General features: G+C 47.8%; 75 protein-coding genes. 45 read left to right on the top strand and 30 right to left on the bottom strand.

What is annotated here, in order from left to right:
• Positions 1 to 496: 496 nt before the first annotated feature.
• Positions 497 to 1,048: a CarD family transcriptional regulator gene (locus VNM22_11610; protein ID HWP47800.1), complete on the top strand. Its 552-nt coding sequence runs from the start codon at positions 497 to 499 to the stop codon at positions 1,046 to 1,048.
• On the opposite strand, the gene VNM22_11605 is transcribed toward VNM22_11610, so the two are convergent.
• Entirely contained in the window at positions 1,045 to 1,692 is a 648-nt protein-coding gene (locus tag VNM22_11605) for a hypothetical protein (GenBank protein ID HWP47799.1), read from the bottom strand. The two genes, VNM22_11610 and VNM22_11605, sit on opposite strands and share 4 nt — an antisense overlap.
• A gap of 54 nt (positions 1,693 to 1,746) precedes the next feature.
• A complete protein-coding gene (gene solA, locus VNM22_11600) occupies positions 1,747 to 2,874 on the bottom strand; it encodes an N-methyl-L-tryptophan oxidase (GenBank protein HWP47798.1) in 1,128 nt (375 codons plus the stop codon).
• Positions 2,875 to 3,159: 285 nt separating this feature from the next.
• On the opposite strand from solA, the gene VNM22_11595 reads away from it, so the two are divergent.
• From VNM22_11595 to VNM22_11575, 5 genes are all read left to right on the top strand, one after another.
• A complete protein-coding gene (locus tag VNM22_11595; protein HWP47797.1) occupies positions 3,160 to 3,408 on the top strand; it encodes a BolA/IbaG family iron-sulfur metabolism protein in 249 nt (82 codons plus the stop codon).
• Between the two features lie 73 nt (positions 3,409 to 3,481).
• A complete protein-coding gene (gene grxD / locus VNM22_11590) occupies positions 3,482 to 3,814 on the top strand; it encodes a Grx4 family monothiol glutaredoxin (GenBank protein ID HWP47796.1) in 333 nt (110 codons plus the stop codon).
• Between the two features lie 267 nt (positions 3,815 to 4,081).
• The gene (locus VNM22_11585) at positions 4,082 to 5,773 is read left to right on the top strand and encodes a thiamine pyrophosphate-binding protein (protein HWP47795.1); all 1,692 of its coding nucleotides are present in this window, start codon (positions 4,082 to 4,084) and stop codon (positions 5,771 to 5,773) included.
• A gap of 168 nt (positions 5,774 to 5,941) precedes the next feature.
• The gene (locus tag VNM22_11580; GenBank protein HWP47794.1) at positions 5,942 to 9,673 is read left to right on the top strand and encodes an AAA domain-containing protein; all 3,732 of its coding nucleotides are present in this window, start codon (positions 5,942 to 5,944) and stop codon (positions 9,671 to 9,673) included.
• A 385-nt stretch (positions 9,674 to 10,058) separates the two neighbouring features.
• Positions 10,059 to 11,540 carry a formylglycine-generating enzyme family protein gene (locus tag VNM22_11575; protein HWP47793.1) on the top strand — a complete coding sequence of 494 codons (1,482 nt, stop codon included), beginning with the start codon at positions 10,059 to 10,061 and terminating at the stop codon, positions 11,538 to 11,540.
• A gap of 131 nt (positions 11,541 to 11,671) precedes the next feature.
• On the opposite strand, the gene ggt is transcribed toward VNM22_11575, so the two are convergent.
• The gene (gene ggt / locus VNM22_11570) at positions 11,672 to 13,366 is read right to left on the bottom strand and encodes a gamma-glutamyltransferase (protein ID HWP47792.1); all 1,695 of its coding nucleotides are present in this window, start codon (positions 13,364 to 13,366) and stop codon (positions 11,672 to 11,674) included.
• Positions 13,367 to 13,544: 178 nt separating this feature from the next.
• Here ggt and VNM22_11565 point away from each other — a divergent pair, with 178 nt between their 5' ends.
• From VNM22_11565 to panC, 4 genes are all read left to right on the top strand, one after another.
• A complete protein-coding gene (locus VNM22_11565; GenBank protein ID HWP47791.1) occupies positions 13,545 to 14,603 on the top strand; it encodes a hypothetical protein in 1,059 nt (352 codons plus the stop codon).
• 4 nt (positions 14,604 to 14,607) lie between these two features.
• Positions 14,608 to 15,747: an acetoin utilization protein AcuC gene (locus tag VNM22_11560; GenBank protein ID HWP47790.1), complete on the top strand. Its 1,140-nt coding sequence runs from the start codon at positions 14,608 to 14,610 to the stop codon at positions 15,745 to 15,747.
• 87 nt (positions 15,748 to 15,834) lie between these two features.
• On the top strand, positions 15,835 to 17,001 hold the full coding sequence (locus VNM22_11555) for an LL-diaminopimelate aminotransferase (GenBank protein ID HWP47789.1): 1,167 nt from the start codon (positions 15,835 to 15,837) through the stop codon (positions 16,999 to 17,001).
• A 192-nt stretch (positions 17,002 to 17,193) separates the two neighbouring features.
• The gene (panC, locus tag VNM22_11550) at positions 17,194 to 18,048 is read left to right on the top strand and encodes a pantoate--beta-alanine ligase (protein HWP47788.1); all 855 of its coding nucleotides are present in this window, start codon (positions 17,194 to 17,196) and stop codon (positions 18,046 to 18,048) included.
• Positions 18,049 to 18,135: 87 nt separating this feature from the next.
• Here the strand turns inward: panC and VNM22_11545 are convergent, their stop codons facing one another.
• Positions 18,136 to 19,587 (bottom strand): ethylbenzene dehydrogenase-related protein, encoded by a 1,452-nt coding sequence (locus VNM22_11545; GenBank protein HWP47787.1) that lies wholly within the window; start codon positions 19,585 to 19,587, stop codon positions 18,136 to 18,138.
• A 268-nt stretch (positions 19,588 to 19,855) separates the two neighbouring features.
• Here VNM22_11545 and VNM22_11540 point away from each other — a divergent pair, with 268 nt between their 5' ends.
• The gene (locus VNM22_11540) at positions 19,856 to 21,775 is read left to right on the top strand and encodes a peptidylprolyl isomerase (GenBank protein ID HWP47786.1); all 1,920 of its coding nucleotides are present in this window, start codon (positions 19,856 to 19,858) and stop codon (positions 21,773 to 21,775) included.
• Between the two features lie 102 nt (positions 21,776 to 21,877).
• On the opposite strand, the gene VNM22_11535 is transcribed toward VNM22_11540, so the two are convergent.
• From VNM22_11535 to VNM22_11515, 5 genes are all read right to left on the bottom strand, one after another.
• A complete protein-coding gene (locus VNM22_11535) occupies positions 21,878 to 22,909 on the bottom strand; it encodes a 2-hydroxyacid dehydrogenase (GenBank protein HWP47785.1) in 1,032 nt (343 codons plus the stop codon).
• 57 nt (positions 22,910 to 22,966) lie between these two features.
• Complete coding sequence (locus VNM22_11530) at positions 22,967 to 24,583, bottom strand: hypothetical protein (protein ID HWP47784.1); 1,617 nt, start codon at positions 24,581 to 24,583, stop codon at positions 22,967 to 22,969.
• 82 nt (positions 24,584 to 24,665) lie between these two features.
• Positions 24,666 to 25,814: a galactonate dehydratase gene (dgoD, locus tag VNM22_11525; GenBank protein HWP47783.1), complete on the bottom strand. Its 1,149-nt coding sequence runs from the start codon at positions 25,812 to 25,814 to the stop codon at positions 24,666 to 24,668.
• 119 nt (positions 25,815 to 25,933) lie between these two features.
• A complete protein-coding gene (locus tag VNM22_11520; GenBank protein ID HWP47782.1) occupies positions 25,934 to 27,637 on the bottom strand; it encodes a CHAT domain-containing protein in 1,704 nt (567 codons plus the stop codon).
• Between the two features lie 477 nt (positions 27,638 to 28,114).
• Positions 28,115 to 28,375 carry a phage integrase N-terminal SAM-like domain-containing protein gene (locus VNM22_11515; GenBank protein HWP47781.1) on the bottom strand — a complete coding sequence of 87 codons (261 nt, stop codon included), beginning with the start codon at positions 28,373 to 28,375 and terminating at the stop codon, positions 28,115 to 28,117.
• A gap of 723 nt (positions 28,376 to 29,098) precedes the next feature.
• On the opposite strand from VNM22_11515, the gene VNM22_11510 reads away from it, so the two are divergent.
• The 12 genes from VNM22_11510 (at position 29,099) to VNM22_11455 (ending at position 40,415) form a co-directional block, all read left to right on the top strand.
• Complete coding sequence (locus tag VNM22_11510) at positions 29,099 to 29,335, top strand: DUF433 domain-containing protein (GenBank protein HWP47780.1); 237 nt, start codon at positions 29,099 to 29,101, stop codon at positions 29,333 to 29,335.
• Positions 29,332 to 29,688: a DUF5615 family PIN-like protein gene (locus tag VNM22_11505; protein ID HWP47779.1), complete on the top strand. Its 357-nt coding sequence runs from the start codon at positions 29,332 to 29,334 to the stop codon at positions 29,686 to 29,688. Before VNM22_11510 ends, VNM22_11505 begins: the two co-directional genes overlap by 4 nt.
• Before the next feature lie 108 nt (positions 29,689 to 29,796).
• Complete coding sequence (locus VNM22_11500) at positions 29,797 to 30,669, top strand: NmrA family NAD(P)-binding protein (GenBank protein ID HWP47778.1); 873 nt, start codon at positions 29,797 to 29,799, stop codon at positions 30,667 to 30,669.
• Positions 30,670 to 31,229: 560 nt separating this feature from the next.
• On the top strand, positions 31,230 to 31,646 hold the full coding sequence (locus VNM22_11495; GenBank protein ID HWP47777.1) for a PqqD family protein: 417 nt from the start codon (positions 31,230 to 31,232) through the stop codon (positions 31,644 to 31,646).
• Complete coding sequence (locus VNM22_11490) at positions 31,639 to 32,682, top strand: hypothetical protein (protein HWP47776.1); 1,044 nt, start codon at positions 31,639 to 31,641, stop codon at positions 32,680 to 32,682. Before VNM22_11495 ends, VNM22_11490 begins: the two co-directional genes overlap by 8 nt.
• Positions 32,679 to 33,371 (top strand): glycosyltransferase family A protein, encoded by a 693-nt coding sequence (locus VNM22_11485; GenBank protein HWP47775.1) that lies wholly within the window; start codon positions 32,679 to 32,681, stop codon positions 33,369 to 33,371. The genes VNM22_11490 and VNM22_11485 overlap by 4 nt, the downstream gene beginning before the upstream one ends.
• 88 nt (positions 33,372 to 33,459) lie before the next feature.
• On the top strand, positions 33,460 to 34,119 hold the full coding sequence (locus VNM22_11480) for a class I SAM-dependent methyltransferase (protein ID HWP47774.1): 660 nt from the start codon (positions 33,460 to 33,462) through the stop codon (positions 34,117 to 34,119).
• Complete coding sequence (locus VNM22_11475) at positions 34,079 to 34,756, top strand: glycosyltransferase family A protein (protein HWP47773.1); 678 nt, start codon at positions 34,079 to 34,081, stop codon at positions 34,754 to 34,756. Before VNM22_11480 ends, VNM22_11475 begins: the two co-directional genes overlap by 41 nt.
• 38 nt (positions 34,757 to 34,794) lie before the next feature.
• Positions 34,795 to 36,177: an AGE family epimerase/isomerase gene (locus VNM22_11470; protein ID HWP47772.1), complete on the top strand. Its 1,383-nt coding sequence runs from the start codon at positions 34,795 to 34,797 to the stop codon at positions 36,175 to 36,177.
• A gap of 28 nt (positions 36,178 to 36,205) precedes the next feature.
• A complete protein-coding gene (locus tag VNM22_11465; GenBank protein HWP47771.1) occupies positions 36,206 to 36,490 on the top strand; it encodes a hypothetical protein in 285 nt (94 codons plus the stop codon).
• A 279-nt stretch (positions 36,491 to 36,769) separates the two neighbouring features.
• Positions 36,770 to 37,786 (top strand): ABC transporter ATP-binding protein, encoded by a 1,017-nt coding sequence (locus VNM22_11460; GenBank protein ID HWP47770.1) that lies wholly within the window; start codon positions 36,770 to 36,772, stop codon positions 37,784 to 37,786.
• A gap of 1,090 nt (positions 37,787 to 38,876) precedes the next feature.
• On the top strand, positions 38,877 to 40,415 hold the full coding sequence (locus VNM22_11455) for a hypothetical protein (protein ID HWP47769.1): 1,539 nt from the start codon (positions 38,877 to 38,879) through the stop codon (positions 40,413 to 40,415).
• 831 nt (positions 40,416 to 41,246) lie between these two features.
• Here VNM22_11455 and VNM22_11450 read toward each other — a convergent pair.
• Entirely contained in the window at positions 41,247 to 41,495 is a 249-nt protein-coding gene (locus tag VNM22_11450) for a hypothetical protein (GenBank protein HWP47768.1), read from the bottom strand.
• Positions 41,496 to 41,542: 47 nt separating this feature from the next.
• On the opposite strand from VNM22_11450, the gene VNM22_11445 reads away from it, so the two are divergent.
• On the top strand, positions 41,543 to 41,716 hold the full coding sequence (locus VNM22_11445) for a hypothetical protein (GenBank protein HWP47767.1): 174 nt from the start codon (positions 41,543 to 41,545) through the stop codon (positions 41,714 to 41,716).
• Position 41,717: 1 nt separating this feature from the next.
• On the opposite strand, the gene VNM22_11440 is transcribed toward VNM22_11445, so the two are convergent.
• Positions 41,718 to 41,894 carry a hypothetical protein gene (locus VNM22_11440; protein ID HWP47766.1) on the bottom strand — a complete coding sequence of 59 codons (177 nt, stop codon included), beginning with the start codon at positions 41,892 to 41,894 and terminating at the stop codon, positions 41,718 to 41,720.
• A 743-nt stretch (positions 41,895 to 42,637) separates the two neighbouring features.
• Here VNM22_11440 and VNM22_11435 point away from each other — a divergent pair.
• The 5 genes from VNM22_11435 (at position 42,638) to VNM22_11415 (ending at position 47,150) form a co-directional block, all read left to right on the top strand.
• Entirely contained in the window at positions 42,638 to 43,333 is a 696-nt protein-coding gene (locus VNM22_11435; GenBank protein HWP47765.1) for an alpha/beta family hydrolase, read from the top strand.
• Positions 43,334 to 43,768: 435 nt separating this feature from the next.
• Positions 43,769 to 44,515 (top strand): hypothetical protein, encoded by a 747-nt coding sequence (locus VNM22_11430; GenBank protein ID HWP47764.1) that lies wholly within the window; start codon positions 43,769 to 43,771, stop codon positions 44,513 to 44,515.
• 261 nt (positions 44,516 to 44,776) lie between these two features.
• On the top strand, positions 44,777 to 45,067 hold the full coding sequence (locus VNM22_11425; GenBank protein HWP47763.1) for a hypothetical protein: 291 nt from the start codon (positions 44,777 to 44,779) through the stop codon (positions 45,065 to 45,067).
• A gap of 117 nt (positions 45,068 to 45,184) precedes the next feature.
• Entirely contained in the window at positions 45,185 to 45,985 is an 801-nt protein-coding gene (locus VNM22_11420) for an inositol monophosphatase family protein (GenBank protein HWP47762.1), read from the top strand.
• Between the two features lie 25 nt (positions 45,986 to 46,010).
• Positions 46,011 to 47,150, top strand: a complete 1,140-nt coding sequence (locus tag VNM22_11415) for a CoA transferase (protein HWP47761.1) — start codon at positions 46,011 to 46,013, stop codon at positions 47,148 to 47,150.
• 37 nt (positions 47,151 to 47,187) lie between these two features.
• On the opposite strand, the gene VNM22_11410 is transcribed toward VNM22_11415, so the two are convergent.
• Together VNM22_11410 and VNM22_11405 are read right to left on the bottom strand one after the other, a co-directional pair.
• A complete protein-coding gene (locus VNM22_11410) occupies positions 47,188 to 47,793 on the bottom strand; it encodes an alpha-ketoglutarate-dependent dioxygenase AlkB (GenBank protein HWP47760.1) in 606 nt (201 codons plus the stop codon).
• Positions 47,794 to 47,915: 122 nt separating this feature from the next.
• Complete coding sequence (locus tag VNM22_11405) at positions 47,916 to 48,398, bottom strand: single-stranded DNA-binding protein (protein HWP47759.1); 483 nt, start codon at positions 48,396 to 48,398, stop codon at positions 47,916 to 47,918.
• 324 nt (positions 48,399 to 48,722) lie between these two features.
• Here VNM22_11405 and priA point away from each other — a divergent pair, with 324 nt between their 5' ends.
• Entirely contained in the window at positions 48,723 to 51,257 is a 2,535-nt protein-coding gene (gene priA / locus VNM22_11400; GenBank protein ID HWP47758.1) for a primosomal protein N', read from the top strand.
• Positions 51,258 to 51,320: 63 nt separating this feature from the next.
• Here priA and VNM22_11395 read toward each other — a convergent pair whose 3' ends face one another.
• On the bottom strand, positions 51,321 to 52,454 hold the full coding sequence (locus VNM22_11395) for a HupE/UreJ family protein (GenBank protein ID HWP47757.1): 1,134 nt from the start codon (positions 52,452 to 52,454) through the stop codon (positions 51,321 to 51,323).
• Between the two features lie 120 nt (positions 52,455 to 52,574).
• Positions 52,575 to 53,831 (bottom strand): isochorismatase family cysteine hydrolase, encoded by a 1,257-nt coding sequence (locus VNM22_11390; protein ID HWP47756.1) that lies wholly within the window; start codon positions 53,829 to 53,831, stop codon positions 52,575 to 52,577.
• 261 nt (positions 53,832 to 54,092) lie between these two features.
• On the opposite strand from VNM22_11390, the gene tkt reads away from it, so the two are divergent.
• The 6 genes from tkt (at position 54,093) to VNM22_11360 (ending at position 60,716) form a co-directional block, all read left to right on the top strand.
• Positions 54,093 to 56,159, top strand: a complete 2,067-nt coding sequence (gene tkt, locus VNM22_11385; protein HWP47755.1) for a transketolase — start codon at positions 54,093 to 54,095, stop codon at positions 56,157 to 56,159.
• A 507-nt stretch (positions 56,160 to 56,666) separates the two neighbouring features.
• The gene (locus tag VNM22_11380; GenBank protein HWP47754.1) at positions 56,667 to 57,350 is read left to right on the top strand and encodes a response regulator transcription factor; all 684 of its coding nucleotides are present in this window, start codon (positions 56,667 to 56,669) and stop codon (positions 57,348 to 57,350) included.
• The gene (locus tag VNM22_11375) at positions 57,347 to 58,783 is read left to right on the top strand and encodes a heavy metal sensor histidine kinase (protein ID HWP47753.1); all 1,437 of its coding nucleotides are present in this window, start codon (positions 57,347 to 57,349) and stop codon (positions 58,781 to 58,783) included. Before VNM22_11380 ends, VNM22_11375 begins: the two co-directional genes overlap by 4 nt.
• A 77-nt stretch (positions 58,784 to 58,860) precedes the next feature.
• Entirely contained in the window at positions 58,861 to 59,460 is a 600-nt protein-coding gene (locus tag VNM22_11370; GenBank protein HWP47752.1) for a hypothetical protein, read from the top strand.
• A gap of 87 nt (positions 59,461 to 59,547) precedes the next feature.
• Complete coding sequence (locus VNM22_11365) at positions 59,548 to 60,486, top strand: DUF1259 domain-containing protein (protein HWP47751.1); 939 nt, start codon at positions 59,548 to 59,550, stop codon at positions 60,484 to 60,486.
• A 14-nt stretch (positions 60,487 to 60,500) separates the two neighbouring features.
• Entirely contained in the window at positions 60,501 to 60,716 is a 216-nt protein-coding gene (locus VNM22_11360) for a hypothetical protein (GenBank protein ID HWP47750.1), read from the top strand.
• A 102-nt stretch (positions 60,717 to 60,818) separates the two neighbouring features.
• Here VNM22_11360 and VNM22_11355 read toward each other — a convergent pair whose 3' ends face one another.
• The 7 genes from VNM22_11355 to VNM22_11325 form a co-directional block, all read right to left on the bottom strand.
• Positions 60,819 to 61,553, bottom strand: coding sequence for a gamma-glutamyl-gamma-aminobutyrate hydrolase family protein (locus tag VNM22_11355; GenBank protein HWP47749.1), 735 nt, complete (start codon positions 61,551 to 61,553; stop codon positions 60,819 to 60,821).
• Positions 61,554 to 61,628: 75 nt separating this feature from the next.
• Positions 61,629 to 62,552, bottom strand: coding sequence for an acetylglutamate kinase (argB, locus tag VNM22_11350; GenBank protein HWP47748.1), 924 nt, complete (start codon positions 62,550 to 62,552; stop codon positions 61,629 to 61,631).
• Between the two features lie 66 nt (positions 62,553 to 62,618).
• The gene (locus VNM22_11345; GenBank protein ID HWP47747.1) at positions 62,619 to 63,635 is read right to left on the bottom strand and encodes an N-acetylornithine carbamoyltransferase; all 1,017 of its coding nucleotides are present in this window, start codon (positions 63,633 to 63,635) and stop codon (positions 62,619 to 62,621) included.
• Positions 63,636 to 63,698: 63 nt separating this feature from the next.
• Complete coding sequence (locus VNM22_11340; GenBank protein ID HWP47746.1) at positions 63,699 to 64,856, bottom strand: acetylornithine/succinylornithine family transaminase; 1,158 nt, start codon at positions 64,854 to 64,856, stop codon at positions 63,699 to 63,701.
• 130 nt (positions 64,857 to 64,986) lie between these two features.
• On the bottom strand, positions 64,987 to 66,033 hold the full coding sequence (gene argC / locus VNM22_11335; protein HWP47745.1) for an N-acetyl-gamma-glutamyl-phosphate reductase: 1,047 nt from the start codon (positions 66,031 to 66,033) through the stop codon (positions 64,987 to 64,989).
• Positions 66,034 to 66,071: 38 nt separating this feature from the next.
• Complete coding sequence (locus VNM22_11330) at positions 66,072 to 67,094, bottom strand: hypothetical protein (protein HWP47744.1); 1,023 nt, start codon at positions 67,092 to 67,094, stop codon at positions 66,072 to 66,074.
• Positions 67,095 to 67,178: 84 nt separating this feature from the next.
• Positions 67,179 to 67,961 (bottom strand): aldolase/citrate lyase family protein, encoded by a 783-nt coding sequence (locus VNM22_11325; protein ID HWP47743.1) that lies wholly within the window; start codon positions 67,959 to 67,961, stop codon positions 67,179 to 67,181.
• 353 nt (positions 67,962 to 68,314) lie between these two features.
• On the opposite strand from VNM22_11325, the gene VNM22_11320 reads away from it, so the two are divergent.
• A complete protein-coding gene (locus VNM22_11320; GenBank protein ID HWP47742.1) occupies positions 68,315 to 69,601 on the top strand; it encodes a hypothetical protein in 1,287 nt (428 codons plus the stop codon).
• A 103-nt stretch (positions 69,602 to 69,704) separates the two neighbouring features.
• Here the strand turns inward: VNM22_11320 and VNM22_11315 are convergent, their stop codons facing one another.
• From VNM22_11315 to VNM22_11295, 5 genes are read right to left on the bottom strand one after another with little or no spacing between them, the layout of a single operon-like run.
• Positions 69,705 to 71,459 carry a hypothetical protein gene (locus VNM22_11315; protein ID HWP47741.1) on the bottom strand — a complete coding sequence of 585 codons (1,755 nt, stop codon included), beginning with the start codon at positions 71,457 to 71,459 and terminating at the stop codon, positions 69,705 to 69,707.
• A gap of 27 nt (positions 71,460 to 71,486) precedes the next feature.
• Positions 71,487 to 72,680: a CaiB/BaiF CoA-transferase family protein gene (locus tag VNM22_11310; GenBank protein HWP47740.1), complete on the bottom strand. Its 1,194-nt coding sequence runs from the start codon at positions 72,678 to 72,680 to the stop codon at positions 71,487 to 71,489.
• The gene (gene mazG, locus VNM22_11305) at positions 72,677 to 73,453 is read right to left on the bottom strand and encodes a nucleoside triphosphate pyrophosphohydrolase (protein ID HWP47739.1); all 777 of its coding nucleotides are present in this window, start codon (positions 73,451 to 73,453) and stop codon (positions 72,677 to 72,679) included. Before mazG ends, VNM22_11310 begins: the two co-directional genes overlap by 4 nt.
• A 55-nt stretch (positions 73,454 to 73,508) precedes the next feature.
• A complete protein-coding gene (locus VNM22_11300; protein HWP47738.1) occupies positions 73,509 to 74,195 on the bottom strand; it encodes a hypothetical protein in 687 nt (228 codons plus the stop codon).
• A complete protein-coding gene (locus VNM22_11295; GenBank protein ID HWP47737.1) occupies positions 74,192 to 74,935 on the bottom strand; it encodes a (5-formylfuran-3-yl)methyl phosphate synthase in 744 nt (247 codons plus the stop codon). The genes VNM22_11300 and VNM22_11295 overlap by 4 nt, the downstream gene beginning before the upstream one ends.
• Positions 74,936 to 75,715: 780 nt before the next feature.
• Between VNM22_11295 and VNM22_11290 the strand changes: the two genes are divergently transcribed.
• From VNM22_11290 to folK, 8 genes are all read left to right on the top strand, one after another.
• A complete protein-coding gene (locus tag VNM22_11290; protein ID HWP47736.1) occupies positions 75,716 to 76,468 on the top strand; it encodes an SDR family oxidoreductase in 753 nt (250 codons plus the stop codon).
• Positions 76,469 to 76,527: 59 nt separating this feature from the next.
• On the top strand, positions 76,528 to 77,856 hold the full coding sequence (locus tag VNM22_11285) for a DUF6513 domain-containing protein (protein ID HWP47735.1): 1,329 nt from the start codon (positions 76,528 to 76,530) through the stop codon (positions 77,854 to 77,856).
• A gap of 8 nt (positions 77,857 to 77,864) precedes the next feature.
• Positions 77,865 to 78,218, top strand: a complete 354-nt coding sequence (gene folB / locus VNM22_11280; GenBank protein HWP47734.1) for a dihydroneopterin aldolase — start codon at positions 77,865 to 77,867, stop codon at positions 78,216 to 78,218.
• A gap of 74 nt (positions 78,219 to 78,292) precedes the next feature.
• The gene (locus VNM22_11275; GenBank protein HWP47733.1) at positions 78,293 to 79,270 is read left to right on the top strand and encodes a DUF1464 family protein; all 978 of its coding nucleotides are present in this window, start codon (positions 78,293 to 78,295) and stop codon (positions 79,268 to 79,270) included.
• A 73-nt stretch (positions 79,271 to 79,343) separates the two neighbouring features.
• Positions 79,344 to 80,465 carry a hypothetical protein gene (locus VNM22_11270; protein ID HWP47732.1) on the top strand — a complete coding sequence of 374 codons (1,122 nt, stop codon included), beginning with the start codon at positions 79,344 to 79,346 and terminating at the stop codon, positions 80,463 to 80,465.
• Positions 80,455 to 81,024, top strand: a complete 570-nt coding sequence (locus VNM22_11265; protein ID HWP47731.1) for a DUF447 domain-containing protein — start codon at positions 80,455 to 80,457, stop codon at positions 81,022 to 81,024. Before VNM22_11270 ends, VNM22_11265 begins: the two co-directional genes overlap by 11 nt.
• 105 nt (positions 81,025 to 81,129) lie before the next feature.
• Entirely contained in the window at positions 81,130 to 82,104 is a 975-nt protein-coding gene (locus VNM22_11260; GenBank protein ID HWP47730.1) for a beta-ribofuranosylaminobenzene 5'-phosphate synthase family protein, read from the top strand.
• Positions 82,105 to 82,144: 40 nt separating this feature from the next.
• Positions 82,145 to 82,651: a 2-amino-4-hydroxy-6-hydroxymethyldihydropteridine diphosphokinase gene (folK, locus tag VNM22_11255; protein ID HWP47729.1), complete on the top strand. Its 507-nt coding sequence runs from the start codon at positions 82,145 to 82,147 to the stop codon at positions 82,649 to 82,651.
• Here folK and folP read toward each other — a convergent pair.
• From folP to VNM22_11240, 3 genes are all read right to left on the bottom strand, one after another.
• Positions 82,627 to 83,517, bottom strand: a complete 891-nt coding sequence (gene folP, locus VNM22_11250; GenBank protein ID HWP47728.1) for a dihydropteroate synthase — start codon at positions 83,515 to 83,517, stop codon at positions 82,627 to 82,629. The two genes, folK and folP, sit on opposite strands and share 25 nt — an antisense overlap.
• A 65-nt stretch (positions 83,518 to 83,582) precedes the next feature.
• Complete coding sequence (locus VNM22_11245; protein HWP47727.1) at positions 83,583 to 84,107, bottom strand: hypothetical protein; 525 nt, start codon at positions 84,105 to 84,107, stop codon at positions 83,583 to 83,585.
• Positions 84,082 to 85,011 (bottom strand): triphosphoribosyl-dephospho-CoA synthase, encoded by a 930-nt coding sequence (locus VNM22_11240; protein ID HWP47726.1) that lies wholly within the window; start codon positions 85,009 to 85,011, stop codon positions 84,082 to 84,084. Before VNM22_11240 ends, VNM22_11245 begins: the two co-directional genes overlap by 26 nt.
• Positions 85,012 to 85,214 lie beyond the last annotated feature (203 nt).

Raw genomic sequence — 85,214 nt, 5'->3', positions numbered from 1 at the left:
CAACCGTCCCGGTTGACCCACCTTGCAAAAAGAGGGAGCTTGCCCTCACGAAGGAGATTCAATGCATTTCGCTACTCAACCAGCAAGATAGCTAAACCAGTTATTAATCCCCTGAAATGAAAAAATGTGGGTAATGGTTAGACTGGAGGACAGGGGGTGAGGGGGGAAGAGAATAACCCAAAATTAACTTTACCAGGTAGTGACGCCAGGTAATTTTAGTTTTAAAAAATAAAAGTTGACAAACTTTGTTAAATAAGATAGTCTTCCTAAATAGGAGGTAAGTTGTAAGTTGTTGAACTTAAAGAGTTATTTTGATCTGCGGGGTTAAAATTCTGGTATTTTCTGTTGGGGAAAATTCAACTCCGGGTGGTCCAAATTGTTTAAAATTGGTTTCTGATACCTCTTATAAAGAAATTAAAGTCAGGCAACGGCATTGAGGGTACCCGGGAAGGGCCTTCAGGGGAGATTCTAGGCCGAGGAAAGGCGGCCTTAGCACATGGCGATTTCGCCAGGTTGCTTAAACCATAGATCTTCCATGCGATTTAAGAAAGGAGATCGAGTTGTTTACCCTCGTATCGGCCAGGGAGAGATCGTAGATGTTACCTATAAGGATTTTGACGGTCAAAGGAAATTGTTTTACAAGGTAAAACTGAAAAGACGGGAAGCACAGATGATAGTGTATATTCCGGTAAGCTCCAGTGCAAAGTTAGGACTTCGAAAGGTTATGGAGAAAAAGGATATTCCGGAGATTATGAAAATACTTCGGGAAGGTCCCTCCGACATAAATCTGAATAAAACGGCTTCTGAGAGGTACGAGGAACAGATACAGGCTTTAAGGGTAGGCAGTGTTCGAGGGCTGGCTCTGGTGGTATCGACTCTTTATAAGTTTTTTCAGAGTGGGCTGTTGAAACCCGGGTCCGAGAGGCAACTTTATGAGGCGTCTTCTGAAGAGCTGGCCAAAGAACTGGCCCTTGCTTCAAGTATTGAGCTGGAAGAGGCCAGGGAAATGATTCAAAAGGCCCTGGCTGCCAAAGAAGTTATTTCCTAAAGGTAATCCGGGAAGAGGTCCTGCAGAAACCTTCGGATTTCTGCTACTTCTTCCGGGATTACCTCATGTCCCATACGATACTCCAGGAGGCGTACGGAAAATTCTTCCTCTTTGAGAATCTGAGCCGCTTGCCGCGATCCCAAAATGGGGACCACAGGATCTTCGGTCCCATGGGCGAGAAGAACGGGGAGTCCTTGAGAAACCGGAGATTTCTCTTGATGTAAGCTTTCAGGGAAAGGAAGATACCCGCTTAAAGCAATGATTCCGGCCAGTCTGTGGGGATAACGGACCCCCACATCTAAACTCATTACGGCCCCTTGAGAGAAACCCATCAGGGCAATCTGACCGGAAGAGAGACCCTCTCCTTCCAGTTCTTCAAGTAGGTTAAAAAGAAGCTGACGACTTTCCAGAATTCCCTCCCGATCATAGGGAGGAAGCTCATACCAGGCTCTCCCTTCCCAAATAAAGGGGACCGGAAAGGGGGCATGGGGAAAGAGGTATCGAAGTCTTGGAAGCCTAAAAGCTTGAACGATGGGAACAAGGTCATAGCCGTTGGTTCCTCGACCGTGTAAGACTACCACACATCCTGCTGCCGGTTGGCGTTCGGGTTTAAGATCTATTCTCTGTAAGGTCTTCTTCATCATCTTTATTCAATTCCCTGAGAGGGCCGGAAAGAATAACTTTATAGGGTCAGGAAGTTAAAAAAACCTTGAAATTCGGAACCTGTCGATAGAATAACGCGTCCTTCCTTCTATGGCCAGATCGGCCAAAATTTCTCCTACAACTGGAGCAAATTTAAAGCCATGGCCGGAAAAACCGGCTGCGATGACAATATGGGATTTACCCGGATAAAAGTCAATAATAAAATGCTCATCGGGGGTTAAGGTATACAGGCAGATCTTCCCTTCAAGGATCTCCCCGGTCAGGCCGGGTAGATATTTTCGGATAAAATTCTTTACTTCCGTCACGTCCGTTTCCTGAAAGGTTCTATCTACCTGATCTGGATGTGTAGGGGTTCCACCGTAATGGTTCGCCATTTTGACCCCCGGATGATCGTGCAGAGGGAGTCCATAGATAGCCCCTTCTTCACTCTCTGTGATAAAAATAGGGAACTTTTCCGGTACAAAATCTGCCGGGTTTCTGGGACGAAACCAGGCCAGGGTTTTACGCCGGACCACCAGGGGCAATCCAAGGCTTTTAAGGAGCCAGGAGGTCCAGGAACCCGCACATACAATGAGGCGACCAACGGTATAAATATCCCGGTCGGTTCTAACCTGTACCTGAGTGCCCTGATCTTCAAAAGAAAGAACCCTCTCTCCTTCACAGACCCTGGCTCCTTTTGCCCTGGCCTCCTGAATATGGGCCTGAATACATCGATCCACCATGAGAAATCCTGCCTGGGCATTGTAGCAGGCCTCCCAGTTATCCGGGATTTGAAAGGCAGGCCATCGTTTCATGATCTCTCCGGCCTTTAAAGGTTCATAGGGGAGGTGATGGACCTTACAGGCTTCGAGGGCACCTTGAACAAATGAACAACCCGCCGGTCCCATATCAAGCCCACCGGTACGAATCAATAAAGTCTGTCCATGGATTTTCTCCAGTTCAAGCCAGAGCTCATCTGCCCGTAAAACTAAAGGCACGTAATCCGGAGACTCATGATAGGCATGGCGAATAATCCGGGTCCTCCCACTATGGCTTCCAAAGTCATGGACCACCTGAAATTGTTCAAAGGCAATAACCTGATGACCCCGTTTAGCCAGGTGAAAAGCTGCAGCACTTCCCATGGTTCCTGCACCGATAATTCCTACCTCATAGGTTGTCATCATAAAATCGCAGAATGATTAAGCTTGATGCCTGTGTGGGATACACTATCCCAGACTTTAATTCCTCCCCCCAGGGCCTTATCCTAACCCGGAAATGGTATCAAAAATCAGTCAAAATAAAATATCCTTGTATCCCCGAATACAGATAATTTAAATCGTTCCCCACGGAATCTGTCAAGCTCATAATTGTTAAATCTCACTCCTTGCTTATCTCGTCTCCAAGACCTATCTTTATATAAGGAATTTAACGATCTTATTCAATGAGCAAACATGGGAGGAGCGTACGGTATGCTGGATCCTGATAAAATTAAAGCTGCCATTGAGCAAGCATTACCTGGGTCCCTGGTGCATGTAGAGGACATGACCGGTGGTGGAGATCATTTTCAGGCCATTGTGGTCTCTTCAGAATTTGAAGGAAAAGGGCTTGTCGACCAACATCGACTTGTTTATGACGCCCTTCGAGAGGTCATGGCCGGTGATATCCATGCCCTTGCTCTAAAAACGTATACCCCTGAACAGTGGCGACGAGGTTCGTAGTCAAAGTCATTTTTTCTGTTTAAGGTTAAAATGAAGGAGCGAAATGCATCTCTCTCAAAAGGAGGTAAAAATTATGTCAGAAAATGTTATGGAGAAAATTAAATCCCAGGTTGCCAATAACAAAATCCTTATCTATATGAAAGGGACCAGAGATTTCCCTCGATGCGGTTTCTCAGCAGCAACTGTGGAGGTTTTTGAGGAATTGGGTTATCCCTTTGAAACGGTGGACGTACTGGAAGATGAAGAGATTCGAGAGGGGATCAAGCGGTTTACAAACTGGCCTACCATCCCCCAGGTTTTTATTAACGGGAAATTTATCGGCGGATGTGATATTACCCGGGAGCTCTATGCCCGGGGCGAACTCCAACAAATGGTCAAGGAAGCCTTTGAAACGGATTCTAAGTAAAGTAACCGGATACAAACCACTTCCATCCTAAGGATTCCTTTCATTTTAAGAAACCCGTTTTCTCTCCATAAAACGGGTTTCTTCCCTCATATTTTCGATCTTCTCGAATTTTGTTTGAATTCTTCCTATCGTTTTTTCCATTTAAAAAATCCCAAAGGTTTTATTTGACAGGGAAAAACCGGGAAATTATGCTAAAAAATTGTGGGGAATAATCCTGAGGCAAGAATGTGAAAAAGACCTTTATGATACAGGGAAAAAAGGAGAAATATGGGAACTTTAACAGGAGGACACCTTATTGTTAAAAGCCTTAAACGGGAAGGGGTTAAGAGAATTTTTGGACTCTGTGGAGATCATATTAATCCGATTTTTAATGCCTGTCTGGATTACGGGGTTGAGGTTATCGATACCCGGCACGAATCGGCGGCTGTCCATATGGCCGATGCCTGGGCCCGGGTGACCGGAGAACCCGGTGTAGCGGTGGTTACTGGAGGCCCCGGTCATACCAATGCCATGACCGGGTTGGCTACGGCTTATCTGGCCGGAAGTCCCGTCATTTTGATCAGTGGTCAATTCAATCAATACCTCAAGGAAAAGAACGCTCTCCAGGAGATGGATCAGATGGGTATGTCGAAACCGGTGACAAAATGGGTTCGGGAAGTTACTGAGGTCAAGAGGATCCCCGAATATATAGCCGCCGCTTACCGTGAGGCCGTATCGGGACGTCCAGGTCCTGTCAATTTGAATATCCCGGTGGATGTGGCCACGGCAGAAGTGGAGGAATCTTCCATTTCCTTCCCTGCAAGGGAGAGGTATCGGATCCTGCAAGGATCATCGGCAGACCCGGATCTGATTGAAAAAGCCGTTGCCCTTCTCAAAACTGCCGAAAGACCGGTCTGTATAGCAGGTTCTGGAGTCTGGTGGGCGCAGGCATCCCTTGAGTTACAGAAGTTTATTGAATTGACCCAGATTCCTCTGTTTACCATAGGGATGGCACGGGGAATTGTTTCAGATTTTCATCCCCTCTGTTTTGGCTATGCCGATACGGCTTTTAATCCGGTTGCCAAAGAAATTAAACAGGCCGATGTGGTGTTGGTTTTGGGAAAACGAATAGATTTCCGCCTAAAATATGGAGGTCCTGGATTTTTTGATCCAAAGGCTAAACTGATTCAGGTGGATACTTACCCCGGAGAGTTGGGGAAGAATCGAGAGCTGGAAATAGGAATTTTAGCCGATGCTAAAAGCACCTTGAAGCAACTTATCACCACGGCAGAGGAGAAAAAAGGTTGGGGAAGAAAAGCCTGGATTGAGTACCTTCGGAAGGTAGCCCAGGACGGTAAAGAACAATTCGCACCCTATGAGAACTCCGATGAAATCCCTATTCACCCTCTGCGTCTCTGTCGGGAAGTCAAGAAGATGTTGGATGAGGATACCACCCTGGTGTTTGATGGGGGAGATTTTGTCCACTGGTGTCGTCTGGCTTTATCGGCCCATAAACCGGGTCACTGGCTCCGTTTGGGGCCTCTGGCTGCTATAGGGGCTTCTATTCCCTTCGCCATTGCAACCAAACTGGCAAGGCCGGACAAACAGGTTGTGGTTTTAACTGGAGATGGAGCCTTCGCCTTCTTCGGATGGGAATTCCACACGGCCATTCGGCATAAGTTGCCTATTGTCGTCGTCATCGGTAATGACCGGGGTTGGGGATTAGAACGGGAGTTACAGAAAGCCATTTACGGAAAGGACCGTGTCATCGGATGTGATCTGGGCATGGTTCGATACGACAAGGTGGTAGAAGCCCTGGGGGGTCATGGGGAGTTTGTAGAAAAGCCCGAACAATTACAACCCGCCCTGGAACGGGCTTTTAAATCCGGCCTTCCGGCCTGTGTAAACGTCATGATCGCAGAATCTGTAAGTCCCTTTACCAAAGGTCAGATCGAAGCGCACTTGAAGCACAGCAAATAGAAGGAGTAGAGGGTTTTGTAGAATTAAATCTCCTGGGTTGGAACCTCAGGACCCTTTTCCCCCCTCTACAGGGGAAGAGATTTTAACTTCCAGGCTCCTTTCCCTGGAGTAGAGAGGTCAGGAAGGAAACCCTAACCCCGGGGAAGATGCTGGCTGACTGTTAAAATTGTGGAAAAATTTAAGGCTTTAACTCCTACTATTCTCGGACAGTATATTTACCATAACTGTGAACGCCAGGTCTATTATCACCTGCTTCCCGACGAGGATCCAAGAAAACCGGTTAAAGTAGAAATGGACTCCCGGTTGAGGGTCCGGGGTTTAGAACATGAGAAGAGGGTTCTTCAATGGTACTATCGCCAGGGACTTCAGATCGTAGAGGTGAAAGGGCCTGATGCAGCAGAGCAGACCCGGGAACTGATTCGAGAAGGAAAAGCAGATCTCATTTATCAGGCCTACCTCTATCCGGCAGGTTTATTTCGACAGGTTTATGCCCATCTTCCGGTCATGGTGCACGGTTATCCCGACCTACTCAAAAAACGGACCGATAAAACCACCCCTGATGGGCATGCAATCTATGAAGTCGGGGATATCAAAGCCAGTCTGCAACCCAAACTTTATCAGAAATATCAGGTGACCCTGTACTCCCACCTTCTCTATTTCACCTATCGAAGTCTCTATCCTGGAGAAACCCTTTACTATCCAGAGCGCGGCTTTATCGTTCCACTTCCAAATTCTAATCCACAGGAAGTGGGGAACTCAGGATCAGAGGTCTGGGACCCGGGGCTTTATTCGGAGGAAAGCTTTGATCTGGAGCCTTTTCGTTATGCCCTGGAAGATGTTTTTAAGGAAATTGCCCGAATTCTTTCCAAAGATCTCCAAGAAGCGGCCTGGCATCTGGACTTTAAATGCGGGTCATGCGGATATTTTAAGCATTGTCAGGAAGAAGCCCGGAGAAAGGCCGATCTTTCTCTTATCCCGTTTCTACGCCGATCACAGAAGCGAAGGCTTCTCCGGGATGGAATCACAACGGTTGATCAGGCGGCAACCTCTCTGGATCCAAGCGCTTATCGAGAAGATTGGATTCTTTCCCGTTCTGCCAGGCAGATTCAGCTCCATGCCCAGGCTTTAAAGGAAAATCGGATTATCGTTAAAGAATCAGTTTCCCATCTGATCCCCCATAATATCCAGGTAGAGATATATATCCAGGTAGACACAGATCCCGTGCAACAGATCCTTTATCTGTACGGCCTTTTAGTTCGGGAATCTGGAAAAGAAGATCGGCTCGAGATATTTTTAGCTTCCCGTCCTGAAGAAGAAAGGCAAACCTTTGAACGCTTCTTAATCTGCCTACATCAAATCTGGAAGGATTGTCAGGATCAGGGAAAGATGGCCCATATTTTTCTTTATGACAGCTACGAAAAGCGACAGTTACAAAGGATTTGGGAGAAGTACTTTTTAGGAGAGTGGGAGAAGGGGGGGACAGAGGAATGGGGAAGCGGAAGGATGGGAGAGTTGAGAACTTTACTTCAACAGCTTATTTTTAATGCCCAGGGTCACTATGCAAATCTTCATCAGGTCTTGCAACAAACCCTTGCCTTACCCGTGGAATCTGCCTATACCCTTCCCCAGGTTGCCCGGGTTCTTGGTTATTCGGAACCCGGTCTTCAGTTTGATGAAAACCCTGAATCTCTCTCCCTTCCGCAATTGTACTGGCAAACAACAGATCCCATTCAACGAAGCCAGTATCAGGATCAGATGCTGGCCCGTGTGGCTTTCAACCTCCTGGCAACAGCCCATATTTATGGGTATCTTAGATCTACCCTGACATGGCCTCGAGCCAAGACCTCCATGGCTTTGGAACCGCTTCCCGGGGAGTGGACTTCCTTGAAAGGAAAGCTTTTGACCTTTCTTAAAACCGAGAGAGACCTCAAAATTCAGGAAATCCGGCAGTTTCAACGACTTTCGGTAAGTGAACGGGTAGCCCAGTATCGCTGCATTGCCATGCTTAAATTTCTTAACACTCAAATACTTCCTTCCGGAAGACAGGGCTATGTCTTCTCCTATGGTGCCTCGGGGGCCCAGTCGAAGTTTCGGGATAATGAATTTTTGAGGCTCAATCCCATGGGGCCGGTTCAGGGTTTAAACTCCGAACTTCGGATTTCGAACTCCCTTCAGGGAGGTCAGAGTGTGATCCTCGTCCGGAACGATCCTCGAAAACTCCAATTGGTCCTGATACCCAGAGGAAAAGGGCCTCTGGTCATAGATCCCCAGGCCCGGTATACCTTGGATGAAGATCTGGATGACTTTACCTTTTCTAAAGTCTGGCATGCGGTGAACCGGGCATTTTCTGAAAACTCGCCCTTTAATTTCTTTGATCTTCTTAATGGCAAATATGGTGGGAAAGAAAATACTTCTTTCCGGAGCCAGGCCATGGCCTGGATGGAACCCTTGAGAAAGGTTCTTGATTTCGATTCCTCTCAGGAACAGGCCTTTCTTCTCCCCTTTACATACGATCTTTCCCTTATTCAGGGGCCTCCCGGGACCGGAAAAACCCACGTTCTTGCCTGGATTCTTATCGCCCAGATACTCCTCGCCCAGCGCGAGCAACGTCCTTTGCGGATCTTGGTAAGCGCAGGTTCTCATAAGGCCATTAACAACGTTTTAAGTAAAGTGGCTTCCCATTTGAATACCTTTATGGGAGGTCAGGCCCTCTGTCCCCTTTACAAGCTTAACTCTGCCGGAGGGGAAGCCGAGGAATTAAACCCAGAAATCGAACTATCCAATTCCAGACAGGGTGTTAGAGTCCAGGAAATCGGACGATGGGGAAGGCTTTTTCCTCAGGATCCCTACTATATTTTAGGCGCCACCCCTCAGGGGATTTACTCGGCTGTTAAGGACAAGAACTACTGGACTTCGGGAGACGCATTTGAATCCCTCTTTGACCTGGTAGTTTTCGATGAAGCCTCTCAAGTCACGGTTCCTCTGGCCATCTTAGCCATGTTATACGGCAAAGGCAGATTTCTATTTGTGGGGGATGAAAATCAAATGCCGCCCATTGTACAGGGAACCTATCCCGAGGAAGAGTATTACCATCGCTCTATTTTTGAGTATCTTAAAAGTCGAACCGGTTATCGATCCTGTACGGTAATGCTGACCCAGACCCGTCGAATGAATAAAGAATTGACTGAATTCCCCAGTCTAACTTTCTATTACAACCGCCTCAAACCTCATCCCCAGAACGCCCAACTCAAGCTTCCAACTCTAAAGTCTGAGGTTCAAAGCCCCAAATTGGAGACCCCGAAGGATCCTAAGCCCTGGGCTTCCCGGATAGACGAAATCTTGGATCCCCTCAAACCGGTGGTACTTGTCGAAATGTTTGACGATCTCTCTCAGCAACGAAATCTCCTGGAAGCTGAACTCATCGTTGATCTGACCCGGCGGTTGGTTCTGGATTATCAAATCCCCCCTCAGAATTTGGCTATTATCACGCCCCATCGGGCCCAAAACAATGAAATCATAACCCGACTGACCGGGCTCTTCCAAACCCAACAGATCGAAATGGAGGAACGCCTGACTCTATCCTTACCCCTGGTGGATACAGTAGAGCGTATCCAGGGACAGGAACGAGAGGTCATTCTTATTTCCCTTACCGCTTCAGATCCTGACTACATCCTGGCCGAATCGGAATTCCTCCTCAGCCCCAATCGATTGAATGTGGCCTTAACCCGTGCCGCCCGGAAGCTTATTGTGATCGGTAGTCAAACGGTATTCCAGGTTCGTCCGGAAGAAGAATCTCTTTTAAGACGGGCGATGTTTTTAAAAAAATTCAGACGCTTCTGTGAACGGAAAAAAGCCATCGTTTCTCTGCTAGAACCTCACCGGCAGACCCTCCCCCCCTAAGGCACAAAAGTTGCTACCTAGAGGGTAGTGGGAAATTATCCATCGCGTTGAAAAATGTCTTTTATCCTGTCTTGTTCAATTGATACCAGATTGGTAGGGAAAGGTGAGATAAAGGATGGAGACCGTCCCCTATGCATCAAGCTAAAAAGGGGGAAAGTCTTTTTTTCGACTTCAACACCCCCTATTCCCCCCTCCAGGGGGGAATTTAACGAGTAGCCTTTAAATCCCCTTAGAGGGGGCAAAGGGCATAGGCGCCAGGGGTGAGGGGAAGAAGCACCTGTTACCGGCATAAGAATAAGAGCTATCAACAGGTTACCCCACCCTATCCCTCTCCGCAGGTGGGGGAGAGAAAGGGAAGGGTTGCCTGCTGGCAGAGGAAGTTGATATGATAAGGTGGTTGGTTTTGATAGTCCTTGTTCTTATCTTGACCCCTGTTCAAGGAGTCCTAGCACAACCTGGAGAAGTTTTATTTTTCGAGGACTTCGAGGGAGGTTCTCGTCAATGGGAAATCCCAGGAAGTAGGGTCCTTACCCAAGAATATGCCTTCGAGGGTTCTCATAGCCAAACCTTTGCCCGGGTAACCCATGGTGGAGATGCCCATACCTATCCCTTCCCTGTGGTACCAGGACAGACTTACTATTTGCCTGTAGCCTATATGACCCTGGGAGGTGGGGGGTATACGGGAGTTGATCTTTTCGATAGATCTCTGCAGAAAATGGGAGAACAGTGGCTCATGGGGGATGGGAGCTATGCCGCTACCCTAAAGAAATTCGATTATAACGTTTTTAATAAAAATCGAGAAGATCCGGGAGTCTGGAAAATGTATACCCAATCCTATACTATTCCCGATCAGGTTTATTTTATTCGTATTAAGACTCAGAACTGGGACATGGGTTTGTCAAATTCGGAGTTGTCTGTAAAAGTTAGGACCGGCTCTCGTAGGGAGTTAAAAATAGCCTCCCGGGCAAATCTTAAACCAGCTTCCATTGTTCCAAAGGACTCAGAGATGGTGTTGATCCCGGAAGGGGAATTTCTAATGGGTTCTTCTGAAAAGGATATCGATGAGGCGATGAAGCTCTGTGAAGAATCCAGAGGGGTAGCTCCCAATATTCAGTGTGATCGGGCCGATTACAAAGATGAAATGCCTCAACACAAGGTCCGTTTAGATGCCTTTTATATCGATAAATACCCTGTTACGAATCGTCAATTTATGAAATTTGTAGAGGCCACCGGGTATAAGACCGACGCGGAAAAAGACAGGATTGGCTTGATTGTCCGGTGGGCAGGAAATTATGAAGGAGAGATTATCACCAGGGAGGACGGTTCTGTAAACTGGCGTTCCCCCTTTGGGCGGAGGAATGAGATTAACAATCTGTTGGATCATCCAGTTGTACAGGTAAGCTGGAACGATGCCGTAGCTTATTGTCAATGGGCCGGTAAGAGGTTGCCTACAGAAGCGGAGTGGGAAAAAGCCGCCAGAGGAACCGATGGAAGGCTCTTTCCGTGGGGTCATGAGCTTCCCGATGCAGGTGGTAAATATAGAGCCAATTACGGTAAAGATCGGGGTAAGGCGGACGGATTTGAATATACCTCTCCGGTGGGAAGTTTTCCCCTGGGCGCTTCTCCCTATGGAGTTATGGACATGGCAGGGAATGTATGGGAGTGGGTGGCGGACTGGTATGATGAAACGTATTATGCGACCAGTCCTGCTGAAAACCCCCAGGGTCCTGCCAGTGGAAAAGGTCGGGTCCTTCGGGGTGGATCTTGGGGAAACCGACCCGAAAGTATTCGTACAGCCGTTCGTCTGAGATCCGAGCCCAACAGCGGAATCAGTTACATTGGATTTCGATGTGCCCGATCTTATTAATCTTCTAGGGGCCTTCACCCGGGGGAAGAGGAGTCGGAGGGATCAGGTCCAAAAAACCGGCCTCAGAAAGCTCTGTCCTGGGTAAATTCCAGGGGATCTATTACTTTCCAGGGGTTCGTCCTATTCCTTTTTTAGTTTCTGACTTGCCTTTCCGGCAGTGGTTCCGGTATGGCGGCACCGTCTTTTCGCGGATCTGAGGCTCCGTAGTTGATTCCCGTAGCAAAATCCCGTAAAACCGCCTGTCCACCTCCCATTTGCGATGAAAAATCCCCACGTAGCAGAATTTGATGCCCTTTGGCTTCCAGCCCGGCGCGGACCTGAGCGGGTATCCGGGCCTCCATCTGTACGTCATAACCCTCAAAGGTCATCTTGGTAAATCGGGCCGCTTCGAGGGCTGCCTGAATGTTCATGTGATGGTCTACAATGTTGGATACGAACTGGGCATGAGCCTGGGCCTGGTTCCAACCACCCATAATCCCGAAGGCAATACGCAAGTTCTCTCGGGTCATAAAGGCAGGAATGATGGTATGTAGAGGACGCTTCCGCCCCATCAGTGCATTGGGATGGCCCGGATCGAAGCTAAACAAACCCCCCCGGTTCTGTAGGGCAAACCCGGTTCCATCGGCTACCAGTCCCGAACCAAAACTCATGTAGTTACTCTGAATGAGGGAAACCATGTTTCCTTCCCGGTCCACAACACACAAATAAATGGTATCATCCCCGATCTGAAACGGTTTACCGGATTCGACCTGAGGGTTGGCCTTGTCCATGTCGATTTGTCTGGCCCGTTGCCGGGCGTAATCTTTGGAAAGAATTTCGGCTACCGGAACTTTACTGAATTTGGGGTCGGCCACATAACGAATCAGATCTGCATAGGCCAGTTTCTTGGATTCAATCAGGACATGCAGGGCCTGGGTTGAATTATGACCGAACTCGGGTATTGGAAAGTTTTCCATCAAATTCAACATCTCCAGGGCGGCGATCCCTTGACCGTTGGGTGGCAGTTCATAGATCATCCAACCCCGATAGGAAGTTGAGATGGGTTCGACCCATTCGCTTGAAAACCCGGCCAGATCTTGAGCGGTTAGAGTTCCTCCCTGACGCTCTGAAAATGTCACGATGCGTTGGGCAATTTCTCCTTTATAAAAAGCATCCCGTCCTTGCCCGGCAATCTGACTGTAGGATCTCGCCAGATCTGGATTTCGGAAGATCTCTCCTACACGAGGCGCGCGACCTTCGGGTAAGTAAAGACGTGACGCATTGGCATCTTCCTGCAAAACAGGCTCACTGGCAAGCCAGGCTCCACTCACCCACTCGGTAACCGGAAAACCTTCTTCGGCGTAGCGAATGGCCGGGGCCAGTACCTCTTTGAACTTCATCCGCCCAAAACGATCCAGGAGTTTATCCCAACCGTCCACCGCACCGGGTACCGTAACCGAATGAATTCCCCGCTGGGGCATAGTAGAAATGCCTTTACTTTTCAATCGGTCGATGCTGAGTCCGGCCGGAGCCCAGCCACTTGCATTCAGGCCATAGAGGCTTCCACTCTTTGCCTCGTAGACCATGGCAAATAGATCCCCACCGATTCCATTACTCATAGGTGCCACCAGACCCATCACAGCGTTGGCCGCAACGGCTGCGTCTACGGCGTGTCCTCCTTGTACCAAAATCATGGCTCCGACTTGGGAGGCAAGGGGATGCTCGGTAGCCACAATACCGTATTTCGAAATAACCATGGATCGAGCCTGCGATCGATCCTGTGCATAAACTTCTCGAGAAAGTATCGTAAGCCCGGCCAGAATGAGACCACCCCAAAATGCTATCATGTTCACTCCTCCTTATGGATAAAGACTGAAGTTATTCTTGATAAACAAACCCGGATTGAGCCGTTCCTATCGATTCCTGACTTAAAATTAACTATAACCACCTTAGAGATTTCAGGCAAGAGAATATTCACCTTCTTCTTTCCTTGACCCCACATTGAGAATTAGCTATAATAATTTCATGAACTCTAAGGAAAATAATATAAGATTAATTTTCTGGGTTTTAATGGGAGTCCTCGTTTTACTCTACCGACTGGATCTGTCCCTTGCCAAAACAGATCGTACTTCGGATTATATTCCGGAGGGTTCGGTTATTACCTTTCTCTTTAAAGCCAATAAAAATGATCCCGGAGTTGGAGCATTGACCGGAAGAGCCCTGGAAAAGCTTAGCGATGGAAGGATATCCAGGCAGACCGGTCAGAACATCCTCTCCCTTATTTCAGGGGAATCTTTGATCGTGGCCTTTCCTTCTGATGCCGGTCAAGGAGCCGATAAACTGGAGTATGGAATCGTAACGGGATATGTTCGGGAGAACTTTGATTTTACCTTTTCCCTCAAAGGGAATCCGGTGAGGATGAAAGCCAAGACGATTCCCGACTTAGAAAACAAGGTCCTGGGTCCTTTAATAGAACAAATGATCCTGAAGGATCAGGGCAATCCGAAAGAATCCTCTAAAGTAGATAAGAGTTTTAATCGCGAGGTGTTTCAAGGGTATCCCATTGTTTCCCTGGCCAAAAAAGAGGGAGTTGAAAGGGGAATTACTGCTTACTCCTTTGGGGATGGTAAGCTTCTGCTGGGTTCGACGGCAGATACTGTTAAGAAACTCCTGCGCTCAAAGGAAATATCCCATTCTTATCCCTTTTATGAACCTTTTATAAAGGGGAAAAACGATGGACTTCTTCTGGCGGATAATAATCAAGGACGATTAACTAAACTCATCCAGAATGATAAAAATCTGGCCGAATTTGGAACGATACTCTCCTGGGGTCAGGTTCATAAAGCTGCCTTATCCTTTGATCTGGTTGATGAAAATTCCCTGACGGGGGTTTTGGATGTCTTTCCAGAAGATCCCGGCCGTTTAGGTTTTTTAGAGAAAGAGATTCAGCTCCTGGGGGCATTTTTAAAGGGGCGTTTATTTCTCGAAGGATTAAGTTGGTCCAATGAGGTACAGAAGCAGGAAGGAAGTGTTCGGATGGAGTTTAAAATTGGAAATCTAAAAAAATATTTCGAAGAGGACTAGGTATATGAAAACCGCTTTTATTTACTCAGATGAATTTGCAAGTTATAGCTATGGTCCTGAGCATCCCCTAAAACCGATCCGGTTAAAGTTAACCTACGATCTCATCCGTAGCTATGGATTGCTAGACCTTCCGAACAGTTCTTTAATCCCGGCCCAAAAGGCCGATCGGGACGAAGTTGCTTTGTTCCATCATCCCCACTATATCCAGGTAGTGGAAGAGGCAAACTCTGGATTTTTGACCTATGAATGGGGACTTGATTTTGGATTGGGTCCGGGGGACAATCCCGTATTTTCCGGGGTTTACGACTGGTCCCTTCTGGTTACCGGGGCCACCCTACAGGCAGCTCGGTTAGTCCGGCAAGGGGAAGTCGATATTGCCTTTAATATCTCCGGGGGGCTTCACCATGCAGCCAAGTCCCGAGCTTCGGGGTTTTGCTATTTTAATGATGTGGTGATTGCCATCTGTTACCTCTTGCAACAGGGTAAACGGGTTGCTTATATTGATGTGGATGTTCATCATGGGGATGGAGTCCAGAATGCTTTTTACGATACCGATCAGGTTTTAACCATTTCTCTCCATGAAAGTGGGTATTTTTTATTTCCCGGAACGGGGTTTGAGTATGAAATTGGTAAAGACCGGGGGAGGGGTTATTCTGTAAATCTTCCTTATTTTCCAGGAGCCGACGATGAGGTGGTAGTATATGGCTTTTTAGAAATAGTGCCTCCCTTAATTAAGGTGTTTCAACCGGATATTCTCATCACCCAGTTAGGGGTCGACTCCTTCCGCACGGATCCTCTGGCCCATGCCAATGTAACGACCCATGGATTTTGTCAGATGGTTACCGAGATGAGGAAATTCGGTCTTCCCTGGATAGCTTTAGGAGGAGGGGGTTATGATCTCCATAACGTAGCCCGGGCCTGGACCCTGGCCTGGGCGATCATGAATCATCGAGAGGCGGATCTTCCCGATGAGCTTCCGGCCGATTACTTATCGGAAGCCGGTCGGTTGGGGTTGCAAGGGACCCAGCTTAGAGATCCTGTGTATAAACTAAAAACCCAAGACCGGGATAAGATCTTGAAGGAGTTGGAGAAGTCTGTGAAATATATCAAGAAGGAAGTTTTTCCTATTATTGGAGCAGGATAGAAGAAGCAAGAAGCAGGGAGCAAAAAGCGCGAGCGGGAGGATCTTGCTTCTTGTTTTTTGTTCCTTGCCTCTTGGCAGAGACCTTCCATGCTAAAAATTCAGCGTGCGGAACGGCTTACAAAGTTACCGCCCTATTTGTTTGCAGAAATTGATAAAATGAAGGCAGAGGCCAGAGCCCGAGGGGTCGATATCATCAACCTGGGAATTGGAGATCCGGACCAACCCACGCCCCCCCATATTATACGGGCTTTGAACCGGGCAGCAGAAAATCCGGCTAACCATCAGTACCCCTCCTACGAAGGACTTCTGGAGTTTCGTCAGGCTGTAGCCCAGTGGTATCAAAACCGTTTTAGAGTCCATCTGGATCCAGAAAAAGAGGTTCTTTCCCTGATCGGCTCCAAAGAAGGAATCGGGCATATTCCGCTGGCTTTTGTTAATCCGGGGGATATCGTGCTGGTTCCAGACCCGGGTTATCCGGTTTATCAGGCAGGAACCGTCCTGGCAGGTGGCATTCCTTATACGATGCCTCTTTTAGAGGAAAATGGATTTCTCCCCGATCTGGAACGTATTCCCGAGGATATTCGGCAAAGGGCCAGATTGATGTATCTCAATTCCCCCAATAATCCAACATCTGCCGTTGCACCGTTGGAATATTTTAAAAAAGTCGTGGATTTTGCCCAACGATATAACATCCTGGTTTGTCACGATGCCCCTTATTCCGAAATGTATTATGACGGGAATCCTCCCCCGAGTTTTATGGAAGCCCCAGGAGCAAAAGAGGTTGGTGTGGAATTTCATTCGCTATCCAAGACCTTTAATATGACCGGGTGGCGTATTGGCTTTGTTGTGGGCCATCCTGAGATCCTGGCTGGTTTGGGTGCGGTTAAAACTAACCTGGATTCGGGGATCTTCCAGGCCATCCAATATGCCGGAATCGAAGCCTTGACAGGAAGCCAGGAATGTGTGGCTCAAATGAGAAAAATGTATCAGGAACGACGGGATGTACTGGTCGATGGGCTACAGCAATTGGGTTTAAAAGTTAATAAGCCCCAGGCGACTTTTTATGTCTGGGTTTCAGTTCCTACAGGATTTACCTCAACCGGTTTCACCGCCCATCTTCTTAAAAATGCGGGAATCGTAACCACACCGGGTAATGGCTTCGGTCAGTACGGAGAAGGGTATATTCGTATGACCATCACCGTAGGCGTGGATCGATTAAAAGAGGCGGTGGAGCGGATGAAGTCAGTTCTGTAGTCGAAGTAGGGAAGTATGGGAGTGTGAGGGTGTGGGGGTGTGGGAGTAGGGGAGTAGGGGAGTAGGGGAGTGGGGGAACGGCTATACCCCCATACTCCCTTACTTCCGTACCTCCATACTTCCCCACTTCCATACTCCCACACTCCCACACCCCCATACCCCCATACTCCCATACTCCCACACTTTTTCACAATGCAAAATCTCCGGGTTATTTCTAGCATTCCAGAAATGCAGGCCCTTGCCGATCAGGTAAGGCGAGAAGGTAAAAGAATTGGCCTGGTCCCCACCATGGGATACCTTCACGAAGGCCACCTGAGTTTGTTACGGGCGGCCAGAAAGGTAAGTGATCTACTGGTTATGAGCCTGTTTGTCAATCCGACCCAGTTTGGGCCTCATGAAGATTATCAGACCTACCCTCGAGATTTTGAGCGGGATCGTATTCTGGCAGCTTCTGAGGGAACCGACATTATTTTCGCACCGACTGCCAGGGATATGTACCCCAAAGGTTATACCACCTGGGTGGAGGTGGCGGGTTTATCGGATAAACTTTGCGGTCAATTTCGTCCCGGACACTTCCGGGGGGTTGCCACCGTGGTCACCAAACTTTTTAATATCGTAAAACCCCATGTTGCCTTCTTCGGTCAAAAAGACGCTCAACAGAGCATAATTATCCAACGGATGGTTCAGGATCTGAACATGGATATTCAGATCGAAGTTCTCCCTACGGTTCGGGAGCCAGATGGATTGGCCCTTAGTTCCCGCAATGTCTACCTGAGTCAGCAAGAGCACCAGGCCGCACTGGTTTTGAGTCGATCCCTGGACCTTGCCCAAAAACTTATTCGAAACGGTGAGCGATCTACCGCCGTTATCCTCTCGAAGATGAGAGAACTTATTGCCCAAGAACCCCTGGTGGTTTTAGAATATGTGGCTATTACAGATCTGACCACACTGGAAGATTTGAAAGAAATCAGTTCCAGGGCACTCATTGCACTGGCTGCCAGGGTGGGAAAAACCCGACTGATAGACAACTGTATAGTTTCCCTATAGTACTTCCTCCTCCCGGCTAAGCCATATCCTGATGGATCTGGGAGGGGTTGCCTCTACTTTTTCTGCAACCTTTTTACGGTGAGGGGTTTAGAATCTCAGCTTATAGACCTCTTTAGCTGTGGCAAACTCTTTGCCGTCAAATACCTTTAAGCTAAAAAAGTATTCTTTACCCTCTTCAAACTTGATATCGTCCGGGTGTCCGGTATTGAAAGCTCTGGAGAATTCTACGGTCCAGATACCGTCTTTATAGACACCTTTAGCTTGAATATCACCACGACTCCCGGTGAAAGGGGCAACGAGATAACCTGGGATGAAGTCTCCCTTGTTATACTTCTTTTTTGGATTAAAGGCCACGGCCTCACCGGCCAGGAGGACCGGAAGGCCCGTCTGTTCCTTATCGGGATTTAACATGAAGAGGGGTCTATTTTCCTGTTCTTGAATATTAGGCGTATAACCATGGCGATAAGCTTCCACCCCATCAATTTTAATCTTGGTGGCATCCATGGCATCCGGTTTTCGTCCATCTGAATTGGGATCCTGACCGGGTCCCAACATCCAATCGTCTGCCTGTCCTACAGGGTTACTACGGGCGGCTCGCCAAATCCAGAGATCTGCCAGTTCTGCGGGAGTATTGGTATGCATGGCTTTGGCCTTATGGCACATGGCCGTACACCCTCTGTCCGAAGTTGAGAAGGGAGGAATGGATGTCATTGGGAAGATAATAGCCAGTCGATCTTCTTCTTCTTTACCAGGCTCCCAGGTCGTTCCGTTATAAATCCAGGGCCTGTGTTGAATCGATTCGGTCTGGCTGGCATCTTTCCAAATGGCCAGGAGGTAGAGTCTGCTATCCTTTTGAAGAGCCTTTAAAGTAACTGTAGGCCCTTCTCGGGCCTTTATCTCGGTTGCAACCTCTAAAGGCCTGGCCTGTGCCCAGGCCGGATCTTCTGCCACTCCGTCCACAGTGGGAGGATTATCTGTTTTTACCGCCTGAAGGAGGGTGGAAGTGATCATCTCCAGGGTCTCCTGGGCTAAGTCTCGAATATCCTGATCTGGATCTTGAAGGACGGTTTTTAAAAGCTCGATACTCCTGGCATCTCCCAGCTCGGAGAGAATGGCTACGGCAGAAAATCTGATCTCTTGACTGGGATCTTTTAAAGCTTTGGCGAGGAGATCTAAAGCCTTTGGATCCCCGAATTTGTATAAAGCTCCGGAGGCAATAAGTCGGACACTGATATCCGGATCTTTGAGGGCTTTCAGGAAGGCATCTCGAGATTTTTCATTGCCCATTCTGAAAAGGACGATAGCTGCCGCACTCCGCACCTCTGCAGTCTTGTGTTTTAGCATGATTTCTGCCAGGGGCTCGATAAGAGTCGGGTCTTGATATTGCCCCAGGGCTTCTATAGCTTCTTCCCTTTCATCAGGGTCGTCACTCCGGAGCCGTTGGAGAAGATACTCCGCTTCTTCAACGGCATAAGGAATCGTAAAGGGAAGTAATAGACTTAATGTCAACACCCCTATAACCAGATACCATCGTTTCATAAGTTTAATATAGTAATGCGGACGACTTAAAAAAACCATTTTTTGTTGCGATTTTTTAGAAGAAGACTATAATATAGTAACTGTTCACTACAAGTGGAAGAGCAACCCCATAGCGTTGCCCAATCTTCAGGTAACCTCTTCACGAGGAACAGGTATAAGACTGGAGTATCCTGAAGATTTAAGGATTATTCTTCATCTTCGTGAGTTTAAGCGTTGGGATATCCTTATAAAGAGATGAAGATAAGAAAGTAAGGAGGAACTTGGAACCATGCTCGCGGCCATGCGAAATAATATCAAAAAATTAAGTATTACCCTCTGGCTGGTAATAGCTTCCTTTATTCTGACTATTTTTCTGGTTTGGGGTAAAGGATCTTTGGGTACCGGAGGGGCGTCCAATATAGTTGCCACGGTGGAAGGCAAAGAGATTCATCAGCGAGAGCTGCAAATGACCCGTAATCGGCTCTATAATTTCTACCGGAACCTTTATAAAGATAAATTTACAGAAGATCTTGTTAAAAACCTAAATTTAGAGAGAATGGCTTTGGAGAGCCTGATTGAAAAGGAATTATTATTGGCCGAAGCTGAAAAGCGGGGGATGAAAATCTCTGAAGAGGAGTTATTGGATACCATTACCAAGTACCAGGTCTTTCAGAAGGATGGGAAGTTCGATCCTGATCAATATAAGTTTGTTTTGTTAAGGTCGGGAATAACCCCCCAGGAGTTTGAAGAGAGTATTCAAGAGGATTTACTTATTCAGAAGCTCGAGGCTGCCATCCAGGATGGGATTAAAGTTTCTGACAAGGAAGTAGAACTGGAGTATCGGCTCCAAAATGAGAAAGTCAAGATAGAATACGTTGCCATCAAACCGAGTACTTTTCAGAAGGATGTAACCGTAACCGATGAGGAAATCGCCAGGTACTATGAAGACCATAAAGAGGATTTTAAAACCCCGGACCGGGTCCGGGTCAATTATCTGTATATAGACCCGCAAACCTTTACCGATCAGGTGACCGTAGAGGAGTCCGAGATCCAGGATTATTTTGATCAGCACAGGGATCAATTTCCGAAAGAAAAACGGATAAAAGCCCGTCATATTCTCTTCAAGATCCCCCCGGGGGCAGACCCGGAGAAAGAGCAGGAAGTTAAGAAAAAAGCCGAAGAGGTTTTACAAAAGATTAAAGAAGGTGCGGATTTTGCTGCCATGGCCAGGCAGTATTCTGAAGAACCCGGAGCCGCCGAGAATGGAGGAGATCTCGGATATTTTACCAAAGGAAAAATGGTCGAGCCCTTTGAGAAAGCCGCTTTTTCTTTGAAGAAGGGTGAAGTGAGTGACCTGGTGAGGACGGAGTTTGGCTATCATATTATCAAAGTAGAAGATGTCCTTGGCGAGAATCCGTATGAAGAAGCCAAGCCCGGGATTCAGACCATTCTGAAAAGGGAAAAAGCCCAGGAGGTGGCCCGTCAGCGGGCGGATGAAGTCTACCAGAAGGCCCTGGAAACCAAAGATCTCAAACAGGCCGCTGAAGCCACAGGTTTACCTCTCAAGACCAGTAACCTGTTTGCCCGTATGGAACCGGTCGGTCCTGAAATGGGGATCCTGATTCCTTTTCAAGAAGCTGCTTTTACCCTTTCTCCTGGAGAAATCAGCCAGGTGGTAGAAGTGCCGGGTGCCGGATTTTATATCCTGCAGCTTGTGGAGAAAAAAGACTCCTACATCCCCTCCCTGGAAGAAGCCAGAGAACAGGTTAAAGAGAAGATTATAGACAATAAGGCCACAGAGTTGGCCGAGAAAAAAGCCAACGAGTTCCTGGCAGAACTTAAAGCCGGGGCTTCCTGGGAATCTTTATTGGAAAAGTATCAATTAACCCCGGTTAAACCGGAACCCTTCAACCGACGATGGTTTCTGAATGATATGGCCGAAAAATCAGAAGAGATCATTCATACGGCCTTTTCTTTAGAGGTAAATCAGGTCAGTGATCCCATTAAAACACCCGGAGGTTTCGTCCTTTTAAAGGTCGTAGAAAAGCCCGGAATCGATGAAAAGAAATTCCAGGAGGAGAAGGAAAACCTTCGAAGGAGCCTTCTTCAACAGAAGCAGAGTACGGCCTATCGGGAGTTTATAGAAGAACTCAAGAAAAAGGCCAACATTAAACCTCCCTTGAACCAACTGCTTCAGTCCAGAGCTTAGATTGACCCCGGGAGTTTAAAAAGAAAGAACGGTAGATAGGACGCCCTGCAGAGCGTCTTTACGAGATATGGTAAATCCTGTATCTCCGTTCTTTCTTTTGTTTTATTTTCCCACATACACCACGTTCTTCAACGGCTGTCCGTGGTATACCCGACTTATATTATCTGCTATATCCCGTAAACGACCTTGAAGGGTACTTTCTGCTCTTCCAGAAATATGCGGGGTCATAATCACGTTATCCAGATCCTGAAAGGGGAATCGAGAGGGAAAGCACTGCTCGTCGGAAGTGGAAGGATACCCCCGAGGATACCGGTACCACACATCGAGAGCTGCCCCTGCAATCTTCTTTTCCCATAAAGCCTGATAAAGAGCCTCTTCATTCACAATTTCGGCCCGGGCAATGTTGATTAAATAGGCGGTAGGTTTCATCCTGTTAAATTCCCTGGTTCCGATGAGACCCCGGGTTTCTTCGGTAAGAGGGCAGCAGAGAACGATAAAATCGGCCTGGCTCAGGAGTTGAGGTAAATCTTCTTTCCCTCCAAGGAAATCTATCTGGGGAGCTTTGGAATCCTGAATTCCTTCCTTACCGTGTTTTCGGATGGCCCAAATCTTCATGGAAAAAGCCCGCGCCCTCACGGCAATCTCCCGACCAATGTGGCCGAAGCCGATAAGACCTAAAATCTTGTTTTGCAACTCTCCTACCAAAGGCTCGGCAAAAAACGGCTTATGACCCCAGAAACCCCGTCTTAGATCCGCATCGTATTTTTTGAGTTGTTTACTCAAAACCAACATAGCCATCAGGACAAATTCCGCAATACTGACTTCATGGTTATAGACATTGGCCAGAACAACACCTGGAGGAAGCGCCTCTAAGTCAAAGGCCTCTAAACCGGCGAAAGGAGCCTGAACCAGTCGGAGTTTCTTTGCAACTGCCCCCATTTTCTTTGTAAAACCGGGCGCCACCAGCACGTCGGCTTCTTCTATCAAAGAGAGAGCTTTCGGATCCTCCAGTTTTCCCGGAACAGGAATAAATTCACAAGGTACTTGAACCCTTGCCTGGAGACCCTCCAGGGCAGTAACCGCCATGTTCCCAAGTAAAAGAACTTTTAAAGATTCTCTTTGAGTGTGACTCATAAGCGTCGACCTCTCATTCTGTTTCTGTTAGCTTATCTTTTCGATTATTTAAGGGACCTATGGGCATTGATTTTCCAGATCGTACAACTTTACCTTTGCGTCCTGATAAAGCAAACGACCTTCCGGGACGTTGGTAAGGGTGTCCGTAATCAAGTATTTAATATAATAGTCACAATAAAGTAAAGGGTATCGCTGATCGTTAAGAATTTGTAATAGCTTTTGATCTTTGTTGTTGACACTGGTAGGAATTCGAGAAGCATAGCCAAAGGCCATAGGTTTTTCGTGAATGGTTTGATAGTAAAGTGCCAGAGTAGGTCGGGCGGTGGTATCGATGATCCCCCCGGTATCCGGTAAGTCCTTCAAAACCTTCACGTAGTCCGGTGCATTGAGTTTAGAGGCCGGAATGGGTTTCGGTAGATATTCCAGGAAAAGCAGGATCAAGAAGAATCCTGTCCACCCTCGCTTTCCGATAAATCCATGGAAAAGGGATTTAAATCCTGCAGCGCAGATAACTGCCGCGCTGAGTATGGGGATAACCATCATCCGTACGGGAGCACCGGAAAGTTTTATCGGAGGGAATACCACTTCCAGCAGGGCATAGGGCAATTTTATGAAGGGGATCCCCTTTCCCCCTACCTGCAAGACGGGTCCCAGACTCAGGACGGTAAAGAAAACGAGGATAAGGTACCAGAGTCCTAAATCCCGGAGTGGAACTTTATGCCTCCGGATCCATACCAACATCAGAAGGCAGAAAACGGAAACACCGATATGAACGCTACTTTCATCGATATTACCGGGTAATTTGGACCAATAAAACCGGGTTAAATGGGCAAAGCGCCAATGACCTCCGGGGATGAAAGGGGCCAGCAGGTCCAGGGAATATTCCTGGGGTTGGTGGGCACCTATAAAGGGATCTTTCCTGTTTACGAGCAGCAAGGAAATAACCAGAGGTCCTGTAGTCAGGAGGGTAGCCGTAAGGAAGATTATCAGAGAAGTTAAATACGCCCTTCTGAGAAAGAAAAAGAGATCCTTTTGGAAGGCATACCAGATCAAAATCAAAAAGCCGATCAAAACCGAATAAAAAAAGTAATAATAATCGCACAGAATAACCGCAAAGAGTACAAAGGCAGAGGTCAGGGCCATCGCCACGCCGGGTTTGGTAACCCATCGGTACCAGCAGAGTACAAAGAGAGGGATCCATTCCAGAGATTCCAGGTTCAGGTGTCCCTGGGCATGGGCAAAGTGATAATTGGAGAAGGTAAATATATAGCCTGCCAGGAGGCTACCGCCGTAAGACCGGGTGAAATAATAGGCTAGTAAAAAAGCGGTCAGTCCGCCCATAACGAAGGAAAAAATAACGATACAATTGTAAGCTTCCGTCAGCGTCAAAAATTTTAGCAATCCTGACGCCATGAAACCGTTGAAGGGATTCAAGGTATGTCCCAGGAGGGTCATATCGGACGGATAGCGGAGATAAATTGTATGCCAGGGGGATTGATGAAGCTGGGTGACGGCCTTATGGACCCACCACAGATTCCAGAGATTCTGTAATCCGTCCCCTTGATCTGCAAACAAATGGGTAGAGAATAATCCGATAAGGGGGTCGTTAAGGATCCAGAAAAAGATCAAATAGAAAAGGATGGGGAGCAATCCCATCTTGGTTACAAGGGACACTCCCCCCTTGAGGTTACCTTTCACCATGGATTCAGGCCGGTAGCGCGAGGGTTCGCGCTATCGGGAAAGATAAACAATGAGATTAAGCAAAATCCTTTTCCCATCCCTCACCCCACATATTGAAGAAGGCATCTTCCAGGTAGGGATGTTCCTGGATAACTTCTTCATTGAGTTCGACACCGATGCCGGGCCTGTCGGGAATGGTGATATAACCATCCTTGATTTCCAGAGCTCCTTTAACCAGTTGACTTTTCCAGGGGACATCAAAATCATCCAGGCACTCCTGAATATAAAAATTGGTCAGGCAGGCATCTATCTGAACGGCCACTGCCGTAGAGATGGGCCCGTTGGGATTGTGGGGAGCGACGGTCATATAATAAGTATCGGCCATGGCGGCGATCTTTTTGGTTTCCAGAATTCCTCCGGTGTGAAGGATATCGGGTTGGATGATGCTGGCGGCCTGGAGTTCAAAGAGTCTTCGGAATCCATATCGGGTATAGAGGCGTTCACCGGTTGCGACGGGGATATTGATTTTATGGGCCACCAGAGCCATGGCGTCATGGTTGTCGGGTGGAACCGGTTCCTCGTACCAGCCGGGTCGATAAGGTTCCAGTTCCTTAGCGATTTCGATGGCGGTCATGGGGCTGAATCTTCCGTGGACCTCTATGAAAATTTCTATATCCGGACCTACGGCATCCCGAACCGCTGCAACAATATCGATGGACTTAACTTTTTCCTGTCGACTCATTTCCCGGCCTGCGGAGCCAAACGGATCAAATTTAAGGGCCTTATACCCTTTTTCAATCACCCGTTTAGCCCGTCGGGCAAAGTTTTCTGGAGTTCGTTCCCCGCCGTACCAGCCGTTGGCGTAGGTGAGGATTTTGTCCCGGCAGCGGCCTCCGAGGAGATTGTAAACAGGTTGTCCTAAGGCCTTTCCCACAATATCCCAGCAGGCTATTTCGATCCCGCTCATGGCCGTAAGGAGAACCGGTCCCCCGTGCCAGAACTCGTTACGATACATACGCATCCATATCTCTTCAATGTTGAAAGGATTTGCCCCCACAACGTTCCGCCGCTTCAACTGGTGAATGGCTGCTTCTACTGCTTTCTCTTTCCCTTCCAGAGTGGCCTCCCCCACACCGGTGATTCCCTCATCGGTAGAGATTTTCACAAAAAGAAAATTCCGCCACCGGGTACCTGTCAGGAATGTTTGGACATCGGTGATTTTCATGGTTCTTTCTCTTTATCCTGCGGGCTTTGCGCCTGCTTAGCGTCCCGGGCGGCTTAATTTTAACCCCGGAATCCCTGAAAGGCGTAAAGTTCGCAAAGATGTAGCAGGGCTATGGTTTTCTACTTAAATCGAAACATTGGATTTCCGTATAACATATAACTTCCCCAGTTTAACTCTTTGTAGCCGAATTTTCGAATCATATCTTTTCTGGCTTCAACCAAAGATTCTCCGATAGTTCTTTCCTGGAGGAGTTTTTCATAGAATTTTCCGGCAAAAAAAGCTCCCGGTGAGTCGTTGATTTGCCAGAAGGTTCCGATATAGTTAATAAGACCCGCCCGCAGGAGAGCTTCTGCGACCCCGTATTTATCCGTATGGTAAATCGGCTCAACAACTCCGGCTTCACAGGCATTTGAAAAAAGCAATGCCGGAAGGCTGGATAGATTTACCAAATCCCGGGCGCGCACCCTTCCCCCGTCCTTAAATATCCAGGCACTTTCAGAGGGATCTCGCCGATCAAAATAGGCATGTCCGGCATAATGGACGATATCGTAGGTTCCTGAACCTAATTGAGCTAAAACCTCTTCAGCAGTGTTGTCTTTGGGTCCTATTTGGGTGGTTACCTGAACTCCCTGTAAAGAGTTCAAAAACCTTGAAAGGATCCTTGCCTCCTCGGCAGCTCCCGGGAGATCTGCAGTGGGATCCCCTATTAAAAGGAAGTCTAGCTTACCTTTTATCTTTCTGCGGGCCAGCCACTTGGTAACCGGGGCATCAATCATAAGCTGTCGGCCAATGGGGAAGTTGAGTCCCAGAAAACCCGGACAGTCTGGGCGATCGGTGTACATAAGCTCCCAGGGAATAGAAGCTGCATAGGAATCTAAGGATAACGCGATGGGACGACCCTTGCAGGCCAGGATAACCTTCTGGATATCTTCCGGGACCACCTGGTCAAAGAGGAGTTTTCCATGGGCTTTTTGAATTTCTTCGGCCTGAGGTTTTCCATACGAATCCTCCAATTTCTTCCGGATGCCTTCGATGATTTTTGGAGAGATGACTTGCTCCTTACGCAGGGTAGCCGACTCTCCCAGGGCAGAAAAAATAAGTTTGGTTCCCTCGGTTCGAATTACAATATTTAAAGGAGATATTTTTTCCTTGGTCGGTTCGGCCTGGATTCCGGTCAAGGCACATTCAGAAAAGGAGATATCCAGTTTTTGAGTTAAGAGATCACTTTTCAGGAAATTCAAAAGGACCTCTCGGATTTTTCGATATTTCTCCTCATTGATCTCGGCCAGGGTCATTTCCTGGATCCTGCCGTCTGGATCATAATTCTGTAGTCCTTCATAGATTCCGTATATAAGGGTTCGAGTCGCATCTTCTACCGATAAATTTCCTGCATTGGAGCCCATTAAAACAATACCGAAATCATAAATTTTGGTACTTACCAGCCCTTTGATAAGATTCATTCCCACCAGTCTCAAACTATCCTTGGTAAAGCTGGAGAAGTTACCCAATCCGGCCAGTATCACCGTAGAAGCGTATAACCTGGTTCGGTGTGTTGGAATAAAGAAAATCTCCCCCAGATTTCCACTGATCATCCGCCGATTCTCGAAATCATTAATAATCGATCCAATGGCCTGATCAACGGCAAGTTCTGCACTACGGGGGGCAACGCCTTTAAAGTGTCCTACAACCAGTGCGGAAGCGTCCACTTCTGTAATAGACCCTAAGGCCAGCCTTAAAGAAAGCCTTCGAGGTTTTGAAAGGGAGGAATTATTCCGGCCTGGAGTGCCGGAGGGCAGGTTTCGCTGTGTGGGTAGTGTGGGCATACGCTATATTCTCCTTTATAAAAAGTAAAAACTACCAACCCCTCAAAACAAATGTAAAGTCTACGAAATCTGTATGACTAACAAGTGTTAGCATGAATGGAAAGAAATGTCAACGGGATTTTAGGCGAGCTATCAGTGCTAATCAGTTGGGGATAGGTAATTCTTGTTGTACAGCCCCAGCGCACCATGACCTTAAGTTAAGGCCCCCTTCCTGACCTTCCCCCGCTACCGCAGGGGAAGGAACGCTGTGGTCCAAGTCCACTCTCCTGCGAAGCGGGGGAGGAAGAGGGTGGGGGTGTTTTTGTCTTTAACAAGGACTTCCACCCTTAACTTAATACTACGGCCCCAGCGGGGCAATCTAATTATAGCAGGGAAAGTCAAAAGATTTTGCTATGAATAGATCACTCCTAACGGAACTAAGATACCGACTAAATTGACCCGGATCCTTAGGCAGGATAGCGTTTGCCGACGGGAGTTTTAGCCCAGAAGAATTTTTAAGCCAGAACCATCAAAATTTTTACATCCTCTCTGCCGGACTGATGACTCCCTACACGTAAAGACCCCCGGCAGCTTTTCAGGCTTTTTTGCCTGTTCTACGTGTAATTGGTTGAATTTAATTCCCAAAACCTCTTTGTAGAGAAACACAATAGCATTTAATGCCTGATTCTGCGTACTGACCACCACGGTTTGCTCACGGGCCAGATGGGTTATAAACTCCTCCACCTCCTTTGCCCCCATTACTCTGTCAAGGGAGACACTTAACCTACTGTTTCCCAACAAGAAACATCCCCCTGAGTAGGTTAAACGTCCCCCTTGACAGTAAATAAAGCGTTTATTCCCATCCACATAAGCCAAATCTTAGCGTTTGCTGTAGGGCTTGTGGGACGGAGGGTATTGTGTAATGGATCGAGCAGTTTGGGTTTTTCTGGCATGGTATTCCTCCTTTTCACAGTAAAAAATAAACTCATGTCAACCGAGACGGTTAACTACCGAAATTAAGGCGCATTTTTTGGAAAAAAATATAGTCGAGTTTTGGAAAAAAGAAATTTTTTCTTTACAAGATTTGTTTTGTAATTTTAAAATGAACTAGCTTAAGTGACGATGATTTTTGTTTATCGAGTTGTAGAGTAGCTCCTCGTGCAACATCGTATAAAAGTGTAATATCTTGCGGTGTAGTTTTCGGTATGAATATTTCAAAGAATAGAGGGGTAAAATTCTACCGAAGCATGGAGAAGTTAAGGGGAAACCACGACTTAGGATATAAGTAAATCAGGGAAATACACTCGAGAAGAGGTCTATTAAAAACAAGGAAAAGGACGCTTTTGGTGTGTAATGTCTGAATTTCCTGGAGAAATACTCCTAAAATGGGGTAATAGGGATAGTCCAGAGGGCTGGATATTCGGACACTTTTGGTGTTTATTTCATGTTGGGCGGGCATAGTAGTTGTGAAAGGTGATTCATATGGAAAAGCAATTGATCGTATCAAATCCCAAAATTATGATGGGCAAACCTGTGGTCGCAGGCACGCGCATCACGGTGGAACTCATTCTGGAGAAATTGGCGGCAGGGGAAACCATCGAACAGATTCTTGAGGCCCACCCTCGGCTGACACGCGAAGCAGTGCTGGCAGCTATCGCCTTTGCCAAAGAAGCCTTGCGCGCTGACGTGATTTACCCTGTGGCTGAGACGGAAACATGAATTTCGTGGCTGATGAAAGTGTTGACCGTCATATTGTTGAGCGTCTTCGGCGAGATGGTCATGTGGTGTGGTATGTTGCCGAAATGGAGCCAGGAATATCCGATGATGTTGTTTTGGCACGAGCGAATCAGGAAACCGCTTTGCTACTGACTGCGGATAAGGATTTTGGGGAGATGATCTTTCGTCAGCGTCTTTATGCACACGGGATTATATTGATACGCCTGGCAGGACTATCACCTACCCGGAAGGCAGAGATAGTGGCTTTGGCGATCAATCAACATGCTGCCCAATTGCCACGTGCCTTTGCCGTTATTGCGCCAGAAATCTTTCGCATTCGCCGCTTTGATGAGTAATGCCCGCCCAACAAGCGCTTTGAGCGGACGGCTTCGCTGCGCTTAGCCGCCGCTCAAGCGCAGGCCGTTAGGTGGTCCAAAACGCATAGCGCAAGAGGATCCTTCAAGATGAAGATTCTGGTAACAGGCAGCACCGGTAGGGTTGGCTCTCAGGTGATCAAGGAGCTCCGGAAACGCAATACGAACGTCCGCTCACTGGTTCGCAGCGAGGCCAAGAGCAAGACGCTCCCGTCGGACGTTGAAGTTGCCATTGGCGATTTGCTCGATCCAGTTACAATTGAACAAGCGCTCGATGGCGTAGAGAAAGTGTATTTGCTGAATGCGGTCGTTCCTGACGAGTTGACGCAGGGTCTCATCGTCTGCAATCTGGCAAAGAAGCTGAAGATTCAGCATGTGGTGTACCAATCGGTTTTTCAAGCGGATCGTTTCAAGGACGTACCGCACTTCGCGTCGAAGTTGATGATCGAAGCAGCGCTGAAGGATTTCGATGTCCCCTACACCATTCTCCGCCCGAGCTACTTCTTTCAAAATGATGCGATGCTGAAGGAACCGCTGACAGTGGCTGGGATTTACCCAATGCCCTTGGGCTCACAGGGTATTTCAGCGGTAGACGTGCGTGACATCGCCGAAGCCGCGGCCATTGTCCTGACGAGCGACGGCCATCAAGGTAAAATCTACAACCTGGTCGGCCCGAGCCTCTTGAGCGGTCCGGGTGCAGCCTCGATATGGAGTGAGATCCTGCAAAAGGAAATTAGCTATGCGGGACATGACTTCGACGCGTGGGAAGAACAAATGCGGCAGAACGTTCCGAATTGGTTGGCCTTCGATTTGCGTATGATGTTCCAAGGGTTTGTGGAGCGCGGCTTTATCGCGAACGACAATGACATCGAGGCATTGACGGAACTATTGGGTCACGCTCCTCGCAACTACCGTGACTTCGCCCGAGAGACTGCTGACGCTTGGCAAAGGAGTGGTCGCTGATCGCGGTTCGACGCGGTGTCAGACCTCATACTGCCCAACAAGACGCTCCACTTAACCGCTATTCCACTGGCGCTCTATAGTGGCAGGTGAGCTTCAGTGTTAGCTGGCGTCTTTTTATGGCGAAGGACGGCTAGAATATACCTAAATCTGATCACTTGAGGAGGAGGCAATGAAGTGTCTGAAATGTTAAACAGAGATATTTGAAGCTACATTAGGCCCTTTCAGTCCCTTGCTCAAAGTAGTCAAAAAGGGAGATACTCTCGCTGAGAAAACAGGGCTCGGGACTGTGCTGAGGCGAGCAGTTGTTTTCGCCCGACACAGTGATACGCCTCCAAAAGATGGCTTGGCAACAAAGTAAACCCAAGCGTTTGATTCAAGTCCCCGTGTACGAGTATGCCTAGATCGAACCTATACGAACGTAGAACTGGCGTTTGCTGACATTCTCATCGTCCTAACCGTTTCGTGCGTGTTAAGCACAGGGGGTCAAATGCCGTAGGAGATGAATAATGAATAGGGAGAGAATGCTACAATCAGCCACTTTCAGGATTAATACTCCGAGAGTGATTCACCAGACCATAGACGGAGAGACGATTATCATTGATTTCGACAGCGGCGCATATTTCAGCACTGATGGCGTCGGCTCAGTGATCTGGGAACAGATTGCGCAGAACGCGTCGGTGAACGACATCATCCACATGCTGACCCAGCGCTATACTGGCAACTGCGCTGACATCGAGCAAGGAGTGGAGCAGTTCTTGATCGAGTTGCAACGCGAGTCGCTCATTGCGCCGTTGGATGACGCACCATCCGTGCCCCACGCTGCTCCCGCAATACCGGATCCAAATCTGGCGGCGCGTTCCGCGTTTCAGGTGCCGTCGCTCCACAAGTATACCGATCTGCAAGACTTGTTGCTGCTCGATCCGATCCATGAAGTGGATGAACAGGGCTGGCCGATCAGGAAAGAGGACCATGACTGAGACGAGTCCGCTTGCCTTTTTCGAGGGCGTATACGACGCCTATCAACGCGCCGAGCAAACCGTCGGCGGTGCTATTGATCGCTACTACACCATTGGGGGTTATATCGTTCGCCTGCGGTTTGCGGGATCTGCACTGGTGCCGTTTATCACGCCGGCGCTGGAGCATCTGGCGGTGTCTTCCGACATCGGTGAGGCGGATTTGACCATTTGTCTGTGGGACAGCGCCTCGACGGGCACGTCAATGCCGCCGCGTCCTTGGGGATTAGATGGCTGCATCGCGCGCGGTGATGTGCGCGGCTTCAGTGATACGCGCATCCATGTTGCACTATCTGCGGATGTGGGCGCGGTGAGCACGCTGGACATTACAGAAAACCTGGGAGTGTATTGGATTCGAGATGCTTGCCATGTTCCGACTTACGAGCGGGGCGCTCCCCTGCGTGCCATCCTCCACTGGTGGATGCGCCAACACGGGCGTTTGTTAGTCCATGCCGGGGCGGTTGGGCATTTGAAAGATGGGGTTCTGTTGGCAGGGTCGGGAGGTAGTGGCAAATCAACCACCGCCTTAGCTGCTCTCGTAGGAGGATGGCGCTATGTCGGCGACGACTATTGCTTGTTGGTCCCTAATGGCGTGCCGTATGTCTATAGCCTCTACAACTCTGCCAAACTGAATGCTGTCCACCTTGAGAATTTCCCGACCTTGCTATCTGCCATTAGCAACCCTGAAGAACTCGCCAGTGAAAAAGCGCTTCTTTACCTCTATCAGTATCAGCCGAGCAGTTTGATCGCGGGTTTGCCTGTGCGGGTGATTTTACTGACACGGGTCACCGGGCGTCCTGAAACTACTTTGACCCTGGCTACACCGATCGCCGCACTGCGAGCCTTCGCTCCGAGTTCGCTCTTTCTATTCCCAGGCACAGGACAGTTCGAATTCCTTGCCCTTGCCGATTTGGTCAGACAAATTCCCTGTTATCATCTTGAACTGGGGACAGAACTGGAGCGGATATCGGAAACCATGATGAAAATGCTACTCCAATGACTGCGCCACTCGTCAGCGTGGTTGTGCCAATCTACAATAGCGCGCGCTATCTGGGGGAAGCAATTGAAAGTGTATTGGCACAGACCTATCGTCCCATCGAGATTATCGTCGTGGACGATGGCTCAACGGATGAGAGCGCGCGTGTGGCCCAATGGTATCCGGTGCGCTATTACCGTCAGCCGCACAGTGGTCCAGGCGCGGCGCGCAATCGTGGCATCATGGAGGCGCATGGCGAATTCCTCGCGTTTCTTGACGCGGACGATGTGTGGATGCCGGAGAAACTGGAGGTGCAGGTTGGCTATTTGATCGAACATCCCGACGTGCAATACACCACCACGCGAATCGAATTCTTTCTAGAACCCGGCTGCCCCTTTCCCGCTACGCTCCTCCGGCAAGAGATCCTGGAGGGCGACTGGTCGGTCCGTCTTATACAGACCCTCGTTGCGCGACGGCAAGTGTTTAACCACGTTGGGATATTCGACCCGCAGATGAGCACAGCGGAAGATGTCGATTGGTTCGCCCGCGCGAATGATCTTGGCACGCCAATGGCAGTGATTGATCGGGTGCTATTACTGAAGCGCATTCACGACAGGAACACCTCGGTTAACATGGCGGAGAATATGCAAAATGTGTTTATTGCATTGAGACGTTCAGTGGCGCGCAAGCGTGAATTGAAGAAGGAAGGTTAGGCGCATGAAGGCGGTTATTCCTGAGAGAGTAGTCGCCGCAATCATTCTGCTAGAACGATTGCTGCAAAGGCTCAAGAGGCACATCCTAGTGCATCCTTTTACGGCTGACTATACCGCACAGGCAATACCGGTCTGGAGGAAATGTCTGGGTGATCTCAAAGGAAAAGCCTACGTGCGTCTCCTTGAAATTGGTAGTTACGAAGGGCGTTCGGCACTTTGGTTCCTGGAGAACACTCTTACCCATCCTACCTGCTTGATCATCTGTGTAGATATCTTTCGGTCTCGAAGAGCCGAAAGTCGGTTCGATCACAATATCCAGGTCTCGGGGCGGACGTCTCAAGTCATCAAGATAATAGGTAGGTCACAAGGCGTCCTACCACTGCTGCGTGAGAACAGTTACGATATCATCTATATAGATGGGAGTCATTGTGTCGCCGATGTAGGGACTGACGCCCGGTTAGTCTGGGCTTTGCTTCAACCAGACAGCATCTTAATCTTTGATCATTATATGTGGGAACCTGAAAAGCCTCTTTTTGGAGCGTCCGACAATCGCAATCGACCAGTTCTTGAACGAGTTCCATTCTCACATCGAGATATTACAAAGGCTACATGGTGGCTGTTCGAAAAATTACTGATAAGGCAAGCCGGTCTTCTGCTTAAGGATTATAAAGATGAGCACTCTTCCAGTTACCAACACTCATTAGGAGATGACTGCATCACTGGTCAGCGTCATTATCCCGGTCTATAACGGTGAGCGTTACCTGTCTGAAGCGATAAAGAGCGTGCTGGCGCAGACCTATCGTCCCATCGAGATTATCGTCGTGGACGATGGCTCGACGGATGAGAGCGCGCGTGTGGCACAGCAATTCCCAGTGCGCTATTGCTTTCAGCTGCACCAGGGACCGGGTGCGGCGCGCAATCACGGCGTCGAGCAGGCGCGCGGCGAGTTTCTTGCGTTTCTCGATGCGGACGATGTGTGGATGCCAGAGAAACTCACGCGACAAATGACAACCCTCGCGGCTCGGCCAGAACTGGACGCGGTGTTTGGACAGTTCGAGCAATTCAGCAGTACCGATGCCGGTGTTGCTGCCCAGTCTGCCCGATTTGTAGGAATGACATTGAACGGCTTGCACATCAGCGCGATGCTGATTCGCCGGGCGGCATTTATGCGTGTTGGGCTGTTTGCGACGCATTGGCATGTTGGTCAGTTTGTTGATTGGTATGCTCGGGCCCAAGAAGCAGCCCTCGAAATCGTTATACTGCCCAACGTGGTGATGCGTAGAAGAGTTCACACCAATAACTTGACAATTCGCTGCCGCGAGATGGTCATGGGCGAGTTCACCCAAATTCTCAAAGCCGCACTGGACCGGCGCCGGGCCAGATGAACTTGACATTAAGCCAATAACATTTTTGGAGGTTTCCCATGAAGACGATTCGTCATCTGATCTTAGCACCGTTGAAGAAGCCTGTGAAGAGGCTCGTGTCTCCCCGGGGTAATGGAGGCGTGCATGATATGTTCGCCTTTGCCTTCTGGGAGGTCTATGCCAGGCTGCAGGGGGCGCGAACGAGGCTCAAGGCACGCATGCCGCTTGCTCCAAGCCATCAGAAGCCGTTGTGTCTGCTGAAAAGTGCTGCTGAGTATACCGGCGACTTTTTCCTAGAGCATATTCGGTCGGCTCTATTGCCGTTCTGGGAACGACATTCTCCTGACCGGCGCTACGGCGGTTTTATCACGCACCTCGATCGCCAGGGGCAGGTCTACAAGGATGATCTGAAAGCGACCGCCATGCAGGGGCGTATGGTCTGCGCTTTCTCTATAGGCTACGAATTGTTCCGTTCTCCCACCTATCTCGAACTGGCGAGGGAAGGAGTCAGGTTTCTCATCGAAAACATGTGGGACAAACAACGCGGGGGGTGGTACAAAAGCGTCTATCGGAATGGACGTGTTAGAGAGCCTGATAAGAACTCATTCCAACAGGCGTACGTGCTATTGGGTTTGGTAGAGTACCACCGTGTCACACAAGACCAGACGGCACTTGACTATGCGGTACGAACCTATCGTCTGTTAGAGCAGCGGGTTTGGGACAAAAATCATCTGGGTTATTACGAAAGCTGCCAGTCGGATTGGAAGGTGAAATCGGATGCCAAGATGAGCTACATTCAGTTGGTTATGCTGACCGCCATCATGGCTTTGCACGAGGCAACCAAGGAAGCTGCCTACCTGGAGCGAGCCCGGCAGATTGCCGATGTAATTGTCTTGCAAATGGTGGATCGTAAATATGGCTGTGTCCTTGAACGATTCCATACGAACTGGGTCTACGACCCAATGTCCGTCCGTGGCCAAGCCTTAATCGGGCACAATTCGAAGGCGGCTTGGCTGTTGCTCAGAATGCATCAGGTTACTGGGGTTCCAGAATATTACACCACGGCAGAGCGTATCCTGGATTTTACTTTGCGCCACGGCTGGGACGCACAGCATGGGGGCTTTTATCAATATGTGTATCGGAACGGGATTCTTGCCAGCACTGAGAAACCCTGGTGGACGCAAGGCGAAGGGATGCAAGCGCTGGTGCTCATGTATGCACTGAGTGGGCAGCGCCGCTACATTGACTACTTCAAGCAACTGGCCGATTTCACCTTCGGGCACTTTTTTGACCCTGAGTGGGGTGAGTGGTTCACCGCCTGCCAGGCGGATGGGAGGGTGATAGATGATCACAAAGGGGGAACTTGGAAAGCCGCTTATGACACGGTGCGGGCTTGCTACGAAGCCTATCGCTGCCTCCTCAGTGAAAATAGACACGTGTGACCGAGTCAAAGGCCAAGAGGTTGTTGGTATGCCCATGCCCAATTTCCTGATCATTGGCGCAACCAAGAGTGGCACTACAGCCCTGGATCGTGCGCTTAAACAGCACCCGCAAATTTACATGAGTCCGGTCAAGGAACCACGTTTCTTCGCCTTCAACGGAGAGAGGCTAAATTTCTGCGGACCTGGCGACGAACGATTCTTCAATAGTAGTACAATCTTCAAGCTCGAAGATCATGCCGAATTGTTCCGCGGAGCCCGTGATCATCACATCGCCATCGGTGAAAGCCTCTCCGGTATATCTTACGGTGGGTGAGGCATATGTGGAGCGTATCCGACTGTACGTTCCTCACGCCCGGTTGATTGCCGTGCTGAGACACCCTGTTGATCGAGCGTATTCGTCGTATCTGATGATGGTCCAGTTAGGGCGCGAGCATCTTTTTTTCGCCCAGGCGCTCGATGCCGAAGAAGAATGCCAGCAAATGAATTGGTCTTGTGGCTGGCGATATAGAGCGAATGGCTTTTATTACTGTCTCCTTCAACCCTACTTGGAACGCTTCCCACGCGAGCAGATTCGCATCTATCTCTACGACGATTGGGACATGAAGCCATTGAAGGTTCTCCTGGACATCTTCCGCTTTCTGCAGGTGGGCGATACTTTTGTTCCAAAATCGGTATTGGCATCGGCGCGGCGTTGGTCTGGCTGAATCCAACGCTGATGTTGGTCCTCTCGCTCGCTGTGCCGCTACTAATAGTAATCAACCGCTATTCACTGCAGGCGCTTTGGCGGCAAATTGACCGACGCGTGAAAGCCCTCAAGGCTTACAGCCGTGGCACACTCGCCGTCTTGCAATTGATCACGCTGACACGCGTACAAACCGCCGAAGAGCAAGAGACCCCACATCAAACTATCCAGATCGAAGCGCTCAAGCGTGGGACCGAAGCATTGTCTCGCCAGCAAGCATGGTATCAAGCCGTCCAGAATGCCATGCTGCTGGGTGTGGTCGGCGTTCTCCTCATTATCGGCGGCAGTCAGGTTGCCGCCGGACACATTTCGCTGGGCAACCTACTTGCCTTCAACGTGATTCTGCTCGCGTTGCGGCGTTACTCACAAGATGCTCTCGGTGCCGTGCCCGCGTTCGTAGACGGCTATCAGGCGCTCGGGTCATTGCAACAACTAATCACTCACACTCCGCCCGAGCCATACTCCGGCACACGTCGCCATTGTATGCGTGGCGCCATTACCCTGCACGATGTGACATTTGGCCACGCCGATCATGCTCCTGTCTTGCGTGGTGTCAACCTGACTCTTGCACCCCATACATTCACCGCGCTCGTGGGGCCAAATGGCTCTGGTAAGACAACCTTCGTCAATCTGCTGCTTGGGTTGTATCGGCCGCAGCAGAGCTCCCTTTTCGCCGATAAGCACCCGCACGACGAACTGGATATACGGTATCTGCGGCACCAGATCGGCGTACTACCGCAAGACCCTTTTCTGTTCGATGGAACAGAGGGAAACTTTGTAAAGCACCTGGAAGTACCTAAGGGAAAAAGGATGTCTAATCAAAGCGCAGAAGGTCCAGGTAGATGTCCAGGCACGCTTTGGCGTTAAATACGCAGGGGATTGAAAGTTTTTTGCATGCTGATTGAGACTGGCCCTATGCGGCCTGACTGTAGGGGTGGATGATCATCCACCCGTACCAGGCGGTGGGCCCATCCCTTCCAGCCTGGGCTGGAAGGTGTTTAAAAATTTATATATGTCGAAAGCCTTTTTGTTCTTTAACATAAAGTAGACGGTTCTACAACAATTTAATAGGTGTCACTTTTTCTGTCTGAACACTCTCCCATCCTCCCTCCAGGGGGGATTCAGCAGCAGCAACCCTATGTCAGTCCCCCTGGAGGGAGGATGGGGGTGTTTCTTTTTCCACCTACTAAAGGGATACAGATACAAAAAAGAGGTTTTTTCTTGACAATATTTGTTTCATAAAATAGAGTCATTTCTGTCATGATATCCTACTATGACCTTTGATGGTTTAGCGAAACTTATAAAATAGTTCATCGTACTTCATTATATAGAGGTAATATCTGTTGGGGTATTTTCCGGTTCCAATATCCCCACAGATAGGAGCGGAATTGTCCAGTTGGTTAGAGAAGTTAAAGAAAAACCACGACTTAGAGGGTATGAGCAAACCGGAAAGGTAGACCCAAGATAAAGGATAGTGAAAACAAAAAAGGACCCTTGGGCTGTGTAGGGTTTGGATTAACTGGAGAAATACTCCTAAAGTAGGGTAAAGTTGAGGAAGGATCTGGATATTACGCCGGGTTTGGGGTCTATTTGATATTAGCTCGTAAGGGACACCGTAATGAGCCAAGCCGCATTTGTTCTGCATATCGCACTGGGGGCGGAGATAAGGTCCCTGAGGTACTTCGTGTGGATGAGATTATTTGCTATGGTTGCCACAACGGGTGCATTTATACTACCCCGCTGGTTGTTAGAAAGAGAGCCTCACAAGTCGGGGTTTGACCCCTTTTGGGCTGAATTGGGCGGTAAGGGACGAAGGAAAGAAAGAGCGAACTTTAATCGAGGAGAATGGAGATGAAAACGATTTCCCGACGGGCTATGACGATGGTGTTGGCGCTGTCTTTGATGAGGGGATGGGATGCGGGAAAATTGGCTCATAATCGGCTCATAAGATGAAAAGATGAAATGGGAGCGCTGCTTTGCAATCGCTTTGATGCTGGGCATGCTGCTGGTGTTCAGCTTCGCCTCAGCTGCGCAGATTTATTCTGATCCACAGAACCGGTTTCGTGTCGAAGTGCCACCGGGATGGACCGTTACACCGCTGAATGCCGACTCTGTATCATTCGTTCACGGTAGTTCGTATCTCACCATACTCATCTCCCACGGATCCTCTGATCCAGCCAGCCTGATCGTCTCTTTAGCTGGACAAATAGGACGGCAATGGCGCGAGTTGACCGAAACAGGCCGCTCAGGCGCAGTTCTGGCCGGCTTAAACGGCGTATCGGTCGCCTATTCGGGAATCAATCCGAAGGGCATGGAAGCCTATCTTACGTTGTCCGGTGTAGCCAGCGGCGATCACACATTTGTCTTGATTCAGTCCGCGCCCAAAGCGGAACTTGCTTTGGTCAGAAGCGCGTTCGATCAAATGCAGCGCAGCTTTACGATTGGCAGGATAGAAGCTGCAGAGGTACCGGTTAAGTCCACGCCGTCTGAAAAAGCCACACCGGCAGTTCCCTTGACGCCGACGCGATCTGCCAATGGTGAATTCACGGTCTATCTGCCGGTTGACTGGTCGATTAACTCTTCCTCCCAAGGCGACGTCTTCATAATGGCGCCCTCTGGAAAGACTCAGCCGTCGATTATTGTGTTGATCGTCAGTGTTTCTGACCTCCGTTATCAGGCCAGAATTGCCAGTTGCTCGCAAGGGTTTAATCCGTTCGGCAATATCCTCATGCAATGCGTGATTCCGTCCGTCCAGATGCAGCTTCAGGATTCTTCCCGATCATGGTCGCCCGGGGAAAGCTTACAGCTTGTGATCGAACGGCTCCAGCAATCCCACTGGCAGGGCCTTTCCTTTGGCCACCCGGACTTGATCCCAATCTCTGCGTCCCAGGCTTTTTATCAAGTCCTCAGCTCAAGTCCAATGGGCCCGCTGGATTACTGGGGCACTATTACCATGTACCATCTGCCGAATCCGATACTAGGGCCAGGGAAGGTGACGAGTCTCGCGTTAATCGCCGGCTGTTCGGTGCCAGCCAGTCAAGCTGAGAGCTGGCGCGATCTCTGCGCTGGCGTAATTCACTCTGTGCGGCCCACTCCGGGTTGGGGCAGCCGTTTCGCCACAGCTCTTGTCGGCATTTACGCACAGGAAGCCGACATTTTGATCAAGATGGGCCAGACAATCGTGAAGGGCGCCAAGGTACAGCAACAGCTCATTGACAGTGCCGGGCGGGCTGTACAGCAAATGCAGTTAGAGGCCTTCGAGCGGCGGCAGGAGGCGATGGTCCACGATGCACGCCACTGGGTAGCTGCATTGGCTGGCGAGGAACTGGTGCGCGATCCCGAAACCGGCAAAGTTTACCCGGTTCCGTACGGATATCAGACCTATTGCATCGATGACAATTCACTAGACCCCACCATTTTGCTTGGAAACGATATTTACCCCGGCATGTGGGTCGGAAATCATGTCTGCAAGCGAAGATTGCCCGTTGAGAATTAAATCCGACCGTGAACATGATGGAATCCTGGGAGTTGAATTACACACTAACAACAGAGGATTACGTCCGTTTCTCGATTTACACCTGGGCGCACTCCCCATACTTCCGTCAGCGGCGCTGGTCCTTGCGGCTCGGATTAGCAAGCTGGGTACTGATTGTTGGCACTCTTGTAAATCCGAAGCTATGGCTGAACTTTACCTTGGCGCTGCCCATACTTTTGCTTTCGCTCGTCATGGCCATATTAGCCGTACCACTTGGATGCTGGTCGCTGAGGCGATCCATACTGCGGCGCGTCCGGGATGGTACGTTCAGGAACATCTTGGGTCCGACGCACGCCCTGATCGATTCCGCCGGACTTCAGTTCAGCAATGCGGCCGGACAATCATCCATCACGCCCTGGCAAGCGGTCGTAGACGTCGCGAACGATCTGCATGCTGCATACGTCTATATAACATCATTACAGGCTTTCATTTTGCCCCGCCGCGCTTTCCCAGATCCACAAAGCTTTGACCGTTTCCTGAAACAGGTCGCCGTTTTCCGGGCTACGCAATCATAGCGCAAAGATGTACCATATCATGCGCTGCTCCGGTGGGGCTGCGAAAGGAGGTATGACTATGAAATCCACTGACACATCTAAGCGAACAGGTCTATTCCCTGCACTAAAAATCTTTTTAGTCACATCTTTCATATTTAGTTTCATATCTCATACGCAGGCTGCCGAGCAGATATCATGTTCGAATACTGATCCCGACACTATAATATGCCGCATTGATCAGCTGAATGTTAGGCAATGAATGACGGAGTATCGGAACATTTAATTCCAGCAAGGGGATTTAGCAACAGTTGATGCCGGTGGTTGCGTGCAGACCGGGGACACCGGAAGGACTCCAATTTATGGAGAGATGTGCGTTCAATGGGAGCGCCACTGAGAGTTGTTCAAGATCTGTAAGCTTACCATTGTGCAACCCACGTGAAGAGCAGGCTGTGTTATGTGCTGTCGCCGGTTGTTTGGTATGCACGTAAGCGGTCCATCGTAACTCTAAAGCGGTCAACCTCTGATGCCGGGTCGTTAGATGTCTCATGTATACCGCTTGAGTTCGCCATCACAACAAACTGAAAGGGATAAACAATGATCATGTGGAGTGGTTTCGGTTTTCTCGTTGTCGTCTTTGTTTTTGGAGCGGCATTACTTTGCAATTACGTGTTCGATGCTTTATGGGGTAAAGGATATTATTTGGCTCATAAGTGGACCATTGGAGTTTGCCCTATTGATCGCGGCAGCTTTGTCTTGGGTTGTGGGTAATCTATTGCGCAAGCGCACAGCCCAGACAGTTATTGATAAGGTGACAGGAAAGGAGAGGGTTCTCGACCGGGCAACACACCGGCTGTTTTTCATTCCGATGCACTTCTGGGGGGTAATTCTCGGAGTCATAGGCGTCATGTTGTGCATTATGGAGTTCATCCAGTGAGAGTGGGTTCACAACCTACTTCCGAGCTTTGCGATCACCCTAGCGTGAGCGAATGGTCATGGCCAACACCAACCATTATGTTATGGAAAGCCTCCCCTTGCTCTAAGGGTAATTAGTGCAAGGCGGCTTGAGGGCTATCAAAGGCAGGCTACCTGACTGACCCTGGGACCGATCAGGGTGGCGCAGGCGACTTTGTGCGTGAAGAAGTATACCAGCCGCTCAGAGGCATAGCGTTAGACACGCGGGAGGTGCTACGAAATGGCGCGAAGAGGGAAGAACAATGATAAGCAGTATATCGAGAGTGGCACCACCCGTCGTGGGGAAATATAAGACCGAAGCGTCAATGCCAGAGAATGTCTAACCATCGGCCGGCGGAGAAATATACCTCTTTTTAGCCTGTCCGTTATATGGGAAAAGGAGGTCATATCCCGAAGCCTCGGGAGAGGGGCCTGGGGTGAGGGCAGAATAGCTTATTCAAATTTAACTTTACAAAATTTTAACTTTACAAAATAGCAGATCCTTTTGAAGAAAGTCTTTACAGGCACCTCATCCATACCCCCTCTATGGAATCAGTCACTTCCTTCCTCGTTATTCCTTCTGAGCTGATACCCATTTACTATGAAGAGGTGGTATAATTAAAGAGTGATCTTTGTGATAGCCCTTAAGCAGAGCAACCAGAAAGGTTACTCCTGGGGTTTAGGCAGTATTTTAATTATTCAGGGATGAGCAAATAAGAAATAAAGGAGGAAATACCCATGAACGGAATATCGAGAAGACAGGATGAAGAGAACCTGGTCCAGATTCCGGTAGGCCCGGTTACCCTTTCAGGGAATCTAGAGGGGCTCGGAGGTACGCGAGGGATTGTGGTATTCGCGCATGGGAGTGGGAGTAGTCGGCATAGTCCTCGAAACCGATACGTTGCACGGGTGCTTCGCGAGGCCGGGCTTGCGACTTTACTCATGGACCTTCTCACCTCAGAAGAGGAAGTAGTGGATATGCAGCTTCGACATCTCCGGTTTAATATCAAGCTGCTGGCTGAGCGGCTTGTGGGTGCCACAGACTGGCTCAGGCAGAACCCAGAGACCCAAAACCTCAGAATTGGCTACTTTGGTGCCAGTACCGGTGCGGCGGCTGCACTGGTTGCTGCGGCAGAACGTCCGAAGGTTGTAGGAGCAGTTGTCTCACGGGGTGGACGCCCGGATCTGGCAGAGTCCTTTCTGCCTCGGGTCCAGGCCCCCACGCTTCTCATCGTGGGTGGAGAAGATACCCTGGTGATCGATCTGAACCGGGCGGCACTGGCACAGCTCCGCACGGAAAAGAAACTGGAGGTCATCCCCGGAGCGACGCACCTTTTCGAAGAACCCGGTGCGCTGGAAGAAGTCGCGCGGCTTGCAACCGACTGGTTCGTACACTACCTCCTATCAGACCCTGGACAGGACCTGCAGGGATAAAAAGAATAACCCGGCCGGCTTTTCGGATTTACCTCGGAGTCTGTATAAAAAATTGTATATACTTAACCGAAAATCAGTACCCGCAGGGAATTTGCAAACTCGATTATACAATTTTTGGATACCTCAGAAAGAAGCTACCCACCTTTTGTTCTTGACAACTCTTATAAAGGGTTGTTAGATAAAGGCATCCGCAAAGGGTCGTTACTAAAACAACCGTAAAACTTTGTCAGGTTGAAAGTAGTTAACCTCGTCGATTTCAGATTACTGCAAGGTGTCAGGCCCTCTCGCTTTTATGGGACCCATAATTCCGACAGTTCGACTCTATTCGCCGGGGTAACCATTTTATACAATGCTTTCACAACGAATCTGATAGGAGAAGGTAAGGAATTGTAAGGCTCCTAACTTATAGACCTATCTGTGTTACAGGAAAAGGATATGGCCGATACGACCAGACAGGAGGAGAAACCATCCTCTCAGTTAGAAGGATCAACCGACAGGCGTAGTTGGCAGAAGGCCCGAAAGTGGTTTATCTCCGTACTCATTATCTTTGTTTTCTCTGCCTTCACAGAAAAGATAGTGGATCTTCTATCGCCTGAATTCCGGGAGAAGCTGCGAAATCTTAATGACTCTTTTGTCAGGGGTGTCGAACAGGTGGATCCCTTTAAATTGTCAAGATTATTTTATAGATGCATCTGGAATGGGCCGCCCAGTGGAGACGTTCAGGAGATATATGATCGGCTTCTACCGTCGAAACTTAAACCCCCCATATTGCCTGGATTTAAGCCACTATCCCGACCGTGGGCAAAAGAGGGGTATATAACAAGGGTCATGGATGCGGGGATCTATACCGGTGAGATTGTCATTGCCGGGGGTATGGTCAGTATAGCAATGGCGATCATTGCTCTTACCTTAGGGGTACTTATGTTGGTAGGCGCCGACATAAAATCACCCCTTGTATATGTACTATTGGCGCCTATTATTGGAGGGTGTTTTCTGTGGGTGCTTCTCCTGATTATGCGCCTTGCAGGGCTTTTGTTCGGTTGGTTGTTGGAAACTGCCCAATTGGCTTCGGCAATCAGTACCACCATACCTTTCTTTAAATTGGTCGTCTTGGCGGTGGTTAAGGAAAGAGAGCATCATATCACCAGTAAGGTGATGGAGCGGATAAAAGGAGAACCTTAAGTTAAGGAAAATGTGTGAAACAGTAAGGACCCGACAACAGAAGATTTAAAAGGGTATCGGTTTTGGAAGGTTTTTAAGGAAAATGTGTGAAACAGTAAGGACCCGACAACTCCCCGGAGGGGGGTGCAGGGAGTAGTACTTTTCTTATTAACTTGCTTGATGCCCTTGGGCGCTCCAATTTAAGTTCGTGCTTGCTTAACTCGGGCATCAGGAAGCCGAATTCATTTTGCTTACCAAAGCTCATGTGAGGAGGTCTTGCCCATGTCATTTTGGTCAACCTATTTGGCCGTTGTTGCAGGTATCGTGATCAGTGTCATCTATCCCATATTGCGGCAGGCCCTACCTAGACCTAGAGCCGGGGTGGCCGGAGTACCGGGATTCTTATCCCGTGCCTGGGATGCCAGCAAGCCCTATATCGTAACCCTTATCTTTGCCTTCGTTACGGCCCCTCTCATTATGGCCTTTCTAAATGATAAACTGGATAGCTGGCCGGCAGCTTTGTTAGCCGGCTTCGCCTGGGAGGCAACCATTGAGAAGGTAAAAGAAGGGTAGGTAGCTTAGGGAGAAGATGGAAGGAGATGCTCCGCTTGAAAAAATTCTGATTAGGAACCTGAGAAATTACTGAATAACCTGTTTATCGAAATCAAAAAGGAGTTTAAAATATAAAGTATGAAAAAGATGGATCCCATCTCCTGGTTATCCTTTCTTGAGGAGATTGCAGATCGTGCGGACGAGATTGCCCTTCGTCTCTTTCGAGCGCAGAATCTCCGTGTTGAGGAAAAAGTTGATCTGAGTCCCGTAACCGAAGCAGATCGTACGATTGAGGAAATAGCCCAGAACCTCTTGCGAAAACATCATCCGGATCTGGGCATCTGGGGCGAAGAATACGGAGAACAGGCCGGATCGGGAAACCTACGCCTGATCATTGACCCCATTGATGGTACCCGGAATTTCGTTCGGGGTATTCCCATATTTGCGACCCTACTTGCTATCGAAGAAGACGGTGAAGTTATTGCCGGTTTGGTGACTGCACCGGCTTTACAGGCACGATGGAGGGCCGCACGAGGTTACGGGGCTTATTGTGGAAAACGCCGACTTTACGTTTCCCAAATCCAGGATCTTCAGAAAGCTCACCTCTTTCACGGAACCCTGGGCGGCTCGGGAGAATCTTTACCTCCAAGGAGTATTTTCACTTTGATGCGCCAGGTGCAGAGGACCCGGGGATTTGGAGACTTTTATCAGCATATGCTTGTGGCAGAAGGTGCCGGTGAAGTGGCCATCGATCCGGCTGTAAAGCCCTGGGATATTGCTCCCCTGCAGGTGATCGTAGAAGAGGCAGGGGGTCAGGCAACAACCTTAGCGGGTCAGCGGTCTATCTACGGTGGAAGTCTGGTCAGCTCCAATGGTCTACTCCATGGAAAGGTTCTCTCAATCCTGGCAGACCCTCATCAACCTCATTTAGAAGAATAGGAAAGGAAGAGGAAAGGTAAAAGAGATGAATCCATCCTTACCACCCCTGTCGGGGATCCGGGTTCTCGATTTTAGTACCTTGCTACCAGGACCTTTAGCTTCTTTAATTCTCGCCGAAGCAGGGGCGGAAGTGATCAAAGTGGAACGTCCCCCCCAGGGGGATGAATTGCGTTCTTATCTACCCAGGTTCGGGAAGGATAGCGTCCATTTTGCCCTCCTGAACCGGGGGAAGCGAAGTATCTCCCTGGATTTAAAGGATCCGGGAGCCCTGGACTCCCTCAAACCTCTCATCCAAACCGCCGATATCCTTTTGGAACAATTTCGACCCGGCGTGATGGATCGGCTTGGATTGGGATATGAAGCGGTAAAAAAGATCAATCCCAAGATTATTTATTGCTCTCTGACCGGATACGGACAGAAAGGTCCTCGGGCCTCTACAGCGGGACATGATCTCAATTACCTGGCAGAAACAGGTCTTTTAAGTCTGGGAGCTACCCCTAACGGAGTTCCTGTGATGCCCCCCACCTTGATCGCAGATATTGGCGGCGGTTCTTATCCCGTGGTGATTAACATCCTGTTGGCCCTCCTCCGACGGAATCGCACCGGAGAAGGATGTTACCTGGATATGGCCATGTCCGATAACCTCTTTACCTTCATGTTCTGGGCTATAGGGAGTGGCTTTGCTGCCCATCAGTGGCCTCAACCCGGGAAGGGGTTGTTCACCGGGGGTTCCCCGAGATATCAGATCTATCCAACCAAAGATGGTCAATTCCTGGCTGCAGCCCCCCTGGAAAATAAGTTCTGGAATAACTTTTGTGAACTGATAGGACTCGCCGAGGAATTTCGAGATGATTCGAAATCCCCAGAAAGAACCCTCACCGAGGTCGCCCAAATCATCCAATCCCGTACCGCCCAGGAGTGGGAACAGATATTCTCCGGTCAGGATGTATGCTGTAATATCGTAACAACCCTTCCAAAAGCTCTGGAATCTGAACATTTCCGTGCACGGGGTCTGTTGGATCGTCAACTATTGAACCATGCCGGAGAGGCTATCCCGGCCCTACCTGTACCCGTTGCTTCTAACTTTCTAAAAAAAGAACCTGCAGCTACCTATCCGGGTCTGGGAGCCGATAACAGCTTAATTCAAGAATCATCACCCCAGTAGGGCAGAACGGCAGTTTTCCGGTATGTTGGAAATTCTTTTACCCTCCCTCCACCTCGTGTAAAACTCTGAAAGTCAAATTAATCCGAGGTCTGGTGATCCCTGCTTTTTTAGGAATCCGATGCTGCCAATAATGTTGGGTTGGACCCTGCATGAGTAAGAAACTTCCGTGTTTTAATTCCAATTCAAACTTTATCCCTCGGGTTTTATGCCGGAGCTGAAAAACTCTGGTTGCTCCAAAACTTACAGAGCCGATGATGGGGTTCTTCCCCAAGATGGATTCGTCGTCGCTGTGCCAGCCTACTCCGTCTCTTCCGTCCCTATAAAGGTTCACCAGGACATTGGTAAAATGAACTCCGGCAAGTTCATCGATACGGCTTTTGATGAAAAGAAGGTCAGGAGTCCAATCCAGGGGAATCAACGTCATACCCGAATACTTGTAGATTTTACTCTCGCCGGTTTCTCCGTACCAGGCCTGTAATCGTGGAATCAGAGCCTTCTTCCCGAAGAAAGTTCCTTCTCCTTGTTGCCAGTCTATGTGCTTCAGCAAGGAGTCAAAGAGTCGATCACTCTCTTCCTTTGAAAAGAGAGCTTCGTAATAATGTAACTCGGCTTCGGGTAAGAGGATCGTTTGACTCGGTGCCACACTCTCTTTCAAGAAAGAATAAAGAAGTCAGAATAGGGTCAGGAACTCCTCCCAATGGGGATAGCCCAGTCAAGGCCGGGTAGCTTCCCTGTTCATTCTGACTTCTGGATTCTGACTTTCGGTCAGAAGGGAATATCTTCTTCGGTCCCTCCCACCGGAGGTACTTCAGATCCCGATGATATCCCCGTATTGTATACATCTGCAGGATGCGGAGGTTCTTCAACCCGAGGTGAGTAGCTATCCCCTCGACCCCCCAGCATGATCATGTCCCGGACGATGATTTCCGTGGTCCACCGCTTAATACCATCTTTGTCCTCCCATTCCCGGGTTTGTAAACGACCCTCGATATAAACCCGACTTCCTTTGGATAAATACTCCCCGGCAATTTCGGCGTGCCGATCCCAGGCTATAACCCGATGCCACTCGGTACGCTCCTGCCATTGACTGGTCTCTTTGTCCTGCCAGGACTCGTTGGTCGCCACGGCCAGGGTTGCAACAGCCGTACCGTTCGGGGTATATCGCAACTCCGGGTCCCGTCCCAGTCGACCAATAATTAAGACCTTATTTAAACTTTTTTCAGGTCGTCTTTCACGTTGCTCCATCATAAATGCCCTCCATGTTATAGGGTAGTTGACATAGAATAAGCTTTCCCAGCATACAAACAACTCCCCTAACCCGTCAAGTAGAATCTGATAGGGTTCAAAGAACTTTACCTTGTAAAGAATTTCTAAGCCTTCTTATTCAAAAGCTTACAGGGAATCGGAAAACTTGTCAAGGGAAAAGGAGAATATTAAGCGAAAAAACATTGGAAGATTTTTATTGATTTTTTCCCTGAACTCGTCTATTATTCTCTACCACAATTCCTAAGATAGAATACTTTCTCAAAAAATTTTCTTGACCTCTATTCGCCTTTTATTTACCCTTTACACATGATACCTTATGCCCAAATAGCTATTCCCTTACCGGTTTATCAAACCTTTACCTATAAAATTCCGGAGAGTCTTCAGGAAGAAATTGCCATCGGTAAAAGGGTTCTGGTCCCTTTTGGAAATCGACAGATTACCGGATACCTGGTCAATCTGATTCCTTCTTTAGATCCTAATCTCATAGATCTGGCCGGTTTGAAGGAAATTACCGATGTTTTGGATACGGAACCCATTTTGAATGGGAATCTTTTGAAATTAACAGAATGGATGGCCGATTATTATCTCTGCTCCTGGGGAGAGGCTATTAAGGCAACCCTCCCTGCCGGATTGGAAAGCTTAGAGGTCTCCATGGTCAGACTTAACCTTTCAGGAGAACCACCCCATCAGTCCCCATCTTTAACTCAGGAAGGGATAACCCCTGCACAACGTAAACTCCTGGAATTCCTTCAAAGGGAAGAAGAGGTTCCTTTACCCAGGCTAAAGAAAAAACTGGGCAAAAAAGGCCTCTACTCTACTCTCCATGCCCTGGAAAAGCGCGGGCTTATTGAGATAGAGCGTGTTATCCAAACCAAAATTAAACCTAAAGTTGCCAAATATGTACGACTTCTTCAAGAGCCATCCCAGATAGCAGAATCCGTGAATGCTTTAAAGACCCGGGCTCCTCATCAAGCCGCAGTACTGACCTTTTTAATGAAAATATACCCCCAGGATATTGCTTTAACCGAGTTAGGAGATAAACTGGGATTCGAGCCCTACCAGGTCGTGAGGTCTTTAGAGAAAACCGGTTGGGTTGCTGCCTATTCTAAGGAGGTCTACCGGAATCCCTTTGAACATATTTCCTATCAGAAAACACAACCCCTTTCCCTGGTAGAACCCCAGGTTAAAGCTCTAGAGAGGATCAAATCGGAAATTGATTCCGGAAAGTTTTCGACTATTTTATTGCATGGGGTTACCGGCAGTGGCAAAACGGAAGTTTATTTGCAGGCTATCGAGTATCTGCTCACTAAAAATCTGTCCCTGAGTTCCGGAGCCCAAAAAGAAAAACAAGATTCTCAGGAGGGGTTCTCCAGGAAGCAGGCTATCTTTCTGGTTCCAGAAATCTCTTTGACTCCGCTTTTAGTCAATCGTTTTTTATCCCGTTTTGGGGATCGTATCGCGATTCTACATAGTCGCCTCTCTGCAGGAGAGCGGGTTGATCAATGGCAAAGAATCCGAAAAGGGGAGATCGATATTGTCCTGGGAGCTCGATCGGCCATTTTTGCGCCGGTCCCCAAACTCGGGTTGGTGATTGTGGACGAGGAGCATGATCCTTCTTACAAACAGGACTCTGTTCCGCGTTATAATGGACGAGATGTGGCTATCATGCGGGCCAAGATCGAAAATGCTCCCGCCATCCTGGGAAGTGCCACTCCTTCCCTGGAAAGTTTCTATAATGCCCAACAAGGTAAATACAAAATCATCAGCCTGACCGAACGGATCGATCGGCGAGAACTTCCACGGGTTTATATTCTGGATATGAGAAAAACCCCTCAGGAATCTAGCCGGATCTTTTCCTTTGAGCTGGAGCAGGCGATTGAATCCCGTTTAAAACGAAAGGAACAAACTCTGCTCTTCTTGAACCGACGGGGATTTGCTACCTTCTTCCTGTGTCGAGAATGTGGATTTGTCTATTATTGCCCCCGTTGTAGTGTTACGTTAACTTACCACATTCCCATCGAGCGGTTACTCTGCCACTACTGCAATTTCTCCAAGGTAGCTCCCAGAGTATGTCCGGCATGTTCCGGCTCAGAAGTAGGCTACTATGGGGTAGGAACCCAGAAGGTGGAAAAGGAGGTTCGACTCCTCTTTCCCCAGGCGCGGGTGGCTCGCATGGATCGAGATACCATGACCCAAAAGGAATCCCATCGCGATGTTTTAACCCGGTTTGAGAATCGGGAGATCGATATCCTCATCGGAACCCAAATGATTGCCAAAGGCCATGACTTCCCTTATGTGACACTGGTCGGCATTATTTCGGCTGAAACGATGCTGCATCTCCCTGATTTTCGGGCCAGTGAGCGAACTTTTCAATTATTAACCCAGGTGGCCGGTCGTGCAGGACGTGGATCCCTTCCCGGAGAGGTTCTAATTCAAACCTTTACCCCTTCTCATTACGCCATTCTCACCGCACAAACCCATGACTATCTCAAGTTTTATGAAAAAGAGATCCACTTCCGTCAACAATTGAGATATCCCCCCTTCTCCCGGGTCGTCAATATCATCCTCCAGGGGACAGATAAAGATTTTACCGAAATCCTGGCTAAAAAACTGGCCGGACACCTCCGAATTCAAAAGCCCGAAGAGGTCATCCTCCTGGGTCCTACGGCGGCAGCTCTGGCTAAATTAAAGGGAAGATATCGATATCAGATTTTGCTAAAAAGTCCCAGCTCGGGAACCTTACGGACTTTTGTGGGTGAAGGGATCGAAACCTTTCGTAAGGTGGAATCGATTAAAGATGTACGTATAACCGTTGATGTGGACCCGGTAAATTTAATGTAAAGTCCGTGAGGAGAAGCTAAAAGTGAAAATCCCCCATCGACAAAGCCGGAAAGGTCTTCTACTCTATAACAAAATCCCTCTAAAAAACTGAAGTAACGCGATTCCAAGAATTCCCATGGAAAGAACCCGGATAGTCTTATATCCCATCTTCCACCGGTTCAAGTAAGAAACAGCAGGAACTAAAAAGAGGAGAATGATAATCTGTCCTGTTTCGGTTCCGATATAAAAAGCAAACAAAGAAACAAACCGATCCGATGAAGACCGATCCAAAGCTGCGAAAGCTTGGGCAGAATAAAATCCATATACAGAACCAAAGATCCCCGCCGGAATCCATCGATGGAGAGCAGGCTTTATAGATAAATTTTCAAGGGCCATATAGGCCACCCCGAAGTAGAGGAGAGAGTTTATAAATTTGGGAGTTAGATGTAAAAACAGAAGATTTTCCAGAAAGAAGGCCAGCGTGTAGGACAGGGTAAAAGCGAGGAGGGTTTTAAAAGCCTCTTTTAAGACTCCAACCGGCAGAAACAAGATCAGAAGAAATAAAAGGATATTCCCTCCGGTTAATATGCTTTGGATTCCTGACCCGATCTTCTCTTTAATACGAGTAAACCGATTTTCTTGAGGGATCTCCCCCAACATCCCTCCTTCTTCCCAGTTGTAATATTTGTCCGGTGTAAAAAGGAATTGGCGGGTCTCCCCCCTGAAAGTCATTTTGGCCAGATTCTGATGATAGAGTTCGGGGACATCTTCCAGAATTTTACAGGACATGGTGAAGTTATCGATGGGTTTTTTGCAGGTAAAGACCATATCGATCTGGATAAAAATAGGATCCTCTTCCAGTGGATGGAGGTGCTGAAGGGTCAAATTACAAGCCGATCTGCGATTCAGGATTTTAATCTTCTCTCTCAGGTAGGCAGCGGCCTTATCCAGGTTTTCATTAAGTTTGTCGGGTTCCACCTGAATTGCCGTCAAAAACTGCGTTGCAGGGACTTTTAATCGGTAGAACACCTTATCCTGTTCAATGGTCAGATAGGAATAACTGGTACTGTAAGTGTGGGCGATTACGGGAAGAGCAAGGCTGAGCAGTAGAAAAAGAAAGAATGGGAGGGTAGTGTGAGGGTGTGGAGGTGTGGGGGTGTGGGAGTATGGGGGTGTGGGAGTGTGGAGGTGTGGGGGTTTGAAAAGTAAAGTATTCATACTTCCATACTCCCATACTTACTCCCACACCCCCATACTCCCTCCCATACCCCCATACTCCCTCCCATACTCCCATACTCCCTCCCATACTCCCATACTCCCACACGCCTCCCTCTAAGATTACTGGAACTGAATATTTCCCGAATCAACTATGGTCCCGTTATACAGAAAGGACATCTGCCGTAGGGACAGATCCATATCGAAGGGGGTCAAGGCCGAGATTCCGTCTCGGACTACAACGAGGTTATAGCCGTGTAGTCTAGCCTTTCCGGCAGTATGCAAGACACAGATGTTAGAAACTGTACCGGTAATTACGACATTTTGAATCCCGTTTTGTCGGAGGAGCAGATCCATATCGGTACCGTAGAAGGCATCGTAGGTTCGTTTTTTAACAAAATAGTCTTTATCGGAGGGCTCAAAATCTGCGATCACTTGAGCGCCTTCGGTTCCCTGGATGGTATGAGGAGGCCAGATTTTGAATTCAGGATCATCCTTTCGGTGCCAGTCCTGGGTAAAAACAACCAGGGTACCTGACGATCTTGCTTTCTTCAAGAGATTCTTTATAGGTTCAATGGTTTCTTTGGTTGCAGGTACGTAGAGGGCCCCTCCTTCCCGGGCGAAATCGTTCTGCATGTCTACCACGATGACGGCTGTTTTGTCTTTTGGGAGTTCTACATTGGAGGCCACTTTTAACTCAGGAGGTTTGGCATTGAATTCGACTTTGATCTCCTGGGGATCTGGATCAAAAGCATGGTCTGCCGTGGTAATTTTACCCTTATAGAGAAAGGAGACTTCCCGGAGGGTTGCTTGCTGATCAAAATCGGTAAGGGGAGCAATGGCATCGTGGGGCAGGACGACCTCGTAGCCTCGCAAAGCTGCATCCCCGGCTGTGTTCAAAACACAAATATTCGATACGGTTCCGGTTATCACAATCCGTTTAACTCCCAACTGGCGCAGGAGCATGTCCAGATCCGTTTCAAAGAAGGCATTATAGGTCCGTTTCTTAACCGTATAATCCTTATCGGTAGGTGCAAGGTCTGCGATAACTTCTGCTCCCGGGGTTCCTTGAATGGTATGGGGTGGCCAGATCTTAAACTCTACATCGTCCGGGCGATGCCAGTCTTGGGTGTAAATAATGGGAATCCCCTTCTCACGGGCCTTAGCAATTAATTGTTTCAGTTTGGGTTTGATTTGCTCTGTAGAGGGTACATATAAAGCCCCGCCTTCCTTTGCAAAGTCATTCTGCATATCCACAATGATCAGGGCCGTTTTCTTTTGGGCCTCTTGGGTAAGGACCCAGGAACTCATTATCCCTATTGCCAGGACGACGAGTAAAAACCGGCGTATAAACTTAAAGCTTTTAATCGTTTGAATCATGCAAGTTCCTCCTCTATCCATGGGGTTGTTACTTGGGGTTGTTTACTTATAACCCCTGGTGACCTGTTTTAATTGTAGATTTGGGAGTTCGAGATGTCAAATGAAAATTAATGGGGTCAGGATCTTGCATATCACCCGGTTTTTGAGTATCATTTAAGTACTCGGTAAAATATGAATTGAATAAATTGAAAGCAATAAGGATAAATAAGCGATGGACGATGAACGATTCCTCTTTCCTTCATCTCTGATCGTTTAAGGATCATGACGAACCCTGCTTCAACCTCAACATCTATCCAGACTACAGACCTGTCACGGCTACGTCGATTAACCGCCAATGCTATTCGGGTATTGGCTATGGATAGTGTTCAAAAGGCAAATTCTGGACATCCCGGTATGCCTATGGGTATGGCTGATGCCGCTGTTGTCCTTTGGACCCAGTTCCTCTCCCATAATCCCAAAGATCCTTCCTGGCCCAATCGTGACCGTTTTGTTCTTTCTGCAGGCCATGGTTCCATGCTCCTTTACAGTCTCCTTCATCTCACCGGTTATGATCTTCCCCTCCAGCAGCTCCAGGCCTTTCGTCAATGGGGGAGTCAGACTCCGGGTCATCCCGAACATGGCCTCACGCCCGGGGTTGAAGCCACAACCGGTCCCCTTGGACAGGGGATTACCAATGCCGTGGGAATGGCCATCGCAGAACGTTGGCTTGCCAACCGGTTCAATCGGCCCGGTTTTAATATTGTGGATCACTATACCTATGTCATTGCCAGTGACGGGGATATGATGGAAGGGATTTCCCATGAGGCCGGATCTTTAGCCGGGCACCTGGGTTTAGGGAAGTTGATCGTACTATACGACGATAACGGTATCAGTATCGATGGACCCACCTGGCTGGCTTTTAGTGAAGATGTGCTGGCCCGATTTGCCGCTTATGGCTGGCATACGCAACAGGTGGACGGACATGATCCGGCTGCGGTGGAGATGGCCCTGTATGCAGCTCAAGCCGAGAAGAAACGTCCATCCTTAATTGCCTGTAAGACCCACATCGGCTTTGGAAGTCCCCACAAACAGGATACCAATAAAGCCCATGGAGAACCGTTGGGTGCAGAGGAAGTCCGTTTGGCCAAGCAACGTTTGGGCTGGCCCCTGGACCCTCCATTCTATGTCCCTCCAGAAGTTTACGAATTCATGCGGGAAACAGGTGCTGCCGGGGCAGCCAAACAAGCCCAGTGGAAAGCTCTGTTTACTCGGTATGCAGAGACTTATCCGGATTTGGCGGCGGCTTTTCAAAGTTTCATGAGTAGGGAACTACCTGCCGATTGGGACCGGGACCTGCCGACTTTTCCCCTGGATAAACCCCTTGCGACCCGGGCCGCTTCGGGGGCTGTCCTTAATGCCATTGCGCCCAGAATTCCAAACTTGTTGGGGGGTTCGGCAGATTTAACCCCTTCCAATAACACCTTACCCAAAGGAGAGAAGTTTTTAACCCGAGACGATTTCTCAGGGCGGTATATTCACTTTGGAGTAAGAGAGCATGGAATGGGAGGAATTCTCAATGGACTGGCTTTACACGGAGGGATTCGACCCTATGGCGGAACTTTTCTGATCTTCTCGGATTATATGCGACCGGCGATTCGGTTGGCAGCCATGACAAAATTACCGGTGATATTTGTTTTTACCCATGACAGTGTGGGATTGGGAGAAGATGGACCGACCCACCAGCCTATTGAACATTTGACGAGTTTGCGGGCAATTCCAAACCTGGTGGTATTTCGACCGGCAGATGCGACCGAAACGGTGGAAGCCTGGCGAGTAGCCCTCACCCGTCAACAGGGGCCGACCGCTCTGATTTTAACTCGACAGGGTATCCCGGTATTGGATCGAAGTCGGTATGCCCCGGCCTCGGAAGCCAAAAAGGGGGGATATATTCTGGCCGATGCAGAAAATATAGATGTCATCTTAATAGGAACAGGGTCTGAAGTGCATTTAGCACTGGAAGCCAGGGAGTTACTGGCCGAACAAGGAATACAGGCTCGGGTAGTATCCATGCCGAGTTGGGAGTTGTTTGAAGCCCAACCGGTAGAATATCAACAGACCGTATTACCTCCCCAGATTCAGGCTCGGGTAGCCGTGGAAGCAGGGGCTACCCTGGCATGGAGCCGATATGTGGGATTAAAAGGAGAGGTCATAGGGTTGGATCGCTTTGGGGCTTCGGCACCTTATCCCATAATTTATGAACGGCTAGGATTAACAGCTAAAAATGTCGCCGAGGCCGCCCGGCGGGTTCTGTTTAAGATCAGATCAAATGAAGAGAGGGAAAGTGTATGAATTGGAGCGAAAGTACAAGAGTTGTGGCTGTGGTAGCTGAACATGAGTATCTACGTTAGGCCGAAGCAAACAAATTCCGATAGTAGGAAAATTCCTACCCTTTTCTATTATCCACACTCAGCTTCGGATATTACCTCATTTTATTTCTTATAGGATTTCCTTGACCTGTTATAGTTGAACGGAGGGTGAAGTATTTTCATACCGCTCTAAGTTCTCCCTTAAATCCTTACACGAATGTCAGAAAAACTTCAGTAGGAAAACCTGACAGCCTACCTTACCTTATTCTTAAATTCTTAAGGTAATTACCTCGACAAAGCTAAATTACCCAAAAAGCCCCAGCGGGGCGACCTGTTTGTAGCCATAGGGTTACCCCCGAGGTCTTTTAGGCCCATAGGAGCGACCTGTGGATAAAAACGATGCCAGAATTTCACAGGTCACCCCTACCGGGCTTAGTATCAGGTAGGATCGTTGCTACAAACAGATTGCTCCTACGGAAGAGTAAAATCTATGCGTATCCTTGTTGTCGAGGACGAAACTAAAGTAGCCCGAGCCTTGAAAGAAGGACTTGAGGCCGAGCACTACGAAGTCGTCATCGCAAAAACTGGGGAAGAGGGGTTTTTTTATGTCCATGCAGAGGTTTTTGATCTGGTAGTGCTGGATCTGATGCTTCCAGGCCGAGACGGGATCGAAGTGCTTACTACATTGAGAAGACGAGGGCTTCAGACGCCGGTTCTGATTCTAACCGCAAAGGATGCTATCGAAGATCGGGTACTCGGTCTTGACAGCGGGGCTGATGACTACCTGATAAAGCCCTTTGCATTTCCCGAGCTCCTTGCCCGCATTCGGGCGCTTTTACGTAGAGGTCGGCCAGACCAGGTGCTTCGCCTTAAGGCAGGGGACTTAGAGATGGACCTGGTAACGCGAAAAGTCACTCGTGGTCGTCAGGTCTTGAATTTGACTGCGCGGGAATTTGAACTCCTCGAGTACCTGCTCCGCCACCAGAACCAACTGGTGTCTCGGGAAATGCTCACCCGAGATGTGTGGAAGGAGCCATCCCGAGCCACGCCCCTGGATAATGTCATCGATGTTCATATTGCGCGCTTGAGGAAGAAAGTGGATCAGGACTTTGCAACCAAACTCATCCACACCGTGCGAGGGGTTGGCTTTATCCTGCGGGAGGGCGAACCATGAAGAGGTACTGGTATCTTCACAGTATTCGAGGGCGGCTTACACTGTGGTATACGCTGGCGCTCACCGTCCTACTTGTCTTTTATGCAGGAGGGGTATTTCTATTTCTGCGATACAATCTCTTTGCTGAACTGGATCGTCAGCTTCGCGAAGACTTTGAAGTTGCCGAGCAGATGCTGGAACGGACGGGAGAAGGAGGAGTACGTTGGCATACCGATTCCCACCATGAAGAAAACGAATATCCTGATAATAATCAATGGTTTGAAGTTTGGAGCCCGGAAGGTAAGCTTCTTTACCGTAGTCCTTCCTCCAGGGAAGAAGAACCAGGACCTATATCCGCTTTCGAGCTGCAAGGTCACTTTGTAGTCAGATCCATTAAATTACCCCAGAATCTCCATGTTCGGTTTTTAAGCGGTTCCTACCTCCTCAACGGGCTTCCTGTGGTAATTCGGGTAGCAAGGTCTGAAGAACCGCTTCGCCAGGAGCTGAAGAAATTCCTATTGGTACTGGTTTTGGGTCTTCCCTTAGCAATCGGAACCGCGGGATTAGGGGGCTACACCCTGGCACGCCATGCCTTGGAGCCGGTGAGTCGAATGACCGAGCAAGCAAGAAAGATCACAGCAGAAAGGCTCAGAGAGCGACTCCCGGTTGAAAATCCTGAGGACGAGCTGGGACATCTGGCCAGGGTCTTTAATGAGACCTTTGCCCGTTTGGAGCGATCTTTCGAGCAGATGCGTCGCTTCACGGCGGATGCGTCCCATGAGCTTCGAACCCCCCTTACGGCCATTCGGAGTGTTGGCGAAGTAGGCTTGCGTGAGCCCCGGGATGCGAAGGCCTATCGTGAGGTGATCGGGAGCATGTTGGAGGAAGTGGATCGCCTGAACCGGTTGGTGGATAACCTCTTGATGCTCTCCCGAGCCGATGCCGGACACGTGAAACTAACTCCTGAGCGGGTAGATCTGGTAGAGTTAGCCCGGGAGGTAGTAAACCAGTTGGGAGTACTTGCCGAGGAAAAGCAACAATCTATCTCCATCGAAGCCACAGGACCCGTTTATATATGGGGGGATCGCATGGTACTCCGTCAGGCTATTATTAACTTAGTCGATAATGCTATCAAGTATAGCCCGGAGGGTACCTGCATCCGAATTGTAGTTCAGAAGCGCCTGGAAGGTTCTGTTCTGGAGGTGATCGATAGGGGTCCCGGGATTGCCCCTGAACACCGTGAGCGCATCTTTGATCGGTTTTACCGGATAGATAAAGCCCGCTCACGGGAGCTGGGAGGAACCGGTCTCGGACTCTCTATTGCTCGATGGGCTATTGAAGCACATAGCGGTCGCATCGAGTTAGAGAGTGAGGAGGGCAGAGGGAGCACCTTCCGGATCGTGCTCCCGGACTTGGAGAATAACCAGAGTTCCCAGCCGTTACCCGTTGATTAAATTCGGGTACATTCCCGGCGCACAGGGCGTTGAGGTGATGTTGAGGACGGTTGGGGCTTAACAAAAGGAGATGTAGTATGCAAGTAAAGAAGGGTATTTTGAATGTTTTTTCAATTGGAGTTATCTCGACCTTTCTGGTATTGGGAATTTGGGGATTACAGCCTTTAAAAGCTGGAGAATATGAAAAAGAGGAATATGGACCGCTTCTCAAGGTTCTTCCTCATAGCAAGATTACGCTTACCGAGGGTATTCAGCAAGCAACTAAGACTCCAGAAACTCCCATCTCAGCAAAATTTGAGCTTGATGACAATAAAAAGCTTTCACTTTCAGTCTATACTGCAGAGAAAGGACTCGGCACCGATGCTGAGCACAATGTCCTCAAGGAGCTCGCGGGAAGCCCGGAAGAGGAGAAGTGGAACCCCGAGGTCGAAGTTTTCAAAGACCCAGAACATCTAAAGCGTTCAGCCCAGCAACTCACCCTGATGGCTATCTCACCACACTCACTCCTTGATATTCTCCATAAGGCGTCGAAGGATCAGCAAGGGATCGTATTCTCCATTACTCCTGTTGTTGAAAATCATAAGCCTCAGTTCGTAGTGCTTGTGGCCGCCCAGGATAAAGTGGTTGAATTGAGATACGACCTTATGACAGGTAATGCCCTGGCAACCAAGAAATAAAAGGCTCTTCTCGATGTAAAGACCTATCTTCCGGAGAAGCCTGTTTCAGGCTTTCTAGTGAACACTGGAATGAAAGGAATTTAACCTATGAAGATAAGATGTGTAAACATACAAAGCGTGTATATCTCCCTGGTGGGGGTGGTCTTTGCCTTTTCATTCCTGGCACTTTCCTGGACCGTTACACCAGGCCTGGCAGAAGAAAAGCTCGATACCGCTAAAATCGAGAAACTCACAGGTGCAAAGGGAAAACTCAACGAAAAGGAAGGCGTATTTAAAGTTAGCCTTCCGCGCACTGATCTCCAAGTCACCGCAGCAGGTGTAAAAATAACCCCGCCTATGGGCCTTACTTCCTGGGCAGCGTTTAAAAAAGTCGGTGACCGTACCATGGTTATGGGCGATAATGTTGTGCTTGAAGACCAGGTTAATGCAGTTATAGATGTTGCCTTAAGCAATGGTCTGGAGGTTACTGCTCTACACAACCACTTCTTCTGGGATTCCCCAAAAGTCATGTTCTTGCATATCGGTGGAATGGGCGATGAGGAGAAACTCGCAACGGCAGTTGGAAAAGTGTTTGCCAAAATTAATGAGACCAGCGGCGGTAAAAGTGAGATGCCTAAAGCTAATCTGGATTCTGTCAATACCACGCTGGATCCCAAAAAAATTGAAGATATCCTCGGTATGAAAGGCGAGATGAACCAGGGAGTTTATAAAATCACTGTTGGTCGAACCACAAAGATGGAGGGCTACGAAATCGGAAATGAAATGGGAGTGAACACCTGGGCTGCCTTTGTTGGAAGCGATGATAAAGCTGTGGTGGACGGTGATTTTGTTATGCTTGAGAATGAGGTTCAACCTGTGCTCAAGGCGCTTCGTAGTGCTAAGATTAACATTGTTGCTCTCCATAACCACATGATTATGGAATCCCCTCGCACGGTATTCCTTCATTACTGGGGTGTTGGCTCAACCAGTGACCTCGCAAAAGGGATAAAAGCCGCACTCAGTACCCAAAAAGAATTTGGAGGGTAAAATAAGGAGGGAGCTTGAACAGGAAAGGAGTTCGGATGATAGGCGTCTTCTTCGGGGAAGGAACTTTACCTCTCCTGTTCATACTGTTCCTTCCCGTCGCTGCCTGGGGGTATCGACCTTTCATCTCGACCGATGCCGCTGGAGTCGATCCTAAAGAGATGGAGATTGAGCTGGGATATCTCAATCTAGAACGTACAGAGGGGAAAATACCCTTATCAGGCCTCAATTAGTAGTAAATTATGGTATTGCAGGGAATCTGGAAGTCGTTGGGGAATTTGAGGAAAATAACGCATCAAAACCTTTAAAGGGTAGAATCGAACCCTTGGAGGGATTTAAGCCCGTATAGCCGCTTCCACAAATGCACGAAACAGATTCTGAGAATCTTCATCTACTTCCCATGTTCCCTCCGGATGCCATTGGACTCCCACTACGAACTTACGGGAAAGATCTTCAATTCCCTCGATAACTCCGTCACTGGCAACCGCTGCAATCCGATAACCGGGGGCTATATCTTTAACCGCCTGATGATGTCGACTATTGACCCAGACTTCGTCTTTCTTAAAAATCTGATAAAGTAGACTATCCCGGTCCAGGCGAATTCGGTGGGTTTGAACCTGCATATCGGCTTCTTGACGATGCTTCAAACAATTCGGTTTTTGAGAAACGAGATCTTGATAAAGGGTTCCCCCACCTGCCACATTCAAGACCTGGATCCCTCTACAAATTCCCAGAATGGGAATATCCATTTCCAAAGCTAATCGGGTTAGCTCGATTTCTATCACATCTCTTTCTGCGTCGATGGCCTCTAATTTGAGTAGGGGTTCTTCTCCATAAAACCGAGGATGTATATCGTTGCCCCCCGATAAGATCAATCCATCCAGCTTCGATAAGATACTTTCTAAGGCCGTTGTTTTTTTGATGACAGGGATGAGAATCGGGGCCCCTCCGCAAAACTCGATGGCCTGACTATAGTTCCGATAAACGGCGTCCTGAAGACGTCCTAAAGAATTTACACTCCAGGAAGATCCGATCGTGGTTGAACAGGTAATACCTATAAGTGGAGGCATAAGCAGTGGGTGATAGATCGTGGGCCGTGAGCAGAAAGTGGGTTTAACTATCCACGGCCCACGACCTATCGCTCACTATCCTTTGAATTCTTCCATTAAATATTTTTCCTTATCTGAATCGGTTACAATCATGGTGCCTTCGCCTTCTGGCCTGAAAATTTCTTTAAGGAGCGAGTCGCGCTTGGTCCCATCGATAATGTGGGCACGCCGTACTCCACCTTCCACCGCTGCGATGCAGGATTGGATTTTAGGGAGCATACCTGAGGCAATAATCCCTTTCTGAATGAGTTCTTGAGCTTCTCGGACACTTAAGGAAGAGATACAGGAATCCGGATCATTTATATCTCGAAGAACCCCGCGTACATTGCTCATGCTGATCAATTTGTCGGCTTTTAAGCTTTTGGCAATCTCCCCTGCAATGACATCGGCATTGATATTTAAAACATTCCCTTTTTCATCGGCTCCCAATGACGCCACAACCGGTATATAACGGGCATTAACCAGGGTTAAAAGGAGATCCGGGTTTACTTTTTCAATGTCGCCCACATGTCCGTAATCTACCATTTCTTCCTGACCGGTTTCTTTATTAAAAACCTTTACAGGGGGTCTCCTTCTGGCCTGAATCAGTCCCCCGTCAATTCCGGTAAGGCCTACGCCTTTGGCTCCATGCCGCCTCAGAGCGGAGACAATTTCGGTACTGATCTTACCCGAATAAACCATCTTGGCTACTTCCAACGTATCATCATCGGTGACCCGGCGTCCGTTTATTTTCCTCGAAGTATGATGGAGTTTTTCCAGAAGTTCATCGGCCTGTTTTCCCCCGCCATGAACCACAACAATATGAATTCCTACCAGATGGAGTAGAGTAATTTCCTCTGTGACCAGATCTAGATTTTTAACATCGATAATTACATTTCCTCCCAGCTTAATGACAAAAATATTATCTCTAAATCGTTGGATATAAGGGAGCGCCGTCCTTAAAATAGATACGTCTTTCATTTACAAAGGTAAAAGGCGAAAGGGAAAAGGGACAAAGATGTTCTCCTTTTGCCTCGTCCCTTTCGTCTAACTTAATATCGCCTCTAATATTGCTTTTTGTACATGGAGTCGGTTTTCGGCTTCATCGTAGACGATAGAGTTGGGTCCATCGATAACCTCATCGTCTACCACTACATTTCTTCGAACCGGAAGACAATGCATAAACTTACCATTCCGGGTAAGCTGCATTCTTTTCTGGGTAACCCGCCAGTCCTTCAACTCGGCTCGGAGTTTGGCTTCTTCGTCCCAATTCCCATAAAAAGCTGGAGCCCCCCAACTTTTGGCATAAACAATATCGGCGTTTTGGAAGCCTTCTTCCATAGTATGAACGATCTGAAATGAGCTTTGATTCAGGGCGGCATTTTCTCGAACCGCTTTTAAAATATCTTCATCCAGGTCATATCCCTTGGGATGGGCCAGGACAACATCCATTCCCATTTTACTTGCAGCCAGCAGGGCTGAATTGGGAACACTGGTCGGAAGAGGTTTGGGATGATAGGCCCAGGTCAGAAGAAACTTTCGTCCTTTAAATCCTCCCAGGTGTTCCTGAATTGTTAACATATCCGCCATAGCCTGACAGGGATGGTAGAGGTGGGATTCCATGTTGATAACGGGAACACTTCCCCATTTGACAAAAGCCTGAATAACGGCATCTTGTTTTTCCTTTTTCCAATCCACAAGATCCGGAAATTTTCGGACCCCGATCATATCCCCATATCTGGAAAAGACCCGCGCAGCTTCCTTGATATGTTCCGCGGCTTTTCCATCCATAACCACCCCCTCTTCAACCTCCAGATTCCAAACCTCTAATCCCATGTTGAGAACCACGGTCGTTCCTCCCAGTTGATGCATACCTAATTGGAACGAAGTTCGGGTCCGGAGAGAGGGATTAAAGAAAAGCAGCAGGAGCGATTTATTGACCAAAGATTTCCGGAACGGCTGTCGCTTCATATCTATAGCCAATTCCAGGAGCTGTTCCAATTCCTCGCGTGTCCAGTCTTGAGTATTGATAAAATGTCTACCTTTAAAGTTTGTGTAGGTCATTATTCCTTCCAGACCTCCGAAGTTTTAACCAACCGGCGTGGTTCATTCCTTGGAGATCTTATCTTATAAGATTTTTCTTAACTCATGGGTAAACCGATCTATATCTGTCCTTTCTATGATAAGGGGCGGCAATAATCGAATCGTTTTAGGATGGTCGGAAGTTCCTACCAAAATTCCTTTAGATAAAAGTTTCTTCTGGACTTCTCCACCAGGAAGATCTGTTTCCACTCCAATGAGCAGGCCCAGTCCTCGAACTTCTTTAACCCTGGGAACCTCTGAAATAATTTTGAGGGCATATTCCCCCACAGACCGGGCATTTTCCACCAGCTTTTCTTCCTGGATAACTTCCAGAGTCGCCTTAGAAGCTGCACAGGCTATTTGACCACCTCCAAAGGTAGAGCCTTGCTCTCCATAGGTGATGGTCTTTGCAATTTCTTCTTTGACAAAAGTGACTCCCATCGGAATTCCACCGGCGATTCCTTTGGCCGTGGTGATCAAATCCGGCGTAACCTCCCAGTTATTACAGGCAAACATGGCTCCTGTGCGACCCGGCATAGTCTGAACCTCATCAAAAATTAAAAGGGCCCCCTTTTCTTTACAGAGTTTTTGAAGTCCTTGATAATAACTCTGTTTGGCCATATAAACACCTGCCAGGCTTTGAATGGCTTCTACCATGACCGCCGCAGTCTTCTCACTGAGGGAGTTACGAACACTTTCCAGGTCTCCAAATGGAACGAACTTGCAATCCAATAAAGGCCTTACCTGATCCCGATATTTTTTTGCCCCGGTCACACTCAACGATCCAACAGTTCGTCCATGGAAGGAGTTCTCCAGGGAGATAACCTCTTCCCGACCTGTAAATTTCCTGGCGATCTTAAGCGCGGTTTCATTGGCTTCTGCTCCCGAATTGCTGAAGAACACCGCTCCGATTCCTTTAGGGGCTATCTCTACCAGCAACTTACTCAACTCGGCACGGATCGGGCTATAGACCGCGTTAGAGTAAAAAATCAGCTTCTCGGCCTGATCTTGAATGGCTTTAACTAATTTAGGATGGCAATGTCCAATAGAAACAACGGCATGACCGCCGTATAAATCCAGATACTCCTTGCCTTCTGAGTCATAAACATACTTCCCTTTTCCCCTGACTACATCCAGGGGGAATTTCTTGTACGTCAATAACTGATACCTATCCTCCAGGGAGATGAGCTCTGCTAAATTCATTTACAACGACGTGGAGAAATAGGGATTCTGGAATGCGGGGGCGCAGCATCTTTGGGACTGGAAGACGTGTCCCCCTACCTCCGTGTCCCACAGTCCCCGCGTCTCCGCGTCCCTATACCCTACGTCTCTATTAAGGATGTGTTCCCGGAAAACCTAATCCCGACTTTTCGTCAAGTCCGAACATTAAGTTCATATTTTGTACAGCCTGACCGGACCCTCCTTTGACCAGATTATCAAGGGCCGAATTAATAATGACCTTTCGACCCCGACTGGCTATGCTGATATCACAAAAATTGGACCCGGCAACCACAGCGGCACGAGGTTGATCCACCAGTCTGATGAAAGGTTCTTTTTCATAATACCCCTTATAAAGATCTCTGAGCTGATCTTCAGAAATCTCCTTGCTCAAGCGGGTATAGACGGTGGTAAAAATACCTCGGACCATAGGAGCGGAATGGGTCGTTAAGGTGACTTCAATAGGATTCTTGTTAAATCTCTCCAGTTCTTGTTGAATTTCAGGTTGATGGCGATGGGAGAAAAGGTTATAAGCTTTGTAATCATAGGCCCGCTCGGGATGGTGGGTTCCTTCGGAGGGTGTAGCTCCGGACCCTGAAGACCCTGTGGCCGAGTTGATGATGACGTCTCCGGTTAGCAGATTTTCCCTGGCCAGAGGGAGTAAGGCCAGCAGCGCTCCGGTAGGAAAACATCCCGGACAGGCAATTAAATTCGATTTGCGTATCTCGTCCCGGTTAAATTCGGTCAGGCCATAGACCGATTTTTTTAAAAACTCCTGGGCCGTATGTTTGAGTTTGTAATATTTCTCAAAAACCTGGGGATCTTTAAGACGAAAATCTCCTCCCAGATCCAGGACCTTAATGTCCTTTTGTTTGGCTACCTGAAAGATCTGAGGTACTTTCTCCAGAGCCTGTCCATGAGGAAGGGCCAGGAAAACCACATCGGAAAGTTCGACGATCTCTTCTATGTTCTCTTCGGTGAAGGTCAGGTTCGTGAGCTTATATAAATTTCGATGCACCTGGCCCACGGGAATTCCGATATCTGTACGGGAAGTCACCTTAACGACCTCGACCTGCTCATGGAAGAGCAAAAATCGAAGTAACTCACTACCTGTATAGCCTGTAGCACCCAGAATACTGACCTTGATCATAAAACTGTCCATTGTCCGTTGTCGGTTATCCTTTCCAACGAACAACATCCTCATCCTTTACTGTTCAACTTGTTTTCTACAATCTCGGCTAATCTCCTCGGCTCCAGCCGGGCGTTAGCAGCGGGGATTTTCAAGTGGGTCTCGATATACTCCTTACCTACCTCGGCATCGGTGGCAGGACCCGTCATCACCGTGATCTCCAAATAAAACTGCTTCATAAGTTCCACGGCTCCCCAGGCTCCTACCAGGTCATTGGCGCACATGACATAGACTTGACTATAACTCTGAATCTCGGGGTCTTTCAAAAAAGAGCCTACATTGTAACCTCCGACGATTCCATCGCCCAGTTCGACCACGATAACATCCGGATTTAATTTACTCAACTCGTTAAAGAGTCCTTTAGCTACGGGAGCCACGTTGGTAATGTGGGCTGTTGAAGGAAGACCCGCATCTAAAAAGCTCAGTGCGGCCAGAGCCCCATGATCTTGCATATTAAGGGTATCTCTTAGACAGGCCACCCCGGTCACCTTCGCCCCTACCACACGATATTTTTTTTCGGTCAGTTTGTGGATGATTTCTGTGGCGGCTTGAGTCTTTCCGGCACTCATGCAGGTACCGGCCACAACCACCAAAGGAGGGCAGTTTGTGAGAGATGAACTCCAGGGGATAGCTCCCTGGCTGATATGAACGATTTTCCCGTTAACCACCGGCATTCCAAGCACCTCTACCCGGAGAGGGTTTCCGACCTCAGGATTGCCGGAGGTTGCGATACCAATGACACCTCCCAGATTTAAAATATGAAGAATATCCCCGCGCCGAATAGATTCGGGAATCTTTCCCACAAAACCCTTCAACGCTTTTCTTCCCCCTAAAGCTCCGACAATAATATCATCTTTGGCAACCTTGGCCATTCTTCCGGTCGTTAACTCAATTCTGTCATAGACCAGCTTTTCTTCCAAGGCCTTTACAACTATCAGATTGCCTTCCCTGACTTCCATCTCATCGGTTATCTCCATTTCCTGTGAGACTAAATTTCTCGTAACCGAAGCAATTTTATGGGCTCTGATTTTCAAATCCGAATCCTCCTCTATGAAATTCTCTCCAATTATCGGTTATTCCTTGAAAATTGTCAATCCACAATTATCAATTCTAACCTGTTAGAGTTTGTTTATATATCCCTGGAGTTCCTGGATATGTTTTTCCACCATAAATAAAAATCCCGTATCATGTCCATAATTGATGAATTGAATCCCTTTATCGATCCATTTTTTGGTGACTTCCACATCGAAAGTGGTAACCCCAGGGGCTACACCCATTTTTTTACAGACCTGGATTACATGCTCGATACAGGCGGTAACTTCCGGATGATGAATATCTCCGGTAAGTCCCAAAGACTGGGAGAGGTCGAAAACCCCCACATGGCAGACGTCTACCCCCTTAACCTGCAACATATCTTCCAGATTATCTACGGCTTTCTTGCTTTCAATGAGTAAAACCAGCATGGTTTCCTCGTTGAGCCGGGCCGTGTCCTCCATGATATTTTTCCATTTCTTAAAATCCGAATGGGCATTATGGGGTGACATCCCACGCTCTCCCAGGGGATAATATTTGGTCTCTCGAACGATACGTTCTAAAACCTTCCGCTCTTCAATTCGGGGAATCAATAAACCCATGGCCCCGATATCCAGATAGCGGTAAATGGGGTCATAATGCTGGGTAGGGACCCGTACAATGGGTACCAGATCCACCCCGCGGGCCATCTGGGTAATATCGGCAATGGTTTCCATGGAAAAACCGGAGTGCTCTGAATCGATAATAATCCAGGAGAATCCTATGGCTTTCATCATCGTTGCAATCGCCGGAGTACGAACAAAATCAACCAGCGTTCCCAGGGTAACCTTTCCTTCTTTTAAAGCTTTTTTTACTTTATTTTCTTTCATATGCGTCTTCTCCCTAGAGGAGGTCAATTCTCCCCGTGACGGATGTCGGTCAGAGGTGTTAAGGTGGTTTTATGGAATTTTATGAAAAAGGAAGTTAAGTAAATTATAAATATGCAGATAAAAAAAAGTTTCGTCAAGAATTCTTTTATTAGTTTTTGCTTGAAGACCCTGCAAAGGCATGATAATACCATTTCTGGGTTGGGTTGTGGCATAACAGGCTATTGAGTCACTACAAAGGCCACACTGCGAGACGTAGAGAGATCAGATTGGGTTTTGGTCTTTATATTTCCGCCTCTCCACGTCTTCTTTGTGTTCTTTGCAGGTGTGTTTTTTAATCAGGCTGGAGCTTTAACATGCCCAAAAAATATGTTGTGATAAGTGATTTGCATTTCGGTGATCGGGGTCCATTAGAGGACTTTGTGTACGAAGAAGAGTTTATCAACTTTCTGGATTATCTGGCCGGAAACTCACAGGGGAAGAATTCGGGTGTGGAACTGGTGATCAACGGTGATTTCATTGAGTTTCTTCAAGTTCCTCCTTTAGGAGGACGGGATTTGAACAGTGGAATAAGTAAAATAAAGATCGTATTAAGTAAGCATAAAAAAGCTTTTCAGAAACTGGGTGCTTTTATCGCAGCCGGTAATCAGGTTCGAATCATCCAGGGGAATCACGACATTGAACTTAATTTTCCCGAAGTACGGGAATTGATGGCGGATACCATAGCCGGAAACGACCATGAGCTTAAAAAAGGTCTCATCTTTCACCCTACCCTGTCTTATATGCCGCCGGGGGTTTACATCGAGCATGGTAATCAGTACGATAGCCGCAATTGGGTTGATCATGACCATTTGATCCGGGATGAGGTGACCAAAAGCCTTAATCTTCCCTGGGGTTCTCGGTTTGTCATCGAGATTTTTAATGAAGTCGAGGCACGCTATGGATTCATTGACAATATCAAGCCTTTATTGGCCGGTGCTTTTATTGTTCTTATCTTAGATCGAAATTTCTTTTTAGATCGGGTTCCGCGCTTTTTAGGATTGGAAGTTGAAGACTTTTTCAGTTTGTTAAAGAATATCCTTCGACGAGATGCTCGAAGCGTGGAAAAACAGGTCCAGAAGGCCAAACTGGATCGAGAATCGATTAAATTTATTAAGGATCTGGCCCTGGTCTCTGGAGGATTGGAACAAATCCATGCCCCCCCTTCCCAGGAAAGGCGTTTCCTGAAAGAATTTTGGGAACGTACAAAACTTAAAATTCTCCAACGGACCCTTCCCCTCATCGAAAGTACCCAGCGACTTTGGGAAGTTCTGCACAACGATCCTAACATAGAGACCGCCAGAAACCTCATCGCCAGTAAAGGTGTAAAGTGGGTAGTCTTTGGGCATACCCATGGAGCCAAGAAAGTCAAAACCGGAAACGGAACTTACTTGAATACCGGAACCTGGACAGATCTCATGGTACTTCCCCCCTCCGATGAAGATCAGACCTTAGAAGCCTGGTTAGACTCTCTCAAAAAACCGACTACCTATCCCCTGGTTTCAAAGTTGTCCTTCGTTCAGATTGATTATGAAAAAGAGACTCCAAAAGGGGAGCTTATGGTATGGAAGGAGGGAAAGGTGATGGTGGATCCGGGACAATAGCATGGGAAAAATCGAGTCCTATAACCTCTGATAAAGGCGACCGGTCGGTGGCCTCTATTGATTTTAAATAAAATTGAAATTAAATCGATCCTGCAGGAACCGGCTATTGCGGTTCTGGAGCTTTTTGGGCAGGGATCATATCCCGAAAGATTGAAATTTCCTTTGCAGGGATAAAAAATTCCGTTTCTATACGAGATTCCACAAAGCGACCGCTCAGGGCAATTCCTGGACTTTCCGGAACTTTAAGATCCGACATCTTGGGGTCTAAAGAGGCTGCCCAGGCTACCAGTTTTGGAATGGAAAAATATAAGAAGATATTGTTCTCTTCTGGAAGACCAAACAGAGAAGGTGTATGTTTGGCCGATATCTTGGCACCTGCACTGAGAAGGTCCATGAGCTTCTGCACTTCTCCAAGAGCTCCGGATCCAAAACCCATAACACTGTATTGACCAATAAAACCCACCGGCATGGGCATTTCTTTTCCAAAGAGTTTTGTAAAAGCTTCCTGGGCTTCAGGGTCGGTAGTAGCCCCGATCTTCAAGTTCATCTTGTAAACGAGAATCTCTCCGGAATGATAGTTAATTTTATCAGAAATCTTCACGTCAAACTCTGTTCCTGTGCTTTTATAAAAATTCATCATAGGGGCTAGAAGCTGAGGGTATTCCTCCATTAATTGCCTTGCTTTCGAGGGATTCTGTACGTTGTAAAGGTAAACCATCAGAGGCTTCTCATCTGCAGAGGACAGACCAAAGGCAAATTCCTCTCCGAATGCTTTGAAAAATTCTGTTATCCATTGGCTCAAATGGTCGATTGTTGCAGGATCGACTCCTGGAGTCGCCCCGTATATCATTTTAAGAAACTCTACATATCCCTGGATAAGCTCAGGCGTTACTTTGATGGATATGTTCCCTATCATTCCGGCATTGGAGGGAATAAACCCTAACAAAGACGATCTATGGGGAGATTGTACGTCGATAAAGTTTGCCAGCTTACTCCCTTTCACGGCAAGGGTACTTTGTGAGATTCGAAGACCCTCAGCTTTTACATCGATTCCCAGGTTTAACGTTTGGATCTGTTCCAGAAAAGATAGCACGAGATCTACCTCTGCCTGGAGGATCTTTTTTACAGCTTCCCTCTGTAAGGGAGTCTGGGAAGTTTCACCCTTCGATTCCTCTTGGGGGGGAGGCTGTGTCTGTTTTTCAAGTCCCATCAACATTTGTTGTTTCATAGCCTCCATCATCGGTTGAAAGGTGGTCAGGATTCTATTGATTGGAACCGATGCGGTTATGGCGCCCTTTACGAAAGGAATGGGTGTCAAGCCGGGATTATTTTTTTCAATGAACCCTTTGACCTGTCTGGTTACCTCTTTGTCCGCTGAAAGGATGGCGACTTTTCCGGCAAAGGTCACAAAGACTCTCTTTTCGTTAAGGGGGTCTCTGAAGGTATAGGTTCCTCCCTCTTCCTTTTCTTTTTTCAACGATTGGGAAAGGGTAGTTAAATAACCGGCTCTGTTGGTTAAAGGAATGGTGATGGCATAGGGAGATTGGGGATATTTCTGAGGATTTAAGATAAAGACCAGGTATTTACCTCCCCTATCCATTCCCGTCCAGGTAGGATTTTTAAAGATCATCTGTCCTACAACTGCGCTATTCACCACGACGCCCATACCCGGTTGAATACTTTCGACCAGTTGTCCCACGTCCTTGAGGAGTTGACCCGGATTGTCCAGGCTGATAATTGCAAAAACTTCTTCCGGCCAACTTGCCGGTTGGCCTCCAACCGGGTTACCTGCTCCCAGTAGCAGGATGAATCCCAATAAGATTGCACCGGATATTTTTCTCAATTTTAAATAAGCCATAGGGAATCTCCTTTTTGCCGGTTTCATTTAAATAACTCCCTTCCTCTTTAACTCTTGGATTTGTTCGGGATGATAACCCAGAAGCTGTTCTAAAATTTCTTCTGTATGCTCTCCAAGCAAGGGAGGAGGTAGATCAATCGATGCCGGGGTTTCAGAAAAAGTAACAGGATTTCGAATCAGTTTTACCTTTCCCATTCGAGGATGCATTACTTCCTGGACCATCTTCAAATGGTTAACCTGGGGATCTCGAAAGACCTCGTCCAGATTATTGATGGGACCGGCCGGAATTCCTTCCTTATTGAGTTTTTCCAGCCATTCCGCCCGGGTCGAAGTTTGAAGTTTTTCTTCGAGGATTTTAACAAGAAGGTCTCGATGCTTAACCCGCTGTGGATTCGTGCGAAATCTCGGATCTTCGGCGAGTTCCTCCAGATCCAGGACTTTACAAAGTTTTTTCCATAATACATCGCTTCCTGCACCGATCACAATATAACCGTCTTTGACCGGGAATGCCTGGTAAGGTACAATGGTGGCATGGGCCGTTCCCCACTTTTGGGGTATAATTCCTGAGTTGAGATAATCACTGGCAATATTAATGAGGGAAGCGATCTGGCTTTCTAGAAGAGAGACTTCTACTTTTTGTCCTTTCTGGCTGCTTTGACGGGCGTAAAGGGCTGAGACGATGGCACCGTAAGCATAAAGGGCCGTGATGATATCCCCCACCGCAACCCCTACTTTGACCGGTTTTCCACCTTCTTCTCCGGTGATACTCATCAACCCCCCGACAGCCGAAATAATTACATCATAACTTCCCCAATCCCGATAGGGTCCCGAAGAACCATAGCCGGAAAGTGCACAATAAATTAAACCGGGATTGGATCTCCTTAGGGTTTCGTAATCTAGACCCATCCGTTCCATGGTTCCCGGTCGATAGTTCTCAACCAATACGTCGGCCTTCTCGATGAGTTTTTTTAAAATTTCAACCCCTTCCGGCTGCTTTAAATCTAAAGTTAAGCTCCTTTTATTCCGATTGACAGATAGAAAATAGGGGCTGTATCCTTCATAACGAGGGTCTGCGGTCCAGTAACGGCTATCATCTCCAGAGTCCGGTTTTTCCACCTTGATCACATCGGCACCCATATCCCCCAGTAGCATGGTACAGAGCGGACCTACGATGATCTTGGTGAGATCGATAACCCGTAATCCTTTAAAAACAGCGCTCATGATAAATTCTCCTTGGCTTCATTCCACAATCGGACGGTCTCTTCCAGGGGGGTCTCTTTCATGGTTTTGCCCTGTTCGGCCACCTTGGCTTCTACATATTGAAAACGCCGGATAAACTTCCCGATGGCCTTTTGAAGGGCTTCTTCGGGGTTGATCTTCATGAACCTGGCTACGTTTACCAGAGCAAAGAGAACATCTCCCAACTCTTCTTCCATCTTATCCGGATCCCTTTCCTGCAAGGCTTCCTTAAGTTCTGCGCCTTCTTCTCCCAGCTTATCCAGACACTGCTGGATATTTTCCCATTCAAAACTAACCCGAGCCGCTTTTTCCTGGATCCGGTGTGCCCGAAGTAAAGCCGGAAGATTTTTGGGAACCCCATCCAGCGCAGAACTCTGAGCCCCACGCTCTTTCTTCTTCATTTCCTCCCAGTTAACCAGAACCTCCTTGGAATCTCTCACCTTCACTTCCCCAAAAACATGGGGGTGTCGACGTATCATCTTTTGTTTAATTGTTTCAATCACGTCGTAGATGTTAAATCCCAATTGTTCGGCGGTAACCTGGGCATAAAAAATAATCTGGAAGAGAAGGTCTCCCAATTCCTCTTTTAGCTTTTCAGGGTTATTTTCATCTATGGCTTCCCAAACTTCATAACATTCCTCTACCAGGAAAGGTTTAAGAGTTTTGAGTGTCTGTTCTTTGTCCCACGGACAACCCTTATCACTGCGTAAAGTTCGCATGACCTCAACCAGTTGATCAAAATTGGAATTTTGCATTTTTCTCACTGTTCTGTCTTAGGTATGAAAGGCTTGCTTTCAACAAAATTCAACCTCAGTTCTTTTTATCCACTTCTGTTATAATATCTACATCCGACCCATCCTTCTGTAAAGGGGCGCGCGTCCGGAAAGCTCGTCGGACAAACCACAAACTACCCACAATTCCCATCAGTATCAGCAAGGCGATAAGGATCTTTCGAACCCCTGAAGCTCCCTCTAAGGAGAAAAAGTCTTGATCTTCTTCCGCCACTTTCCTTTCATACTGGTTATCCAACGTAAAGACAAATTGCCGGGTTTCTTCTCCGGACGTTATCTTGGCCAGGCTTCGATGGTTCTGAACATCTTCAAATATCTTGCAAGAGATGGTAAAACTTCCAACCTTTCGATTTTTAGGCGTAAAAATCAGGTGGAAGGTAATGGAAGGCATCCCACTTTCTGAAAGGGTTATAGAGTCTAATTTCAAAGTGTAGGGAGAACTTCCCTGGATTTTGATCCGCTTGTTAAAATATTCGTATATTTCCTGCCTGTGATGCTGAAGTTCTACCTCATCGAGTTTTTGATCTCCGTTATCGTCTGCAAGAACAGCATGGGTTATAAACTCGCTCAGAATAGTTCTGAGATCGTATTGGATGTGATCGGGATAGATTTTAATTTCGGAGAAACTAATGCTGTTGTTATGGGCTCCGGCTATCCCAGGCCGTAAGAGCAGAATTCCAATCAGGCAAAGAATTAACTTTTTCATGGATATGTCGTTTGGAGATGGCCATTTAAAGATTTCATTTCCAGAATCGAACGGATCCTTTGAACTTTACTTTTGCTAACTCGCCCACGGACACGATCCCCTTCACATACGGCCGTTCTAAGACCTATAATATCTGCACCCAGCTCCTGGATAAGGGGTATGTCCACCTCACGTAAAGATCCTGCCAGGGCACAGATTAAACCAGATCCCTGGGCTTCCGTGACAAAATTCTCAAGCTGATCTCGATTTAAATAGTAAAACAGATTATGTCCGTCTTTAATTGCCGTATCGATCATACACCCCTCAATACCTGCCTGTGAGGAAACCAGGGGAAGAAGGAGGGGATTTAAGGCTTTAACCATAGCCGCATCGGCATAACCGGCCGCTATAACCTTAATATGGGGATTAATCATCTTGACGGCATGGCGGAGCTGTTTCAGGAGAAAAATGGCATCCTCCAGGGTACGAACCCCCATAAGCCCCACTTTTACGTAGTTTACCCCACACCACGCTGCGCCTGCTCCGGCTAAAGAAACTGTGCCGGGTAAATTGGGAACGTCTCCAAGGGTCGCACTGGATTCGAGAGAAGAAGGGATTTTGCTTACAATTTCTCGGATCACGTGGGGAAAATTTGCACCCAAAGAACCTTCGGATGGATTCTTAATATCGATGATGTCTGCGCCACCTTCCATGGCGTTTTCAGCTTCTTCGACATCGGTCACACTGACTAAAAGTTGCATCTTTGTTAATACACGGTAGGGACGTTATCTGGATAATATCTCTACCGCACTGGAGGAATGATTTCTTTATTAAAAAATTCAGGAACTTTTCTCAAGATCCGGCTCAAGCTCAAAAACTACTCCTGAAAGCCTGTATATGCCTATCCTACGGCATTCTTAACTTTCTACTTTACTTCAGATAGGAGATTTTTTCCAGGACTACTGTAAAAGCTTGACGCAAGCATATCTTGTAGCTACTATAAGCACAAAGATAAGGGAATTGTCAAATAGAAAGTTAAGGAGTCAGAAGTCAGAATAAAAACAAAGTAACTCTTCAGGTCTTTATCCCGGACTCCTACCTTGTTTACTTGGTTTTTGACCTTATAGTGCTGCTTTTCCTTCCCAACTCCCCTCTCCCCTTGTGGGAGAGGGGCCGGGGGTGAGGGCCGCTTATAAAGTTAAGCAAAACTAAGTAAACAAAGTATTCCTCTTTCGGGGCTTCAGAAGAGGGAGCCTTCTGGGGTAGGATTTTTACAGACCCTTCCAGTTCCCCTTCCCTAACCCTTTCTCCCAACTCGGGAGAGAGGGGACGAAGGGGTGAGGGAAGAGTTAAGCCCCAGGCCATCCCCGGGTTCTCCTTTCCCACGTCGGGAAGGGAGGTTAGTTTAGAAGAAACGACCCCTGAAAGAGAAAAGGAGAGGGTGAAACAAAGAGATTCCAACTTTTTCTCTTTAAGGGGTAGATTTTTTTGAAGGTAGACGGTACCTCCAAAAGAGATTCTGAATTCTGACTCCCGTTTTCATGTCTGAGAAAGAAATTGCTTTGATCACCGGCAGTACCCGAGGGATTGGAAAAGAAATTGCTTTAAGACTGGCACGAGACGGTATCATTCCCATATTGAATTACTGTTCCAATAAAATGGTGGCTGAACGTACCCTGGAAGAAGTAAAGCGTTTATCTCCTGGGACTATAGCAATCCAGGCAGATGTTTCAAAGGCAGACGAAGCAAGATATCTGGTTGAGGAAACGATCCGACAGTTTGGGCATCTGGATATTCTGGTTAACAATGTAGGGCCTTACTTAATTCGATCCCTTTTCGATACCACCGATGAGGAATGGTATCGTATGATCGATGGTAATCTAAGTAGCGCCTTTTATTGTACGAAACATGCCCTGCGAAGTATGAGAGCCCGTCGGAATGGACACATTATCAACATTGGAGCGTTAAATGCCGAAGTTCCCATGGCCATAGGCGTCTTCGAGGCCCCTGCCTATTATATTGCTAAAACCGGCCTGATGATGATGACAAAGTATCTGGCCCGTTCTGAAGGAAAATTTAACATCCGGGTGAATGCCATTAATCCCGGCTTTATCGAAACCGAGGAATACGCCCGCTTTTCAGAAGAAAATAAAGAGAAATGGAAAAAATTAGTTCCACTGGGATACCTGGGTGCACCCGGTGATATCGCCGAGCTGGTTAGCTTTCTCATCTCAGAGAAGGCACGATATATTACCGGCGCAATCATTCATGTACACGGAGGGATGTGGGTTTAGAGGTTAGAAGGTTAAAAGCCTCCTTACCCTAACTTCTGAACTTCTGACCCCATCAGGGAATGAAAATTTTATTCGTCACAGGTAAACTGGCCGAGAAGGCTCTGAGGGAGACCTTAGCGGAGATGAAGCCGGACTTTGAATATGAAGTGGCCGTGTTAAAAATCAGTGTAGCCGCTTTGATGACGACGCCCTTTATTATCCGGAACTTGAAAGGGGTTCAGTGTGATCAAATCCTCCTTTCAGGAATGTGTGTGGTAGATATAAAGGCCATTGAAGAAGCCCTGGGAGTCAAAGTCGAGAAGGGCCCCAAAGATTTAAAGGACATTCCGGATTTTTTTGGTTTTAAAAAGAAGAAAATAGGCTATGGGGAATATAAACTGAAGATCCTGGCCGAGATCAACGATGCTCCTTTGCTGAGTACCGAACAGATTTTAGCCCTGGCCCATTACTATAAAAAAAGTGGTGCAGATATTATTGACGTAGGATGTACACCCGATGTAGAATTCCCCGGTATCGGAGAGGTGATTACCCTTCTAAAACAAGAAGGTTTCACGGTGAGTGTTGATACCTTCAATAAAAAAGAGATCTTGGCCGCTAATAAAGCCGGTGTGGATTACCTGCTGAGTGTTAATTCCCAAAATATGGACATAGCCTCAGAGTTAAACTGTATTCCGGTGGTTATACCCGATTTTGGGGCAGGTCTTGAATCCCTAGATCTTAATATTGAACAGCTAGAAAAAAAAGGGGTTAAAAACTATATCATCGATCCCATCTTGAATCCCATCAATTTTGGCCTGGCAGAGTCTTTTTATCGCTACTATGTGGTTCGTCAGAAATATCCTTCCGCCGAAATGCTCATGGGTTTAGGCAATATTACCGAGTTGACCGACGCCGATAGTACCGGAATTAATGCACTTTGTGTGGGATTTATGACCGAGTTGAATATCAACTATGTCCTGACAACCGAAGTAGCCAACTGGGCCCGGGGTTCTGTTCGGGAGATAGATAAAGCCCGAAGGCTCATGTACTATACCTATAAGAATAACAGGCTCCCCAAAGACCTCGATGATAGCCTTTTGACCATTAAGGATCGAAAAACGGATTATCTTTCAGAAGCAGAAATGCTGGAAATGCAAAGTCTTATCAAGGATCGAAATTTCAGGATTTTTATTGATGGGCAATATATCTATGTCTTTAATGCCACAACCTTTATCAAAGATACCGATATTCAGAGAATCTTCTCCCAACTGGACATCCGGGGAGATCCTTCCCATGCTTTTTATCTGGGTCAGGAACTTATGAAGGCCAAGATTGCTTTGAAGTTGCGCAAGAAATTTATTCAAGAGGAAGAACTACGATGGGGATATTTAAATGAAGATGAGGTTTAGTGGTTTTTATGGAAGATAAAATTATCATTAAAGAATTACTCTACAAAGGCCGGGTAGGAGTCTCGGATTCTGAAAGATCCCGAAAGCAAAAGTTGCTGATTGATCTGGAAATCTATGGAGATTTCAGTGCGGCGGCTCGCGAAGACGATGTCAAGAAAACTATCAGCTATTCTGAGGTTTATCGAAGTGTCATGGCATTTCTAGAAAATAGAGAGTTTCACCTTATTGAAACCGTTGCAGAAGAAATAGCCCATTTTATTTTAAGCAAGTATCCAACGAAAAAAGTCTTAATTCGGGTTAAGAAGTTTGTACTTAAAAATGCAAACTATGTAGGGGTGGAGATTGTCCGAACTTCTTCGTAATAAACAGGTGGGACCTGAGCGGGGTGCAGTAAGATCCAAAGTGGACCCTTGCCCACTCCCCACCTCCTGCAGTTTTGTACTCTTTGGGTATTGATTACGGCACGAAATCCTGGAAAGTAGCTCTCCTTGAAGGGAGAAAAGTTAAAGACCTTCGGGAATTTGAGGATAGCCTACAGGTTTTATCCTATCTGGATGAGATAGTCGCCAGATATCCGTCGCTTCCCATAGTTCTTCCTTCGGGATTCGGTATTCCCCTTAAGAAAGTTCAGGAGATTCAGGAGCAGGATATTTTTGAGATGACCCTCAAAAAAGGAGAGCCTCGGGAATTGGGATTGGGTAGATTTTTAGAAATCCTCAAACCGAGAAATATCCAGGCTTATTGTATCCCTGCTGTTAAACTTCTTCCTTCCATTCCCGTATATCGTAAAATCAATAAAATTGACCTGGGAACTTCAGATAAACTCTGCTCCATTGCGTTTGTTGAGAAAATACTGCTGGAAGATGCTTCCCTCGAGGATTCTTCCTATAGCAGAGGCTTTCAGGGCATGAATTTTCTGATGCTGGAAGTAGGATATGCTTTTACCTGTTTACTTGTGGTAAAGGACGGTCAGATTATCGATGCCTTGGGTGGTACGGCGGGTTGTATGGGACCCAAAAGTCGTGGAAGTATTGATGGGGAGCTGGCATATCTTTATAATTTTAATACCAAAGCCCAAATTTACAGGGGAGGATTCCTGGATCTCGAAGAGAAATTCCCCGGGTATGGAGAGAAAGCATTCTGGGAAAGCCTGGAAAAGGAACTCCTGGCCTTTATGCATTTCTATCACATGGATTCTATTCTTTTAACGGGAAGAAATAAACGGTGGGTCCAGGAAAAATTAGGCCATCGTTATCCTACCCGGATATTACAAAATGATAAAGAAGGTTTCGAATCGGCCATAGGAGCCGCCATTATAGCCAATGGGATCGAAGGCGGTATATTTGAAAATATTGTGACCCATCTGGGTATCAAAGAAGCCCATGAACATGTACTGGACTGGATTTACTGTTAAGCGTACTGGACTGGATTTACTGTTAAGCGTGATCGAGGAATAATTATTTCGCTCAAGGTTTAGGGATACCTCTATGATATCGGCCCGGGAAGGTGATTTTATAGAGACCGTGGAACATCTTATTTTTGATGTCAAGGGGTTCGTCCATCCCAAAACCCATGTGATCGCCTTTCTCCGCTACTTCCCTGATCCAGACGGGACTCGCCTTCGAAACGGAGTTCGTTATAAAAAGGTCTATGCATTGAACGATCGCTATCAGATATTAAAGGAGAAATTTCCCCATTATCTTTATCAGGATCAACGGATCCAGGATACCATTCTTCAAGCTGTTCCTCACGAGCGTATAGGGAAAATATATCGACCTCAAGAATATCTGTGGGAGGTTATGAACGAAGAATCTGCAATTTCTCAACCCCATGGAGAAATTCTAAGGAGTTTCGTCAGGATCCTCCAGGAGGCATCCCAAATCCCTCTTACGGCCCTGGGTATCTCAGGTTCATTTCTTGTGGGACTGGCCACACCCCGGTCGGACCTTGATTGGATTGTTTATGGCTCTCAACAGGGTCTTAAGGTCTACGAAGGCATGGCGAAGCTTTTTCAAAATCCGGATAGTCCCATACGTCCCTATCGACCGGAGGAATTGAGGAAATTGTGGGAATTTCGATCCCAAGATACGGCTCTTTCCTTTGAAGAATTCGTAAAGTTTGAACGGCGGAAGCGGCTTCAAGGTAAGTTTGAAGTAGGAAAAGTATGTAAAGGTATTCCTTCGGCCCAACAAACTCTTGATTTCTATATTCGATTGTTAAAGGATAGGGATGAGATCACGGAAAGATATGAAGACTGCGTGTATACCCCTATGGGAACGGCCTGGGTTGAAGGCATAGTTCAGAATGATGAGGAAGCGCTGTTTACACCCTGTCGCTATCCCCTCGTCGTTCGTCGTGTTCGGTGGATAGAAAGGAAACCGCTTCCATTTTCTGATACCTTTTCCCCTTCCTTTTTTAGCTTTCAAAAGGGTCTGGATTCTCTTCAAGAACTGATTTCTTACCGGGGTCGGTTCTGTGGAGCTCGTAAGGGAGAGGTCATTCAGGCCCAGGGGACCCTGGAATGGGTCGAGGATATACGGGGAGATTCTTACTTTCGCCTGGTAGTAGGAAATAACCGGTCAGATTTTTTGAAGATTTGTGATTACTGAAACTATTGTTTCAACCATCAACGAGCAAGGTCAGGTCAATTTTGCCCCCATGGGGGTTGTGCTAGAAGAGGATAGGATTATCATCCGACCTTATAAGGAAGGAACTACCTATCGAAATCTCCTGGCTACGCGCCAGGGGGTTGTTCATATTACAGATAATGTATTAATTTTTGCCGAAAGTGCGGTATCATCCCCACAGTTCGAGAGTTTTCCGGCAGAATGTATTCAGGGTTTCGTGCTGAAGGATACGTGCTACTATTATGAGTTTGTGGTATCGGAAGTGGATTGTAGCAGTGAACGTGCAAGGTTTACAACCCGGATTGTTAAAAGAGGTCGGATCCGGGATTTTATCGGGTTTAATCGGGCCAAGAATGCTATTATCGAGGCAGCTATTTTAGCCACGCGGATCAGGTTTATTGGAGTAGAAAAGATTTTAGAGAAATTTGAAGAGTTTGCCGTCATTGTTAAAAAGACCGGTGGGCTTCAGGAGGAACAGGCCATGGAGTATCTTATGAACTACGTCCGGCAGGCTGCAAATACGGAAGCCGTAGTGACTTAGAAAGATGGCCTTGAAGACCCTTCCAGGGGGGCTTAGAAGGGTCGTGGGAGTATAGAGGTGATACCCCTATACTCTCCGATAGGAAAGGATAAGCCAGATTTCAAAATGACTTTAACTCTTAAAACACCTTCCCGGCTTCATCTGGGATTACTGGACTTAAACGGTTCTTTAAATCGGATCTTCGGTAGTATTGGTGTAACTATTCACAAGCCGGGAATAGTTTTAGAAATATCCGAAGCCGGGGAGTTGATGATCCAGGGAGATACCACCGGTAAAGTGGAAGTTCTGGTCAGGCGATTTCTCCATCATTATAATATTAAAGAGCCGGTGAAGGTTCATCTTAAGGAGAGAATTCCTGAGCATGTGGGATTGGGGTCTGGGACTCAGTTATCCCTGGCGGTGGCTTTCGGTTTGGCTAAATTCTTTCAAAAGGACATCCCTATCCCGGAACTGGCCAGAGTCATGGTACGGGGTTGTCGCTCGGGAATCGGGATTGGAGCCTTTACCCAGGGCGGGTTTTTAGTCGATGGAGGACATCCCCGGACTCCTCCCCCCCATCAAAGAGACATTTCCCCTCCTCCGATCCTTTTCCGATATCCTTTCCCCGAAAACTGGATGTTTTTAGTTGTTATTCCTGAAATCCAGAAAGGTTTAAGTGGGGAAAAAGAACAACGGGCCTTTGAACAGCTTCTTCCTGTCTCTCCTTACCGGGTTGGGGAAGTCTGTAGAATTCTGGTCATGCAAATGCTACCGGCTTTGATCGAAGAAAATTTAAAAGTTTTCGGTGAAGCTTTAACCCAGATCCAGAAACTCGTAGGAAGTTATTTCGAGACCGTCCAGGGGGGATTATTTGCAGATAAGATCTGTGAGCAACTGATTGAATATATGCTGGCTTGCGGAGCCGCCGGAGCCGGGCAAAGCTCCTGGGGTCCGACCGTTTACGGCCTGGTAAAAGGAAACGAGCAGGCACAGGAACTGGCCTCTAAGGTCGAGGAATTTCTCCATGGGAAAGTTAGAGCGACTCTCTTCCCCGTCCATGGGCAGAATACCGGGGTGGAGATCATAGAGGGTCGGGAGTAGTAACCCAACCTCCGGATCTCTCCCGGGTTTTCATATCTCAATGGAGACAACAGCTTATGTCGGAATCGGTTCCAATGTAGGGGACAAAGTCAGAAACTGCCAGGAAGCAATCCATCAACTCCAGGCTACACCGGGGATCGAAGTTAGCAAGATTTCTTCCCTATATTATACCGAACCGGTAGGGTATGCGCATCAAGACTGGTTTATAAATTGTGTTGTAGAAATTAAAACCTCCTTACCTCCCCGAGAGGTTTTCCTTAGATGTAAAGAAATAGAAAGGGGGATGGGCCGTACCTACCTCATCAAATGGGGGCCCCGGGTTATCGATCTGGATCTCCTTTTCTACAACGACTTGATTCTCAGGGAAGCTGATCTGGAAATTCCTCATCCCAGACTCCATGAGCGTGGGTTTGTACTGATTCCCCTGGCTGAACTGAATCCAACCTGGATACATCCCATCTTCAAAAAGACAGTGTTAGAGTTGAGGCAAGAATTAAAGGATTTTCATGAGGTGAAGCCTTATCAGGGGAAAAATATGGCTTCATAAACCTGGATGGCCCGCTTACAAGCCTTTACATCGTGGACCCGAATTATATCGGCCCCATTCATAATCCCGATAATATTGGTCACAATTGTTCCTTCCAATCGGTCCTGGGGATTCTCTACACCGGTAATCTTTCCAATAAAGGTTTTCCGAGAAGTACCCAGCAGAAGGGGACAATCCAGGGACTTAAAAGCTTTTAAATTTCGAATAATTTCGAGATTATGATGCAGGGTTTTCCCAAATCCAATTCCCGGATCTACAATGACCTGTTCAATACCTTCTGATTTCGCCTGTCGAACCTGCTCCCCTAGAAACTTCTTAATATCCTCGATAACATTCTCATAGTAGGGGTTTTTTTGCATGGTCTTGGGCTCTCCCAACATGTGCATGATAACTGCAGGGACCTGAAATTCGGCAACCACCTCCCGCATGGCCGGATTTCTCAATCCCGTTACATCATTAACCATATGGACCCCTTCTTGTAAACAGATTTTGGCCACTTCCGGTTGGTAGGTGTCGATAGAAATAGGAATTTTAATCGTATGGATAAGTCGTTGGATCACCGGCAAAACTCGTTGAAGCTCTACCTCTATAGAAACCGGCTCGGCTCCAGGCCGGGTTGAAGCCCCTCCAATATCCAGAATATCGGCTCCTTCTTCGGCCATTCGATGGGCGTGTTCCAGGGCCCTCCCAAGATCGAGAAATTGTCCGGCGTCGGAAAAAGAATCCGGGGTTACGTTGAGAATACCCATAATCTTAGGACGATTTAGGGGAATCGTATATTCTCGGCATTTAAGTTCCGACAACAATGTAATCCATCGTCTATGGTCCAGGGTCCCTTGTCGCTTCGCCGTAACGATTTTAATCAATCGTTTAAAACAATTGGAGTCATAACCCGAAGTACCGACAACAAACCTCGGACAACAGACAGTTTTTATTCAAAGTGTACAAAAAAACTCCCATCTGGATAAAGTTCCAGCCGGAGGATCATCACCGTTTCCCAACTCTGCTTTTCGATTTTAAGAGCCAAATAAGAGGCCTGGGTAACCGGATCCTGGATAGGATCTACATAGAGAATTTTTCCTACTTTGGCCAGACGACCCATGGATTTATATCCGTCCGGATCCTTTCTCTGCAGGATCAGCTCATCGAGTTGAACTTCTTCACTCTCAGGACCCAGGGGTGTGAAGAGCTTAAGGATGAGTCGATTCTGTTCCGAAAAAACCTTCTCAACGTAGTGGATGTTCTCTCCCTCTATGAAAGTCGAGGGCGTTTTGAAAAAATGGGTTATGGTTTGGAGAATGGGCGTTCTACCTGTGAGTAGCTCCTGAAGGCTTTCCTTCGCTCCACAATAGGGACAGGCTTCCAGTTGAAGTTCTTCCACTGGATTTTTCTTTTCAGGTACTTCTGTATAATCAAACTCGTTCCAGCATTTAGAGCATTTGTAGTATCTTTCCATTTAATAAAAAAATAACAAACAGGGCGGCTGCTGTCAAATCGGCGGTAGTGCCGGGATTGAGTTGATTATCTCGACTTCGGAGGAATTTGTCCAGTTCTTGCAATTTCTGCCTTCCAACTTCCGAGAAGATTCCTCCGGCCTGTAAAACTTCTCTGGCTCTCGTCATAACATTCTGCGACACATCCAGCCCCTGTTTTCTGGTGATCAGAGTATCGGGAATTTCAGAAAGAAGAGTCAGATAAGTTTGGACGATAGACTTTTCAAGATCCCGGGTTTCTGTAAAATAGCGTTGCAGGGTAGGATATCCCAGATGAAAGGTAATTTCAAACCGGCTTGTATATTCCCTCGCGATGGAGTCTCGATGAGCTGCTGCCGCCATAGCTTCCAACAGGGACACCTGAACTTCTTCACGGATATCGTGGTCTGTTACCTTTCCCATCCCTCCCGGATTGGCCAATCGAATCGCTTCGTATGCATTTCTCGCATCCTCCACCGTCAGAGAATTTAAGACCTTTGCAAGGTCAGTACGTAGTTCCCGGGCAGAGTAAGAGGGCGGGGAGGGCGTTACCAGGTACCCGCTCTCCCGTTCCTCCATTCCTCCAGTTTTCCATTCTCCTGTTCTTCCCAGAGCATAGGCTTTAGCAATAGGGGCAAATAGCAAAATCATTCCCAGATTGGTATTGGTCTTTACGTATTTACGGGTTGAGCGGACAGCCTTTAAAATCGTTTCTCCTACAGTGGCTTTATCAATCTCTCGAAACGCTCCACCTAGGGCAACAGCACTTAAAAGAAAATCCTCGTACCGGGTATCTTTAAAATTATAAAACCGATTTACATTACCCGGTTTAGTTGCACTTACCTCTAGCAAACAGGCGATCTGTGCGGCTTCGGCTATTTCTTCCAATCTTATCAGAGTAGGAGAGTAGATACTTTTCTCCTACACCTCCCAGTTTCATTTATCTTATGGCTTCATTGAGCTTGGCGATCAAATAATCAAACAAAGCAAAATAATCCTTAGCCTCAGGTACCCCCTCCACATGGGCCGGAAGCATGTAAACCTTGGCCCCAGTCTGACTGGCCACAAAGTTGGGAATCTTGTCCGGATAG

The sequence above is a fragment of the Candidatus Limnocylindrales bacterium genome (assembly GCA_035559535.1).
GTDB lineage: Bacteria > Moduliflexota > Moduliflexia > Moduliflexales > JAUQPW01 > JAUQPW01.
This window is presented reverse-complemented; position numbering and strand designations above follow the sequence as displayed.

Coding starts and splice junctions, on each gene's coding strand:
- VNM22_11565 (HWP47791.1), top strand. CDS start 13,545: ATGAACTCTAAGGAAAATAATATAAGATTAATTTTCTGGGTTTTAATG.
- VNM22_11435 (HWP47765.1), top strand. CDS start 42,638: ATGAACGGAATATCGAGAAGACAGGATGAAGAGAACCTGGTCCAGATT.
- VNM22_11595 (HWP47797.1), top strand. CDS start 3,160: ATGCTGGATCCTGATAAAATTAAAGCTGCCATTGAGCAAGCATTACCT.
- VNM22_11540 (HWP47786.1), top strand. CDS start 19,856: ATGCTCGCGGCCATGCGAAATAATATCAAAAAATTAAGTATTACCCTC.
- VNM22_11375 (HWP47753.1), top strand. CDS start 57,347: ATGAAGAGGTACTGGTATCTTCACAGTATTCGAGGGCGGCTTACACTG.
- VNM22_11395 (HWP47757.1), bottom strand. CDS start 52,454: ATGAATACTTTACTTTTCAAACCCCCACACCTCCACACTCCCACACCC.
- VNM22_11445 (HWP47767.1), top strand. CDS start 41,543: ATGATCATGTGGAGTGGTTTCGGTTTTCTCGTTGTCGTCTTTGTTTTT.
- VNM22_11405 (HWP47759.1), bottom strand. CDS start 48,398: ATGATGGAGCAACGTGAAAGACGACCTGAAAAAAGTTTAAATAAGGTC.
- VNM22_11555 (HWP47789.1), top strand. CDS start 15,835: ATGCTAAAAATTCAGCGTGCGGAACGGCTTACAAAGTTACCGCCCTAT.
- priA (HWP47758.1), top strand. CDS start 48,723: ATGATACCTTATGCCCAAATAGCTATTCCCTTACCGGTTTATCAAACC.
- VNM22_11415 (HWP47761.1), top strand. CDS start 46,011: ATGAATCCATCCTTACCACCCCTGTCGGGGATCCGGGTTCTCGATTTT.
- VNM22_11315 (HWP47741.1), bottom strand. CDS start 71,459: ATGGCTTATTTAAAATTGAGAAAAATATCCGGTGCAATCTTATTGGGA.
- dgoD (HWP47783.1), bottom strand. CDS start 25,814: ATGAAAATCACCGATGTCCAAACATTCCTGACAGGTACCCGGTGGCGG.
- VNM22_11260 (HWP47730.1), top strand. CDS start 81,130: ATGACTTTAACTCTTAAAACACCTTCCCGGCTTCATCTGGGATTACTG.
- VNM22_11295 (HWP47737.1), bottom strand. CDS start 74,935: ATGCAACTTTTAGTCAGTGTGACCGATGTCGAAGAAGCTGAAAACGCC.
- VNM22_11285 (HWP47735.1), top strand. CDS start 76,528: ATGAAAATTTTATTCGTCACAGGTAAACTGGCCGAGAAGGCTCTGAGG.
- VNM22_11425 (HWP47763.1), top strand. CDS start 44,777: ATGTCATTTTGGTCAACCTATTTGGCCGTTGTTGCAGGTATCGTGATC.
- VNM22_11245 (HWP47727.1), bottom strand. CDS start 84,107: ATGGAAAGATACTACAAATGCTCTAAATGCTGGAACGAGTTTGATTAT.
- VNM22_11340 (HWP47746.1), bottom strand. CDS start 64,856: ATGAATTTAGCAGAGCTCATCTCCCTGGAGGATAGGTATCAGTTATTG.
- folK (HWP47729.1), top strand. CDS start 82,145: ATGGAGACAACAGCTTATGTCGGAATCGGTTCCAATGTAGGGGACAAA.
- VNM22_11575 (HWP47793.1), top strand. CDS start 10,059: ATGATAAGGTGGTTGGTTTTGATAGTCCTTGTTCTTATCTTGACCCCT.
- VNM22_11505 (HWP47779.1), top strand. CDS start 29,332: ATGAATTTCGTGGCTGATGAAAGTGTTGACCGTCATATTGTTGAGCGT.
- VNM22_11515 (HWP47781.1), bottom strand. CDS start 28,375: ATGGGGGCAAAGGAGGTGGAGGAGTTTATAACCCATCTGGCCCGTGAG.
- VNM22_11300 (HWP47738.1), bottom strand. CDS start 74,195: ATGAAAAAGTTAATTCTTTGCCTGATTGGAATTCTGCTCTTACGGCCT.
- VNM22_11455 (HWP47769.1), top strand. CDS start 38,877: ATGAAATGGGAGCGCTGCTTTGCAATCGCTTTGATGCTGGGCATGCTG.
- VNM22_11390 (HWP47756.1), bottom strand. CDS start 53,831: ATGATTCAAACGATTAAAAGCTTTAAGTTTATACGCCGGTTTTTACTC.
- VNM22_11520 (HWP47782.1), bottom strand. CDS start 27,637: ATGCCCACACTACCCACACAGCGAAACCTGCCCTCCGGCACTCCAGGC.
- argC (HWP47745.1), bottom strand. CDS start 66,033: ATGGACAGTTTTATGATCAAGGTCAGTATTCTGGGTGCTACAGGCTAT.
- VNM22_11465 (HWP47771.1), top strand. CDS start 36,206: ATGCCCATGCCCAATTTCCTGATCATTGGCGCAACCAAGAGTGGCACT.
- VNM22_11450 (HWP47768.1), bottom strand. CDS start 41,495: ATGAGACATCTAACGACCCGGCATCAGAGGTTGACCGCTTTAGAGTTA.
- VNM22_11380 (HWP47754.1), top strand. CDS start 56,667: ATGCGTATCCTTGTTGTCGAGGACGAAACTAAAGTAGCCCGAGCCTTG.
- argB (HWP47748.1), bottom strand. CDS start 62,552: ATGAAAGACGTATCTATTTTAAGGACGGCGCTCCCTTATATCCAACGA.
- VNM22_11475 (HWP47773.1), top strand. CDS start 34,079: ATGACTGCATCACTGGTCAGCGTCATTATCCCGGTCTATAACGGTGAG.
- VNM22_11535 (HWP47785.1), bottom strand. CDS start 22,909: ATGAGTCACACTCAAAGAGAATCTTTAAAAGTTCTTTTACTTGGGAAC.
- VNM22_11470 (HWP47772.1), top strand. CDS start 34,795: ATGAAGACGATTCGTCATCTGATCTTAGCACCGTTGAAGAAGCCTGTG.
- VNM22_11510 (HWP47780.1), top strand. CDS start 29,099: ATGGAAAAGCAATTGATCGTATCAAATCCCAAAATTATGATGGGCAAA.
- VNM22_11500 (HWP47778.1), top strand. CDS start 29,797: ATGAAGATTCTGGTAACAGGCAGCACCGGTAGGGTTGGCTCTCAGGTG.
- panC (HWP47788.1), top strand. CDS start 17,194: ATGCAAAATCTCCGGGTTATTTCTAGCATTCCAGAAATGCAGGCCCTT.
- solA (HWP47798.1), bottom strand. CDS start 2,874: ATGATGACAACCTATGAGGTAGGAATTATCGGTGCAGGAACCATGGGA.
- grxD (HWP47796.1), top strand. CDS start 3,482: ATGTCAGAAAATGTTATGGAGAAAATTAAATCCCAGGTTGCCAATAAC.
- VNM22_11270 (HWP47732.1), top strand. CDS start 79,344: ATGATATCGGCCCGGGAAGGTGATTTTATAGAGACCGTGGAACATCTT.
- VNM22_11545 (HWP47787.1), bottom strand. CDS start 19,587: ATGAAACGATGGTATCTGGTTATAGGGGTGTTGACATTAAGTCTATTA.
- VNM22_11290 (HWP47736.1), top strand. CDS start 75,716: ATGTCTGAGAAAGAAATTGCTTTGATCACCGGCAGTACCCGAGGGATT.
- VNM22_11485 (HWP47775.1), top strand. CDS start 32,679: ATGACTGCGCCACTCGTCAGCGTGGTTGTGCCAATCTACAATAGCGCG.
- VNM22_11490 (HWP47776.1), top strand. CDS start 31,639: ATGACTGAGACGAGTCCGCTTGCCTTTTTCGAGGGCGTATACGACGCC.
- VNM22_11365 (HWP47751.1), top strand. CDS start 59,548: ATGAAGATAAGATGTGTAAACATACAAAGCGTGTATATCTCCCTGGTG.
- VNM22_11355 (HWP47749.1), bottom strand. CDS start 61,553: ATGCCTCCACTTATAGGTATTACCTGTTCAACCACGATCGGATCTTCC.
- mazG (HWP47739.1), bottom strand. CDS start 73,453: ATGCAAAATTCCAATTTTGATCAACTGGTTGAGGTCATGCGAACTTTA.
- ggt (HWP47792.1), bottom strand. CDS start 13,366: ATGATAGCATTTTGGGGTGGTCTCATTCTGGCCGGGCTTACGATACTT.
- tkt (HWP47755.1), top strand. CDS start 54,093: ATGACGAACCCTGCTTCAACCTCAACATCTATCCAGACTACAGACCTG.
- VNM22_11320 (HWP47742.1), top strand. CDS start 68,315: ATGCCCAAAAAATATGTTGTGATAAGTGATTTGCATTTCGGTGATCGG.
- VNM22_11325 (HWP47743.1), bottom strand. CDS start 67,961: ATGAAAGAAAATAAAGTAAAAAAAGCTTTAAAAGAAGGAAAGGTTACC.
- VNM22_11610 (HWP47800.1), top strand. CDS start 497: ATGGCGATTTCGCCAGGTTGCTTAAACCATAGATCTTCCATGCGATTT.
- VNM22_11420 (HWP47762.1), top strand. CDS start 45,185: ATGAAAAAGATGGATCCCATCTCCTGGTTATCCTTTCTTGAGGAGATT.
- VNM22_11310 (HWP47740.1), bottom strand. CDS start 72,680: ATGAGCGCTGTTTTTAAAGGATTACGGGTTATCGATCTCACCAAGATC.
- VNM22_11605 (HWP47799.1), bottom strand. CDS start 1,692: ATGATGAAGAAGACCTTACAGAGAATAGATCTTAAACCCGAACGCCAA.
- folB (HWP47734.1), top strand. CDS start 77,865: ATGGAAGATAAAATTATCATTAAAGAATTACTCTACAAAGGCCGGGTA.
- VNM22_11370 (HWP47752.1), top strand. CDS start 58,861: ATGCAAGTAAAGAAGGGTATTTTGAATGTTTTTTCAATTGGAGTTATC.
- VNM22_11560 (HWP47790.1), top strand. CDS start 14,608: ATGAAAACCGCTTTTATTTACTCAGATGAATTTGCAAGTTATAGCTAT.
- VNM22_11430 (HWP47764.1), top strand. CDS start 43,769: ATGGCCGATACGACCAGACAGGAGGAGAAACCATCCTCTCAGTTAGAA.
- VNM22_11345 (HWP47747.1), bottom strand. CDS start 63,635: ATGACCTACACAAACTTTAAAGGTAGACATTTTATCAATACTCAAGAC.
- VNM22_11585 (HWP47795.1), top strand. CDS start 4,082: ATGGGAACTTTAACAGGAGGACACCTTATTGTTAAAAGCCTTAAACGG.